General features: G+C 66.6%; 102 protein-coding genes and 1 tRNA gene (1 of these 103 only partly in view). 42 read left to right on the forward strand and 61 right to left on the reverse strand.

All coding sequences use genetic code 11. The features are described 5' to 3' along the window. Positions 1 to 288: 288 nt before the first annotated feature. The 5 genes from HV681_RS14280 to HV681_RS14300 all read right to left on the reverse strand — a co-directional run bounded on the left by HV681_RS14280 (position 289) and on the right by HV681_RS14300 (position 4909). Positions 289 to 1260 carry a Bug family tripartite tricarboxylate transporter substrate binding protein gene (locus tag HV681_RS14280; RefSeq protein ID WP_175123710.1) on the reverse strand — a complete coding sequence of 324 codons (972 nt, stop codon included), beginning with the start codon at positions 1258 to 1260 and terminating at the stop codon, positions 289 to 291. Positions 1261 to 1436: 176 nt separating this feature from the next. Further along, entirely contained in the window at positions 1437 to 2147 is a 711-nt protein-coding gene (locus HV681_RS14285; RefSeq protein WP_175123711.1) for a 3-oxoacid CoA-transferase subunit B, read from the reverse strand. Between the two features lies 1 nt (position 2148). Then, the gene (locus HV681_RS14290) at positions 2149 to 2814 is read right to left on the reverse strand and encodes a 3-oxoacid CoA-transferase subunit A (protein WP_175123712.1); all 666 of its coding nucleotides are present in this window, start codon (positions 2812 to 2814) and stop codon (positions 2149 to 2151) included. Beyond that, the gene (locus tag HV681_RS14295) at positions 2815 to 3783 is read right to left on the reverse strand and encodes a Bug family tripartite tricarboxylate transporter substrate binding protein (protein ID WP_175123713.1); all 969 of its coding nucleotides are present in this window, start codon (positions 3781 to 3783) and stop codon (positions 2815 to 2817) included. It abuts the gene before it with no gap. 223 nt (positions 3784 to 4006) lie between these two features. After that, positions 4007 to 4909 carry an NAD(P)/FAD-dependent oxidoreductase gene (locus HV681_RS14300; protein ID WP_175123714.1) on the reverse strand — a complete coding sequence of 301 codons (903 nt, stop codon included), beginning with the start codon at positions 4907 to 4909 and terminating at the stop codon, positions 4007 to 4009. A 121-nt stretch (positions 4910 to 5030) separates the two neighbouring features. Here HV681_RS14300 and folB point away from each other — a divergent pair, with 121 nt between their 5' ends. Beyond that, entirely contained in the window at positions 5031 to 5390 is a 360-nt protein-coding gene (folB, locus tag HV681_RS14305) for a dihydroneopterin aldolase (RefSeq protein WP_056565007.1), read from the forward strand. Position 5391: 1 nt separating this feature from the next. Then, positions 5392 to 6360 carry a tRNA 2-thiocytidine(32) synthetase TtcA gene (ttcA, locus tag HV681_RS14310; RefSeq protein ID WP_175123715.1) on the forward strand — a complete coding sequence of 323 codons (969 nt, stop codon included), beginning with the start codon at positions 5392 to 5394 and terminating at the stop codon, positions 6358 to 6360. 77 nt (positions 6361 to 6437) lie between these two features. On the opposite strand, the gene HV681_RS14315 is transcribed toward ttcA, so the two are convergent. From HV681_RS14315 to apaG, 5 genes are all read right to left on the reverse strand, one after another. Beyond that, positions 6438 to 7394 carry a D-2-hydroxyacid dehydrogenase family protein gene (locus tag HV681_RS14315; protein ID WP_175123716.1) on the reverse strand — a complete coding sequence of 319 codons (957 nt, stop codon included), beginning with the start codon at positions 7392 to 7394 and terminating at the stop codon, positions 6438 to 6440. Between the two features lie 67 nt (positions 7395 to 7461). Further along, entirely contained in the window at positions 7462 to 8250 is a 789-nt protein-coding gene (locus tag HV681_RS14320; protein WP_175123717.1) for a DsbC family protein, read from the reverse strand. A 233-nt stretch (positions 8251 to 8483) separates the two neighbouring features. Continuing rightward, positions 8484 to 9653 carry a UbiH/UbiF family hydroxylase gene (locus HV681_RS14325; RefSeq protein ID WP_175123718.1) on the reverse strand — a complete coding sequence of 390 codons (1170 nt, stop codon included), beginning with the start codon at positions 9651 to 9653 and terminating at the stop codon, positions 8484 to 8486. Then, a complete protein-coding gene (mltA, locus tag HV681_RS14330) occupies positions 9650 to 10960 on the reverse strand; it encodes a murein transglycosylase A (protein WP_175123719.1) in 1311 nt (436 codons plus the stop codon). The genes HV681_RS14325 and mltA overlap by 4 nt, the downstream gene beginning before the upstream one ends. 40 nt (positions 10961 to 11000) lie before the next feature. After that, positions 11001 to 11375, reverse strand: a complete 375-nt coding sequence (gene apaG / locus HV681_RS14335; RefSeq protein ID WP_056319266.1) for a Co2+/Mg2+ efflux facilitator ApaG/CorD — start codon at positions 11373 to 11375, stop codon at positions 11001 to 11003. 126 nt (positions 11376 to 11501) lie between these two features. Here apaG and rpe point away from each other — a divergent pair, with 126 nt between their 5' ends. The 6 genes from rpe (at position 11502) to trpC (ending at position 17207) form a co-directional block, all read left to right on the forward strand. Then, positions 11502 to 12230 (forward strand): ribulose-phosphate 3-epimerase, encoded by a 729-nt coding sequence (rpe, locus tag HV681_RS14340; protein WP_056565028.1) that lies wholly within the window; start codon positions 11502 to 11504, stop codon positions 12228 to 12230. Between the two features lie 10 nt (positions 12231 to 12240). Then, entirely contained in the window at positions 12241 to 12948 is a 708-nt protein-coding gene (locus HV681_RS14345; RefSeq protein ID WP_056319270.1) for a phosphoglycolate phosphatase, read from the forward strand. A gap of 287 nt (positions 12949 to 13235) precedes the next feature. Beyond that, positions 13236 to 14756: an anthranilate synthase component I gene (gene trpE / locus HV681_RS14350; RefSeq protein WP_175123720.1), complete on the forward strand. Its 1521-nt coding sequence runs from the start codon at positions 13236 to 13238 to the stop codon at positions 14754 to 14756. A gap of 56 nt (positions 14757 to 14812) precedes the next feature. Beyond that, positions 14813 to 15379, forward strand: a complete 567-nt coding sequence (locus tag HV681_RS14355; RefSeq protein ID WP_105237103.1) for an aminodeoxychorismate/anthranilate synthase component II — start codon at positions 14813 to 14815, stop codon at positions 15377 to 15379. Between the two features lie 11 nt (positions 15380 to 15390). After that, positions 15391 to 16422: an anthranilate phosphoribosyltransferase gene (gene trpD / locus HV681_RS14360; RefSeq protein ID WP_056565041.1), complete on the forward strand. Its 1032-nt coding sequence runs from the start codon at positions 15391 to 15393 to the stop codon at positions 16420 to 16422. Next, positions 16419 to 17207 carry an indole-3-glycerol phosphate synthase TrpC gene (gene trpC / locus HV681_RS14365; protein WP_175123721.1) on the forward strand — a complete coding sequence of 263 codons (789 nt, stop codon included), beginning with the start codon at positions 16419 to 16421 and terminating at the stop codon, positions 17205 to 17207. The genes trpD and trpC overlap by 4 nt, the downstream gene beginning before the upstream one ends. Before the next feature lie 122 nt (positions 17208 to 17329). On the opposite strand, the gene HV681_RS14375 is transcribed toward trpC, so the two are convergent. Then, entirely contained in the window at positions 17330 to 19351 is a 2022-nt protein-coding gene (locus tag HV681_RS14375; RefSeq protein ID WP_254594968.1) for a sigma-54-dependent Fis family transcriptional regulator, read from the reverse strand. Between the two features lie 222 nt (positions 19352 to 19573). On the opposite strand from HV681_RS14375, the gene adh reads away from it, so the two are divergent. After that, the gene (adh, locus tag HV681_RS14380; RefSeq protein WP_175123722.1) at positions 19574 to 21103 is read left to right on the forward strand and encodes an aldehyde dehydrogenase; all 1530 of its coding nucleotides are present in this window, start codon (positions 19574 to 19576) and stop codon (positions 21101 to 21103) included. A 90-nt stretch (positions 21104 to 21193) separates the two neighbouring features. Beyond that, complete coding sequence (locus HV681_RS14385) at positions 21194 to 21571, forward strand: DUF779 domain-containing protein (RefSeq protein WP_175123723.1); 378 nt, start codon at positions 21194 to 21196, stop codon at positions 21569 to 21571. A 6-nt stretch (positions 21572 to 21577) separates the two neighbouring features. Here HV681_RS14385 and HV681_RS14390 read toward each other — a convergent pair whose 3' ends face one another. The 3 genes from HV681_RS14390 to HV681_RS14400 form a co-directional block, all read right to left on the reverse strand. Beyond that, on the reverse strand, positions 21578 to 21751 hold the full coding sequence (locus HV681_RS14390; RefSeq protein ID WP_175123724.1) for a hypothetical protein: 174 nt from the start codon (positions 21749 to 21751) through the stop codon (positions 21578 to 21580). Between the two features lie 171 nt (positions 21752 to 21922). Then, positions 21923 to 22573 (reverse strand): 2-hydroxychromene-2-carboxylate isomerase, encoded by a 651-nt coding sequence (locus HV681_RS14395; protein ID WP_175123725.1) that lies wholly within the window; start codon positions 22571 to 22573, stop codon positions 21923 to 21925. Further along, positions 22570 to 22845, reverse strand: a complete 276-nt coding sequence (locus HV681_RS14400) for a DUF2917 domain-containing protein (RefSeq protein WP_175123726.1) — start codon at positions 22843 to 22845, stop codon at positions 22570 to 22572. Before HV681_RS14400 ends, HV681_RS14395 begins: the two co-directional genes overlap by 4 nt. 171 nt (positions 22846 to 23016) lie before the next feature. Here HV681_RS14400 and HV681_RS14405 point away from each other — a divergent pair, with 171 nt between their 5' ends. Then, entirely contained in the window at positions 23017 to 23934 is a 918-nt protein-coding gene (locus HV681_RS14405) for a LysR substrate-binding domain-containing protein (protein ID WP_175123727.1), read from the forward strand. 144 nt (positions 23935 to 24078) lie between these two features. Here the strand turns inward: HV681_RS14405 and selD are convergent, their stop codons facing one another. Then, positions 24079 to 25140, reverse strand: a complete 1062-nt coding sequence (gene selD, locus HV681_RS14410) for a selenide, water dikinase SelD (RefSeq protein ID WP_175123728.1) — start codon at positions 25138 to 25140, stop codon at positions 24079 to 24081. 111 nt (positions 25141 to 25251) lie between these two features. Here selD and HV681_RS27730 point away from each other — a divergent pair, with 111 nt between their 5' ends. Continuing rightward, positions 25252 to 25899, forward strand: coding sequence for a TlpA disulfide reductase family protein (locus HV681_RS27730; RefSeq protein ID WP_254594969.1), 648 nt, complete (start codon positions 25252 to 25254; stop codon positions 25897 to 25899). Positions 25900 to 26252: 353 nt separating this feature from the next. Here the strand turns inward: HV681_RS27730 and HV681_RS14420 are convergent. The 7 genes from HV681_RS14420 to fdnG all read right to left on the reverse strand — a co-directional run bounded on the left by HV681_RS14420 (position 26253) and on the right by fdnG (position 35435). Continuing rightward, positions 26253 to 26348, reverse strand: a tRNA-Sec gene (locus tag HV681_RS14420). A 12-nt stretch (positions 26349 to 26360) separates the two neighbouring features. After that, positions 26361 to 28370, reverse strand: coding sequence for a selenocysteine-specific translation elongation factor (gene selB, locus HV681_RS14425; RefSeq protein ID WP_175123729.1), 2010 nt, complete (start codon positions 28368 to 28370; stop codon positions 26361 to 26363). Next, a complete protein-coding gene (selA, locus tag HV681_RS14430) occupies positions 28367 to 29797 on the reverse strand; it encodes an L-seryl-tRNA(Sec) selenium transferase (RefSeq protein ID WP_175123730.1) in 1431 nt (476 codons plus the stop codon). The genes selB and selA overlap by 4 nt, the downstream gene beginning before the upstream one ends. A 24-nt stretch (positions 29798 to 29821) precedes the next feature. After that, positions 29822 to 30754 (reverse strand): formate dehydrogenase accessory protein FdhE, encoded by a 933-nt coding sequence (gene fdhE, locus HV681_RS14435; protein WP_175123731.1) that lies wholly within the window; start codon positions 30752 to 30754, stop codon positions 29822 to 29824. Positions 30755 to 30831: 77 nt separating this feature from the next. Beyond that, on the reverse strand, positions 30832 to 31464 hold the full coding sequence (locus tag HV681_RS14440; protein ID WP_175123732.1) for a formate dehydrogenase subunit gamma: 633 nt from the start codon (positions 31462 to 31464) through the stop codon (positions 30832 to 30834). Next, entirely contained in the window at positions 31457 to 32356 is a 900-nt protein-coding gene (gene fdxH, locus HV681_RS14445; protein ID WP_175123733.1) for a formate dehydrogenase subunit beta, read from the reverse strand. The genes HV681_RS14440 and fdxH overlap by 8 nt, the downstream gene beginning before the upstream one ends. 10 nt (positions 32357 to 32366) lie before the next feature. After that, a complete protein-coding gene (gene fdnG / locus HV681_RS14450) occupies positions 32367 to 35435 on the reverse strand; it encodes a formate dehydrogenase-N subunit alpha (RefSeq protein WP_175123734.1) in 3069 nt (1022 codons plus the stop codon). 286 nt (positions 35436 to 35721) lie between these two features. Here fdnG and HV681_RS14455 point away from each other — a divergent pair, with 286 nt between their 5' ends. From HV681_RS14455 to HV681_RS27735, 7 genes are all read left to right on the forward strand, one after another. Continuing rightward, a complete protein-coding gene (locus HV681_RS14455; protein ID WP_175123735.1) occupies positions 35722 to 37269 on the forward strand; it encodes a DUF1254 domain-containing protein in 1548 nt (515 codons plus the stop codon). A gap of 76 nt (positions 37270 to 37345) precedes the next feature. Then, a complete protein-coding gene (locus tag HV681_RS14460; protein WP_056319320.1) occupies positions 37346 to 37852 on the forward strand; it encodes an acyl-CoA thioesterase in 507 nt (168 codons plus the stop codon). A 332-nt stretch (positions 37853 to 38184) separates the two neighbouring features. Then, the gene (locus HV681_RS14465) at positions 38185 to 40233 is read left to right on the forward strand and encodes a type VI secretion system Vgr family protein (protein WP_254594970.1); all 2049 of its coding nucleotides are present in this window, start codon (positions 38185 to 38187) and stop codon (positions 40231 to 40233) included. Between the two features lie 2 nt (positions 40234 to 40235). After that, on the forward strand, positions 40236 to 40814 hold the full coding sequence (locus HV681_RS14470) for a DUF4123 domain-containing protein (RefSeq protein WP_175123736.1): 579 nt from the start codon (positions 40236 to 40238) through the stop codon (positions 40812 to 40814). Next, positions 40814 to 41656, forward strand: coding sequence for a hypothetical protein (locus HV681_RS14475; protein WP_175123737.1), 843 nt, complete (start codon positions 40814 to 40816; stop codon positions 41654 to 41656). The genes HV681_RS14470 and HV681_RS14475 overlap by 1 nt, the downstream gene beginning before the upstream one ends. After that, positions 41649 to 43565, forward strand: coding sequence for a hypothetical protein (locus HV681_RS14480; RefSeq protein WP_175123738.1), 1917 nt, complete (start codon positions 41649 to 41651; stop codon positions 43563 to 43565). Before HV681_RS14475 ends, HV681_RS14480 begins: the two co-directional genes overlap by 8 nt. 1 nt (position 43566) lies before the next feature. Then, positions 43567 to 44493 carry a hypothetical protein gene (locus tag HV681_RS27735; protein WP_217467852.1) on the forward strand — a complete coding sequence of 309 codons (927 nt, stop codon included), beginning with the start codon at positions 43567 to 43569 and terminating at the stop codon, positions 44491 to 44493. Between the two features lie 127 nt (positions 44494 to 44620). Here HV681_RS27735 and HV681_RS14490 read toward each other — a convergent pair whose 3' ends face one another. From HV681_RS14490 to HV681_RS14575, 18 genes are all read right to left on the reverse strand, one after another. After that, on the reverse strand, positions 44621 to 45628 hold the full coding sequence (locus HV681_RS14490) for a sterol desaturase family protein (protein WP_175123739.1): 1008 nt from the start codon (positions 45626 to 45628) through the stop codon (positions 44621 to 44623). Positions 45629 to 45630: 2 nt separating this feature from the next. Then, positions 45631 to 46431 carry a polysaccharide deacetylase family protein gene (locus HV681_RS14495; protein WP_175123740.1) on the reverse strand — a complete coding sequence of 267 codons (801 nt, stop codon included), beginning with the start codon at positions 46429 to 46431 and terminating at the stop codon, positions 45631 to 45633. Continuing rightward, the gene (locus HV681_RS14500) at positions 46415 to 47395 is read right to left on the reverse strand and encodes a YncE family protein (protein ID WP_056565095.1); all 981 of its coding nucleotides are present in this window, start codon (positions 47393 to 47395) and stop codon (positions 46415 to 46417) included. Before HV681_RS14500 ends, HV681_RS14495 begins: the two co-directional genes overlap by 17 nt. Positions 47396 to 47592: 197 nt before the next feature. Further along, positions 47593 to 48441 carry a DUF2950 family protein gene (locus HV681_RS14505; RefSeq protein WP_254594971.1) on the reverse strand — a complete coding sequence of 283 codons (849 nt, stop codon included), beginning with the start codon at positions 48439 to 48441 and terminating at the stop codon, positions 47593 to 47595. A gap of 23 nt (positions 48442 to 48464) precedes the next feature. Next, positions 48465 to 50033 carry a DUF3300 domain-containing protein gene (locus HV681_RS14510; protein WP_175123742.1) on the reverse strand — a complete coding sequence of 523 codons (1569 nt, stop codon included), beginning with the start codon at positions 50031 to 50033 and terminating at the stop codon, positions 48465 to 48467. A 132-nt stretch (positions 50034 to 50165) separates the two neighbouring features. After that, a complete protein-coding gene (locus tag HV681_RS14515; RefSeq protein ID WP_175123743.1) occupies positions 50166 to 50381 on the reverse strand; it encodes a TOBE domain-containing protein in 216 nt (71 codons plus the stop codon). 67 nt (positions 50382 to 50448) lie between these two features. Next, entirely contained in the window at positions 50449 to 51348 is a 900-nt protein-coding gene (locus tag HV681_RS14520) for an ATP-binding cassette domain-containing protein (RefSeq protein WP_175123744.1), read from the reverse strand. Positions 51349 to 51382: 34 nt separating this feature from the next. Then, the gene (locus HV681_RS14525; RefSeq protein WP_254594972.1) at positions 51383 to 52216 is read right to left on the reverse strand and encodes a MetQ/NlpA family ABC transporter substrate-binding protein; all 834 of its coding nucleotides are present in this window, start codon (positions 52214 to 52216) and stop codon (positions 51383 to 51385) included. Between the two features lie 15 nt (positions 52217 to 52231). After that, positions 52232 to 52894, reverse strand: a complete 663-nt coding sequence (locus HV681_RS14530) for a methionine ABC transporter permease (protein ID WP_056566920.1) — start codon at positions 52892 to 52894, stop codon at positions 52232 to 52234. Further along, positions 52894 to 53694 carry a methionine ABC transporter ATP-binding protein gene (locus tag HV681_RS14535; RefSeq protein ID WP_175123745.1) on the reverse strand — a complete coding sequence of 267 codons (801 nt, stop codon included), beginning with the start codon at positions 53692 to 53694 and terminating at the stop codon, positions 52894 to 52896. The genes HV681_RS14530 and HV681_RS14535 overlap by 1 nt, the downstream gene beginning before the upstream one ends. Before the next feature lie 10 nt (positions 53695 to 53704). Continuing rightward, positions 53705 to 54934, reverse strand: coding sequence for an acyl-CoA dehydrogenase family protein (locus tag HV681_RS14540; RefSeq protein WP_175123746.1), 1230 nt, complete (start codon positions 54932 to 54934; stop codon positions 53705 to 53707). Further along, complete coding sequence (locus HV681_RS14545) at positions 54934 to 55773, reverse strand: ABC transporter permease subunit (protein WP_175123747.1); 840 nt, start codon at positions 55771 to 55773, stop codon at positions 54934 to 54936. Before HV681_RS14545 ends, HV681_RS14540 begins: the two co-directional genes overlap by 1 nt. Continuing rightward, positions 55773 to 56945: an FMNH2-dependent alkanesulfonate monooxygenase gene (gene ssuD / locus HV681_RS14550; protein ID WP_175123748.1), complete on the reverse strand. Its 1173-nt coding sequence runs from the start codon at positions 56943 to 56945 to the stop codon at positions 55773 to 55775. Before ssuD ends, HV681_RS14545 begins: the two co-directional genes overlap by 1 nt. Before the next feature lie 14 nt (positions 56946 to 56959). Continuing rightward, positions 56960 to 57553: an NADPH-dependent FMN reductase gene (ssuE, locus tag HV681_RS14555; RefSeq protein WP_175123749.1), complete on the reverse strand. Its 594-nt coding sequence runs from the start codon at positions 57551 to 57553 to the stop codon at positions 56960 to 56962. A 22-nt stretch (positions 57554 to 57575) separates the two neighbouring features. After that, positions 57576 to 58382: a MetQ/NlpA family ABC transporter substrate-binding protein gene (locus tag HV681_RS14560; RefSeq protein ID WP_175123750.1), complete on the reverse strand. Its 807-nt coding sequence runs from the start codon at positions 58380 to 58382 to the stop codon at positions 57576 to 57578. Positions 58383 to 59777: 1395 nt separating this feature from the next. Beyond that, positions 59778 to 61148 carry an LLM class flavin-dependent oxidoreductase gene (locus HV681_RS14565; protein WP_175123751.1) on the reverse strand — a complete coding sequence of 457 codons (1371 nt, stop codon included), beginning with the start codon at positions 61146 to 61148 and terminating at the stop codon, positions 59778 to 59780. A 19-nt stretch (positions 61149 to 61167) separates the two neighbouring features. Beyond that, entirely contained in the window at positions 61168 to 62385 is a 1218-nt protein-coding gene (locus HV681_RS14570; protein ID WP_175123752.1) for an SfnB family sulfur acquisition oxidoreductase, read from the reverse strand. Positions 62386 to 62389: 4 nt separating this feature from the next. Next, complete coding sequence (locus HV681_RS14575) at positions 62390 to 63631, reverse strand: SfnB family sulfur acquisition oxidoreductase (protein WP_175123753.1); 1242 nt, start codon at positions 63629 to 63631, stop codon at positions 62390 to 62392. A 226-nt stretch (positions 63632 to 63857) separates the two neighbouring features. Here HV681_RS14575 and HV681_RS14580 point away from each other — a divergent pair, with 226 nt between their 5' ends. The 6 genes from HV681_RS14580 to HV681_RS14605 all read left to right on the forward strand — a co-directional run bounded on the left by HV681_RS14580 (position 63858) and on the right by HV681_RS14605 (position 70563). Next, positions 63858 to 64685, forward strand: a complete 828-nt coding sequence (locus tag HV681_RS14580) for a hypothetical protein (protein ID WP_175123754.1) — start codon at positions 63858 to 63860, stop codon at positions 64683 to 64685. Positions 64686 to 64745: 60 nt separating this feature from the next. Next, complete coding sequence (locus tag HV681_RS14585) at positions 64746 to 66428, forward strand: ABC transporter substrate-binding protein (protein ID WP_175123755.1); 1683 nt, start codon at positions 64746 to 64748, stop codon at positions 66426 to 66428. A 19-nt stretch (positions 66429 to 66447) separates the two neighbouring features. Continuing rightward, positions 66448 to 67425: an ABC transporter permease gene (locus HV681_RS14590; RefSeq protein WP_175123756.1), complete on the forward strand. Its 978-nt coding sequence runs from the start codon at positions 66448 to 66450 to the stop codon at positions 67423 to 67425. Then, complete coding sequence (locus HV681_RS14595; RefSeq protein ID WP_056565144.1) at positions 67422 to 68300, forward strand: ABC transporter permease; 879 nt, start codon at positions 67422 to 67424, stop codon at positions 68298 to 68300. Before HV681_RS14590 ends, HV681_RS14595 begins: the two co-directional genes overlap by 4 nt. Positions 68301 to 68314: 14 nt before the next feature. Next, positions 68315 to 70021: an ABC transporter ATP-binding protein gene (locus HV681_RS14600; RefSeq protein ID WP_175123757.1), complete on the forward strand. Its 1707-nt coding sequence runs from the start codon at positions 68315 to 68317 to the stop codon at positions 70019 to 70021. Positions 70022 to 70125: 104 nt separating this feature from the next. Beyond that, positions 70126 to 70563 (forward strand): universal stress protein, encoded by a 438-nt coding sequence (locus tag HV681_RS14605; RefSeq protein WP_175123758.1) that lies wholly within the window; start codon positions 70126 to 70128, stop codon positions 70561 to 70563. Positions 70564 to 70597: 34 nt separating this feature from the next. Here the strand turns inward: HV681_RS14605 and HV681_RS14610 are convergent, their stop codons facing one another. The 4 genes from HV681_RS14610 to HV681_RS14625 all read right to left on the reverse strand — a co-directional run bounded on the left by HV681_RS14610 (position 70598) and on the right by HV681_RS14625 (position 75289). Then, positions 70598 to 71605 carry a 2Fe-2S iron-sulfur cluster-binding protein gene (locus HV681_RS14610; protein WP_175123759.1) on the reverse strand — a complete coding sequence of 336 codons (1008 nt, stop codon included), beginning with the start codon at positions 71603 to 71605 and terminating at the stop codon, positions 70598 to 70600. 11 nt (positions 71606 to 71616) lie between these two features. Continuing rightward, positions 71617 to 72096 (reverse strand): GlcG/HbpS family heme-binding protein, encoded by a 480-nt coding sequence (locus HV681_RS14615; RefSeq protein ID WP_056319338.1) that lies wholly within the window; start codon positions 72094 to 72096, stop codon positions 71617 to 71619. A gap of 29 nt (positions 72097 to 72125) precedes the next feature. Continuing rightward, positions 72126 to 73586 (reverse strand): aldehyde dehydrogenase family protein, encoded by a 1461-nt coding sequence (locus tag HV681_RS14620; RefSeq protein WP_175123760.1) that lies wholly within the window; start codon positions 73584 to 73586, stop codon positions 72126 to 72128. A 170-nt stretch (positions 73587 to 73756) separates the two neighbouring features. Next, complete coding sequence (locus HV681_RS14625; protein ID WP_175123761.1) at positions 73757 to 75289, reverse strand: hypothetical protein; 1533 nt, start codon at positions 75287 to 75289, stop codon at positions 73757 to 73759. A gap of 230 nt (positions 75290 to 75519) precedes the next feature. On the opposite strand from HV681_RS14625, the gene HV681_RS14630 reads away from it, so the two are divergent. Both HV681_RS14630 and HV681_RS14635 read left to right on the forward strand, forming a co-directional pair. Beyond that, entirely contained in the window at positions 75520 to 76263 is a 744-nt protein-coding gene (locus HV681_RS14630; protein ID WP_175123762.1) for a sulfite exporter TauE/SafE family protein, read from the forward strand. 79 nt (positions 76264 to 76342) lie between these two features. Then, entirely contained in the window at positions 76343 to 77065 is a 723-nt protein-coding gene (locus tag HV681_RS14635) for a GntR family transcriptional regulator (protein WP_105237069.1), read from the forward strand. A gap of 67 nt (positions 77066 to 77132) precedes the next feature. Here HV681_RS14635 and HV681_RS14640 read toward each other — a convergent pair whose 3' ends face one another. The 4 genes from HV681_RS14640 to HV681_RS14655 all read right to left on the reverse strand — a co-directional run bounded on the left by HV681_RS14640 (position 77133) and on the right by HV681_RS14655 (position 78920). Continuing rightward, positions 77133 to 77480: a 2Fe-2S iron-sulfur cluster-binding protein gene (locus tag HV681_RS14640; RefSeq protein ID WP_175123763.1), complete on the reverse strand. Its 348-nt coding sequence runs from the start codon at positions 77478 to 77480 to the stop codon at positions 77133 to 77135. A 4-nt stretch (positions 77481 to 77484) separates the two neighbouring features. Continuing rightward, complete coding sequence (locus HV681_RS14645; RefSeq protein WP_254594973.1) at positions 77485 to 77820, reverse strand: ferredoxin; 336 nt, start codon at positions 77818 to 77820, stop codon at positions 77485 to 77487. After that, entirely contained in the window at positions 77817 to 78116 is a 300-nt protein-coding gene (locus HV681_RS14650; RefSeq protein ID WP_056566926.1) for a 2Fe-2S iron-sulfur cluster-binding protein, read from the reverse strand. The genes HV681_RS14645 and HV681_RS14650 overlap by 4 nt, the downstream gene beginning before the upstream one ends. Positions 78117 to 78188: 72 nt before the next feature. Continuing rightward, on the reverse strand, positions 78189 to 78920 hold the full coding sequence (locus tag HV681_RS14655) for an iron-containing redox enzyme family protein (protein ID WP_056319353.1): 732 nt from the start codon (positions 78918 to 78920) through the stop codon (positions 78189 to 78191). Positions 78921 to 79146: 226 nt separating this feature from the next. Between HV681_RS14655 and HV681_RS14660 the strand changes: the two genes are divergently transcribed. After that, positions 79147 to 79362, forward strand: a complete 216-nt coding sequence (locus HV681_RS14660) for a hypothetical protein (RefSeq protein WP_105237066.1) — start codon at positions 79147 to 79149, stop codon at positions 79360 to 79362. A 135-nt stretch (positions 79363 to 79497) separates the two neighbouring features. Here HV681_RS14660 and HV681_RS14665 read toward each other — a convergent pair whose 3' ends face one another. Continuing rightward, positions 79498 to 79929 (reverse strand): ribosomal maturation YjgA family protein, encoded by a 432-nt coding sequence (locus HV681_RS14665; RefSeq protein ID WP_175123764.1) that lies wholly within the window; start codon positions 79927 to 79929, stop codon positions 79498 to 79500. Between the two features lie 256 nt (positions 79930 to 80185). On the opposite strand from HV681_RS14665, the gene HV681_RS14670 reads away from it, so the two are divergent. Both HV681_RS14670 and HV681_RS14675 read left to right on the forward strand, forming a co-directional pair. Then, positions 80186 to 81877, forward strand: coding sequence for an MFS transporter (locus HV681_RS14670; RefSeq protein WP_175123765.1), 1692 nt, complete (start codon positions 80186 to 80188; stop codon positions 81875 to 81877). Positions 81878 to 81893: 16 nt separating this feature from the next. Then, positions 81894 to 83975 carry a site-specific recombinase gene (locus HV681_RS14675; RefSeq protein ID WP_175123766.1) on the forward strand — a complete coding sequence of 694 codons (2082 nt, stop codon included), beginning with the start codon at positions 81894 to 81896 and terminating at the stop codon, positions 83973 to 83975. Positions 83976 to 84042: 67 nt separating this feature from the next. On the opposite strand, the gene HV681_RS14680 is transcribed toward HV681_RS14675, so the two are convergent. Genes HV681_RS14680 through HV681_RS14695 form a run of 4 tightly spaced genes read right to left on the reverse strand, consistent with a single transcriptional unit; the run spans position 84043 to position 88651 of the window. After that, entirely contained in the window at positions 84043 to 85026 is a 984-nt protein-coding gene (locus tag HV681_RS14680) for a Csu type fimbrial protein (RefSeq protein ID WP_175123767.1), read from the reverse strand. Continuing rightward, entirely contained in the window at positions 85023 to 87368 is a 2346-nt protein-coding gene (locus tag HV681_RS14685; protein ID WP_437340384.1) for a fimbria/pilus outer membrane usher protein, read from the reverse strand. Before HV681_RS14685 ends, HV681_RS14680 begins: the two co-directional genes overlap by 4 nt. A 59-nt stretch (positions 87369 to 87427) precedes the next feature. Further along, complete coding sequence (locus HV681_RS14690; protein ID WP_175123768.1) at positions 87428 to 88135, reverse strand: fimbrial biogenesis chaperone; 708 nt, start codon at positions 88133 to 88135, stop codon at positions 87428 to 87430. A 12-nt stretch (positions 88136 to 88147) separates the two neighbouring features. Then, entirely contained in the window at positions 88148 to 88651 is a 504-nt protein-coding gene (locus HV681_RS14695) for a Csu type fimbrial protein (RefSeq protein ID WP_175123769.1), read from the reverse strand. A gap of 438 nt (positions 88652 to 89089) precedes the next feature. Between HV681_RS14695 and HV681_RS14700 the strand changes: the two genes are divergently transcribed. Then, a complete protein-coding gene (locus tag HV681_RS14700; RefSeq protein ID WP_175123770.1) occupies positions 89090 to 90499 on the forward strand; it encodes an MFS transporter in 1410 nt (469 codons plus the stop codon). 168 nt (positions 90500 to 90667) lie between these two features. Next, on the forward strand, positions 90668 to 92290 hold the full coding sequence (locus HV681_RS14705; RefSeq protein ID WP_175123771.1) for a methyl-accepting chemotaxis protein: 1623 nt from the start codon (positions 90668 to 90670) through the stop codon (positions 92288 to 92290). A 4-nt stretch (positions 92291 to 92294) separates the two neighbouring features. Here HV681_RS14705 and HV681_RS14710 read toward each other — a convergent pair whose 3' ends face one another. Both HV681_RS14710 and HV681_RS14715 read right to left on the reverse strand, forming a co-directional pair. Then, complete coding sequence (locus HV681_RS14710; RefSeq protein ID WP_175123772.1) at positions 92295 to 93059, reverse strand: carbon-nitrogen hydrolase family protein; 765 nt, start codon at positions 93057 to 93059, stop codon at positions 92295 to 92297. An 87-nt stretch (positions 93060 to 93146) separates the two neighbouring features. Further along, the gene (locus tag HV681_RS14715) at positions 93147 to 93749 is read right to left on the reverse strand and encodes a HutD/Ves family protein (protein WP_175123773.1); all 603 of its coding nucleotides are present in this window, start codon (positions 93747 to 93749) and stop codon (positions 93147 to 93149) included. A gap of 170 nt (positions 93750 to 93919) precedes the next feature. On the opposite strand from HV681_RS14715, the gene HV681_RS14720 reads away from it, so the two are divergent. Both HV681_RS14720 and HV681_RS14725 read left to right on the forward strand, forming a co-directional pair. Further along, positions 93920 to 94210 carry a metal/formaldehyde-sensitive transcriptional repressor gene (locus tag HV681_RS14720; protein WP_175123774.1) on the forward strand — a complete coding sequence of 97 codons (291 nt, stop codon included), beginning with the start codon at positions 93920 to 93922 and terminating at the stop codon, positions 94208 to 94210. Positions 94211 to 94233: 23 nt separating this feature from the next. Next, entirely contained in the window at positions 94234 to 95343 is a 1110-nt protein-coding gene (locus HV681_RS14725; RefSeq protein WP_056319378.1) for an S-(hydroxymethyl)glutathione dehydrogenase/class III alcohol dehydrogenase, read from the forward strand. Here HV681_RS14725 and HV681_RS14730 read toward each other — a convergent pair. Continuing rightward, positions 95282 to 96457: a glycosyltransferase family 4 protein gene (locus tag HV681_RS14730; RefSeq protein ID WP_175123775.1), complete on the reverse strand. Its 1176-nt coding sequence runs from the start codon at positions 96455 to 96457 to the stop codon at positions 95282 to 95284. The genes HV681_RS14725 and HV681_RS14730 overlap by 62 nt on opposite strands. Continuing rightward, positions 96454 to 97455: a WaaZ-like lipopolysaccharide core biosynthesis protein gene (locus HV681_RS14735; protein WP_175123776.1), complete on the reverse strand. Its 1002-nt coding sequence runs from the start codon at positions 97453 to 97455 to the stop codon at positions 96454 to 96456. The genes HV681_RS14730 and HV681_RS14735 overlap by 4 nt, the downstream gene beginning before the upstream one ends. A 339-nt stretch (positions 97456 to 97794) precedes the next feature. Between HV681_RS14735 and HV681_RS14740 the strand changes: the two genes are divergently transcribed. The 3 genes from HV681_RS14740 (at position 97795) to HV681_RS14750 (ending at position 101557) form a co-directional block, all read left to right on the forward strand. Beyond that, positions 97795 to 98904 carry a YcjF family protein gene (locus tag HV681_RS14740; RefSeq protein WP_175123777.1) on the forward strand — a complete coding sequence of 370 codons (1110 nt, stop codon included), beginning with the start codon at positions 97795 to 97797 and terminating at the stop codon, positions 98902 to 98904. A gap of 182 nt (positions 98905 to 99086) precedes the next feature. Then, positions 99087 to 101198: a putative bifunctional diguanylate cyclase/phosphodiesterase gene (locus HV681_RS14745; RefSeq protein WP_175123778.1), complete on the forward strand. Its 2112-nt coding sequence runs from the start codon at positions 99087 to 99089 to the stop codon at positions 101196 to 101198. Positions 101199 to 101344: 146 nt separating this feature from the next. Then, the gene (locus HV681_RS14750) at positions 101345 to 101557 is read left to right on the forward strand and encodes a DUF1059 domain-containing protein (RefSeq protein ID WP_175123779.1); all 213 of its coding nucleotides are present in this window, start codon (positions 101345 to 101347) and stop codon (positions 101555 to 101557) included. Positions 101558 to 101653: 96 nt separating this feature from the next. Here the strand turns inward: HV681_RS14750 and HV681_RS14755 are convergent, their stop codons facing one another. After that, on the reverse strand, positions 101654 to 105064 hold the full coding sequence (locus HV681_RS14755) for a TM0106 family RecB-like putative nuclease (RefSeq protein ID WP_175123780.1): 3411 nt from the start codon (positions 105062 to 105064) through the stop codon (positions 101654 to 101656). Between the two features lie 247 nt (positions 105065 to 105311). On the opposite strand from HV681_RS14755, the gene HV681_RS14760 reads away from it, so the two are divergent. Beyond that, positions 105312 to 106091, forward strand: coding sequence for a Sir2 family NAD-dependent protein deacetylase (locus HV681_RS14760; RefSeq protein ID WP_175123781.1), 780 nt, complete (start codon positions 105312 to 105314; stop codon positions 106089 to 106091). Positions 106092 to 106107: 16 nt separating this feature from the next. Here the strand turns inward: HV681_RS14760 and HV681_RS14765 are convergent, their stop codons facing one another. Together HV681_RS14765 and HV681_RS14770 are read right to left on the reverse strand one after the other, a co-directional pair. Further along, on the reverse strand, positions 106108 to 107160 hold the full coding sequence (locus HV681_RS14765) for a helix-turn-helix transcriptional regulator (protein WP_175123782.1): 1053 nt from the start codon (positions 107158 to 107160) through the stop codon (positions 106108 to 106110). Positions 107161 to 107334: 174 nt separating this feature from the next. After that, complete coding sequence (locus HV681_RS14770; RefSeq protein ID WP_254594975.1) at positions 107335 to 108855, reverse strand: EAL domain-containing protein; 1521 nt, start codon at positions 108853 to 108855, stop codon at positions 107335 to 107337. Between the two features lie 469 nt (positions 108856 to 109324). Between HV681_RS14770 and HV681_RS14775 the strand changes: the two genes are divergently transcribed. The 3 genes from HV681_RS14775 (at position 109325) to HV681_RS14785 (ending at position 112345) form a co-directional block, all read left to right on the forward strand. Next, the gene (locus tag HV681_RS14775) at positions 109325 to 110257 is read left to right on the forward strand and encodes an N-carbamoyl-D-amino-acid hydrolase (RefSeq protein WP_175123973.1); all 933 of its coding nucleotides are present in this window, start codon (positions 109325 to 109327) and stop codon (positions 110255 to 110257) included. A gap of 130 nt (positions 110258 to 110387) precedes the next feature. Continuing rightward, a complete protein-coding gene (gene lhpI, locus HV681_RS14780) occupies positions 110388 to 111323 on the forward strand; it encodes a bifunctional Delta(1)-pyrroline-2-carboxylate/Delta(1)-piperideine-2-carboxylate reductase (RefSeq protein ID WP_175123974.1) in 936 nt (311 codons plus the stop codon). A 41-nt stretch (positions 111324 to 111364) separates the two neighbouring features. After that, positions 111365 to 112345: a quinone oxidoreductase family protein gene (locus HV681_RS14785; RefSeq protein ID WP_175123783.1), complete on the forward strand. Its 981-nt coding sequence runs from the start codon at positions 111365 to 111367 to the stop codon at positions 112343 to 112345. A 31-nt stretch (positions 112346 to 112376) separates the two neighbouring features. Here HV681_RS14785 and HV681_RS14790 read toward each other — a convergent pair whose 3' ends face one another. Beyond that, positions 112377 to 113312, reverse strand: coding sequence for a LysR family transcriptional regulator (locus HV681_RS14790; RefSeq protein WP_175123784.1), 936 nt, complete (start codon positions 113310 to 113312; stop codon positions 112377 to 112379). Between the two features lie 97 nt (positions 113313 to 113409). Between HV681_RS14790 and HV681_RS14795 the strand changes: the two genes are divergently transcribed. Then, positions 113410 to 114396: the 5' portion of an MFS transporter gene (locus HV681_RS14795; protein ID WP_175123785.1), read on the forward strand. 234 nt of this gene lie beyond the right edge of the window; only the first 987 of its 1221 coding nucleotides appear in the window; its start codon is at positions 113410 to 113412; its stop codon lies off the right edge, out of view.

A 114396-nucleotide genomic window follows, 5' to 3' on the forward strand; every position in this document is an offset into this window, starting at 1 on the left:
CTGCACCACCTGACAAAGCGCGCAGAGACCATGGGCTACAGCTTGGTACCGTTGGCCACCCCAGAAAAAGCCAATGAAATATCAACAGCTTAGGAGGAGTTTCTTGAGAGGCAGTCGCCGAAGGCGACAACGAAGATGACGACGGGGACGTCCGGAGCGAAGGCTCCGGACCGCAATCGTGGGCGATCGCCTCCCCGGTGACCACGGCGTCGGGCGACCTACGAAGACTATCGCCACGAAGGCCGCTATCAGACACCTAACTCAGCCTTCCCAAGCCGAGACAACCCTTCAATTCACCTTAGCCCCAGACACCTCAACCGCCCTCTTCCAAGTCCCCAACTCCCGCTCGATATGCGCCCCAAACTCCCCAGGCGTAGACCCCACCACCTCATATCCATATCCCGCCAACTGCCCCTTCAACGCAGGCACCGCCACCGCCTCCGCAATTCCCTTGCTGACTGCATCAACCACCGCCCCCGGCGTGCCCGCCGGCGCCAATATCCCGTACCAGCCGTTGACGACGAAGTTGGGAACGGTTTCTGCGACGGTGGGGACGTCGGGCAGAAGCGGAGAGCGGTGTTCGCCGGTGACGGCGATTGCTTTCAATTTGCCGGCCTGCACTTGCGGCAGCGAGGTCGAGATGCTGTCGAACATCAAGGACACTTCGCCGCCGAGCAGTGCAACGACCGCAGGACCGCTGCCTTTGTACGGTACGTGCATCATGTCGGCGCCCGTCTGGTTCTTGAACATCTCGGCGGCCAGGTGGCTGGTGTTGCCGTTGCCGGCGGACGCGAAGCTCAGCTTGCCGGGGTTGGCCTTGCCGTAGGCGATCAGTTCGCTGACGGTGTTGGCGGGCGTGGCGAGCGGGGCGGCGACGAGCATGGGCAGTGTGGCGACGAGGGAGACTGGCGCGAAGTCCTTGCGGGTGTCGTAGGGCAGCGAGGGATAGAGGCTGGGGTTGATGGTGTGGGCGGCCAGCACCATCAGGAGCGTGTAGCCGTCGGGCTTGGCGCGGGCGAGTTGGGCGGAGGCGATGGCGCCGCCTGCGCCGGGTTTGTATTCGAGGACGACCGGTTGGCCCCACTTCTTCTGGAGTTCTGCGCCCAGCGGGCGCGCGAGCATGTCTGCGCTGCCGCCCGGCGGGTACGGGATCAGCAAGGTGATGGGCTTGTCCGGATAGGTTTGCGCCGCGTGCGCGACGGCGCTGGCGCCTAGACACAGCACGCTTGCCGACGCGGCTGCCAGGATTGAACGGATCATCGGTAGCTCCTTTGCCCAGCGCGGGGCGGACGTGGGTCATCATCAGGGCGGCAGGAACGGCTGCGCCTGCCAGTCGTTTGCGCACATCTCGGCGTGGCTGCGCAAGCCGGTCGCTTACGCACATCGCGACGCGCCCCGCGCAGAATCCCGCTTACGGGTGTCGCGGCGAGGCTGCGTCAGCGGGTCGATTGCGCGTATCGAGGCACGCCCGTGTCATCCACGACGATCGTTCGCGGCGATTGCGGAAAATGCAGCGGCGCGTCGGTGATCGACCGCAGGAAGTCTTCGGTTACGCCCGCCTTCATCGCGTGCACCTCCAAACCCACGGGCATGACGTCGATGACGGCAAGGTCCGTATAGATGCGCGACACCACGCCTTTGCCGGTGAGCGGATAGGTGCATTGCCGCAGGATCTTGGGCGTGCCGTCGCGGCCGCGGTGTTCCATGGTGACCAGGACCTGCTTGGCGCCAACGGCCAGGTCCATGGCGCCGCCGACGGCGGGGATGGCGTTCGTGGCGTCGGTTTTCCAGTTGGCGAGGTCGCCGCGTTCGGACACCTGGAAGGCGCCCAGGACCGCGTAGTCGAGGTGGCCGCCGCGCATCATGGCGAAAGAGATCGTGTGTTCGGTGATGGACGCGCCTTGCAGCAAGGTGATGGGCTGGCGGCTGGCGTTGATGAGGTCGGGGTCGATGTCGTTGCCGGTGGCGGCGGGGCCCATGCCGAGAATGCCGTTTTCGCTGTGCAGCAGGATTTCGCGGCCGCTGGGCAAGTAGTCGCCGACCAGGGTCGGCATGCCGATCCCGAGGTTGACGGTGGCGCCATCGGGAATGTCGCTGGCCAGAAGCTGGGCGATCTGCTGGCGGGTCAGGCCGATGATGTCTTGCATGTCAGGCCTCCACGCGCACGACGGATTTCACGAAGATGCCCTGCGTCATGATCTGTTCGGGCACCAGCGCGCCCAGCGGCACGATCTCGTCGACCTGCGCGATGGCGTGTCCCGCTGCCATGCACATGACGGGATTGAAGTTGCGCGCGGCGTGGCGGTACATGAGGTTGCCCCAGCGGTCGCCCAGGTGCGCGCGGATGAGGGCGTAGTCGGCGCGCAGGGGCTGCTCGAGCACGTAGCCGATGCCGTCGATGACTTCCTGGCGCCGGCCTTCTGCCAGTTCGGTGCCGTAGCCGGTGGGCGTGTAGAACGGACCGAGTCCAGCGCCGGCCGCGCGCAGCCGTTCGGCCAGGGTGCCTTGGGGCACGCATTCCAGTTCGACCTCGCCTGCGCGGTAGGCGCGGGCGAAAGCCTCGGAGTTGGGTGGGCGCGGGTGCGAACAGATGATCTTGCGGACCTGCTTGCGCACCAACAGCGCGGCGATGCCGCGTTCGAAGGTGCCGGCGTTGTTGGAGATGATGGTGAGGTTGCGCCGGTCCAGTTCGGCCAGGCAGTGCAGCAGTTCGTAGGGCACGCCGGCTTCGCCGAAGCCGCCCACCAGCACGGAGGCGCCATCGGGAATGACGGCCACGGCCTGCGCCATGGATTCCTGAATCTTGTCGATCACCTATTGCTCCTGCACGAGACCCGCGGCGTCCACGATGCTTTTCCAGCGGGCGCGTTCCTGGTCGATGAAAGCCGCGAACTCCACGGGCGTGTTGCCGCCGGCCTGGCCGCCCATGGTCTTGAAGCGCTCGCTGATCTCGGGGCTGCGCACCACGTCGCGCGTGGCGGCGTAAAGCTTGTCGATGGCGTCCTGCGGCGTGCCGGCGGGTGCGACCAGGCCGAACCACGCGGTGACCACCATGTCCTTGACGCCGGCCTCGGCCATGGTCGGCACGTCCGGCAATTCGGCGAGGCGCTTGTCGCTGGTGACGGCCAGCGCGCGCAGCTTGCCGGCCTGGATGTACGGCATGGAGCTGGGCAGGTTGTCGATCATGAAGGTGAACTGCTGGCCGAGCAGCGCGGCCACGGCGGGGCCGGCGCCCTTGTAGGCGACGTGCGTGCCGGGGATGCCGGCGCGCTGCTTGAACATTTCGGCGGACAGGTGCGGCGACTGGCCCGCGCCGGAACTGCCGAAGGAAACCTTGGAAGGATCCTGCCTGACCTGCGCCAGCAGATCGGCCACGCTGCGGGCGGGCGAGGCTTCGTTGACGACGAGGACGTTGGGCACCGAAATCACGAGCGTCACCGGCGCGAAGTCGGCGGGCTTGTAGGGCAGCGTCTTGTAGAGCGCGTAGTTGATGGCGTTGGGGCCGATGTTGCCCATCAGCAGCGTGTAGCCGTCGGGCTTGGCGCGCGCCAGCGCCTGCGCGCCGATGATGCCGGCGGCGCCGGCGCGGTTTTCCACGATGACCTGCTGGCCGAGCTTGGCGGACAGCTTATCGGCGATGAGGCGTGCCGAGATGTCGGTGGTGCCGCCCGGCGCGGCCGGGATGATGAGGGTGATGGGCCGTTCAGGCCAGGCCGCCTGCGCCGGGTTCGCGATGGCGATGGCCATCGCGCCGGCTGCCAGCCAGCGATGCGCACACATCATGCTTGTCTCCCTGCGTGACCATTGATTGGTCAACTCGTGAGCACGAGTGTGGGCGCGGGGGTGGCAATTGCCTATTCCGGAATCCGGAGGTGTGGGTTCGCCTGGGCTGAAGTACGCATTCTGGCCGACGCGGTTTCACTGCCGCAGGCGCCACGATGGCCGTGCCGGCCAACGCTGCGGCGGCCGGCCGGCGTGTTCAGGGCCGGCAGCCGGGCACTGGGTGTTACGCCCCCGCGCGCTCCCAGCGCCGCTGGATGGCCTTGGCCGCGACCACGCCATCCGCCATCGACGTCACCACGCAGGGGTGCATGCGGTGCGCGACCTCGCCGATGGCGTAGATGTCGGGCACGCTGGTCTCGGCGGTGGCGAAGTCAGTGCGGATGTAGCCGCGCTCGTCGCGCGCGAGCCTCAGGTCGTCGGCAAACGCGGCCTGTGGTTCCCAGCCGTAAAAGACCAGGATCAGGTCGTACTGCCGGCCGTCCACGCTGCGGGTGGCCGGGTCGACCTTGTAGGGTCCGATGTGCACGCCTTCGGTACCGGCGCGCGTCACCCATTGCTGTTGGGCGCGCACGCTACGGGCGTAGAGATGGACATTGCGCGCGCCGCGGTTGCGCACGTAGACGTAGTTTTCGAAGGCGTTGTCGCCCCCGCCCAGCACCGCGACCGACAGGCCGGAATAGTCCTGCGCCACGATGGGTGAGCCGGGGCCGATCAGCACGCCCGGCCAGGACGCGCCCGGCGGGTGGTCGGGCAGTCCCTTCGCGCGCACGCCGGAGGCAATGACCAGAGTGCGGGCGCGGGCCAGGGTTTCCTGGCCGTCCGGACCGGCGAGCGTGGCCTCGATGCCGCCCTTGCAGGGCCGCACGCCGGTGACACGGGTTTCCAGCCGTACCGGCACATCGGCGGCGCGCACGCTGGTGTCGATGTTGGCGGCCACCTGCTGGCCGGTCACGCCGGGCAACACGGCGATCCAGTCGTCGGCGAACGGGTTGTCATTGCCCAGCCCGCCGAGACGGGCGCTGGCCTCGACCAGCAGCGGCGACAGGCCCAGGCGGGCCAGCCAGAGGGCGCAGGAGGCGCCGGCCGGGCCGCCGCCTACAATGACCGAATCGTGCATCTGTTGCATGTCACCCCTTATTGACTGCGCCGGCGCCTCGCGCGCGCCCGGACATGGCCGAATTGTAGCCAGCGCGTCCCCCCATCCGCCGCCGCCTTACAATTCGGGCTATTCCACCCAGGTTTTCATCATGCCCACTCGCCGCATCATTCTTTCCGGCCTTGCGCTCGACGCCCGCATCGGCATCCTCGAACACGAGCGCCGCGCCACCCAGCCCCTGCACGTCGATGCCGAATTCGACGTCGACATCCAGCGTTCGGTGGACGACCACGATATCCACAGCGTGCTGGACTACCGCCGGCTGCGCGAGGCCATCGTCGAGGAATGCACGCAGGCGCATGTGAACCTGATCGAAACCCTGTCCGAACAAGTAGCGGCGCGCCTCTTGGCGGACTTCCAGGAAATCCGCGCGCTGCGCCTGCGCATCAGCAAGCCCATGGCCTTCTCCGACTGTGCGGCGGTGGGCGTGGAAATCCAGATCAATCGCTGACATGAACGATATCGCTCCCCCCGGCGTGCAATTTCGCACGCCCGCCGACGAAAAGGCACGCCACGAAGGCAACAAGCTGACCAAGCGGCTGGCGCGCGAGACCACGCGCGCCTTGTCCGACTACAACATGATCGAGGAAGGCGACCGCGTGATGGTCTGCCTGTCCGGCGGCAAGGATTCCTATGCCATGCTGGACATCCTGCTGCAGCTTCAGAAGCGCGCGCCGTTCAAGTTTGAACTGATCGCGGTGAACCTGGACCAGAAGCAGCCTGGCTTTCCTGACCACATCCTGCCGCAGTACCTGAAGGAACTGGGCGTCCCCTTCCACATCGAGACGCAGGACACGTATTCGATCGTGACGCGCGTGCTGGAAGAGGGCAAGACGATGTGCTCGCTCTGTTCGCGGCTGCGTCGCGGCATTCTGTACCGCGTCGCATCGGAACTGGGCGCCACGAAGATCGCGCTGGGCCATCATCGCGACGACATCCTGGCCACGTTCTTCCTGAACCTGTTCTATGGCGGCAAGGCCAAGGGCATGCCGCCCAAGTTGGTGTCCGACGACGGCCGCCACACGGTGATCCGCCCGCTCGCGTACGTGGTCGAGTCCGACCTGATCGCCTACGCCGAACTCAAGCAGTTCCCGATCATTCCGTGCAATCTCTGCGGTTCGCAAGAGAACCTGAAGCGCAAGGAAGTGGGCCGCATGATCAAGGAATGGGACAAGCAGCACCCGGGCCGGTCGTGGAACGTGTTCAATGCGCTGTCGCGGGTGGTGCCTTCGCATCTGATGGACCGCGACCTGTTCGATTTCGTCGGCTTGAAGCCCACGGGCGTGCCAGATGCCAACGGCGACACGGCGTTTGATACGGTCGATCCCACGGACGAGTCGGACGATGCGTGCGGCGATACGCCGCCGGCATTGGAGCCGGGCGCGATCGTCGAGAAGAAAGTGGTGTTCTCGCGCGGGTGATGCGCCGCGTGCAACGCGACCATCCCAAATGAAAATGGGGCTGCGATAGGCAGCCCCATTTTTTTGCTCGGGCGCAATCAGGCGTTCAACACCCGGATCGGCGAGCCCGCTGCCCACGCCTTCACGGCTTCCAGGCAGTTCTGGTAGAAGGCCTCGAAGTTTTCGCGGCTGACGTAACCCAGGTGCGGGGTCAGGATCACGTTGTCCAGGTCGCGCACGCTGTCGGTGGGCGACAGCGGCTCTTCGGGATACACATCCAGCCCCGCGCCGGCGATGCGGAACTTCACCAGCGCGTCCATCAGCGCTTCCTGATCGACGAGTCCGGCGCGCGAGGTATTGACCAGATATGCGGTCGGTTTCATCGCGGCCAGCGCGGTGGCGTCGACCACGTTGCGGCTGCGATCGGACAGAATCAGGTGCAGGCTCACCACGTCGGACGTGGAAAAGAGTTCGTGCTTGTCCACGCGCGTGACGCCGGCGGCCTCGGCGCGCTCGTCGGTCAGGTTGGGGCTCCAGGCCACCACGTCCATGCCGAAGGCCAGACCCACCTTGGCCACCGCGGCGCCCAGCTTGCCCAGGCCCACCACGCCCAGGCGCTTGCCGGCCAGCGGCTCGGGCATGGCCGTCTGCCACATGCCGCGGCGCATGGCGGCGTCTTCGGCGGGCAGATGCTTGAAGAGACCCAGGATGTGCGCCCAGGCCAGTTCCGCCGTGGCGGTGTTGGCGTCGGCACTGCCGGGCGCGCCGGACACGACGATGCCCTGCTCAGCGCAGGCCTGCATGTCGATGGCGTTGTTGCGCATGCCGGTGGTGACCAGGAGGCGCAGCTTGGGCAGGGCGCGGATGCGCTCGGCGGGAAATGGCGTGCGCTCGCGCATGGCGACGATCACGTCGAAGGGCTCGAGCGAGGCCTCGACCTGGTCGTCGGGAATGAAGTTGTTGAAGATTTGCACCTCGGCGTCGCCGCCCAGCGAGGTCCAGTCCGCATAGCGCCGGGCTACGTCGTGGTAATCGTCGAGTATTGCGATTTTCAAGTCTTGTCTCCGGGAGGGATGGCGCTTGCCGCGCCCCCCTTTCCCGGGCCGGCGCGACGCGCGCCGGTCAGTTCAAACGGGCCTTGAGCTGGTCCAGCGGCAGCGCGCCGCTGATGCGCGAGCCGTCGGCAAAGAACAGCGTCGGCGTGCCGCGCACCATCAGCTGCTGGCCAAGCTCCAAAAGCTTGTCTTCGGGCACGTCGCAATTGGCGTTGGGCGGCGTCTTGCCGCGCAGCATCCAGTCGTCCCAGGTCTTGCCCTGGTCCTTGGCGCACCAGACATTGCGCACCTTGACCTTGGAATCCGGCGACAGGATGGGGTAGAGGAAGGTGTAGACGGTCAGGTTGTCCACATCTTCGAGCGTCTTGCGCAACTGCTTGCAATAGCCGCAGTTGGGATCTTCGAAGATCGCGACCTTGCGCGAGCCGTCGCCCTTGACCTGCTTGATCGCCAGGTCCAGCGGCAGCTGGTCGAACGTGACGGCGCTGAGCTTTTCCTGGGATTCGCGGGTGACGTCGCGGCGCGTCGCGGCGTCGATCAGCGGTCCTTCCATGACCCACGTCACGCCTTCGTCGGTGTAGATCAGGTCCATGCCGAGCTGCACTTCAAACAGGCCATAAGGCGTGCGGCGCACGGTCGTGACGTTCATGCCGGAAAAGCGTTGCTGAAAGCGTTCCTTGACGGCGGCCGACTGCGGATCGAGTTCGGTGGTGGAGACGCTTTTTTCGCCCTTGGCCGCCTGCCCCACGGACTGTGTGGAGACGGATTTTGCGCCCTGCGCATGGGCCGTGGCGGACAAGCCGATACCCGCGGCGAGGAAACAGGCCGCCAGCGTGGCGGGAATGCGGAATTTCATCGGTACTCCTGGTCTTGTCAGTCGTGTGCTCAGCCGGAAAGCGTAACCGATCCGGGTCGGGCGGCCGCGGCAGGCGGCGGGTGGGCGGATCCGTATCAGACGGGGCCGGCCGCCGCAGGTTCCGCCCGGCGCCGGCGTCGGGCCGAATCGGGGCAGGTTTGGCCGAATCGGGCCGAATCGGACCGAATCGGGCCGGGTTTGGCCTAGTGGGCCCGGGTTGGGCCGGGTCAGCCCTAATTGGCCGACGCCCCCGCGATCAGCCGGCGCTTGATCAGCGGCGCGCCCTCGACCCAGTGCATGCCGGCGTTGCGCAGCCAGACGAGCGGCGTCGCCTTCGATGCGAACAGCTTGTGCAGCCCGTCGGTCGCCAGCCGCATGGCCAGGACCGGTTCGGCGCGCGCCCGCTGGTAGCGGTGCAGCACGCGCAGGTCGCCGGCCTGCCGGTAGGGTTCGCGCTCGGCGACGATGCGGGCCAGCGCCTCGACGTCGCCCAGCCCCAGGTTCAGGCCCTGTCCCGCCAGCGGGTGCAGGCGGTGCGCGGCGTCTCCGGCCAGCGCGATGCCGGGCGCCACCATCTGGGCGCGCTCCAGCGTCAGCGGAAAACCGTGCAGCTTGCTGCGGACCTTCAGGCGGCCCAGCCGCCCTTCGGCAGCCTCGGCCAGCAGCGCCTCCAGGCGGGCGGTCTGCGCTTCCTGCGGCAGGTCCAGCAGTTGCTGGGCCAGCTCGCTGCGCATGGACCACACCATCGAAACCTGGGGGCCGTCCGCGGTATCGGGCAGCGGCAGCAGCGCCAGCACGCCGTCGTCGCGAAACCATTGGATCGCGGTGCCCTGGTGCGGCAATTCCGCGTCCAGATGCACGACGAGTCCGGTGTCGTTGTAGGACTGGGCTTCGTGCTTCAGCCCGGCCGCCTCGCGCAGCGGCGAGGCCGCGCCATCGGCGCCGACGAAGAGTTCGGCCTGGATGCGGGCGCCGCTCTCGGTGTCGATCGCGCCGTTCTGGTAGCCGGTGCAGCGGTCTTCCAGCCACGCGATGCCGAACATGCGCACGGCCTGGATCAGGACGCGCTCGATCTCGCCGGATTCGACGATCCAGGCCAGTTGCGGCAGCGCGGCCTGCCAGGCATTGAGGTTGACCTGGCCGTCCGCGTCGCCGTGGATTTCCATGGCCTGCACGGGCATCAGCCGCGACGCGGGCATGGCATCCCACACGCCGATGTCGGCCAGGAAGCGCTGGCTGGCCGGCGAAATGGCGTAGACGCGGGGGTGATAGCGGTTGGGATCGGCGGGCGGCACGGCGGCGCGCGGCGCCAGGACGGCCACCCGCTGGCCGCGGCGGGCCAGCGCCAGGGCGGTGGACAGGCCGACGATGCCGGCCCCGCAAACTACGATCTGATGGCTCATCGTGCGGAAGGCTCCCCGGCCTGTTTGGGCCACAGCAGCCACATCTGGCCGCGTTGCTTCATGCGGCCGGCCTGCTGGCCGGCTTCTTCGCCGTAACCCCAGTAGAAGTCGGCGCGGGCCGCGCCCCGGATGGCGGTGCCGGTGTCCTGGGCGAACACCAGGCGCTGCAAGGGCCGGTCCGACGCGGGATAGGTGGTGGACAGGAACAGCGGCGTGCCGAGCGGCACGAAGGTCGCGTCCACCGCCACCGAGCGCCGCGGCGCCAGCGGGATGGCATAAGCGCCCTTGGGGCCTTGTTCAGGATCCACGACCGCCTCTTCGCGGAAGAACACCACGGCCGGATTGGCGTTGAGCATTTCCTGGACACGCTTGGGATTGCGCTGCGCCCAGGCCCGGATGTTCTGCATGGACGCCTGGTCGGCGGTGAGTTCGCCGCGGTCGATCAGCCAGCGGCCGATGGACACATAGGGCTGGCCGTTGTGGTCGGCGTAGGCGACGCGGATGGTCTTGCCGGCGTCGGGACCGTCGGTCAGCTGCACGCGCCCGGAGCCCTGGACCTGCAGGAAGAAGTTGTCCACGGGGTCGTCCACCCAGACCACCACGGGCGGGCGGCGGCCGGACGACGATTCGATGGCGGCGCGCGTGTCGTACGGCACGACGCGCTTGCCGTCGAGCTTGCCGCGCACACGCTTGCCGGCCAGGTCGGGGTAGATGGAACCCAGGTCGATCGTCAGCAGGTCGGCGGGCACCGCGTACAGCGGCCATTGGTAGACACCGCCCTGGCGGCGCGAGCCGCGCACCAGGGGTTCGTAGTAGCCCGTCACCGTATTGGTGGCCGGCTTGCCGTCGGCCGCATTCAGGCGCCAGGGTTGCAGGTAGGTCTGCAGGAAGCGGCGCACGCCTTCGGCGTCGCCGGCGGCGGGCGCGCGGGCCGGGTCGATGGCCGCGGCGCAGACCGGCTGCCAGGCGCGCGGCGTGGCACGCGCGGGCGCGGCCAGGTTTCCGCTGGTGGGCCGCATCAGACCCTTGCAGTTGCGCAGGAAAAGGGGCCAGAACTGCGACAGGTCGTCGGCGCTCCATCCGGGCAGCTCGGACCAGTTGGCCGGCTTCAACTTGCCGGCCAGCGCGCGCGGCGGGGTGTCGGGCAACGAGCCCAGCGGCGGCACGACGAGCGGGCCGTCGGCCGCGGGCGTGCGAGCACCGGGCGTAGCCGGCAGGCCGGATCCGGAATCAGGGGGAATATCGGAGGGGGTGGAACATGCCGCCAGCAGGATCGACAGCACGGACAGGCTAAGAATGCGCTTCATGTGCAGAGGGAAAAACGTGCAACGGAAGGCCGGACCATACTCAGTGCAAGGTGCGCGGCATGGCCAGGACGAATTCGGAGATCGGCACCTCGAACGGAATGCCGTTCTCGCCGACGCAGTGATAGATGCCGCGCATCGTGCCCACCGGCGTGGGCAGGGGACAGCCGCTGGTGTATTCGAAGGTCTCGCCCGGGGCCAGGAGGGGCTGCTGCCCCACGATGCCCAGGCCGCGCACTTCCTGCACGCGCTGGTTGCCGTCGGTGATGATCCAGTGGCGGCTGATCACCTGCGCGGGATGTTCGCCGGTATTGGTGATGCGGACGGTGTAGGCGAACACGAATTGCTGTTCGCCGGGGTCGGACTGTTCGGGCACGAAGCGCGGAGAGACAGAGACGCTCAGGTCGTAAGGTTTCACAGTCCTTCCCTGTGTGGCTGCACGCGGGCGGCGGAACATGGGCGCCCACGCTTGAAAGACGAAATTTCAGGCGCGCCAGCCGGGGCATACCCGCTGCGGCGCCTCAAACTGCAATAATGGCACATTATGCCCTCCCCGACCCCGAACATCATGTCCAAGCAAACGGCCTCCACCCGCATTACTCCCAGCATCCTGTCGGCTGACTTCGCCCGGCTGGGCGAGGAAGTCCGCAACGTCGTCGCCGCGGGCGCCGACTGGATCCACGTGGACGTGATGGACAACCACTATGTCCCCAACCTGACGATCGGCCCGATGGTCTGTGCCGCGATCCGCCCCCACGTCGAGGTGCCGATCGACGTGCACCTGATGGTCGAGCCCGTGGACGCGCTGGTGCCGCAGTTCGCCAAGGCCGGCGCCGACTACATCAGCTTCCACCCCGACGCCAGCGCCCACGTGGACCGCACGCTGTCCCTGATCCGCGAAAGCGGCTGCAAGGCCGGTCTGGTCTTCAATCCCGCCACGCCGCTGTCCTACATGGACTACGTCATGGACAAGATCGACCTGGTGCTCATCATGTCGGTGAACCCGGGCTTTGGCGGCCAGAGCTTCATTCCGGCGGCGCTGACCAAGCTGCGCGAGGCCCGCGCCCGCATCGATGCGTGGATGCAGGCCGGCGGCCAGGAGATCGTTCTGCAGGTGGACGGCGGCGTCAAGATCGACAACATCGCCGAGATCCGCGCCGCGGGCGCGGACACGTTCGTGGCCGGCTCGGCCATCTTCGGCAAGCCGGATTACGCCGGCATCATCAAGGCCATGCGCGACCAGATCGCCATCGGCGAAACCACCGCTGTCTAAGGAACCCGACATGACCGCTTTTCGCGCCGCGCTGCTGGACCTGGACGGTACCCTGCTCGACTCCATTCCCGATCTGGCCTTTGCCGCCAACGCCATGCGTGTTGAACTTGGCATGATCGCGCTGCGCGAGGACGTGGTCGCCACGTTCGTCGGCAAGGGCGTGGACAACCTGGTGCGGCGCAGCCTGGCCGGTTCGCTCGATGCCGCCGACCCGGCGCCCGACGAATTCCAGCGCGCCCGCGAGGCTTTCTACCGCCACTACCACCTGGTCAACGGCGAGCGCGCGCAGGTCTACCCGGGCGTGATCGAAGGCCTGAAACTCATGCGCGACCAGGGCCTGAAGCTGGCCGTGGTCACCAACAAGCCCACGGAATTCACCTTGCCGCTCTTGCAGCGCACGGGGCTGGCGGGCTTTTTCGAGGCCGTGGTGTGCGGCGACACCTGCGAGCGCCGCAAGCCCGATCCCGACCAGATCCACCATGCGTGCGACCTGATGGGCGTGGGCGTGAACGAGGCCGTGACGATCGGCGATTCGATCAATGACGCGCAGGCGGGCCGCAGCGCCGGCACGCAGGTCCTGGTGGTGCCATATGGCTACAACGAAGGACGTGACGTGCGCGAGCTGGATGTCGATGGTATAGTTGACACGCTTGTTGACGCCGCCCAGTGGGTCGCGCTCTGGAATCAAAACCAGAACGCCGCAAAAGTCCCCGCTTAATGCACGTCGCAACCCAGGCAAGAATTCACTACCGCGCATCACTTCCGCGTACTTCATTACCGAACCGCTAAATGAACGTTTCCATCCAGAACCAAATGCTCGGCGCCTCGTGGCGTTGGTGGCGTTTGTCTTCCGGGTGGCGATGATTCCCCTTCCCGGCCCTAGACGCGACCTTGCCGCCTAGCGCCGACACTGTGTAAACAGCGCCCAACCCGGAACCAGTCAACTGGACCGGGTTTTTTGTTGCGTGCCCGGTCCGAAAGCAGACACCGCTTACGAGACCCGACATGACCGAAATCGAATTCAAGGCCCTTGCGGCACAAGGCTACAACCGCATTCCGCTGGTGGCCGAGACCTACGCCGACCTGGACACCCCGCTTGGCATCTACCTGAAACTGGCGCACTCCGGTCCCCTGGCCGGCCGCATGACCTGCCTGATGGAATCCGTAGTGGGCGGCGAGCGCTTCGGCCGCTACTCGTTCATCGGCCTGCCGGCGCGCACCGTGATCCGCGCCAGCGGCACGCGCACCGAAGTGCTGCACGACGGCAAGGTCGCCGAGACGCACGACGGCGATCCGCTGACCTTCATCGAGCAATACCAGAGCCGCTTCAAGGTCGCGCTGCGTCCGGGCATGCCGCGCTTCTGCGGCGGTCTGGCCGGTTACTTCGGCTACGACACCGTGCGCCACATCGAGCCGTGCCTGGGCCCCGCCGTCAAGCCGTTCCCGGCCGGCATGGAAGGCGGCACGCCCGACCTGATGCTGATGCACGTGGACGAACTGGTCATCGTCGACAACCTGGCCGGCCGTATCTACCTGATGGTCTATGCCGACCCCAGCCAGCCCGAGGCCTACAGCCGCGCACAGCAGCGCCTGACCGACCTGCGCGCCCGCCTGCGCCGCCCCGTGGAAATTCCGTACAGCCACGCCAGCATGCAGACCGAGGAACGGCGCGATTTCAAGAAAGAGGACTACCTGGCGGCCGTGCTGCGCGCCAAGGAACATATCGCCGCCGGCGACCTGATGCAGGTGCAGATCGGCCAGGTCATCGCCAAGCCCTTCCGCGATTCGCCCCTCTCCCTTTACCGCGCCCTGCGGTCGCTCAATCCCTCCCCCTACATGTACTTCTGGAACTTCGGTGATTTCCAGGTGGTGGGCGCATCGCCCGAGATCCTGGTGCGCCAGGAACGCACCGTGGAAAACGGCGAGCCGAAGTCGCAGATCACGATCCGTCCGCTGGCCGGCACCCGCAAGCGTGGCGGCACGCCCGAGGAAGACGCGGCGCTGGCGGCCGAACTGAAGGCCGATCCCAAGGAGATCGCCGAACACGTCATGCTGATCGACCTGGCGCGCAACGACGTGGGCCGCGTCGCGCAGGTGGGCTCGGTGAAGGTGAGCGACACCATGGTGATCGAGCGCTACTCGCATGTGATGCATCTGGTGTCGAATGTGACCGGCACCCTGAACCCCGGCATGAGCAGCATGGACGTGCTGCGCGCCTCGTTCCCGGCGGGCACTCTGACCGGCGCCCCCAAGGTCGAGGCCATGAAGATCATCGACGAACTGGAACCCGTGCGCCGCGGCATCTACGGCGGTGCGGCCGGCTACCTGAGCTACGGCGGCGAGATGGACGTGGCCATTGCCATCCGCACTGGCGTCATCAAGGACGGCACGCTGTACGTGCAGGCGGCTGCGGGCATCGTGGCCGATTCGAACCCCGAAGCCGAATGGGCCGAGACCGAAGCCAAGGCGCGCGCCGTGCTGCGCGCGGCCGAGCAGGTGCAGCACGGCCTGGACGAACCCATCTGAGCCTCGCGGCCAAAACGACACCGCCCGGGCCGCAGAACGGCCCCGAGGAGAAAAAAATGCTGTTGATGATCGACAACTACGATTCCTTTACCTACAACCTGGTGCAGTACTTTGGCGAGCTGGGCGTGGACGTGCGCGTGGCGCGCAACGACCAGATCACGCTTGAAGAAGTGGCTGCGCTCAATCCCGACCAGATCTGCGTGTCGCCCGGCCCGTGCTCGCCGGCCGAGGCCGGCATCTCGGTGCCGCTGATCCAGGCGTACGCCGGCAAGAAGCCCATCCTGGGCGTGTGCCTGGGCCACCAGGCCATCGGCGCGGCCTTCGGCGGCGACATCGTGCGCGCGCAGCAGATCATGCACGGCAAGACGATCCAGCTGTCGCACACGGGCACTGACATCTTTGAAGGCCTGCCGACGCCGTACACTGTCATCCGCTACAACTCGCTGACCATCGATCCGGCCACCCTGCCGGACTGCCTGGCGGTCACCGCGACGGCGCCGGATGGCGACATCATGGGTGTGCGGCACAAGACCCTGCCGCTATACGGGGTACAGTTCCACCCCGAATCCGTACTGAGTGAGCACGGCCACGCCCTGCTGCGCAATTTCCTGAACCTCGCCTGAAAGGACGCACCGTGACGATTTCCCCCTCCGAAGCGCTGACGCGCTGCATCGAACACCGCGAAATTTTCCACGACGAAATGCTGCACCTGATGCGCATGCTGATGCGCGGCGAGATGTCGCCGCAGATCGCCAGCGCGCTGTTGATGGGCCTGCGCGTCAAAAAGGAAACCGTGGGCGAGATCACCGCCGCGGCGCAGGTCATGCGCGAGTTCGCCACGCCCGTGGTCACGCCCAATCCGAACGACCTGCTGGACATGTGCGGCACGGGCGGCGACGGCAGCCACACGTTCAACATTTCCACAACTGCGATGTTCGTCGCAGCCGCGGCCGGCGTGCCGATCGCCAAGCACGGCAACCGCAGCGCCTCGTCGTCCAGCGGCAGCGCCGACGTGCTGGAGGCGCTGGGCGCCAACCTGGTGCTGACGCCCGAGCAGGTGGCCGAATGCATCCAGGAGACCGGCATCGGTTTCATGTTTGCGCCCGCCCACCACGGCGCGATGAAGAACGTGGCCGCCGTCCGCAAGGAACTGGCCGTGCGCACGATCTTCAACATCCTGGGTCCCCTGACCAACCCGGCCGGCGCCGCCAACCAGTTGATGGGCGTCTTCCACCCCGACCTCGTCGGCATCCAGGTGCGCGTGCTGGAACGCCTGGGTTCGCGCCACGTGCTGGTCGTGCACGGCAAGGACGGCATGGATGAGGCTTCGCTGGGCGGGGCCACGATGGTCGGCGAACTGAAGGACGGCGTGGTCCGCGAGTACGAGATTCATCCCGAGGACTACGGGCTATCCATGATGTCCAACCGGAGCATCAAGGTGTCCAATCGCGAGCAGTCGCGCGAGCTTGTCATAGAGGCGCTGGAGAATGTCGAAGGCGCGGCCAGAGACATCGTCGCCCTGAACGCCGGGCTCGCCATCTATGCCGGCAACAAAGCCGATTCCATTCCCGAAGCCTTAGCGCTAGCATTTGAACTAATTTCCACCGGCGCGGCGCGAGCCAAGCTGGAAGAATTCTGCGCATACACCCGGACATTCCAGAAATGAACGATATTCTCGCGAAGATCCTCGCCGTCAAGGCCGAGGAAGTCGCCGCCGCCCGCCAGATGCGCAGCGAAGCCGAAGTCCTGCGCGAAGCGCAGGCGCGCCAGGACGTGCGCGGCTTCGCTCAAGCCATCGAAGACAAGATCTCGCAAGGCAAGGCCGGCGTCATCGCTGAAATCAAGAAAGCCTCGCCCTCCAAGGGCGTCATCCGCGAGGGCTTTGCGCCCGCCGAAATCGCGGCCACCTACGCCGTGCACGGCGCGGCCTGCCTGTCCGTGCTGACCGACGTGCAGTTCTTCCAGGGTTCGCACGACCACCTGCGCCAGGCGCGGGCCGCGTGCGCGCTGCCGGTGCTGCGCAAGGACTTCGTGATCGATCCTTACCAGATCGTCGCCGCGCGCGCGATGGGCGCCGACTGCGTGCTGCTGATCGTGGCCGCGCTTACGCCCGCGCAACTGCGCGACTACGAAACGCTGGCGATCGAGCTGGGCATGGACGTGCTCGTCGAAGTGCACGACGCCAAGGAGCTGGAAGTCGCGCTCACGCTCAAGACGCCGCTGCTGGGCATCAACAACCGCAACCTGCGCACGTTCGAGACCAGCTTGCAGACCACGCTGGACCTGCTGCCGCGCATTCCCGCAGGCAAACGCGTCGTGACCGAAAGCGGCATCCTCAAGCCGGAAGACGTGAAGCTGATGCGCGAGCACAAGGTCGACGCGTTCCTGGTGGGCGAAGCTTTCATGCGCGCGAAGGATCCTGGCGCGGAACTGGCGCGTCTGATCGGGTGAACCCGCGGCGGCGGGCGGCGTTGCCGTCTTGCCGTGCCGGACGGCGCATGCGTCATGCGGCGCATCGCCAGACGAGGGATCGGCCAATCGGCTGATCCCTCGCTCGTTTCTCCTTCCAACAGCTATTTCGGCCGAGCCAGGCCCCATGCAGCGCCGCGCCGGTACACCGTGCTGCGGTGCACGCCCAACGCGCGCGCCGCGCGGCTGACGCTGCCGCCGTGCTCGGCCAAGGCGGCCCGGATGGCGGCGTCCGTCATGGCGTGCAGATCGCCGGAGCCTCCGGCCGGCGCGAGCGTCGTTGTTGCGGTGCGCGAGGCATCAACGCCTGGCGTATCGATGCCCGACGTATCGACGCCCGACGTAGTAGCGCCCGACGTAGTAGCGCCCGACGTAGTAGCGCCCGACGTAGTAGCGCCCGACGCGATGGCTTCGATCTTCGCGGCGCTCGCTGCACCGCGCAATTCCGCCGGCAGCATGTCCGCATCCACCCTGCCCGCTGGTCCCGCCAGCACATGCAACGTGCGCAGCACCGACGCCAGTTGCCGGTAATTGCCGGGCCAGGAATATGCCGCAAGCACGGCTTCAATAGCGGGCGGCAGCGCGGGACCCGCGCCTTGCGCCGCCCACAGCTCGCGCAGCAATTCCAGGCGGTCTGCCCGCGCGCGCAGGGGCTCGAGCGTGACGGTGTATTCGGCAATCCGGAAGTACAGGTCGGGACGCACCGGTGCGTCCGGGCCTTCGTGCGCCAGCGGCCGATGCGTGGCGCACACCAGGGTGAAGTCCACCGGCACGGGCCGCGCCGCGCCCAATGGCGAGACCTCGCGCGTCTGCAGCACACGCAGCAGGCGGGATTGCAGCAGCAGCGGCATATCGCCGATCTCGTCCAGGAACAACACGCCGCCATGCGCCTGCCGCAACAGGCCCTTGCTGCCCTGGCGGCGCGCGCCGGTGAAGGCGCCGTCTTCGTAGCCGAACAGTTCCGATTCGATCAGGCTTTCGGGCAAGGCGGCGCAGTTCACCGCCACGAAGGGGCCGGCCGCGCGCTGCCCCCGCGCATGGATCTGCCGCGCAAACACTTCCTTGCCCACGCCCGTTTCGCCCTGCAGCAGGATCGACACGCCGGCGTCCGCCAGATGCACGGCGCGCGCCAGCGCGCCCAGCGTCGCGGCATCGAAGCTGGGGGCTGGCGCCCTGGCTAGCGCGCCCGGCGCGCGCGACAGGGGCGCGGCGGGCGGTTGCGGTGCGCGCGTGCGCGGCATGCGCAGCCGCGCGTGATAGACCGCGCCTGTGCGTGTGTGCACCCTGCCCGTCGCGTCCGGGCATCGTTCGATGTCGCCGTCGAATACGTCCGCGTAGCGGTACACGCCCAGCGCGGTCGCCGCCAGCGCCAGCGCCTGCAGCGCGCGCCGGTTGGCGCCGATCAGCAGGTCGCCCTGGAAGGCCAGCAGCGCTTCGCCGGGCTGGCCGAGCCCGGCGGGGTCGGCATGCAGGCGCAGCACCGTGCAGGGTTCATAGGCGCTTTCGAACAACTGGTGTTCGATGCGGTCCACGGCCCCGCGCACCAGTGCCAGCACATCGGGGCGCACGTCGCGGGCCTGGCTGGAGAGATCAAGCACGCCGAGCGTGCGGCCTTCGCTGTCGGTGATGGGGACGGCCGCGCAGGTCAGGATGCGGTTGGGTTCGAAATAGTGTTCGGCGCCGTGCACGGCGATGGGCCGGCCTTCGACCAGCGCGGTGCCGATGGCGTTGGTGCCGGCGGCGGCTTCGTCCCACGGCGCGCCCGGCATCAACGCCACGCGCGAGGCGCGATGCGCAAATCCCGTATCGCCGTCCGAGTCCAGCACCAGGCCCTGCGCGTCCGACAGGATGACGAGGTTGCCGCTGCCGCCGGCCTGGCGGCGCAGATAGGCGATGGCGGGTTCGGACAGGCGGCGCAGCGCTTCGTTGCGCTGCTGGGCTTCGCGCAGTTCGCCCTGCGTCATGAGATCGGCGCGTCGCACGCCACGCATGTCGAAGCCCAGGTCGGCGCAGCGGCGCCAGGAACGCAGGATGGGTTCGGCAACCATGCCGCCCGGCACCGCGCCCTGCTGGTTAAAGAGCAGGCGCGCCTGCGTCAGCGTCTGCCTACCGGAGTGAGAGGCCATGTATGTCTCCTGGGACCGGCGTTCTGCGACGCCTGTGCTGCGACACCCGTTGCGCGACACCTGTTGCGCGACACCGTCGCGGATTGCGACATGGAACAAGCGAAAAACTACTTTCGCACGCGTGCGGCGGGCTGTCCAGCCGGGATGCCCCGACTGGCATGCGTTTTGCTTGATACCGGACAGGCAGCCCACTGCCACCATCCCAACAATACGGAGACAAGCATGGATATCGCGACCCGCGTTACCCCGGAGACCTACGGCACCCGCCTGGACCTCAGGACGCAGTACGACAATTTCATCGACGGCAAGTGGCAGTCGCCCGCGGATGGCGAATACTTCGACAACGTCACGCCGGTCACGGGCCAGACCCTGAGCCGCAACGCGCGCTCGAAGGAGCGCGACATCGAATTGGCGCTGGATGCCGCGCACCGCGCCGCGCCAAAATGGGGTTCGACCCCGGCCGCCGAACGCGCCCGCATGCTCATGAAGATTGCGGACGTGATGGAAGCCAACCTCGAACGCCTGGCCACGGCGGAAACCTGGGACAACGGCAAGCCCATCCGCGAGGCCCGAGCCGCCGACATTCCCCTGGCCATCGACCACTTCCGCTATTTCGCGTCGTGCATCCGCAGCCAGGAAGGCGGGCTGTCCGAGATCGATCACGACACGGTGGCCTACCACTTCAATGAACCGCTGGGCGTGGTCGGCCAGATCATCCCGTGGAACTTCCCCATTCTGATGGCTGCGTGGAAGCTCGCGCCCGCGCTGGCCGCCGGCAATTGCGTGGTGCTGAAACCGGCCGAACAGACGCCGCTGGGCATTCTGCTGCTGATGGAACTGATCGGCGACATCCTGCCGCCGGGCGTCGTCAACGTGGTAACCGGCTTCGGGCTGGAAGCCGGCAAGCCCTTGGCATCGAGCAAGCGCATTGCCAAGATCGCGTTCACCGGTGAAACCACCACCGGGCGGCTGATCATGCAGTACGCGTCGCAGAACATCATCCCTGTCACGCTGGAACTGGGCGGCAAGTCGCCCAACATCTTCTTTGCGGATGTGGCCGCGCAGGACGACGATTTCCTGGACAAGGCCGTCGAAGGCTTCGTCATGTTCGCGCTGAACCAGGGCGAGGTGTGCACGTGCCCCAGCCGCGCACTGATCCAGGAATCGCTCTACGACAAGTTCATGGAACGCGCCCTGAAACGCGTGGCCGAGATCAAGCAGGGCAACCCGCTGGACGCCGACACCATGCTGGGCGCGCAGGCTTCCACCGAGCAGCTGGAAAAGATCCTGTCCTACCTGGACATCGGCAAGCAGGAAGGCGCCGACGTGCTGGCGGGCGGCTCGCGCGCGCAGATGCAGGGCGGGCTGGAAGGCGGCTACTACGTGCAGCCCACCGTGTTCAAGGGCCACAACAAGATGCGCGTGTTCCAGGAAGAAATCTTCGGGCCGGTCGTGGCGGTCACCACGTTCAAGGATGCCGATGATGCGCTGGCGCTGGCCAACGACACGCTGTACGGCCTGGGCGCGGGCGTGTGGTCGCGCGACGCCAACACGTGCTACCGGATGGGACGCGCGATCAAGGCGGGACGCGTGTGGACCAACTGCTATCACGCCTATCCGGCGCACGCGGCATTCGGCGGCTACAAGCAATCGGGCATCGGGCGTGAGAACCACAAGATGATGCTCAACCACTATCAGCAGACGAAGAACCTGCTGGTGAGCTATTCGCCGAAGAAGCTGGGGTTCTTCTGATCAGCCTGGCTTGATCTGTCCATCCCAAGCCGCTTGCGCGGCCAACCTGCGCGCCGGGTCCGCCCGGCGCGCTTGCAGAGGAATCCCGTCATGCCAGAGCACACGCCACGCGTGGTTGCGACCGACGAGGCGCGCCAGCTGATCGACACCTTGCGCACCAAGCACGGGCCGCTGATGTTTCACCAGTCCGGGGGCTGCTGCGACGGCAGCTCGCCCATGTGTTATCCCCAGGGCGAGTTCATGGTGGGCGGCTCGGATGTGCTGTTGGGCGATCTGGAAGGCTGCCCGTTCTGGATCGGTGAAGACCAGTTCGCTTACTGGGAACACACCCAGCTCGTCATCGACGCCGTGCCCGGACGCGGCGGCGCGTTTTCGCTGGACAGTGCGGAAGGCAAGCGGTTTCTGCTGCGGTCTCGGCTGTACTCGGATGACGAGTGGGCGAACGTCGGGCCGGTGACGAAGGGATAGCGCGCCTTAGCCGCGCTTGCCGTGGCCGCCGCCCTTGGACAAGGTGTCGTCCTGAAGGCCGGCGCGTTCGGCCTGTTTCCACTGGAAGGACACCCGCCGGATGCGGGCGGCGCGGAATTGCGTGAACGAACGGCCGCCCGGCATGGGCGCACCGCGATAGGCGCTGCTTGCGTTTTTCATTGCTGATGTTGCGTTGACGAGAAATCTTGCGAAGGATGATTGGGCGAAGCGGCCGACGTCGTGCAGCCGTCGCCGTGCGGCGGGCCAGGTGCAGCCGGCCAGGTGCGCCCGGCTAGGTGCGCCCGGCTAGGTGCGGCCGGCGAGGTGCGGCGGCGGGCCTGGCGCGGCTATCTAAAGGCCGGCATGCGGTGACCACGCGCTGGCCGGCGCTTTGCGGCGCGTCCACGCCAGTGCGTCTTCCAATCGGTCGTTGCCCCAGAACATTTCCCCCTCCACGAAAAGCGTCGGTGCGCCGAAGATGCCCAGGTCACGTGCACGGTCGACCTGCTTGCGCAGCGCCTCCTTGGCGGTTTCCGTCTTGGCCCGGGCGATGAGCGCATCGGCATCCAGCGACAGGCCAATGAGCAGATCGCGCACGACGTCTTCGGACTGAATGTCCAGGTCGTGCTGAAAATTCGCGCGGAACACCGCGACGCAGAAATCGCGTCCCCAAGGTTCATCCTGGCCCAGCAGCGCGATGCGCGCCGGCAGCACGCTCATGCGCGGAAAGAGGCGCGGGCGGTTGTAGACCACGCCGTACTTCTCGGCCAGGCGGGCGATGTCGCGCATCATGTACGCGCCCTTGCCGGGAAACAGCCGGAACGGCGTGTCGTTCCAGCCCTGCGCCTGGAAGATCGGCCCCAGCAGAAACGGCCGCAAATCCACCTTGACCTCGGCCTCGCGCGCAAGACGGTCGATGCGCTCGATCGCCAGATAGCTGTACGGGCTGGCGAAGTCGAACCACATTTCGATGCGGGGCGTATCGGGCAAGGACGCGGTCATGGCTGAAACTCCGGTTGGCCTGCACAGCGGGGCGTGGCCGTGGCGCGCTGCGCCTGACCGCCCTGCGAAAGTAGCGCGACCTGCGCATCCGGCAGGCCGCTGAGGACGACGTCGCGATCGCTGTGCACGGTCAGGGATTCGCCCGCTTGCAGCACGCTGTCATCGAAGCGGCGGTACTCGGAGACCCACACGGCGCCAGCGTGACACTCGATGCGGACGCCCGAAGCGCGCTTGAGCAGCATAGTCGAGCCGCCGCCCAAACGGAATGACATGCCTGCGGTGCAACATAACTGGAACATGGCGCCCCTCCCGGCCGCAGCAGCGGCGATCACGGCGGATGACCACGACCTGGTCCCGGTCACCCAACGTCTGAGTCATATTGGACGCCCGCGGCGTACTATTGCTCAAGCGACTTTTCCGCTCGACACGCATGAGTTTCACGAATGCCATATCCGCTAGCGAAACTACCTCCGCTTGATCTGGTTCGCGGCTTTGTCGCCGTCGGCCGCCGCATGAGCATCACGCTTGCCGCGCAGGATCTGCATGTCACGCAGTCCGCCGTCAGCCGCCAGATCCGCGCGCTGGAAGCCCATCTGGGGGTGCCGTTGCTGGTGCGCGGGTTTCGTAGCGTGACGTTCACCTCTGAAGGCGCGCAGCTTTTCCGGATGGCCGATGTATGGCTCAGTCAGCTCGGCGACCTGACCGAACAACTGCGCGCCCCCGAGCGGCGCACGCCTGTCACCGTCACCACCACCATCGGCGTGGCCTCGTTGTGGCTGCTGCCCCGGCTGGGCGATTTTCAGGCGGCGTATCCCGACATCGACGTGCGCGTGGCCGCCGACAACCGGCTGATCGACATCGACCGCGAAGCCGTCGACATCGCCATCCGCTACAGCGAGCGCAACACGGTCTCCGATGGCGCCGTGTGGCTCTTTGGCGAGTCGGTGGTGCCCGTAGCCCATCCGTCGCTCAACGCGCGCGAACTGGATGCGCGCGAGTTGCAGCGCCATGTGCTGCTGGAATTCGACGATCCCACGCGGCCCTGGCTGCAATGGTCGGAATGGCTCAACGCGCGCGGCCTGGGGCGTGTGCGCCCGAAGGGCATGCTGCGCTTCAACCAGTACGACCAGATCGTGCATGCCGCGCTGGCCGGCCACGGCATCGCGCTGGGGCGGCTGGCGTTGATTGCGCCCATGCTCGCGGACCGGCGGTTGGCCCTCGTTGGCAGCCCCGCGGCCAGCGCCACCGAACACGCCTACTGGCTGGTGCGTAACGCGCGGCGCAGCACGCCGGATGCCGACGTCGTCACGCAGTGGCTGGTGGATCAGGCAGCGGCGACGGCGCGGGATTTGACGGGTTGAGCGGACGTCGCCGCGGCGAACGGCGCGGCGGGCGCGCGCAAGGGCGAACGCGGGTGGCACAGCAGCCGCCCATGCCCTGGTTACCAGACCGGCGACCACCAGACCGCTCGGGAGCAGCCCGCCGTGCCCTGTGTAGCCTGCCGGTCAGTCCACCACGACCTGCGCCGGACCGTCAGCCATCTCGCCGATCACGGCGGCCTGGCCGAAGCCCTGTTCGTGGAAGATCTTGAGCACCGCATCCGCGGCTTCCGGCACGCACGACACCAGCAGGCCACCCGAGGTCTGCGGATCCGTCAGCAAAGCACGCTGGGTGTCCGACACCCCGGCGCCCAGACGCACCGATTCGCCGTACGACGTCCAGTTACGGCCGGACGCGCCCGTGATCACGCCGTCGGCGGCAAACGCTTGCACACCTGGCAGCCAGGGCAAAGCATCCAGCCGCACGCGAGCCGTGAGCTTGGCGCCGCGCGCCATCTCCAGCGCATGGCCCAACAGGCCAAAGCCCGTCACGTCGGTGATCGCATGCACCCCATCCAGCGCGGCCAGCGCGGGGCCGGGACGATTCAGGCGTGTCGTCGTGTCGATCATGACGCGATAACCGTCCACGTCCAGCAGATTCTTCTTGAGCGCCGCCGACAGGATGCCCACGCCCAGGCCCTTGCCCAGGATCAGCACGTCGCCGGCGCGCGCATCCGCGTTGCGCTTGATGCGGTCCGGACGCACCAGCCCCATCGCGGCCAGGCCATAGATGGGTTCGACCGAATCGATGCTGTGGCCGCCCGCCACCGGAATGCCCGCGTCGGCACAGACCGATTCGCCGCCCTTCAGAATCTCGGCAATCACGTCGTGCGGCAGCACATTGATCGGCATGCCGACGATCGCCAGCGCCATGATCGGCGTGCCGCCCATGGCGTACACATCCGACAGCGCGTTCGTCGCGGCGATCCGGCCGAAGTCGAAGGGATCGTCCACGATGGGCATGAAGAAGTCCGTGGTGGCGATAAGCGCCTGCTCGTCGTTCAGCCGGTACACCGCCGCATCATCCGCGGTTTCCGTGCCCACCAGCAGGTTTGGATAGCTGGCGGCGGGGCCAAACCGCGCCAGCAGCGCCGACAGCACCCCTGGCGCAATCTTGCAGCCGCAGCCGCCGCCATGCGATAGCGACGTCAAGCGCGGCGCGTTGGTGGACGCAACATCCTGGGTCATCTCAGTCTCCGTGAGTCAGTCGGAAAAAGGATAGCACCGGCCCGGTGAATGGCCCTATGATCGAACGCAGCCAGGCCCTCGCCATTGAACGCTCGCTTGCAGGAGTCCGCCTTGATCAGCCGCCGCCGCCTTCTGCAAACCGGTTTGACGCTCGCGGCGCTGCCCGCGTGGGCGGGCGCTGCGAACAATGCGGCAAGCAACGCCGCGGGTGGCGTCGGAAAAGGCCCGGCAAATGGCGCCCAGAATGGCAGCCCGAACGGCACCCCGAGTGCCGCCCAGAATGCCGCCCCGACAGCCGACGCATTGAAAGCCGCCACCGGCCCCAACTGGGCGCCATGGACCGGCCCCACCTTGCCGCTCGTCCTGCCCGACCTCGGCGGGCGCGAGCTAAAGCTTTCCGCGTGGCGCGGCAGCGTCGTCATCGTCAGCTTCTGGGCCACCTGGTGTGAGCCGTGCCGCGACGAACTCCCCGTTCTGTCCACCATGGCCAAGCGGCATCGCGAAGAAGGCCTTCGCCTTGTCGCCGTCAACGTCGGCGAAGCGCCCGCCAAGATCTCCGCCTTCCTGAAAAAGACCCCCATCAACGGCACGGTCCTGCACGACCGCAACAGCGCCGCATCGAAGAAGTGGGAAGCCGCCGCGCTGCCCGCCAACTACCTCGTCGACCGCGCCGGCACGATCCGGTTCTGGCATCTAGGTGAACTGAACTGGAAGTCGCACGAGATAGGCGGCGTGGTGACGCGCATGCTGCGCAGTTGATGGAGCCTGCATCGGGGTATATCGGCACTTGGTCCGCCGTCCACCCCGACGACCGCCCGATCAGCCACTGAAAGAGCCCGTGGTGGCGCGGGGTTCGCGTTGCGGGCCGTTTAGATGGTGCCCGGCGGAATCCGAAGGGAGCCGAAGGCGGACGAGGATGAGCACGGGGAAGTCCGGAGCGAAGGCTCCGGACCGCCATCGGAGGCCCGCAACGCGAACCCCGCGACGCCGCGGGCGGCAGAAGAACACAAACCGACAGCCCGGTGTCAGACACCCGGACACGACGCAGTATCACGACGACTATCTCGTACGGGAATCAGACACCTGCGTGGGGAGCGGCAGAAGAACCCAAATGGCGGAAGGCAGCAGGAGTCGAACCTACCTGGGAACGTCTGACGCCCCCAACCGGGTTTGAAGCCCGGCCGTGCCGCCGGGCACGGATGCCTTCCGCGGCGGACCGCCTATGATACCGGCTCGGCGGGCGGCTGCATCGCCGCGTACGCGCTTTCGCCGCGCAGCACATGCGTATCCCGCACCCGCCGCGTGTAGCCCACGCGATCGAAGAACTCCAGGATCTGGATCGCCCGCTTGCGACCCAGGCCCGTCGCGTCCCGGAAAACCGCAGCGTTCAAGCCCGGCGGCTGCGCGGCCAGGTCTGCTGCCAGCGCCGCCAGCTTGCGCACCTGATCACGGTGATAGAACAGATCCTTCACTACCTGCGCCACCTCGCCACGCCGCAGCAGCTTGCGCAGCAATTGGCGCACGGCGTCCTCGGGCTGCGCCTGCAGCTTCGCCAGATCGCGCACCCACGGCGGATCGAACGCGCCCGCGTCCAGCAGCGGCAACAGACGCGCCGCCAGCGCGGATTCGGCCGTTCCCAGCGTCGCAGTGTGCGTAGGCAGATGCAGCCAGGGACCATTGCGCGCGATATGGCCGTCGCGCTGCAGTTCGTCGAGCAGCGATGTCCAAAGCGTATCGGACATTGCAGGGAACGCCATGCGCCGCAGCCGCGCGCTGTCCGGACCCGGTTCGTCGGGCGCGCTTTGGTGGAACGACGCCAGCGCCTGCTCGGTCCGATCGCGCAGCGCCTTCCAATGCGCGTCCAGGATCAGCGTGCGCGCGCCCTGCGCATTGCGCGGCTCGATCCACACCGCACCTTCGGGCGCCGCGATGTCGCTGACCGGCAGGCCCGTCAGACGCTGTAGTGCTGCTTCGTCCAGGCCTTGCGGCGCATGCCCCAGCACCGGTTGCAGGCCGCCGCCATCCAGCATGTCCGTCAGCGCCTGCAGGCCCGCCAGCCGCGACGCCGACCGGCGCTTGCGGTCCGGCGCATTGGGATCCAGCACCCGGCCGCCGCCCACCGTGCGCGTCGCCTGTGCGTTGCGCACGATGTAGCGGTCGCCCAGCATCGCGCAGACGGGTTCGTCGAACACCAGTTGCACCCATCCCGACTGGCCCGGCGACAGCGCCTCGGCGCTGATCGGCACCACGTGCGCCACATGGCGCGCCGCGCCGATGTGCACGTGCAGCGGCGCCCACGCCCGCACTGGCGCATCCGCGGACGGCAGCAGCGTCAGCGCCACATCCACGTGCTTCGAGGGCAGAAAGCAGCGCGCGTCCGCGATCCAGTCGCCGCGCGAAATGGCGTTCTTGTCGATGCCCGCCAGGTTCAGCGCGCACCGCTGGCCGGCCGAGCCCGTCTCGCTGGGCTGGTTCTGCGCGTGGATGCCGCGCACGCGAACGCGTGTATTGGCCGGCATCAGGCGCAGATCGGTCGCGTCGTCGTCCGCGCGGACCTGGCCGGCGTGCGCCGTCCCGGTGATGACCGTGCCGTGCCCGGACAAGGTGAACACGCGATCCACCGCCAGCCGGAAGAGGCCCGTGGCCTCGGGCCGCGACAGGGCCTGCGCCTGCGCGTGCAAATAGTCTTTCAGCGCCGCCACGCCGGGATCGCCGGCTTGCGCCGCCTCGGCAGGTGCTTCGGCGTGGGCCGCGTGGGATGTTTGGCTCGCCTGAGCCATCTGCGTCGCACTCGTGCCGAACACCGGCGCGCCTTGCAGGAACGTCCCTTCCGTCAACGCCGCGATCTCGCCGCGCACGGCTTCCAGTTGTGCCGCATCCGCGCGATCCGTCTTGGTCAGCGCCACCGCGCCGCGTGCCACGCCCAGCATCGACAGGATGGCCAGGTGCTCGCGCGTCTGCGGCATGACGCCGTCGTCCGCCGCCACCACCAGCAAGCCGAAATCTATCCCGCTGGCGCCGGCAGCCATCGTATGCACGAGCTTCTCGTGCCCCGGCACGTCGATGAAGCCCAGCACGTCGCCGTTGGCGAGCGGCGTGTAGGCGTAGCCCAGTTCGATGGAAATGCCGCGCGCCTTTTCTTCCTTCAGCCGGTCCGTGTCCACGCCCGTCAGCGCGCGCACGAGCGTCGTCTTGCCGTGGTCGATATGCCCTGCGGTGCCGACGATCATGCCAGCGGCTCCGCCAGCTGCGCCGCAAAAGCGGCTTCGTCGCGGTCTTCCAGGCAGCGCAGGTCCAGCCACAACGCGTCATCCGCAATGCGGCCGATGACGGGCACCGGCAGCTTGCGCAACAGCGTCTCCAGCCGGTCCAGATGCCGCCCGGGGCGGCCGGTTCCCGCATGGCGCACGGCCAGTCCGTAACTGGGAAGCTGGTCGATGGGCAACGCGCCGCTGCCGATCTGGCTGAACATCGGCACCGCCTCGACCGCATAGCCCGGGCCTGCGGCATGCGCCAGCACGCCGCGCAGCCGTTCGGCCTGCGGCTGAATATCGCGCAGCGGCCGGGTCAACAGGCGCAGCGTCGTCAGCCGCTGCGCCAGGAACTCCGGTGCGCGATACAGCTGCAGCACGGGTTCCAGCGCCGCCAGCGTCAGCTTGCTGACGCGCAGCGCGCGCTTGAGCGGATTCTTTTTGATCTTGCGGATCAGGTCGGCGCGGCCCACCAACAGGCCGGCCTGCGGTCCGCCCAGCAGCTTGTCGCCGCTGAACGTGACCAGATCGGCGCCCGCAGCGATGGTCTCGCGCACGGTGTCTTCTTTCGGCAGCCCGAATTGCGTCAGGTCCACCAGCGTGCCGCTGCCAAGATCCACCGTGGCCGGCAGACCGCGCGCATGGGCCAGCGCCGCCACCTCGGCCACGCTCACGCTTTTGGTGAAGCCGGTCACTGCGTAGTTGCTGCAATGCACCTTCATCAGCATCGCGGTGCGCGGGCCGATGGCGTTTTCATAATCCGCCGCGTGCGTGCGGTTGGTGGTGCCGACTTCGATGAGCTTGGCGCCCGCCCGCTTCATGATGTCGGGGATGCGGAACGCGCCGCCGATCTCGACCAGTTCGCCGCGCGACACCACGACTTCGCGGCGATCCGCCAGGGCGTTGAGCATCAGCAGCACGGCCGCGGCATTGTTGTTGACCACCGTGGCGGCCTCGGCGCCCGTCAGCTCGCACAGCAGATCGTCGATGAGGTCGTCGCGATCGCCGCGGCCGCCGGTGTCCAGGTCGAACTCCAGGTTGGCGGGCGTGGTCAGCGCGCGCAGCACCGAGGCCACCGCTTCGTCGGGCAGCAGCGCGCGGCCCAGGTTGGTGTGCAGCACGGTGCCGGTCAGGTTGTAGACCGCGCGCAGACGGGGCCGCGCGGCCTCGTCCAGCGCGGCTGATGTGCGCCCCGCGACCGCGGCCGCCTCCAGCTCGTGGCGCGGCACGCCGCCGTCCAGCGCGCGCTTGCGCAGCGCGTCCAGGTCACGGCGCAGGGCCGCCACCACTTGTGTCCGCCCGTGGGTTGCGAGCGCCGGCTGCAACGCGTCGGCATTCAGCAGGCGGTCCAGCGAAGGAATGTCGGACGCGGCGGCAAGGCCGGCGCCGGACAGTTGATCTGCCATGCGAGACTCCGTCATTGAGCGGCGCTAGTCCTCGGCGCCATGCCACAGCAGCGGATTGCCGCTGGACCGCGAATAACCGGCCTCGCCGACCAGCACGTCGAGCATCAGGCTGGCCAGGTCATCGGCCACCGGCTCCACGTACAGATCCTTGTCCTGGTAGAAGATCTTGCGGTACGTGTGGCAGTTGTCACAGGTTTCGGCCTTGATGGCAGGCGTGCGGCCCTCGATGGACTGGTACGCGACCTTTTCCACGTCCTCGCAGTGCGAGCATTTGACCCGCACCATGTGCCACTGCGTCGCGCACAGGCTGCAGCACAGGTAGCGATAGCCTTCGTACTGGCCGCCGACGCGCACGATGCTGGCGACCGGCAGGCTGCCGCATACCGGGCACACGCCGAACGGGCTGGCGACGGGGAGTTGCTTGGGATCGAAGCGGTTGGCCAGGTCCGTCCAGTAGACCTGCAACGCTGCCATGACAAAGGGCGCGGCCGCGCTGTCCACGCCTTCGTCCTGCTCGGACAGCACGGCCTGCGCCAGGTCTTCAAGCGATTCGGGATCGTCGGCCAGCGCGCGCCGCAGCGCGGCGCAGACGTCAAGGGCTTCGGCGGGCACGCCAGGGGCGCGCGACACGTCGTCCAGCAACTGGCCCAGGATGCGGAGCCACAGCGCATCGCGCGGCCAGCCGATGGCCTGCAGCGGCGGCATGCCATGCGCCTGCGCGAGCGAAATCCGGTCTTCGGTGGCGGGCGGCGCGGCGCAGTCCTGCAGCGCGCGGTGCTGCGCGTCGACCAGATGCGCCATGAGCTGCAGGTAGTCGCCGACCGGATTGCCGTCGGCAAGCTGCCGCAGGCGCGCCGCCCGCGCCGCGAAAACGGATGTCCGTTCCGGCAGGGTGATGCGGGGAATGGCGTTATGGTCTAGCGCTTCGATCTCGCCGCGTGGAAGAATTCGCTGCAATTCTCGTCTCCAGAAAAACAAATACGGCTGCCAGCCTGCAAAGAGGATAGCAGCCGTCGATCACGACATGCCGGGGGTTACTTCTTCACCTGCTCCCGGAACCAGGCGCGATGGTGCTTCCACGCCCAGCCGGCGGTGACATAGCCGCGCAGCATTGCCGTGAGCGACCCCTTCACCCAGATCGCCGCGTAAATATGCACAATGATCGCGCAGATCAGCACCAGCGCACAAACCGCGTGCAGCACGGACGCGGCGCGGATCACTTCGATCGGGAAGTAGAACGCGAAATACTCGCGCCAGATCACGATGCCGCTGACCATCAGCCCCAGCATGCACAGGATCAGCACATAGAAGAGCAGCTTCTGGCCGGCGTTGTACTTGCCGACCTCGGGCAGCTTTTCCTCTCGGTTCTCGACCACGTCGTCGAGCTGCCTGAGCCACTGGCGATCCGCGCGCGTCAGCAGGTTGTGGCGCCACATGTGCCCGGCAAACACGGCAAAGCAGACGAACATCACCACCCCGATGAACGGATGCAGGATGCGCGTCCAGGGTCCGCCCCCGAACAGGTTGGACAGCCAATACATGGATGGATGAAACAGCGCCAGCCCGGACAGCGCGAGCAGGATGAACGTGAGCGCGATGATCCAGTGGTTGGTGCGCTCGCCCGGCGTGTAGCGCTTGATGCGGCGGTAGTGGTGTTCTTCACTCATGGCGCACCTCCTCTTCGGCCCTGCGTTCGTCTTCCTCGGTCACTTCGTTGCGGCCCACGCGCGCATAGTGGAAAAAGCCCGCCAGCGCGGTGAGCGCCATCGTGGCCAGGCCCAGCGGCTTGGCCAGGCCCTTCCACAGCGACACCATCGGACTGATCTTCGGATCGGCGGGCAGCCCGTGGTACAGCCCCGGCTGGTCGGCGTGATGCAGCACGTACATGACGTGCGTGCCGCCCACGCCGGGCGGGTCATACACGCCGGCCTGCGCAAAGCCGCGCGACTTCAGGTCTTCGACGCGTTCGGCCGCATGCTGGTGCATGTCGTCCTTGGTGCCGAAGACGATGGCGCCGGTGGGACAGGCCTTGACGCACGCGGGCTCCATGCCGACCGCGACGCGATCGGAACACAACGTGCACTTGTAGGCCTTGTTGTCCTTCTTGGAAATGCGCGGGATGTTGAACGGACAGCCGGTGATGCAGTAGCCGCATCCGATGCAGTTTTCCTCGTGGAAGTCCACGATGCCGTTGTTGTACTGGATGATGGCGCCCGGCGAGGGACAGGCCTTCAGGCAGCCCGGGTCCTCGCAGTGCATGCAGCCGTCCTTGCGGATCAGCCATTCCAGGTCGCCGGCGTGATTCTCGAATTCCGAGAAGCGCATGACGGTCCAGGAGTGCTCGGTGAGGTCGGCCGGGTTGTCGTAGACGCCTACGTTGACGCCGATCTCGTCGCGCAGGTCGTTCCACTCCATGCAGGCGCTCTGGCAGGCCTTGCAGCCGATGCACTTGGAGACGTCGATCAGCTTGGCCACCGAGCCCGTGACGGGTTCACGGATGCCCGGCGGCGGCGTGGTGGTGGCGGAGCGCCGCTTGATGTCCAGGGATTGCATTGACATGTCGGTTCTCCTATACCTTTTCGACCTTCACCAGGAACGACTTGAATTCCGGTGTCTGGGAATTGCCGTCGCCCACGAATGGCGTCAGGGTGTTGGTGAGGAAGCCCGGCTTGGCGATGCCCACGAAACCCCAGTGGATGGGAATGCCGACCTGGTGCACCGTCTTGCCTTCGATGGTGAGCGGACGGATGCGCTTGGTGACCAGCGCCACGGCCTTGATGTAGCCGCGGTTGGACGACACCTTGACGCGGGAGCCGTTGGGGATGCCCAGCTCCTTGGCCAGCGCCTCGCCGATCTCCACGAACTGCTCGGGCTGGAGAATCGCGTTGATGCGGACGTTCTTGGTCCAGTAGTGGAAGTGCTCCGTCAGGCGATAGGTGGTGGCGACATACGGGAAGTTCTCCACCGTGCCCATCGCCGCGAGGTCATCCTTGAAGATGCGCGCGGCCGGGTTGCTGGTGACGCCCTTGGCCTTGGGATGCAGCGGGTTGTAGCCCAGCGGGTTTTCGAAGGGTTCGTAGTGTTCCGGGAACGGCCCTTCGGCCAGGCCCGCCCGCGCAAAGAAGCGCGCCACGCCTTCCGGGTTCATGATGAACGGCCCCATGCCGCCCGCGGGGTTCTCGTCGCCCTTGAAGTCGGGGATGTCGGCGCCTACCCACGCCCTGCCGTTCCATGACACCACGCTGCGCCGCGGATCGAACGGCTTGCCTTCCAGGTCGCACGACGCGCGGTTGTAGAGGATGCGGCGGTTGGCCGGCCACGCCCAGGCCCAGTTCAGGGTCTGGCCGATGCCGGTGGGGTCGCTGTTGTCGCGGCGCGCCATCAGGTTGCCGCTGGGACTCCAGGCGCCCGCAAAGATCCAGCAGCCGCTGGCGGTGGAGCCGTCGTCGCGCAGTTCGGCAAAGCCGGCAAGCTGCTCGCCGGCGCGGCGCATGATCTTCGTCGGATCCTTGGGATCGGCCAGATCCACCAGCGCGCGGCCCGTGTATTCCTTGGCCAGTTCCTCGGCCGTGGGATTCTGCGGATTGGAATAGGGCCACGACAGGTTGACGATGGGGTCGGGGTACTTGCCGCCGTCCTGTTCGTACATCTTGCGCAGGCGCGTGTAGATGAGCGCCATGATCTCGATGTCGCTCTTGGCTTCGCCCGGGGGCTCGGCGCCCTTCCAGTGCCATTGCAGCCAGCGGCCGGAGTTGACCAGCGCGCCGTCTTCCTCGGCAAAACAGGTGGTGGGCAGGCGGAAGACCTCGGTCTGGATCTTGGACGGATCCACATCGTTGGCCTCGCCGGCGTTACGCCAGAACTCGGACGTTTCCGTGACCAGCGGATCCATGATGACCAGGAACTTGAGCTTGGCGAAGCCCTCGTTCAGCTTGGCCTTGTTGGGCGCCGCCGCCAGCGGGTTGAAGCCCTGCGCGATGTAGCCGTTCATCTTGCCCTGGACCATCAGCTCGTAGACCTGCAGCATGTCGTAGAGCTTGTCCAGCTTGGGCAGGTAATCGAACGCCCAGTTGTTGTCGGCCGTCGCCGCACCGCCCCACCAGGCCTTCATGAGACTGACGTGGAACTTGTGATAGTTCTGCCAGTAGCTAAGCTGGTTGGGCCGCAGCGGCTTGAGCGTGCGCGTGTCGATGTACTTGGCGTAGTCCTGCTCGGGCTCGTTGGGCAGCGTCATGTAGCCCGGCAGCAGGTTCGACATCAGGCCCAGATCGGTCAGGCCCTGGATGTTCGAGTGCCCGCGCAGCGCATTCATGCCGCCGCCCGCGATGCCGATGTTGCCCAGCAGCAGCTGCACCATCGCGCCCGTACGGATGATCTGCGAGCCGATGGAGTGCTGCGTCCAGCCCAGCGCGTACAGGATCGTGGCGGCGCGGTTGGTGGTGGCCGTGGACGCGAGCATGTCGCACACCGTCAGGAACTTGTCCTTGGGCGTGCCGCAGACGCGTTCGACCATTTCCGGCGTATAGCGCGAATAATGCTTCTTGAGCAGCTGATACACCGAACGCGGATGCTGCAGCGTGGGATCGGTCTTGACGTAGCCGTCGTCGCCGCGCTCGTAGTCCCAGCTTTGTTTGTCGTAGGTGCGCTTTTCGGCGTTGTAGCCCGAGTACAGGCCCGCGTCGAACGCGAAATCCTCGCGCACGATGAACGAAAAGTCGGTGTAGTTGCGCACGTACTCGTGCTGGATCTTGTCGTGATCCAACAGGTACTTGATGACGCCACCCAGGAAGATGATGTCGGTGCCGGTGCGTATGGGCGCGTAGAAGTCCGCCACGGACGCCGAACGCGTAAAGCGCGGATCCACGACGATCAACTTGGCCTTGTTGTGGGCCTTGGCTTCAGTAACCCACTTGAACCCGCACGGGTGGGCTTCGGCGGCATTGCCGCCCATGATCAAAACTATGTCCGCGTTCTTGATGTCGACCCAATGGTTCGTCATCGCTCCACGGCCAAACGTCGGGGCAAGACCTGCCACCGTCGGGCCATGTCAGACACGGGCTTGATTGTCGAACGCCAGCATCCCCATGCTGCGCACTGTCTTGTGCGTGATGTAACCGACCTCGTTGCTGCTTGCCGAGGCGGCCAGCATGCCGGTGGTCAGCCACCGGTTGACCGTCTTGCCGTCCGCGGTCTTCTCGACGAAGTTCGCGTCGCGGTCTTCCTTCATGAGCTTGGTGATGCGCGTCAGGGCTTCGTCCCACGACATCCGTACCCACTTGTCCGAACCGGGCGCCCGGTATTCCGGGAATTTAAGACGGTTGGGGCTGTGGATGAAGTCGATCAGGGCCGCGCCCTTCGGACAGAGGGTGCCGCGGTTGACGGGGTGGTCGGGGTCGCCTTCGATGTGCATGATGCTGGCGCGGGCGTTCTTCGAGCCATCGCCCAAGCCGTACATCAGCAAACCGCAGGCGACCGAACAGTAGGGACAGGTGTTGCGCGTTTCGGTCATGCGCGCAAGCTTGAACTGGCGCACCTCGGCCATGGCCGTGCCGGGGGCAGCCCCCAGCAAGGCCAGGCTGGAGCCCGCCAGCGTCGCACCGGTCACCTTGAAGAACTGGCGGCGATTCATGTTGACCATGAAGCACTCCTCTCCTGGTGAATGAAGGAAGCGGAAATTTCCAGGACGAAAAAGCCCTACGACTTCCAGGGAAATGTGAAGAAGTATAGGCCTTCGATACGCGATCCGTCATGCCTGCCGATGCCGGAGACGCCGGCGCTGGTCCGAATTTGACGGCAAAATGCGCTTTTTTCGCAGATTTTGCGGCAGTGCAGCGCTGCTACGATGGCCGGCGGCATCGGTGGTTCGGCAGCATGTTTGCGCCGGTCGCCGCCTGCCCTTTTTCCCGCATGTCATTGGAGCGCCGATGCGCCGCCTTGCCCCCTTGGCCCGAGTTCTCGCCCTGACACTGGCTTTCTCGCCCTTCGTTCTGATGCCGCTGGCGCCCGCCCACGCGGCGCCCGCCGCGCTGTCGCCCGCCGCCGCCGCCACCGAGGCGGCGCAGCAGGCGGCCACGGAGGGCTATCTGTATTTCTATCCGCTGGTGGCGATGGACCTGACCCGCCGGCAGTTCACGCATCCATCGCGGGGCGCCGATGGGGCGCCGGCCAACACGTTCCATCACGGGCGCACCCTGCCCCGCGCGGGCGCGGCCACGCCATGGGCGAACGTCGACATGCTGCGCAGCAGCGCGTGGCTGGATCTGACGGACGGACCCGTCGTGCTGTCCGTGCCCGACACGGCGGGACGGCTCTACACGCTGACGCTGCTGGATATGTGGACCGACGTCTTCGCGACGCTGGGCAAGCGCACCACGGGCACCGCAAAGGGCAACACCGTGATCGTGCCCCCGGGCTGGAGCGGCACGCTGCCCTCCGGCATGGCGCGCATCGACGCCCCCACCGTGCACGTCTGGGCGAAGGGGATGATCGAAACGCACGGCCCCGCCGACCAGGCGGCGGTAAACACATTGCAGGACGGCTTCGTCCTGACGCCCCTGGCGCAATGGAACCTGCCTGCGCAAGCGCCGCGCACCAAGCCCGACCCGTCCCTCGATCTGAAAATCCCGGTGAGCGAACAGGTGGACTCGATGCCCACCGACGCGTTCTTCACCTACGCCGCCGAACTGCTGCGCAAGCATCCGCCGCATGCGACGGACCAGCCTGTGCTGGCGCTGCTGCGCCGCGAGGGGCTGGTGCCCGGCCGTCCGTTCGACTTCGACAAGCTCGATCATTCCGCCAAGCAGGGCATGCGCCGCGGCGTGCGCGCCGCGCGTGACCGCATGGCGGCCGCCGCCGGCCGTTCGCTGCGCGCCACAGACGGCTGGCTGCAGGAAACAGGCAGCATCGGCGTGTATGGCAACGACTGGCTACGCCGCGCGCTGGCCGCGCAGGCGCAGCCGGGCAGCGGATTGCCCGAGGACCTGACGGTGCTGGTGCTGGCCACGGATAGCGATGGCGCGCTGCTGGACGGCGCGCACCGGTATGCGCTGCATCTCGAGACCGGCCAGTTGCCGGACGCGGGCGCGTTCTGGTCGCTGACGGCGTATGACAGCCAGGGCATGCCCGTGCCCAACCCCGTCAACCGCCATGCGCTCGGCAGCCGCGATCCGCTGCGCTACAACGCGGACGGCTCGCTGGATCTTGTCTTCAGCCACCCGGCGCCGCCGCCGGAAGATCAATCGAACTGGCTGCCGATTCCGGCGGCCGGGCCGGTGGGGATGCTGCTGCGGGTTTACCTGCCGGGACCGGCGGTGCGGGATGGCTTGTGGACGCCGCCTGCGGTGCGGCGGGATGTGCCGGAGGCTGAGGTTGCCGAGGCCAGCAATCCGGCAGTTGAGCCGGAAACCGCCGCACAGACGGAAGTCCCGACAACTGCTGCCGCCCCTGCCGCGCCACCCGCCAAGAAACCCTGACCGCACCAAAAATACGGCGCGATGTCAGCCGCCAGCCGCTACCATTGGCGTTTTATTCATGAATGAGCCGCCCGCCATGGACGACGCCTTTAGCCACCAATTGTCGATGACCATCCTGATGACGCCTGACATGGCGAATTTCTCAGGAAACGTACACGGCGGAACCATCCTCAAGTATCTGGACCAGGTAGCCTACGCCTGTGCCAGCCGGTACGCCGGCCAATATGTCGTGACGCTGTCCGTCGATCAGGTCGTGTTCCGCGAACCGATCCACGTCGGCGAGCTGGTGACGTTCCTGGCAGCCGTGAACTACACGGGCCGCACGTCGATGGAAATCGGCATCAAGGTCGTGACCGAGGACATCCGCAAGAAGCTGGTGCGTCACACCAACAGCTGTTATTTCACGATGGTGGCGGTGGACGACAAGGGCGCCCCGACCGCCGTGCCGCCGCTGGAGCCCCGCACGCACGAGGAAAAGCAGCGCTTCAAGGCCGCCGGCCTGCGCCGCGAACTGCGCCAGGAAATGGAACGCCGCCACGGCGAGATCAAGCGCGAAACCACGCACGACACGCCGGGCGCCTGATCATCGCGTTGGGGCGGCAGCGCCCTGTTCACCCCCGCCCGCTGGATATCCAGCCGCGGGGGTCTTGTATTAGCGAGCCTGCAGATGGTGTTCTGCATGCGCTTCGGCGAACCTGTGCGTTTCGCTGAGCCGGATGAATCAGCGGACGAACTCCGCATTACGTCTCGCATGACCCGGACGGCGCGGCCGTGATACCGCGCCGCTCTCTTGCGCGATTCCAAGTCTTGATCGATTTCCCATGACAATAAGACTCATCTGATTTTCAAGGTTCGATGCGTGTGCCGTAATGGCACCGCAGACTGTGCATTCACCGGTGGTGGAAAGGCCTGTAGTTGCGGGAGCAAGCCATTCCTATCCAATCACATATCCGGTTCACGTTTGCCATCGGCGACGAATCCTTCGACGTCGTCGAATTCACGTTGCAGGAAGGTCTGTCCGAGACATTCCTGCTGGACGTGGAACTGGCCAGCGCCAATGCTGCCGTCAACTTCGGCAATGTTCTGGACCGCCCCGCGCTGCTCACAATCTGGCACGGCGACCTGCCCGTGCGCTACGTGCACGGCGCCGTCTCGTCTTTCGTCCAACGCGACACAGGCTTTCGCCGCTCGCGCTACTCCGCAACCGTCGAGCCACGCCTGGCAAGGCTCAAACTCAGTTCCGATTGGCGCATCTTCCAAAGCCTGACCGTCCCGCAGATAACTGAGGCCGTGCTAAAAGCGCACGGCCTCACCCTGGACTACGAGCAGCGCAACACGACCGCGCATCAACCGCGCGAATACTGCGTGCAGGCCGGCGACACCGACTACCACTTCGCCGAACGCATCATGCGCGAGGAAGGATTCTTCTATTCCTTTCGCCATAGCGCGCAGGGCCATCAACTGGTCCACAGCGATCGCCTGTTCATTCACGGCCGCGTGGGTGACGAGCCGGTGCAGTACAACCCCACGCCCGGCGGCGACCAGCCGCAGCCCGCGCTGCGCCGCTTTGCCTATACCGAGAGCGTGCGCACCGCGCGCCAGACGCAGCGCGACTACACCTTCCACCATCCGCGCTACAGCCACGAGCACACCCGCGACGGACAGGATCTGAAGCATCAAGGCCGCCGTTACGAACGCTACGACTATCCCGCCCGCGCAAAATATGATGAGGCCGGCAGACCCTTCGCCGAGAACCGGCTGCGTGGCCATCGCCGTGACGCGCGCATGGCGCTGGTCGAGGGTGACGATCCTCGTTTGCAGCCGGGCATCTCATTCACCCTCGCCGGTCATCCCCGCGAAGACATGAACCGCGGATGGCGCCCGGTCCGCATCGTTCATCGCGGCACGCAGCACGCGAGCCAAGCTGAGGAGAGCGCCGACGCCCATTCGGGTACGCATTACCACTACGAGGCCGAGCTGGTTCCCGACGACACCGAATGGCGCGCCGAACCGCTACCCAGGCCCCGCATCGAAGGACCGCAGAACGCCGTAGTGGTCGGTCCGCCCAACGAAGAGATCTATACGGACGCGTACGGACGGGTAAAGGTTCAGTTCCCCTGGGACCGCCAAGGCCAGCAGGACGAATACAGCTCCTGCTGGATCCGCGTCTCGCAGAACATCGCCGGCGCGACCTGGGGCCACATGGCCATTCCGCGCGTGGGCCAGGAGGTGATCGTTTCCTACTTCGACGGAGACCCTGACCAGCCCGTGATCACCGGCCGGGTCTACAACCGCCTGCAACTGCCGCCTTACAAGCTACCGCGCCACAAGACGCGGATGACCATCAAGAGCAAGACGCACAAAGGCGAGGGCTTCAACGAGCTGCGCTTCGAGGACGAAAAGGACCAGGAAGAGATCTACGTCCATGCGCAGAAAGACCAGAACATTAAAGTCAATCACGACGAAACACGATCAGTGGGTCGCGACCAAACCAACGGTGTGGGCCGCGACCGCAGCACCAGCATCGGCCAGGACGACACGTACAGCGCGGGCCGCGACCTCAAAGCACATGTTCGCCAGGACCTGTTCAGCACCGTGGACCGCAACGAGATCCGCAAGGTCGGCAATTCGCAGCGCGAAGAGATCGCTTCCAGCCGCCGGGTCACGATCGGCGAGAACGACGCTCTGGTGATAGAGGGAGTCCAATCCATCGAGGCCAAAACGTCCCAGCGCACGTTGACGCGCGATTACGTCTTGCAGGGCTCGGACCGCATACTGATTCGCGGACCGGCCGGCACGGTCATTCTCGATAGCAGCGGCATCAGCCTGAACTCCCCCAACATCCTGCTCAAAGGGAAGGTGCGGGTGCAGTCCCCAGGCTCCAATCAGGTCAAGGCGCTGGAGGCTGCCATCCGCGAGGGCTCCCCCTTGATTGAAGAGTGTCCGTCGGACACGGGAGATTGAGGATGAACCTTCACCAGTGGCTTGCGGACCGGGGCATCGATGCGTCGTCGCGCGGCGCCCACGTCCTCTTTCTTGCGGAGATGTCGGCGCACCCTGAGCTGCGCGCCCGGCTGGAGTTTCACGATCAACCCTACCGGCTGTTGTGGAAGCTGGAAGCGCAAAGCGCGCTGGAGCAACATGCGCCGTGCCTGTTTCAGGCTCATGCCGAGTCAGCCTTCGGCCACTGGCTGGGCAGCACGATCAGCACATTTGCGCTGACCGTCCTGCTCGCTCGCGATGACATCGATGCCATCGCGTCGCGTCTTCGCCGGTTCACCAAATTCCAGGATGGCGGCAGCCGCTACTACCTGCGCTTGGGTGATCCCGCGGCGCTACGTCTCTACATCGACTCCATCGCCCACGCGCCCGAAGTCCTGACGAGGCTGTTTGGCCACAAGGGCGTCGAGGCTTTCCACCTTCACGCGCCGCGCATTGCCCTATCGCGGCAAGTCGCGCCTATCTTCGAGCAAGGCTGGGACCATCCGGGCCGCAACGGGTATCTGCTCTGGACAGACGCGCCTCCTGAATCGGGGCAGACGTAATGGCCCTGCTCACCCTCAATAGAAAACAACTTGAGCTGGCGGCAACTCGCGAGACCGACCGCCAATTGATTCAGTACATCCGCGGCGCCCTGGCAGCCGTACTGCCTCGATTGCCTGCGTCGCAGGCACTGGTCGAGCCTTATGTTCAAAACGCGGGGCGCCAGGCCATCGAAAGCGGATTTGGCGAAGGCGGCTATTACAGCTTCTATATCCTTACCGGCTTGCTGCTCGGCCCCATGTGGGATCAGGATCCGTTTTTCCTGGGGAAAATCGACAAATATCTGGACGCGCCTGGCATGGAGCCAGGCGCCCGCATTGCGTTGGCCATGGACGCCGTGCTCGATACGCGCCGGGCGCTGGAGGCCGTGTTGCCCGAGCTGATCGACGTAGCCGTGCAATCGCTGAGCATCCCCCCCGAACGGTTCACGCCCGGGCACACCTGGCTTGCCTTCGAGCGGATGGCGCACATCCGCGGTTGTCAGCCCCACCAGATCCTGCCGCTGTTCGAACGTTTCGAAATGGGCTTTCGCCTCGGCAATGGACTGCCCCCCATCCGCCGCGAAAAGCTCCCAGGACACATCCAGGTCGCGTACGAGGCACAGGGCATACCGCTGCCCAAGCCAAGTGACGCCATCCGGGACCTTGACCGGCTCCAACTGCAGAACTTCCACGGAAGCCTTCTGCTCGGGCTGACCTACGGTCAGTCGTTCTCCAACAACCTGTTTCTCGTGCGCCTCGTGCAGACGCTCGATGCCGCCAGCCAGCCACATGACTATCAGCACCACTTGAAAGGATTTTTTCTCTCGCACCGTGAAGCCCTGATGGAGAAGGTCATTGAGTAACGATGCCGTGGCGGCAAGCTACAACAAGCTGGCGCAGGATGCGGCAGACGGAACCTTGCCAGCCCCCCAGAAGATCTGCACCGAATGCCCCATGCCGGGCCCGATCTTCTCCCTGAACCCGGATGGCGGCCCGCGCAATGCCGACCTGTATCTGGGAATCCCTTCCGAGGGAACCGCCGCAACGTACCGGTGGTTCATGGACAACCCATGGATCCGGAACAAGGAACGCAACTACCGCGATACCTTCCTGCTCCGGGTGCTGCACGAATTCGGCACCGCATACGGCGACGCGGGCCTGGCGGAGTTCAGCGCGTTCCTGTCGGTGCAGGAATGCGAAATCATCTGCCTGGACGATGAGATCGCGGATGACGTGCTGTCGCCCGCCGTGCTCGACGAGTTCGGCCAGCGAACCCGCGACGGCCTCGGGTTTCAGATCCAGCGCAACTTCGTGTTCGCGGGCGGCAAGCTCTACTACCTGACCTTCACCACGGTCACGTGGCAGACTGCCAACCGCACCGAGTACATCGGTGATGATGGCCAGATAAGTCACAGCATGCCGTTCACGTGGGACATCCCAACGGGCTTGTACCTCATCGAACGGGCGGCCAAGGATCTGGCCGCCGGCTTTGAGCGCGCCAAGGCGAAGATCCACATCTGGGAGGCCATCAAGGGTTTCTTCGAGGTCGCCACGGCATTGCTGGCATTTGCGCCCGTCGCCGGCCAACTCGCGCTGGGCGTGCGCGGGGCCGCCTCGAACCTGCGCTACCTATTCGTGGCCATTGATCGTGCGCTAGCCCTGGATGCGATGGCGGATGGCACAAACCGGATGATCACCGGCGAAGGATTGAGCATCGGCGAGAAATTCTTCGAATCGCTTGCCGCGCTGTCCGACCCCAAAACTGCGGAAGAGCGCGGCAAGCAGGTCTTCATGAGCATCAACCTGGCGATGCTCACGCCGTCCGTCTTCGGATCCGCCCGCTGGATGATGCGCCGGATCGGCGACAAAGCGGTGAAGGTGGACACCAAGATGCTGAGCGAGGAAAAGCTCAGGCGGCTGGGGCAGCATAAGCATGGCGAGGCGACGGTGCTGGAAACGGTGGTCGACACCCGCGAGCGTGTCCCGGGCGGGGGCAGCATGCGGGTAGTCGAAACCTATTCCCCGGATACCAATAAATCCAGGTTGAACGTTGATGCGAAGACGGGCTCGGGTGATTTTTCCATCATCGTCAATCGCGTTCGAGAGCGGGTCGCCCTGCGTGCGGTGATGATCGATACCGCGCGCAAGGGTAGAGGTCTTCGGAACGTGGTGGGCGATGCGGGCGAGGAGATCTTCGCGGCTGGGATGGTGCGCCACTGGGGCGTAAAGCCGGAGAACATCCTGGGCTACAACGTGAAGAATGATGGCCCCAGCAAGTTTGGCCTGAAGAACAGGAGCGGCCACGGACTCGACATGCTGGTCAGGGTGCCGCCGCCACCGGAAATGCAGATTCGCGTGCCGAAGTCCGAGGCGCGGGATCACATCGAGGGATTACGGGGGTCGTCTGAGTACGAGACGTTGGCGTTTGCGGAGGAGACGTTGATCGTGGTGGAAGTTAAGACCACGTTGGGGAAGGGTAAGACGACGGAGCTTTCCAGGGAGACGCAGAGGTTGGGTGGGGAATACAACACTAAGCGGGTGGCAAAACTGGCAGAGGGCGGCGGACCGTACTGGAAGCGTGAGAGGTTGTTGGAACTAGATCCCTCTGCTATGGAGAAATTGGAGGTTATTGAGAATGCAAGGGCGGATGGCAACATCAGATTTATGCACGCTCAGGTATTTCTCGATGCTAATGGGAATATCAACTCCCTCGTAGGGAAAGGCGTTGGTCAGGGCTCGGGTATTCAGCTCAACGATTGGCCAGGGATGTGATATGGAACAGAAGAGAACAAAATCAAGATTGGAAAAAACCTTACCAAAAGTTGATGAGTGGGCAAAGGACATGTGGCCACCGAGTGATCGCTTGACCCGATATCTGTCCGGCGAGAGCGACAAACCAGGGTTGGCGGCTATAGATCTGTACAAGTATGGAATGCAAATGTGCGCGCAAGGTCTTCTAGACGCAAAAGGAGGTCGGCTCAGCCAAGCCATAGAACTCATGGCTCTTGGCCTTTCGCGAAGGACAATTTCTTACGTTATTCGAGTTCACCGCCTTCACGGAACGACTCGAGATGATGTCGAAGACCTCGATGGCCTTACTGCCCTGATGTTTGGATCTGTCGCATTGGGCCGCCCGGAACTAGCAAAAATCCTATACCGGACTGTGCTTGCGGGCATCGAAGGAGGCTATGGTGTTCGTGATGGCCACGACCTACCTATCGGCTCGACTTTGCGCTACGCCGGCTTCGGCCTGACCATCATCAGCAATTGGCTAGGCCAACCCCTGGACCTGGACAAGCACGCCCTGCCTCGCGATCCGGCCTGGGCGCCCTTGGTATCGCAATGGCGCGAACCCGACCTCGACAAATTCCTGCCCGCACTCCTCTCCGCCTGCGACGTCCACGTGGACCGCATCGCCATCACCTATCGCGAGCACGAAACCAACGCCGAAGAGTTCGAGTTCAGCACGCCGCTCCTGGCCGTACACCCTACGGAAATCCTGGCCGTCCTACGCTTGCGTGATCTGCTCGGCTTACCCAACCCCGCGCATATCGACCACCCGCTAATGCGGACACCCTATGCGCAAATCACCTGCACACCGGCGTTCCTGGCCTCGCTTGGCCAACGCGACGAGCTGCTGGAGCGCTTTCTCGAGACCGTGCGCCGCCGGGATCCGGCGGTGTTGCCTGCGGGGCTTTGAGCCGCATCCCCGTTGACGGAGCGCTGAGCCTCGGCGATGCGCTTCGGAAATGCGGAGTCGCGTGCCGAAGGCCTTCAAACAGCAGTCGTCGATGCGGAAGGGTGTGACAGGCCTGCCGGTCGCGACTTCACGCCCGCTCGATGCCCGCCGGCGGGGCCGGCGGCGCCGCCACGGGTTCGCGGTCGCGGCCGATCATGCGCTTGATGCCCAGCCATTGCTGCGACCAGAACCCGCGTCCGTAGTCGCGTCCGCCCAGCTCGGCCTGCTGGTCATGGATGCCGGTGGGACCATAACCCACCCCAAACCGCGCGGTGCGGAACAGCACGTCCCAGATCGGAAACAGCGCGGCGAAGTTGTAGCCGCCCACCGGCCCCGGCGACGAGGCGTCGTAGGCGATGGAATGGTGATGGCGATGAAAGCGCGGGCTGACCAGGAGGCGTTCGCCCAGCGCGCCGAAGTGCATGCGCAGATTCGCGTGCGAGAAGCTCTGCGCCAGCTGGGTGATGGCCACCACCATGACGAACTGCGCGGGCGGCACGCCCACCAGTTGCGACACGAACACGACCAGCACGTCGCGCAGCATGTCGTCGAGCAGGTGGTTGCGGTCGTCGCTCCAGATGGTCATCTGGCGCTGGCTGTGATGCACGGCATGCAGCGCCCACAGCCAGCCGAAACGGTGCTGCGCGCGATGGTAGAAGTAATCCACCGCATCGAACAGCAGCAGGTAGATGATGAGGCTGACCCATGCCTTGTCGGTCACGCCCGGCCAGTACTGATCCAGCTGGAACGGCGCAAAGCCCCACACGTGCAGCTGGCCGAAGATGCTGTCCCAGAACGGGTCGATGGTGAAGAACAGCAGCAGCCGGAAGGCGCCCAGACGGTGGATCAGCGTGTACAGCACGTCGATGCCGATCTGGCGGCGGTCGGTCACCGGCTCCACGGGACGCAGGCGCTGCAGGGGGCCCAGGACCAGCACCAGCACCGCGATCTGGATCAGCCCGACCAGCAGCCACATGGTGGCGTCGTAGGCGTCCTCGATGAAGTTGCTCAGGCCCAGGTGGAACAGCGCGGGCTGAATCGCCGTCTCGAAGAGCCATTGCTGGCTGTCCCCGAAGAGTTGGCTAAGCGTATCCATGATCAGTGATGCGTGGCGATCCAGTCGCGATAGGCCGGATGGGTGTTCAAGGTGGCAAAACAATAGCCCTTGCGCTGCAAACCTTCAATCAGCGGTTCCAGCACGCCGGGCGCCCACGGGTCCTGGCGCGACCAGATGCCCAGGTGCGCGAGCAGGATGTCGCCGGGCTTGATGGTGCGCAGCGCCTGGTCCAGCAGCTTGGCGTTGGGGTATTTGTCGCTGGGCAGCTCATCGCCCAGGAACCCGGCCGGCGACCAGCCCACGTGCTCGAAGCCGCAGGCCTTGGCCGCCTTCAGCAGCGCGGGCGAGGTCTTGCCGCCGGGCGCGCGGTACAGCGGCAGCATGTTCTTGCCCGTCATCTGGTGAAACCGGGTGACGGACCGTTTGATTTCGGCGCAGTATTGCTCGGCGGTCCACTCGGCGCGCTTGCCGGCGTCGGGCCCGGCGCTGGGTTTGACGCGGAACTTGCCGCCCGGCAGGTCGCCCTGCCAGTAGACGTGGTCGTAGGTGTGCGAGGCAAAGGCGTGGCCTTCGGCGGCGCGCGCCTTCCACCAGGGCGCCCACACGTCGTCCAGGCTGGTGCCATCGGTCAGCGTGCGCTCGTTGGCCAGAAAGAAAGTGACCTTGACCTGGTGACGGGCCAGCACGTCGGCCACCAGCGGCGCGACGCCCATGTGGCCGGTGTCGAACGTCAGGTAGACAGGCTTGTCGCAGGTGGCCTGCGGGGCCGCGCCGGCGACCGAGGTCGCCAATGCCAGGCACAGGACCGCGGACCGGGCTTTGCCCTTAGCGGGTCGGCGCATGATTCAGGGTCCATACGCCGTGCGGCGACTTGCCCACGGGCACCTGGTTGACGACCTTCTTCTGCTCCAGGTCCACCACCGTCAGCTTGCGCGCCCAGCGCGAGGTGACCAGCAGCGTCTTGCCGTCGGCCAGCACGTCCATGCAGTCTGGGCCGCCCGGCACCGGGAAGGTGTCGACGACGGCCAGCGTCTGCAGGTCGATGCGGCTGATCGAGTTGGCGGTGCGGTTGCTGACGAACAGGTGGCGGTGGTCGCCCTGCGCGCGGAAGGCGTGCGCGCCCGCCGCTGTCTGGATGCGCTTGACCAGCTTGGCCGGGCCGTTGCTGACGTCATAGGCTTCCACGTACGAGTCGCCCGTCAGCGCCACCAGCAGCGTCTTCTGGTCGGGGGTCAGGAAGACGTCAGCGGGCGTCTTGCCCGTGGAAACCGTCCACTTGGGCGTCTGCGTGGCCAGGTCGATGGCGATGAGCTGATCGCTGTCCTGCAGCGAGACGTAGGCCGTCGTGCTGTGCTTGTCGATCATGATGTGGCTGGGCGTCTTGCCCGCCTGGATGCGCTTGACCAGCGTCAGGTCAAAGCCCTTTTCGAGCGGCTTCCAGGCATAGATGTCGATGTGGTCCAGGCGGTTGGCCGCCGTGACGAACCACTTCATGTCCGGCGAAAACTGCAGCTGGTAGGGATCGACGATGCCGGTCAGCGTGCGCTGCACTTCGCCCGTCTTGGGATCCATCAGGGTGATGGAATCGCCGGTGGCGTTGGCAATCATCAGCGACTTTTCGTCGGGCGTCAGATACAGGTGATGCGGCTCTTTGCCGGTAGGCACGCGCCGCAGTTCCTTGTAGGTGGCCGGATCGATGATGCTGACGTTGGCGTCCAGGGAATTCAGGACAAAAATCGGGGCGGAAGCCGCCGCGGCGCTAAGCGCCATCCCCACGCCGAACAGGGCGTAGCGGACAAAAGACATGGGGTTCAATTTGGAGATCCGGCAAGGGGAAATCGGGCAGGCACCCGGTGCTCGCCATTTTAGGCACAGGCGCCTGACAAATGGGTCACAGGTGACGACGGAAACGCGGCGCGGCGGCAGGCTTTGACGGCAAACACGCAAGCCTGTTGCGACCCCGCAACAGGCGCGTGAAAAGCGGCATACGGCCCCGAAAAAACCTACCTGGCAGGCGCCGGCTGACCGTTCGCATCCACCCAGTTTCCAGTTCGGATATCGGCGTCTCGCAAGGCCGCCGCGCGGGAAGCCGAGGACGGTCCCAGGTCACTCTCCAGCACGCCGCCTTCCGGCCCCACGACGAACGTGCCGATGCCCGTGTGCCCGTAACGCGCGGGCCAGGCCACGATACGGTACGAATTGCCCGCGCCGCCCGGCAGCACCTTGTAGCGATAGCCGAAAAACGCGTCGTCCACGGGCACGTCGGGCCCCATCGCCAGCGCATCCGGGCCAAGGGCCTGCTGCGGCGCACCGGGCACGTCGGGCCAGTACAGGCCGTCGCGCTCGCCGGCTCGGCTGACCAGCCGCGTGGCGTACCGGCCCTGGCCGACCCCTTGCGCATACCGGGTCTGCGCGGCCTGAAGTTCCTGCAGGGTTTCGATGGCGGTCAGCTCATTGCGGTCGATGGCGCGGCGCTGGATCTCCGCCTTGCCCGCCACCGGGTCGAATCGCCATCCCTGGCCGGTGCGCACCAGCGGCACCGGCAGCGTCCACCCGGAATCGCCGACCGCCACCCACGAACGCCCGCCGTCTGCGACGATGTCATGCTTGCGCACCCACGCCGCCAGGTAGCGATAGATGTTTTCCTGATCGACGCCGCCCGGCACGAGCTGCCGGTGGTTCGGACCCAGCACGGTGCGCAGGGCGTCGACGTCGTTCAAGGCCAGCGCATCGGTAAACGCCTGCGCCGCCGCCTGGGCGCTGGGATACACGGCCTGCGACATGGCGGGCGCCGCCACGCCCAGCCCAAGGACCGAAGCCACGCACAGCGCGCGCAAACGAGCGATCGTCATAGAAAGTCCCTTGTCCATGGTGCCTATCTCCGGCCGCCGCCGCGCCCGCCGCCACCGCCGCGATGGACGCCTGCCCCGCCGCCACGATGCGGCGCGCTGGCGCCGGTGCTGCGATGCCCGCCGCCGCCGCGGCTCATTTCGCCGCGCTGGTTCTGCTGCCGCATGCGGTCGCCGTCGCCCGCCCCGCTCAGCGCGTTGTGGCTGTTCGACGCGCGCGCCCGGTCGCGCGCGGCCGTCTCGTCGGCGCGCTGGCGCTGGGCGGCGGCCTGCCGGTCCTGCATCGAGATGCCAGACGTCCCGACGCTGGACGCGCCGTCGCGCGGACGATCCTGGGTTGAGACGCCCGTTGCCCGGTTCTGGGCGCGATCCTGGGTCGAGACGCCGGTTGACCGGTTCTGGGCGCGATCCTGGGTCGAGACGCCGGTTGACCTGTTCTGAGCGCGATCCTGGGTCGAGACTCCGGCCGTCCCGGCGCTGCGGTCCCGTCCGCCCTGTCCGGCTTGCGGCCCCTGCCCTTGCCCCCGGCCCGCCGTGCCGTCGCCCCGGCCTGCCCCCTGGCCGCGTCCGCCGTCCGCGCCGGAATGACCCGCGATCGGCTGCCCGGTCCGCCCTTCAAAAGACTGCGCCGCCCGCTGCCTGGCGGCATCGCGGGAACCGGCTGCCGGCGCCGCGCCCGCCGCGCCAAGCCCTTGGCCGCCGGCCTGCGCGCGATTCTGCAAGCCGGCCTGCCGCTGGCTGTCGAAACGCTGGCGGTTGGCAGCGTCCGCGTACGGTGCGTTGCCGCGATTGGCGGCGTTGTGTTGCCACGTCGACCGGTTGTTATTGACGTTGTTGCGGTCAATGCGATTGTTGACGTTGATGTTGTTGTAGCGATCCACGTCGATGTCGATGTCGCCATGCCCCCAGTTTGCGTCGCCCCACATCGAATTGATCGCCGCGACGCCGATGCCGAATCCGATCCCGGCCACCAGCGAACTGGCAAACACCGACCCCGGCGGCGGGGGATAGTAATAAGGCGGATACGACGGATACGCCCACGCGCCATAGACCACCGTCGGGTTGTAACTGGGCACGTAGACGACTTGAGGATCCGCCGGTTCGATCACCACAACCGTCTTGTCATTCGCGGTGGTGGTCTTGACCGTCTGCTGCGGCGTGCTTTTCAGGTTCCCGGCCTTTTGCGCCTGTGTGCGCAGCCGCTGGACGGAATCCATGACGGCCTCGGGCTGCGCCAGGAACGCGTCGCCCACGGACTTCACCCAGCCGGGCTCGCGGCCCATCATGTCCATGACGGAGGGAAAGGCCACCAGCGACTTGACGCTGGGATCCCAGGTTTCGGCGTCGACGGCTCGCACCGCATCATCGCCGGACTGGTTGGCGTTTGCGGCCGACCATTTGGCCGCCGCCGCGACGTCATCGGGGTACGTGGATCCCATCAGGATCTGCGACAGCAGCGCGTCCGGATAGAGCGCCACGGGCGCCATCAACTGATCAAGCTGAGCGTTGCTCAGCTTGGTCTGCGCCATGGCGGGAAAAGAGAGTGACAGCCCCAGGCAAATCAGGCCGAAGAACCACGTTCGCAGTCGCCGCATTTCCGTTCTCCGCACACAGAGCAAGACGCCACAAGCCAGGAGGGAACCGCCGGATATCGCGAAGACAATATATGCCTAACGCTGGCCGTTTGGAAGCGCCAGCGGTAGTACGCCCGAACCGCGCCTATCGGCCTACAGCTTGGCGACGGACACCTCGGTCGCCTTCACGAATGCCAGGACCTCGGTGCCGATCTGCAGGTCCAGTTCCTTGACCGAGCGGGTGGTGATGACCGACGTGACGATGCCGGCGGGCGTGTCGACGTCGACTTCGGACACCACCGGGCCGAGGATGATTTCCTTGATCTTGCCGCGGAACTGGTTGCGGGCGTTGATGGACTGGATGCTCATGGTGTTGCTCCTGAAAGATGAGGATGGCGCCACGGCGGCGCCGGGTTGTGCCTGCCGGCCCGCGGCGTCAGACCGCGAGCCTCAGATGCCGGATCTGGATGACAGGCGCAAGCGGCCTGCCGTCCGGACCCGGCGTGTCGGGTTGTCCCAGCGCGGCGCGCAGCACGCGCGCCTCCAGCGCCGTAAAGGCGGCCGATCCGCGCACGCGCGGACGCGGCAGGTCCACCCGCACGTCCAGCGTCACGCGGCCCGCGTCCAGCACCAGGATCCTGTCCGCCACGGCCACCGCCTCGGCGGCGTCATGGGTGGCCAGCACGGCGGTAAAGCCTTGCCGGCGCCATGCGGCTTCCAGCTCGCCCTGCATGCCGATCCGGGCCAGCGCGTCCAGCCGGCCCAAGGGCTCGTCCAGCAGCAGCAGGCCGGGCCGGTGCGCCAGCGCGCGGGCGAGCGCGACGCGCTGGCACTGCGCGCCGGTCAGGCTGGCGGGCCAGTCGTCGGCGTGGCGCGCCAGGTCCACCTGCCGCAACGCGGCAAGCGCCCGGTCGCGCTCGGGCAATCCCAGCGCGACGTTGTCGATCACGCGCTTCCACGGCAGCAGGCGGGCATCCGCCCCCAACGCGCGAATACGATGGTCTGGCGCCCACAGCGGAAAGTTGTCGAACAGCACGGGCGAGCGCTGCGGCGCGCCGCCCTGTTCGCCGGTCGGGGTGGCTTCGCCGGCCAGCATCCGCAGCAGCGCGCGCTTGCCGCTGTCCGCACGCCCCACCACCGCCACGAATTCCCCGGCGGCGATGTCCAGGTCCAGCGGATGCAGCACGTCGCCGCCAACACGCCCGGCCAGCCTGCGCAACGTCACACGCAGAGGCGCAGGACGCGCGGCGTCCTCGTCCGGCGCGTTGTCCCGCTCGGCGCGGTAAGGCGCCTGCAGGTGCTGGAAGAGCTCGAACTCGTTGGGGTGGATGAACATGGCGGCCTGCCGGCGTATGCCCCTGTCCGCGGCCCTAGCGAGCCGCCTCCAGCTTCTGCTGGTAGTCGGTCTTCACGAAGCCGGCGAACGACTTCTCGGTGACCGCCAGAAACTCCGGCGACGCGTAGGCCGCTGCGATGTCCTTGACGAACGGCTTGTCGCGATCCGCCGTGCGCACGGCCACCAGGTTCTGGTAGGTGGGCGTCGTCTTTTCCAGCGCCAGCGCCTCGGTCAGCTTCAGACCTGAGGCCAGCGCGAAGTTGCCGTTCACGAACGAGAAGTCGGTGTCTTCCAGCGAACGCGGCAGTTGCGCGGCTTCCAGCGGGATGATCTTGATCTTCTTCACGTTGACCGCCACGTCCTTCTCAGACACCTGCAAGGGGTCATAGCCGTCGCGCAGTTTCACCCAACCCAATTCCTGCAACACGACCAGCGCGCGCGCCTGGTTGGTGGGATCGTTGGGTACCGCCACGCTCACGCCGTCGGGCGCCGCATCGACGCGCTTGTACTTCTTGCTGTAGATGGCGATGGGCGCGGTCGGCACCTTGACCAGTTCGGACAGTTCAAGCTTGTTCTTGGCCGCGAAGTTCTTCAGGTAGACGATGTGCTGGAACGCGTTGGCGTCCAGCGCGCCCTGCGCCAGCGCAAAGTTGGGTTGCACGTAATCGTTGAACTCGACGATCTTGACCGTATAGCCCTGCTTTTCCAGGATGGGCTTGATGCCCAGCTTGATCTGGTCGCTGTACGGCCCGGCCGTCGCGCCGAACACGATTTCTTTTTTGGCGGGGTCGGCCGCGTGGGCGGTTCCCCCGAAGGCCAACACGGCCAGCACGGCGAGCGTCGGGGCGAGGCGATTGGTAAGCAGCATGAGTGTCCTTTGGGGTCAGCGTTTGTCGATGCGTCGCGCGACGGTATTGCCGGCGAACTGGATGATCTGCACCAGCACCACGAGCAGCGCCACGGTCAGCACCATCACGTCGGTCTGGAAGCGGTAATAGCCATAGCGGATGGCCAGGTCGCCGATGCCGCCGCCGCCCACCACGCCGGCCACGGCCGAGTAGGACAGGAAGCTGACGGCCAGAACCGTCAAGGCCAGCACAAGGCCCGAACGCGCCTCCACCAGCAACACGCGGCGCACGATCTGCAATTCCGATGCGCCCGCGGCGTGCGCGGCTTCGATCACGCCACGCGGCACCTCGCGCAGGCATTGCTCGACCAGCCGCGCGAAATACGGAATGGCCGCGAACGACAGCGGCACCGCTGCGGCGACCGGCCCGATCGACGTTCCTGCAATCACCCGCGTAAACGGCACCAGCGCGACGAGCAGGATGATGAAAGGAAACGACCGCACGGTATTCACCGTCCAGCTCAGCAACCGGTGAAGCACCGGACGGTCCAGCGATTGGCCGGGCCCGGTCAGGAATACGAGGATGCCGAGCGGGCCGCCGAGCAGGATCGAGGCGGCCAATGCAATGGCCAGCATCAGAAAGGTCTGTCCGACCGCCACGCCCAGTTCGGGCAGCAACTGCACAAAGGTGTCCAGCATCATGCAACCTCTTCGTAGGGGTGGGTGGCTTCGCGAATCAACTCGCGGCCCAGCGGCGAGGACAGGTGCACGTTGGCGCCCGAGATCTCTGCCTGTTCCAGCACCTCGCCGTTTTCCATCACGGCCACATGGCGGCAGAGTGCGCGCACCACGGCCAGTTCGTGCGTGACGATGACGATGGTGACGCCCAGGCGCTTGTTGATGTCGCGCAGCACGCTCAGCACCGAGCGCGTGGTTTCGGGGTCGAGCGCGGAGGTGGGCTCGTCGCACAGCAGCACGGCCGGCTCGCTGGCCAGCGCGCGCGCGATCGCCACGCGCTGTTTCTGGCCGCCCGACAACTGCGCGGGATGGCTGGCCGCCTTGTCGGTCAGGCCCACGATCTCCAGGCAGTCGCGCACGCGGTCGGCGATCTGCGTCTTGCTGCGCCCGCCGTGCACGCGCAGCGCAAAGGCCACGTTCTCGAACACGGTCTCGTTCTGCAGCAGGTTGAACTGCTGGAAGATCATGCCGATGTTCTGCCGCGCCGACCGCAGGTCGCGCTTGGACAGCGCGGTGAGTTCGGTGCCGGCCACGCGCACGGCGCCCTCGTCCGGCCGCTCCAGCAGGTTGATGAGGCGCAGCAGCGTGGACTTGCCCGCGCCGCTCTTTCCGATGATGCCGAACGTGTCGCCGGCGCGGATCGACAGCGACACGTTGCGCACGGCGTCAAAGCGTCCCGCACGCGTGGCAAACGACTTGCTCACCGCATCCAGGCAGATGACGGGCTGCGGCACGGCGGGGATGTCGGAAATATCGGTCATTGCGATTGCATCAGGAATAGGCGGTGGGTTCGGGCGCCTGGTCAAGCAGCGCGTACCGACCCAGGTCGCGGATCTTGTAGGACACCGGGTCATGCAGGGTGTGGACGCGCGCGTTGCGCCAGTAGCGGTCGTAGCCGTAACGCGCGGAAGTGGCGCTGGCCCCTGTCACTTCAAACAGTTCCGAGCCCACCGCCAGCGCGGCGCGATGCGCCAGCACCTTGGCCTGTGCACCGGCCACCGCGACGTCGCCGCGTTCCTGCGCCGTGACCGACGGTCCGCGCGCCAGCGCCGCGTCCAGCTTCAATCCGGCCAGATCGGCCAGCGCCTCCGCCGCCTGCACGCGCAGCCAGAATTCGCCGAAGCGCTCCTGCACGTAGGGATCGTCGACATGGCGATCAACGCCGGATGCGAACCACGGCCGCGCCTCGTCGCGCACGTAGCGGCGTGCCTCGTGAAAGGCGCCGCGCGCGATGCCCAGATAAAGGTTGGTCATGATGAGTTGCGCTACCTGCGAACGCAGCGTGGCGCGGGCGGTGGGGGTGACGCCCGGCGCCTGCAGCACCTGGATGGCTTCCAGTCGCACGTGATCGAAGCGCACCGTGCCGCTGTCGGTCTGGCGCTGGCCGAACGCATCCCAGTCGGGATTGACGGTGATGCCGTCGGCCTGCGTGGGCAACGCGGCGATCAGCGCGGTGCCCGAAGGCTTGTGCCAGGCCGAGAATGTCAGGAGGTCCGATCCGACCGAACCGGAACTGAAGCTTTTCACGCCGTCGATGCGGTAGCCGTCCAGCTCCGCGCGGGCGATGACGCGGCGGTCCAGCGGATTGAGCGCGTTGCCCCAGAAGAGCTGGCGCTCGGCGGTGGGCGCCAGAAAGTAGGCCTGCTGCTCGGGCGTGCCGTACAGCAGCACGCCGGCGACCTGCAGATGATGAAAACCGAACACGTGCGCGAGCGCGCTGTCGACTTCGGCCAGGCGGCGCACCGCCGCCAGCACGGTGGACCACTCCGCGCCCGTGCCGCCGTAGGCGGTGGGAATGGACAGGCGAAGCAGTCCGCTGGCGCGGATGCGTTCGCGCTCATGGGCCGCATGACCGCCCGCGCGGTCGCGTTCGACGGCGGTGGCAGCCAGTTCGGCCGCCAACGCTTCCAACGCAGCGCCGGCCGCATCGGTCGCATCGGCCGCTCCGGCGCTGGCGCCTTCATCGTGGCGCGCTTGGCGCAACAGGGATATCTTGGCCATCAATCGATCCTTGAAAACAGTTCGGGCCGATGCGCCGGGCTCCAGCGCAGCAGGTGGCGCGCAAGCAGGTGCACCAGCGCCTGCGACGCCGCGCTCATCGCGGCATACAGCGCGATGCCGAGCAACAGCAGGTCGGCGCGCGCGGCGATGCGGCCGTGCTCGGCCAGCAGGCCAACGCCCGACGGCGCCGCAAACACTTCCAACGCCACCAGGATCAGCCACGCGAGTCCCAAGCCTTGCCGCAGCCCCGTCAGGATCGACGGCAGTGCGCCAGGCAGGATGACGTGCAGGAACAGCGCCCAGCCGTGCAGGCCATGAGACCTGCCCGTGGCGATCAATCCGGGATCCACCGCGCGGATACCGCGCACCGTCTGGCGGTAGATCGGAAAGAATGCGCCCAGCGACAGCAGCGCCAGCCGGGCCGCCTCGCCCACGCCGAGCCACAGCAGGATGAGCGGCGCAAACGCGAGCACGGGCACGACGCCCAACGCCTGCAGCAAGGTGTCGGCCTGTTTGCCGGCGCGCCGGGCGGTGGCGTTCATCGCGCCCAGGATCAAGGCCGCCCCGCCACCCAACACCAGGCCTGCGAGCACGCGCAGCAGGCTGGCGCCCGCATGGCTCCACAGCTCGCCGCTGCGCGCCAGCGCCACCGCGGCGGCGGCAACCGTCGATGGCGCGGGCAGCAGGCGGCCGGACAGCCAGCCGGCCTGCGCGGCGGCCTGCCATGCCGCGAGGACGAACAGGGAGGCCAGCAGTGGAGACAGCGCGGGAGCCAGAACGGACACCAGCCAAGGCGCGGCCCGCAGGTTCGGGCTGGGAGGCTTGCGCGGGGCAGACATCAGCTTGCCGCTTCCTTGGGCACCAGCTCGGTCGCCATGACTTCGCCGAAGGGGCCGGTGAGCACGGTGCTGCCCGGCTTGCGCTCGCCCTTGCCGGGCAGCAGCGGGAACACCAGTTCGGCAAAGCGGTACGACTCTTCCAGGTGCGGATAGCCGGAGAAGATGAAGGTGTCGATGCCGAGGTCGGCGTACTCCTGGATGCGGGCGGCGACGGTTTCGGGATCGCCGACCAGCGCGGTGCCGGCGCCGCCGCGCACGAGGCCGACGCCCGCCCACAAGTTGGGCGAGATCTCCAGGTGCGCGCGGCCGCCGTTGCCGTCGGTCAGCTTGCCGCCATGCAACGCGGCCATGCGGCGCTGGCCTTCGGAATCCATCTTGCCGAACGCGGCCTGCGCGGCCTGCACGGCGTCTTCGCTGAGATGACTGATGAGTTCATCGGCCGCGGCCCACGCCGCTTCGTTGGTCTCGCGCACGATGACGTGCAGCCGGATGCCGAAGCGCACGGTGCGCCCATGCCGCGCGGCGCGGGCGCGCACGTCGGCGATCTTGCGCGCAACGGCATCGGGCGGTTCGCCCCAGGTCAGGTAGACGTCGAGCTGTTCGGCCGCGAGTTCGTGCGCGGCTTCGGACGAGCCGCCAAAGTACAACGGCGGGTACGGTTTCTGGACGGGCGGATAGATGACCTTGCCGCCCTTGGAGACGAGCTGCTCGCCTTCGAAGCTGAAGCCTTCAGCCTGGTGGCTGTTTTCAAGAATGCCGCGCCAGATCTTGAGGTAATCAGCGGTGATGGCGTAGCGCTGGTCATGGCTGACGAAGACGCCGTCGCCTTCGAGCTCGCCGGGATCGCCGCCGGTGACGACGTTGACGAGCAGCCGGCCTTCGGACAGGCGGTCGAAGGTGGCGGCCATGCGCGCGGACACTTGCGGCGAGCTGACGCCGGGGCGGATGGCGACCAGGAACTTCAGGTTGCGGGTAGCGCCGATGAGGCTGGAGGCAACGACCCACGCATCTTCGCAGGACCGGCCGGTGGGCAGCAGGACGCCGTCATAACCGAGGGTGTCGGCGGCGACGGCGACCTGGCGGAAGTAGTCATAGCTGGCGGCGCGCGCACCACGGCTGGTGCCAAGGTAACGGGAATCGCCGTGCGTGGGGATGAACCAGAAAACATCCATGCTGAAACTCCGGATCAGACGCTGAAGCCGCCCGCAAGGGCGAGACGGCCAAGGTCGTAGGCAGGGTGGACGGCGCCAGCGCGCGGCTGCACGTGTTCGGACAGACGCTCGACGGAATCCTCGAGCCGTCCGCGCACGTCGTCGTCGATGTCGGCGTTGCCCGACTCATCGAGCCGCACCTGTTTGTCGGTGGCGTAGACGCCGGCCAGGATGTGCCGCGCACCGAGCGCGGACAGCACGGGCTTGAGGCCGTACTCGAGGGCAAGCAGATGCGCGGGACTGCCGCCGGTGGCAATCGGCAGGACGACTTTGCCGGCGAGCGCCTTTTCATCGAGCAGGTCGAGCACGGCTTTGAGACCGCCGGAGAACGAGGCTTTGTAGACGGGCGTGGAGATGAGCACGGCGTCGGCGGCCGCAACCTGCGCACGCAGGGCGTTGGCGGCCGCGCCGGTGTAATGCCCTTCGATGAGTTCTTCGGCGGGGATGTCGCGCAGGCCGAGTTCGCTGATGCCTAGCCCGCGTGCACGCAGGATCTGCGCGGCGTGGCGGAGCAACGCGGAGGAACGGGACCGCTGCGACGGACTGCCCGCCAGGGTGAGGATGCTCATGGTGATCTGCCGGGGCGATGCGTTAGAAGGCGGGGACAAGCGAGCCTTTGAATTCGCGCTCGATGTAGGCGCGGACTTCGGGCGATTGATACGCGGAGACCAGCCTCTTGACCCAGGGCTGGTCGCGGTCTTTGGTGCGCACGGCGATGAGATTGGCGTAGGGGCCATCGGCAGCCTCTCGTCCGATGGCGTCGCGGGCAGGCACCAGACCGGCCTGTTCGGCGTAGTCGTTGTTGATGGACGCGGCGGTCAGATCATCAAGAGACCGCGGCAGCTGCGCGGCGTCGAGCGCAATCAGCTTGAGCTTTCGGGGGTTGGAGACGACGTCAAGCGGCGTGGCGGTGTTCTTCTGCTCGGCCTCGGGCTTGAGGGTGATGAGCTTGTAGGCGGCTAGCAGACGCAGGGCGCGGTTGCCGTTGGAGGGATCGTTCTGAATGCCCACGGACGCGCCTTCGGGCAGCTCGTCGAGCGATTTGATCTTGCGGGAGTAGAAGCCTAGCGGCGCGGTGACGGTAAGGCCGACGGGAACGATGTCGAAGCCGCGTGCCTTGATCTGGTTGTCGAGGAAGGGCTTGTGCTGGAAGGCGTTGGCGTCGAGGTCACCGGCGTTGAGGGCGGCGTTGGGGAGTTGGTAGTCGTTGAATTTGACGAGCTTGATCTGCAGGCCGTCGCGGGCGGCGACTTGCTTGACGACGTCGAAGATTTTTTCAGCGGTGCCTACGGAGATGCCTACTGTGATGGTGTCCTTGCTGTTGTTCTGGGCTTGTGCGCTTGTGGTGAACGCGAGCGTGAGTGCTGCTGTGGTCAGGAGGCGGAGCAAGGAGGCCATTTCGTTTTGTGTCCGATGAGGTGAATGCTTGATGAGGTGATTCTGTCATCGGGGTTTGCGGGCGAAAAATACTTAGTCGATATGAGGTTATGTGTGCACAGGGTGGGGTTGTTAGCGCGGATGCTGATTTGGTTGCTGATGGAGGCCGGCGTGGGATTGAGTTCTTAAGACGTCCGGCACGTGGCGGACGGCGCGGTGATTGAGTTCTTAAGACGTCTGGCACGGTGGCGGCTTGCGCGATGATTGAGTTTTTAAGACGTCCGGCACGGTGGCGGCTTGCGCGATGATTGAGTTTTTAAGACGTCCGGCACGGTGGCGGCCCGGGGCGCGCGGGGCCACGATTGCGGTCCGGAGCCTTCGCTCCGGACTTCCCCTTCGTCATCTTCGTCCGCCTTCGGCTCCCTTCAGATTCCCTCGGGCTTATCGACGCCCCGCGCACCCCGGGCCGCCACCGCACCGGACTCTGGCAATTCGAGTTTTCAGGTCGCTGGGACGAACGGCTTGCTTGGCGTTTTTGCGCCGTGTTGTTCAAGCTAGAAGCAGCTTGCGGGGCCCGTCTCCGTTCGGCCGCGCGGGCGGCCTCCGGAGACTTACGCGGCGTCTTGCGTCGTGGCGATGACGCTTCGCGTGTGGCTGCTTTTGGGTTTGGGTGTCTGACAGCCTCAAATTCGTAAGACCGAATGAGGTGTCTGACACCCTGGCGAGATTCGCTTCATACCAAGTGCATCTCCCGAGGGTGTCAGACACCTGCAGATCCGCTTCATACCACGTGCATCTTCCGAGGGTGTCAGACACCGCCAGCGGCAGACGGCATCGGTAGATTCCGGCAGCGACGGCAATAACCGTCAGTTGAACTCCAGTGCCCGATGGGCGGCGCGTACGGGTCGGCAAGTTGTGGCTGAACGTCGACGCGCCGCTCATCACCGCCCCTCCCCCCGTGACGGCGGGCCATTAGCAAACCAATCAACGCCGGCGCGAAGCGCACACCGCCACGACGCCCCACCGACCCGATGCCGGGTTGCCGCCGTCCGGGCGGCAGCAACCCGGCGGCCCCGCAGATCTCCTTCCCTGACCACAGGTCTTGCAGCGCCCCATACCAAAGACCCTAGTAGCACGGCGTCGCGGTCACCGTGGGCACGAGCGCCGTCGATGCGCCCGAGGGAATCTGAAGGGAGCCGAAGGCGGACGAAGATGACGAAGGGGAAGTCCGGAGCGAAGGCTCCGGACCGCAATCGTGGGCGATCGTGCCCACGGGGACCGCGGCGTCGGGCGACCTACGAAGATCTGACGCAGCCGACGAAGACCTGACGCAGCTAGGAATATCTGAGCAAGCCTGCAGAGATCTGATCAGCCTCTGTAGCCTTGACGCCGCCTACAAATCCCTGCCTAAACATCTCAAACCAACACACCTCCAAATCCAGCCCCCACGTGTCCCTCCGCCAATCTCCCCCTCCCCTCCCCAAACAACTTCTCCCTCAAAGACCCCTCCGAATACGCCCGCTTGTACGACCCCCGCTCCTGCAATTCAGGCACCACGATGTCGATGAAGTCCTCGTAGCATTCCGGCGTCACCGTCCTCGCCAGGTTGAATCCGTCGATATCCGCTTCAGCCACCCACGATTCCAGTTCGTCCGCGATCTGCGATGCGCTGCCGACCAGCGCCGGATATCTGCCCCCTAATGCCATGTCGGCCAGCAGGTCGTTGACCGTGCGGTCGGTGCGGGCCACGGTCAGGTTCTTGACGGCCGATTCGATCGCGTTGTTCTTCACGTAGCGGATCGGCTCGTCTGGGGCATAGCGCGAAAAGTCGATGCCGGTGGAGCTGGCGTAGTGCGCGAGGCCCGCTTCGGGGTTGGCGTAGCGCAGGTATTCGGCGTGCTTCTCGCGTGCCTCGGCTTCCGTTCTTCCCGGCACCACTGTCACGCCCATGAAGAACTTGATGTCGCGCGGATTGCGGCCTTCGCGTGCCACCGCGTCGCGGACGTCGGCGACGAGTTTGCGCAGGCCTTCCTTGGTTTGGCTTGACACGAACACGCATTCGGCATGGCGCGCGGCGAAGGCCTGGCCGCGGCCGGAGGAGCCGGCTTGGTAGAGGACCGGTGTGCGCTGGCGCGAGGGTTCGGACAGGTGATAGCCCTGTACTCGGTAGTACTTGCCGGTGTGGTCCACCGGGCGAACGGCGGTCGGGTCTGCGTACCGGCGCGCGCGTTTGTCGGCGTGTACCGCGTCGTCGTCCCAACTGCCTTCCCAGAGTTTGTAGGCGACTTCCAGGAACTCGTCGGCACGGTCGTAGCGTTCGTCGTGGGCGATCTGTTCGGACAGGCCCATCGCGCGCGCGGCGCTTTCCAGGTAGCCGGTGACGATGTTCCAGCCGATGCGGCCGTTGGTCAGGTGGTCCAGCGTCGAGAAGCGGCGCGCCAGCAGGTACGGCGCTTCGTAGGTCAGGTTCACCGTCACGCCGAAGCCCAGGTGGCGCGTGGCGGCGGCCATGGCGGAGACCGTGAGCAGGGGGTCGTTGACCGGGAGCTGGATGGACTCGCGCAGCGTGATGTCGGCCGAGTCCTGGTAGACGTCGTACACGCCAACGATGTCGGCCAGGAACAGGCCATCGAACAGGCCGCGTTCCAGCAGCTTGGCCAGATCCGTCCAGTATTCCAGCGTCTTGTATTGGGTGGACGTGTCGCGCGGATGCGTCCACAGGCCGTGGTTGATGTGGCCGACGCAGTTCATGTTGAACGCGTTCAGGAGGATTTGTTTTTTAGCCATGGCGAGCCGCTCCGGCGTATCAGGTGGTGCCCACGCGCGCGGGCGGAGCGTCGTTGAGGTAGTAGTTGCCGACGGCATGGATCTTCCAGCGCACCGGGTCGTGCAGCGTGTGGGTGCGGGCGTTGCGCCAGTGGCGGTCGAGGTTCAGGTGGTCCAGCGTGGATTGCGTTCCCGACAGCTCGAAGAGCTTGGTGCCGGCGGCCAGCGACGCCTCGGTGGTGAGCGCACGGGCCTCGGCCACGGCGATGGCGGCAGCGGTGATGTGTTCTGCGGTGGCGTCCGTGGTGGCGATGTCCAGGATTCGGCCGGCGCGCGCCACCAGGGCGCGGGCAGCCTCCAACCGGACGGACAGGCGGCCGAATTCGCTGATTGTCAGCGGGTCGTGCCGCGCCTCGTCGAGGCCGGCGTCGATCCATGGCCGCGAGCGTTCGCGTACGAAGTCGACGGCGTCGGCGAGCGCGGCCTGGCCGATCCCCAGGTCGATGGCGGCGTGGATCAGCTGCGCCAGCGGCTTGATCGTGTTGCCGGGCGCGGACGGATCGGCAAGCAGCAGCACGTCTTGCCGCGGCACCGCGACGTTCTTGAAGACCACGGTGCCGCTGCCGGTCACGCGCTGGCCGAAGCCGGACCAGTCGTCGATGACTTCGACGCCGGGGCTGTCGCGGCGCACGAAGGCCAGACGCTGGATGCCGCCCTCGTCCACGGTGGCGGTGGGGATCCACTGGGCATAGAGTGCGCCGGTGCAGTAGAACTTGCTGCCGTTGATGCGCCAGCCGTCCTGGCCGTCGGGCGTCAGGCGGGTGCGGCGCTCGGCGGCGGTGCGTGTGCCGACCTCGGCCAGCGCATTGCCGAAGCGGTCGCCGGCCAGGGCGCGTGCGTAGAAGCGGGCCTGCTGGTCGGCGTTGCCGTTCACGCGCAGGACTTCCAGCGCGTAGTAGTGGTTCTGCGGAATCTGGCCCAGCGAGCCGTCGGCGCGCGAGATGATCGCCGTGACGGCAGCGAGCGTTACGCGGGAGACGCCGGCGCCGCCATGCTCGCGGGGCACGGTGATGCCCCACAGGCCCGACTGGGAATAGCGCTCCAGCTCCGGCAGGGGCAGTCGGCGTTCGCGGTCGCGTACGGAAGCCTCTTCGGCAAATTCGGCGGCCAGCGCGTGGGCGGTTTCGATGGCCTGCGCGTCGTTCTGGATGATGGCGGCGCGGCGGGGCGCCAGCGTGGACACGTTCTGATGCGGCATGAGTTCAGATCCAGGAATGGCGGTTGGGACGCTGGCCGTTCAGCACGTGGTTGCCGATGGCGTGGTACTTCCAGCGCACCGGGTCGTGCAACGTGTGCGTGCGCGCATTGCGCCAGTGGCGGTCCAGGTTGAACTCGGCCAGCGATGCGCGCGAGCCCGAGAGTTCGAAGAGCTTCTCGCTGGCGGTAAGCGCGATCTCCGTGGTCAGCGCTTTGGCGCGCGCCACCACGATGGACGCGGCCGCGACGGCGTCGGCGTCCAGCTCGCGTCGTGCGGCGTCGTCCAGGTGTTGCGCGGCCTCGGTCAGCAAGGCCTCGGCAGCATGCAGGTCGGTGTACAGACGCCCCACGTCGGCGATGACGTACGGGTCCTGCGTCGCGCGTTCGACGTTGGCCTCCACCCAGGGACGCGCGCGTTCGCGCAGGAAGGCCACCGTGTCGTTCAGCGCACCCTGCGCGATGCCGGCGTCGATGGCGGCCTGCATCAGCTGCGCGAAGGGGCCGATCAGCACGGGGCTTTCCTGCACGGTCCAGGCGGGCAGGATGCTTTCCGCTTCCACGCGCACGTTGTCCAGCAGCACCGTGCCGCTGGCCGTGGTGCGCTGACCGAAGCTGGACCAGTCGTCCACCACCGTCAGGCCCGGCGCGCCGCGTTCCAGCACGACCGTCACCAGCCTGCCCTGAGCGTCCAGCACCTTGGAGGGAATCCAGTGCGCGAACAGCGCGCCGGTGGAGTAGAACTTGCGGCCGGTAAGGCGAAAGCCGTCGCCGTCGGGGACAAGGCGCGCCTGTATATCGCGGGTATGGCGCGTGTGACGTTCGGGGCCCGCGTTGCCCAGCCGCCGTCCCGCCAGCACACCTTCGTAGTAACGGCGCTTCTGCTCAGGCGATCCGGTCAGGCGCAACAGGTTGAGAAAGCCGAAGTGATTCTGCGGGATCTGGCCCAGCGACGGGTCCGCCGCGCTGATGATGCGAAAGACCTCGGCCAGTGTGACATGGGACACGTCCGGTCCGCCGTATTCACGCGGCACCGTGATGCCGCCCAGGCCGCTCGCCGAGTAGCGTTCGATCTCGCGCCACGGCAAGCCGCGTTCGCGGTCCCGCTGCGCCGCGCCTTGTGCGAAATCGGCCGCCAGCGCATGCGCGGCGTCGATGGCCTGCGCGTCGCCGGCGATGCGGGCGGCAGGCACGACCCGCGGCGCCTCGTCGATGTCGTGCGTGGTGGAAATGCTTGAAGCTTGCGGCATGGAATGCCCCGGCGTTGAGAAGACATGCAGCCTACGTCGCGGCCGAGGCGAAGCGGAAGAACTGATTTTGCATTGGCTTATTTGAAATCGGCATATGCGCCCGAACGCTGCGTACGCCCCTGTTAGCGGGGCGCGGCGCGCATATCCAAATCACCAAAGAATGTTTGTGGCGGGCGTTGGCGCTTGCTTAGAGTCGAGTCTTTCCGCCAACCACCTAGCAGCCGCCATGCCCGAACTGGATCTGCCCTTGTCCCTGCATTACGACGGCGCGCTTGAAGCGCAGCTGTTTGACGATCTGCGGCTTGTCGTTGCGCCGAACATTCCGGCCGCGCGCCTCGACGCGCCGCGCGACCTGGCAAACGCGGAAGAGCGCGAGGCCGCCGCCCGCTATGCCGTGTGGAACACCGTGCATGACCTCTTCATCACGCAGGTCGCCGCGCATGCGATATCGGGCCTGTTCGACGACGACGTCGAGTTTCAGTTTGCGCTGGCGCGTCAGCTTGGCGACGACGCGGCGCACGCGGAGTTTTCGCGCGGACGCGCCGCAATACTGCTGGGCGCCGATCCGCTGCCGCTGGTCGAGGAGGGCGTGCGTGACGCATGGGACCTGATCGGCGGCTTTGCGCTGCGCAATTGGCAGAACTTCCTGGCGTGGCAGTTTCACTACGAGCACTACATCCTGGCGCGCCTGTTCGTGAACCGGCGCACCGCACAGGTGCTGGACTTCGGCCACCGCGAATTCGGCGAGAACCGCATTCTGCCGGACGAGGAGGCGCACCGCATCCGCATCACGCAGTGGTGGCTGAACAAGCTGGAACGCGCCGACCCGGCCCAACGTGAAGACTGGGTGGAAGGCCTGATCCAGGCCGACGAGGATGCGCAGCGCATCCTGGGTCCCTATCTGCGCGACTCCTGGCAGCTGAACCAACACGCCACGCGCCTGGACACCCGCAACCACGTCGCGCTGTACGACGCGTGGCGGCGCGAGTTGCTGGCCACGCTGCTGCGGCGTGATCCGGCGGATCTGCCTGCATTGACCAGCCTGGCGGCGTGATTCCGCACACCCTCCCCCTTCCCCGCACGACGCTCCCTCTTTCCACGCAAGGACACCACGATGACGCAGTCTCTTCCCCCCGCCGCAGACGATCAGGACCAGCCCGCCAGCCCGTTGCGCCGCTGGCTCATGGGCGCCGCGGCGCTGATGGGCTCGGGCGCCCTGTTTCCCAACGTGATCTTCGCGCCCGCGCACGCCGACACGAACAGCCTGCCCAACACCGTGGACGGCGCGGTGCGCGGCGGCGTGCTCAATGCAGTGGTGCATCCGGAGCCGCCCACGCTGGCGTTCTACCTGAACTCGTCCACGCCCACGGGGGCCGTGGTGAGCAAGATCTTCGACGGGCTGGTGGAGTACGGCCCGGACCTCAGGCCGCGTCCCGTCCTGGCCGAAAGCTGGACCGTGTCGGAGGACGGCAAGACCATCACCTTCAAGCTTCGCCAGGGCGTGCTGTGGCATGACGGCAAGCCGTTCACGTCGGCGGATGTGAAGTGGTCGGCCGAGGAAGTGTGGCTCAAACATGCGCCCAGCGCGCGCCGCGTGTTCCAGTACCTGCAGAAGGTGGAGGCGCCGGACGATCACACCGTGGTGCTGCACCTGTCCCAGCCCACCCCCGTGGCGCTGAACGCCATCGACTCGCTGGGTGCGCCGATCCTGCCGCGCCATCTGTTCGAAGGTACGGACATCCAGAACAATCCCTACAACAACAAGCCCATCGGCACGGGCCCCTTCGTGTTCAAGGAATGGAACCGGGGCAACTACATCGTGCTGGAGAAGAACGAGAAATACTGGCAGCCCGAGCGTCCGTACCTGGACCGCATCGTCTGGAAGATCATTCCCGACGTCTCGGGCCGCGCCACTGCGCTGGAAACCGGCGGCGTGGCCTACGGCGAGCGCAATCCGGTGGCCTTCACCGATGCGACGCGCCTGTCCAAGCTGCCCAAGCTGGCGGTCGACACGTCCGGCTACAACGGCTTTGCGGCGTGGCTGTGGCTGGAAGCCAACCTGCGCGATCCCATCCTTTCGAACCTGAAGGTGCGCCAGGCCATCGCGCATGCAGTGAACAAGCAGGTGCTGGTCAAGACCGTCTGGAACGGCTATGCCGAACCGTTCGTCAGCCCGGTGCCGTCGCTGGTCAAGCCCTATCACAATCCCAACGTGCAGCAGTATCCGTTTGATCCGGCGCTGGCCGAGAAGCTGCTGGACGAAGCGGGCTATCCGCGCAAGGCCGACGGCTGGCGCTTTGCGCTGACGCACGACTACATCCCGTTCGGCGACGACTACCGGCGCACCGGCGAGTTCGTGCGTCAGGCGCTGCGCAAGATCGGCATCGACGTGACGCTACGCGGGCTGGACCTGGCGACATGGACGCGCAATGTGTTCACCGACTACAACTTCCAGCTCATCAGTTCTTGGGGCACGGTGCTGATCGATCCGCAGCTGGGCGTGGAGACGCGCTACTGGAGCAAAGCTGAAGCCAAGGGCACGCCCTGGTACAACGTGTCCGGCTACAAGAACGCAGACATGGACCGGGCCATCGAAGCCGCGCAGATCGAAACCGATCCGCAAAAGCGCATCGAGCAGTACAACGAGGTGCAACGGCTGGCGCAGCGTGATCTGCCGCTGATCGGGCTGTTTGAGTTCCGCTGGTTTGGCGTGTGGGACAAACAGGTGCGCAACGTGACGGATGCCTCGTCCCATTCGCGCAACAACTTTGCCAACGTCTGGCTGGGCAAGGCCTGACGGCCGGGGAAAGATCGCCATGTCCCTGCGCCTGCCCCGTCCGCTGCGCTACCTGCTGCAGATCCTGTTCGTGGTGGGCGTCACCGCGATTGCCAACTTCTTCCTGCTGAAACTTGTTCCAGGTGATCTGGTGGACGTGATCGCCTCTGAAAACAGCGGCATCACGCCCGAGCACGTCGCGCAGTTGCGCCAGGCGTATGGCCTGGACCAGAGCGTGTTCGCGCAGCTGGGCTATTACCTCAAGAGCCTGCTGTCGCTGGACCTGGGGTATTCGTTCCGCTTCGGCGAGCCGGTGTCGGACCTGATCTTCAACCGGCTGCCCGCGACGCTGGCGCTGATTGGCACGGGTTTGGCGCTGTCCGTGGCCATCGGCGTGCTGCTGGGCGTGCTGGCCGCCCGGCGTCCGCAGGGCATCCTGGACACGCTGCTGTCCGGGCTGGCCACGGCCGGCTATTCCGCGCCCATGTTCTGGACGGCGCTGATGCTGATCGTGGGCTTTGGCGTGCACCTGAACTGGCTGCCGGTCGGCGGCATCCGTGACGTGGGCGCGGCGCACCAAGGCTGGGCGCTGTGGCTGGACTACGCGCGCCACCTGGCGCTGCCGGTCACGACCGTGGCGATCTACTACGTGGCCATCTACGCCCGGCTGTCGCGCGCGTCGATGATCGAAACCCTGCAGGAGGACTACATCCGCACGGCCCGCGCCCGCGGCAACGGCGAGGCGCGTGTCATCTGGCGCCATGCCCTGAAGAACGCCATTCTGCCGGTCATCACCATGCTGGGTCTGCAAAGCAGCGCGCTGCTGGGCGGCAGCATCGTGGTCGAAACCGTGTTCGCGTGGCCGGGACTGGGGCAGTTGTCGTTCGAGGCCATCGCCAGCCGCGACGTCAACCTGCTGCTGGGCATCCTGCTGATGAGCGCGGCGCTGGTCGCTCTGATGAACATAGCCGTCGACGCCTGCTACGGCCTGCTCGACCCCCGAGTGAGAAAGACATGAAAGCACCCGCCCTTGCCGCGCTGCGCCTGCTGCGCACGCCTTCGGCCGCTGTCGGCGCGGTCATTCTGGCCATCGTGATCGGCGCGGCGGCCAGCGCCTCGTGGCTGTTTCCCGACGATCCGCTGGAGATGGTCGGCGCCCCCTTTACCTGGCCCGGCGAAGACGCCGAGTTTCCCGCAGGTACCGACCTGATGGGCCGCGACATCCTGGCCGGGCTTTTCCACGGGGCGCGCGTGTCGCTGCTGGTGGGCGGCGCGTCGGCCGCGATCGCGCTAGGCATCGGGCTGCTGGTGGGCGCCTTTGCCGGCTATGCCGGTCCGCGCACCGATGCCGTGCTGATGCGCATCACCGAGCTGTTCCAGACGGTGCCCTCGTTCCTTCTGGCGATCGTGCTGGTGGCGATTCTGGGGCCGTCACTGTCGACCATCATCTTTGCGCTGGGCATCACGTCTTGGACCGGCATCGCGCGACTGACGCGCGGCGAATTCATTTCGCTGCGCGAACGCGAATTCGTGCGGGCCGCGCAGACGCTGGGCGCCGGCCACGCCCGCATCATCTTCCGCGAGATCCTGCCCAACGCCCTGCCGCCCATCATCGTGACCACCGCCGTGCTGGTGGCTCACGCCATCCTGTCCGAAGCGGGACTGTCCTTTCTGGGACTGGGCGATCCCAACGTGGTGAGCTGGGGCAGCATGGTCGGCGCGGGCCGCGAGGCGCTGCGCACCGCGTGGTACATGACCGCGCTGCCCGGCCTGACCATCATGGCGACCGTGCTGGCGCTGAACCTGCTCAGCGACGCCATCAACGACGCGCTCAACCCCAAGCTGCGCCGCCGCCGGGTCGCGGCACAGCCCGCCGCTGCCGGCCAGCCGTAACTTCATCTCCTACCATGACCACGCTGATCGACATCCAAGGATTGAACGTCGCCTTCCCCGGCCACCAGGCCGTGCGGAACCTGGACCTGCAACTGCGCGCGGGCGAAACACTGGCGCTGGTGGGCGAGTCCGGCTGCGGCAAGTCCACCACCGCGCTCGCCTTGCTGGGGCTGCTGCCGCGCCATGCGAAAGTGCAGGGCCGCGTGCTGTTCGAGGGCCAGGACCTGCTGGCGCTGTCCGAACGCCGCCGCTGCGCGCTGCGCGGCGACCGCATCGCGATGATCTTCCAGGAGCCAATGACCAGCCTGAATCCGGTGCTGACCCTGGGCGACCAGATCGGCGAAGCGCTGCGTCTGCATCGCGGCGCGTCCGCCCGCGCGGCCCGCGCACGTGCCATCGAGCTGCTCGACCTGGTGCGCGTGCCGGAGCCGCAGCGCCGCGTGGACGACTATCCGCATCACCTGTCCGGCGGTCAGCGCCAGCGGGCGATGATCGCCGCGGCCATCGCCTGCCAGCCCGCGCTGCTGGTGGCCGACGAGCCCACCACCGCGCTGGACGTGACTGTCCAGGCGCAGATCCTGAAACTGCTGGACGACCTGCGCGGTGAACTGGGCATGGGGCTGTTGCTGATCACGCACGACCTTGCCGTCGTTGGCGAATGGGCGGACCGCGTAGCGGTGATGGTGCAAGGCGAAAAGGTGGAAGAAGGCGCGGCGTCCACGCTGCTGGGCCAGCCGCGCCACCCGTACACGCGCGGCCTGCTTGGTGCATCGCTGCGGCTGGACGACGCCACGCATTACAGCAGGCTGCGGCTGCCGGAGATTCGCACGCGGCTGGATCCTGCGTCGGGCAAACCGGTTTTTGGACTGGTGACGCCGCCGCGCGCGCCCGCAGCCGCCAACGATCCCGCGGCCAGCGCAAACGGCCCGCTGCTGCAGGTGCAGGAACTGCGCGTGCAGTACCGGACGTCCCGCGGCGTCACCGCCGCGGTCGATGGCGTGTCGTTCGAGATCGCAGCGGGCGAAACCGTGGGTCTGGTGGGCGAATCGGGTTGCGGCAAGTCGACGCTGTCGCGCGCGCTGGTTCGGCTGCTGCCGCCGGCCTCGGGCCGCATCCTGCTTGGCGGCGAAGACACCACGGAACTGGACGCCGGACGTCTGGCGGGCTACCGCCAGCGCGTGCAGATGATCTTTCAGGATCCGTACGCGTCCCTCAATCCCCGGCACACCGTGGCGGACATCCTGGAGGCGGCGCTTCGCATTCACCATGTGAAGGATCGCAACGAACGCCGGCGCCGCATCCACCACATCCTGGACGCCGTGGGCCTGCCGCGCGACGCCTTGTCACGCTACCCCAGCGAATTCTCGGGAGGCCAGCGCCAGCGCATCGGCATCGCGCGGGCGCTGGTGCTGCGCCCGGCGCTGGTCATCTGCGACGAACCGGTGTCGGCGCTGGACGTGTCCGTGCAGGCGCAGATCCTCAACCTGCTGGTCGACCTGAAGGATGAGTTCCGGCTGTCCTACCTGTTCATTTCGCACGACCTGTCCGTGGTGCATTACCTGGCGGACCGGGTGCTGGTGATGAACGCGGGGCAAATCGTCGAGGAGGGGCCGAACGCCACGCTCTGGCGCGACGCCCGCCACCCGTACACGCGCAGCCTCATCGCCGCGCTGCCCCGGGGACTGGAACCGCGGGCCGAGGCGCAGCGGCGGATCGCCTGACGCCGCCGCGGGCTCCGCCTTAAGGGGGGCTGGCTTGCGCCTGCCCGCAGGCCTATACTGGATTCGCCGTTGCTGGACATTCCTTTACCTAAAGGAGAGGCAACATGTACAGGCACTTGCTCATCGCCGTGGACGGATCCCTGCTGTCCGAATCGGCATTCAAGCGCGCCCTCGTTTTCGCCAAGGAAATGGGCGCCACCATCACCCTGCTGCGCGCCATCCCGGAAGACCACCTGTTGGTTTACCAGGCCGAAATGCTGGGCACCACCGAAGGGCATCACACCGATCAGGCGCGCAAGAACGCGCAGGCGTATCTGGACGGGCTTGAAGCCGAGGCGCGGCACGCGCTGGTGCCCTGCGAAGCCATCGTCACGGTGAACGACCATCCGCACGAGGCCATCGTGGAGACGGCGCAAAAGTCCGGGTGCGACCTGATCGTGATGGGCTCGCACGGACGGCACGGCATGACGGGCTTTTTGCTGGGCAGCGAGACGCAGCGCGTGCTGGCGCGCACGCGGCTGCCGGTGCTGGTGTATCGCTAGCCTTGCTTCAAGGTGCCGGGCCGGGCGGCCGCGGTCAAGCGGCCGCCAGCGCGTGCTGGAACGTAAAGCTGTCCGCGTACAGGTGATCCAGACTGGCGCCGCGTTCGGCCAACAGGCTTTTGGCCTGGCGAATCATCTCCGGCGCGCCGCACAGATAGAACGCATGTTCCGACAGGTCCGCGTGATCTTCCAGCACCGCCTGCTGCACGTAGCCCCGGCGCCCCTGCCAGTCCGCCCCCGCGCGCGACAGCACGGGCACGAAATTGAATTCGTAGAGCCGTCCGGCCCAGCTTTCGATCTCGTCGCGCAGGTACAGGTCCGCCTCGGTGCGCATGCCCCAATACAGCGTCACGGGCGGGCATTCCTCGTTGTCCAGCAGCGACTCAAGAATCGCCTTGATGGGCGCAATGCCGGTGCCGGTGGCCATCATGATGAGCGGGCGCCAATCTTCCTCGTGATAGCTGAAGACGCCAAGCGGCGCCTCGATCTCCACCGGCGTGCCGGCGCTGGCCTGCCCCAGCCACTGGTCGGTGTAGCGGCCGCCGGGAATGCGGCGCACGTGGAAGTCGATCAGGTTGCCCGCCCGCGCCGACGCCATGGAGAAGCTGCGCGTCTCGCCGTCGGGGAGCACCACGTTCATGTACTGTCCCGGCACGTAATCCAGGCCCTCACCGGGCAGCGCCAGGGTCAGGTGGATGACGTCGTCACAGAACGCGGCGATACGATGGATCGTGGCGGGCATGCGGCGAGGTTCCGGGAAGGTCTGTCGGCTGCTCGCCACGCTGATGCACAGGTCGGCCGTCGGACGGGCCTGGCACGCCAGCGCGTAGCCCTGCTCGGCCTCTTCCGGGGTCAGCGCCATGGGGAATTCGTCATACCGGACAGTGCCCGATTCGAGTTTGATGCGGCAGGTGCCGCAGCCGCCGAACGTGCATTCGTGCGGCAGCTTCACCGCCGAACGCTCCGCGGCTTCCAGCACGGATTCGCCTTCATCGACGACAAAGGCTTCTGCGGTTTCCAGGATGTGCACGCGGTATGCCATGGCGCCCTCGCCTATTTCTTGATGTCCGCTTCGACCAGCACCTTCATGCCGCGCGGCTCCAGCAGTTCGCCCAGCGCAGCCAGTGCCGCAAGACCTGCTTTGGTGTCCTGCTCGCCGTTGCCGCCGCTCAGGCCCACGCCGCCGATCACCTCGCCATTCACGACGATGGGAAAGCCGCCGACGAACACCGCGAACTTGCCGTCGAAGCTCCACTGGATGCCGAAGGCTTCGTTGCCGGGCAGCGCGGGGCCGTTGGGCGGCGTATTGAATAGGTGCGTCGAGCGCTTGTGCCCGGCAGCGGTGAACGCCTTGTTCCAGGCGATCTGCGGGCCCGTGATGCGGGCGCCGTCCATGCGCTCGAGCGCAATCGGATAGCCGCCGTCGTCCACGATGCAGATCGACTCCAGCACGCCGATTTCCTGCGACTTGGCGATGGCGGCGCGCACCATGACGCGCGCTTCTTCAAGTTCCAGGCGATAGATCTGTTTCATGTGCAAAGCCTCTTTGGATGGATGAGCCGTCAGCCGGCGCGGTAGACGGTTTTGATCTGCGTGTAGAACTCCAGGCCCACGCGGCCCGATTCGCGGAATGTGGAGGTGCTGGAATGCTTCAGCCCGCCGAAGGGCGCGTTGATCAGGTTGCCGGTAGTGGTGCGGTTGATCTTCACGGTGCCTGCCTGGATATCGCGGGCGAAGCGGTGCGCGTAGCGCGCGTCGGTGGTGGCAATGGCGGCCGACAGGCCGTATTCCGTGTCGTTGGCCTGCGCGATGGCGTCTTCATAGCCGTCGACCTCGATCAGCGCGATCACCGGACCGAAGATTTCTTCGCGGGCAATGCGCATCTGCTGCGTCACACTGGCAAAGAGCGCGGGCGTGACGTAATAGCCGCGGTCGAAACCCGGACCCGTCAGGCGATCGCCGCCGTACAGGTGCGTGGCCTCCTGCTTGCCCAGTTCGATGTAGCCCAGCACGTTGTCGAGCTGGCGGGCGGTGGCCAGCGGGCCCAGGTCGAAATTGCCGTCCAGGCCGTTGCCGATGGTCAGCGTCTTGATCCTGGCGAGCAGCTTGTCCGTATAGGCGCCGCTGACCTTGCGGTCGACCAGCACGCGGCTGGTGCCGGTGCACGCCTGGCCGCTCAGCGAGAAACCGCCTTTGACCGCCAGGTCCACTGCGCGGTCCAGGTCGGCGTCGGCCAGCACGATCAAGGGATTCTTGCCGCCCAGTTCCATCTGCGTCCGGGTGGTCAGGCCGGCCGTGCGATGGATCTGCTCGCCGGCGGCGGTGGAGCCGGTGAACGAAATGGCGCGCACCTGGCTCGCCCCCGTGATGGCTTCGCCCACCGCTCCTGCCGGGCCCGTCAGGAAGTTCAGCACGCCGGCCGGCAATCCGGCCTGCACGAAGGCCTCGGTCAGGCGATAGCCCGACATCGGCGCGTCGGACGAGGGCTTGAACACCACCGTGTTGCCCGTGATGAGGGCCGGTGCAATCTTGCGAGCCGGAATCGAGATGGGGAAATTCCAGGGCGAGATCACCGTCACCACGCCCAGCGGTTCGCGCTGGCCGTAGACGATCATGTCCGGATCGTCGTTGGGATAGGTCTCGCCGGTGAATGACTGGCCTTCGACCGCGTAGAAACGGATCGTCTGCGCCGAACGCAAGATCTCGTCCTTGGCCAGGTTCAGGCCCTTGCCTTCTTCACGGGTCAGTTCGCGCGCGATCGACGCGGCGTTGTCTTCCAGATGCTGGGCCGCCTTGAACAGGATGGCCGCGCGCTTGGAGATCGGCGTGTCGCGCCACGCGGCAAACGCCGCCTCGGCCGCCAGGACCGCCTGCCGGGCGTCTTCGGCGTTGGAGACCTGGAATTGCCCGACGACGTCGTCCGTGTCGGCCGGGTTGCGGTTCGGCGCAGTTTTACCCGAGCCGCTGGGCGTCCACTTGCCGCCGATGTAGTTCAAAAAGGTCTGCTGCGAGAGATCGTCCACGGGAGCGCTTCCTTGATTGAGTCTGGGCGGGCGCGGCAGGCGCAAGGCGCCTGGGCTACTGTCAGAACATTGTATACTTTAATCTTTAAGCGACGATCCGTGGAAACCCCACCTGAAGCGTCAGCAAAAAGGCTCCCGCGCGGGAGCCTTTTAGCGTCACGTCGCGCCGTTCAACTCCAGATCAGCACAGCGCAGATCGTCGAGACGAAGAGCGCCAGCACCACGGGCAGCAACAGCGCGCGCACCAGCGACAGCACATTCACCCGCGCAAACCCCGCCACCGCGATCAGCGAGGACCAGGCGATCAGCGTGCCGCCGCCCGTCCAGACGGCGCCCATCTGGCCGACCGCCGCCAGCGTCGCGGGGTCTACGCCGACGACCGGACCCAGCGCGCCGGATAACGTGCCCGTGAGCGGCAGGCCTGCGAAGCCCGAGCCGTCGATGCCGGTGATCATGCCGACCAGCAGCACACCGAAGGCGACGAGGAAGTGGTTTTCCGGGATGAGGTGCTGCGCGGCGGAGATCACCTCGAAGAGCAGGCCGGGCGCCTGCGCCGCCGGCACGCCCAGGATCTGCGCGGCCGTCTCATTGGCGCCCACGAAGAAGAAGCCCGCGATGGGCAGCACGGAACCCATCGCCTTGAAGGCGAACACGAAGCCGTCGGTCACGTGTTCCGGACAGACGTCCAGCATCTTGCGAGGGCCTTCGGCGGCCAGCGTCACCAGCATCATCACCACGAAGGCGACGCCGCCGACCAGCGCCGCCGCATCGCCGCCGCGCAGGGCGGGCAGCGACGGAAACAGCCGGGGCAGCACCATCACGGCGATCACCGCCAGGAATGCCAGCGGCGTCACCACCGCGAATACCTTCGACCAGCGGACACGGCGCTGCTCTTCCTCGCTCAGCGCGGGACCGGCGGGCAGTGCGGGATCGGCGCCCATCGTGCCGCGGGCAAGTTCCGCCTTGTCGAACGAGCCGGCCTGTTCCATGCGCGCCAGGCTGCCGTCCTGCGCGCGGGCCTGCCAGGCCGTCAGCAGTGCAGGATCGGCCGGCACGATGTGACGGCGCACCAGCAGGTAGGCCGCCACCAGCGCGATCCCGCCGGTGATCAAGGACAGCACGAGCGCGCGGTCGGCCACGACGGCGGCGCTGACGGCCGCCCCCGCCGCCTTGGCGCTGATGCTCGGCGCCACGCCGATCACGTAATCCGACGACAAGGCCATCCCCTGCCCCGCGATCGCGATGGCCATGGCGCCGGCCAGCGGCGGCAGCCCGGCCGCGATGGCCGCCGGCAGCAGGATGGCGGACACCAGCGGCACGGCGGGCGTGGGCCAGAAGAACAGCGAGATTACATAGGTACAGAGGGCGATGATCACGAACGACGAATGCCCGCCCCGCATGACCCGCCGAAATGGCTGGACCATGCGCACGTCCGCCTGCAGCGTCTTCAAGGAATTGAGAAGCGCCGTCATGAAGGTGATGACGAGAAAGATGTTGAAGAGCTCTTTGGCGGCGACGAAGCTGGCGGAAAAGATGCCGATCAGCCCGCTGATCGGATTGCCCGTGATCGCCAGCACGACCAGGAATGTACCGATGACGGAAGGCACCACGACATTGGCGCGCAGGATCATCGTCAGGATGATGGCGGCCACACTGATCAGGTAAATCCAATGAGCGGCAGTGAGCACGACGTCGGATTGCATGCGCTATTCCCCTTGTATGCGTGGCTGTTGGGTCGCCACACTCGGTATACTATATTTCGTTAGTAGTCATACCAACCGAAATATGCGCCGCCTAGGGAAACCGATAGTGCGGGTTTCAGCCTGATTTTCAGCTGAAAATCAAGGGATTACCCGGAGTTTTTGGAATTTTGCGATCAGCGTCCGAATTCATCGATAGACTATCGTATACATAAATTACAAAGCCCTCAGGCATGTTGTCCTCCCTGATAACCACCGATCTGTGGCATTACGCCGCCATGGCAGCCGTCGTGTTTGGCGCGGCCGTCGCCCAAGGCGTGGGCGGCGTGGGGTTTGCGATGTTCGCCGCACCCGTCGCCGCCATGTTCTTCCCGCAATTGGCGCCTGGCCCGCTTCTGACCCTGGGCGGCTTCATTTCGCTCTTGACCGCCCTGCGCGAGCGGGCCGCCATCGATTGGCCCGCCGTCTCCTACGCCCTAGCCGGGCGCGCCGTCGGCACCCTGATCGCGATCTACGCCATGGCGCGCTTTGCGCCCCAGGCGCTGGGCGTGCTTTTTGCCTGCATGATCCTGGCCGCCGTCGCGCTCAGCGTGGCGGGACTGAAGTTCTCCGCGACGCCGGGCCGGGTGTCCGGGGCGGGCGTGGCCTCGGGGATCATGGGCACGATGACGTCGGTGGGCGCCCCGCCCATCGCCATCGTGCTGCAGCACGCCGCGCCGCCGCGGCTGCGTGCCACGCTGGGCATGGTGCTCTTTCTGGGATCCATTTTTTCGCTCGCCATGCTGGCGCTGGCCAAGCGCTACACGGGTTATCACGCCGGGCTGGCGCTCAGCCTGGCGCCGTTTCTGCTGGCCGGATTCGCCGTCTCCAGCCGGCTGCGCACCCTGCTGCCTCCCCGCGCGGTGCGCGGTGTGCTGCTCGTCGCCTGCGCCATGGGCGCGGTGGGCGTGCTGGTGAAGTCATTCTGGGTGCACTGATGCGGCAAACCGCCAGCGACGGACGGCTACACCCGGTAATACAATGCCGACTATATCCATTACGCCAAACCTGCTCGCCATGACAACCTCCCCCGTCAGTCCGCAAGCCGTCGAGACGCAGCATTCCTCCCCGCTGAAGATCGGCGAGCAGCACCCGCAGTTGTTTGCCGTCATCCGCGACAAGCTGCGCGAACGCATCCTGAGCGGCGAGTTCACGCCCGGCGACCGCCTGGTGGAAGGCCGCCTGTCCGAAGAAATGGGTGTATCCCGTATTCCGGTGCGCGAGGCGTTGCGGGCGCTGGCCGCCGAAGGCCTGGTCACGATCGAGCCGCGGCGCGGCGCGTCGGTGTCGGTGCTATCCGATGCCGTGGCCTACGACATGGTGGAAGTGCGCGCCACGCTGGAAGGTCTGAACGCCAAGCTGGCCGCGCAGCGCCGCGACGAAAAGACAGTGGAGCGCCTGCAGGCGTTTCTGCGCGAAGGCACGGAAGCCGCGCGCGACGAGAAACTGGACAAGTTCCTGGCGCTCAATTCGCAGTTCCATGAAATGCTGGCCACGATCGGCGGCAACGTGGTGCTGACCGACCTGATGCGCTCGCTGCGCGACCGCACCGCCCTGCTGTTCGCGCCCAGCAACATGCGCCGCGCCAAGCAGAACTGGGACGAGCATTCGCAGATCCTGAATGCCGTCATCGCGGGCAACGGCGATCTGGCGGCGCTGCTGGCCAGCCAGCACGTGCACAACGCGGCCAAGGCCTACACCGAGGCGCAGCAGCCGCCACAGCAGGCGTCGGTGGCCTGAGCGCCTGACCCCTGACGAGCGGCTGTCACCGCCGCCGCGCCGGCGCCGGGGCGCCCCCGCCATCCGCTCATCCCGTCGTGGCCGTTTCCACCGCGCCCGGCGCCGCGCCGACCACGATCCCCTTGCCGTTCTGCACCACCCACGACACCTTCACGTCGCCATTCACGAACGTCTGGCAGGCCATGCGGTAGCCGGCCTCGAAGTCTTCCGGCCGCAGGTGCTTGCGCTCCTTTGGCTTGATGGCGTCGGTGTTTTCCAGCCCCTCTTCGATCCGGCATTTGCAGGTGCCGCACAGGCCGCCCCCGCACTTGAACGGGATGCCGCCCTTTTCCTTGAGCGACACGCGCAACAGGTTGCTGTTTTCCGGCGCGGTGGCGACCATGCCGCCGTTGGATAGGAACGTGATCTGGACCATATATTCAGTGCTCCGCGGCGCGCACGCCGGACCGCAGCGTCAGCGTCGACGCCATGCTGCCAAAACGCGTCAGGTGCGCCAGCTCCTTGCGGGCCGCGTCCACCGACGAGAACTTCTCCAGAAACTTGGACGGCACGTGGTTGACCACGTAGGGCGGCGTTTCCTCGGTGACCACCAGCTTGATCTCACGGTCCAGGCGGGCAATGCTGAACACCGCCAGCGCGCGCCCGTAGAACACGTAGTCGTAGGTCTCGATGATGTCGGCGCCGTCGCCCGCCTCGGTGCGGAAGACGCCGGGCTTGGAGGTCAGGATCACATAGGTGGATTGCGCCGCCATCATGCCTCCACGTCCTGCGACAGCTCGATGTCGCTGCTCAGCCAAAGCTGGCATGCCAGCCGGTAGCCCTGGTCGACACGGTCGCCCAGCTGCTTCTTTTCCTTCCAGTTCACCGGCGGCAGATGCTCAGCCCCGGCGATGATGCGGCACGCGCACTTGGCGCACTTGCCCATGCCGCATTCATAGCGCAGATGCGGAAACGGAAACTGCTTGATGCCGGCCCGCACCACCAGGTTGGTGTTGTCCTTCACCACGTCGGTGTAGGTCTGGCCGCCTTTATGAAACACAACGGTAGGCATGAGGTCTTCGTCCAGGTTTTGCGGTGCGGCCACCGCCCGGCCGGGCTGGGCGGGCCGGGCGGGTTCGGGCGATCAGGCGGCAAGGCCCAGTTCGGGCAGCTTGATCTCGTCCTGCACGTAGTCGGTGTAGAGCGCCGTGGTGTACAGCAGCCGCATCTGCGCGCCGATCTCGCAGATCTTCAGGCAGCGCTGCTGCAGGTCCACCGTGTTGGCGTGCTCCAGCACGATCTGATAGCCGCGTTCGCCATGGATCTCGTCGGACACGATGTGCAGGTCGAAGAACTCCACTTCCTCGTCGGTGAAGCCGTACTTCTCGCGCAGGGTCGGCGTCTGCTTGCGGTAGATGGAGGGCACCTGCGATTCCAGGCCCACCACCAGGCCGGCCACCGCGACGATCGGATCCTCGCGCATGGCCACGGCATAACACCAGCTTTGCAGCGCGCGCGTCGTGGGCGACATGTTGTCCGGATTGGTGACCCGTTCGCGGGTGGTGCCGCAGGCTTCGGCAAAGCGGATCAGCAGGTCGGTGTGGCGGTCTCCGCCGATTTCCTCTTCGTACATGTTGGCCAGCAGGAAATCCTTGGCCTCGGTATAGGTGTCCGGCGTGCGGGCGTACAGGTAGCCCAGGTAGTCGGCAAAGGGGCCGACATAGTGATAGTGGTTCTCGGCCCAGCGCGACAGATGCTCGCGGCTCAGCTTGCCTTCGGCCCAGGCGATCGAAAAGGGCGACGCGTTGGCGCTCTTGCCCTTGATCGCGTTTTCCAGCGCCGTGCGGAATTCATCTCGGTTCATCAGTTCTGCCATGACTCGCTCCAGGTCCAGTGGGAGTAATTCCAGGCCTGTGTCAGCCCGGGCATGATGAACATTGTATACCGTCTACTGTTTTGAACCGCTAGGGCAATCCCGGAGTTCCTCGCTTAAAGGGGGACAGTTTCAACCAGATCAAGCACTTACCATCCATGAGGCGAATTGGACCGGAGCGTGCCGAAGGCGTACAATGAATACAATTTCAACGCAATACGGAAATACCATGAACACCCGCCACCCGCTGGGCGACGCCCCGATCGGTCAACAACTGCTCACCCACTACGCTCGCCGCGACGCCGTGCGCCACGCCACGCCGCTGTTCCCGTCATCCTGGGCCGAATTGCTGGCCCCGTTCCGCAACGCGCGTCTGCAACCGCTCCGCGCAGCCGCACCCGCCGCACGCACGCAACGCGACGACACGGTCTGCCAAGCTGGCTGAAGGAAAAGCCCGGGACTGAATGTCCCGGCTTGAAATGGCCGGGATTGAAACACCCCGGCTAGAACGCACGGGACGTCTTCCCGGACGAGCGAAGCGCCGTTAGCGCTGTTAGCCCCGCTAGCGCTGTTAGCCCCGTCAGCGCCGTGCGCGCAGGCTGACCTGCATCCGGGCGTTTTGCTGCGCCGCGTTCCGCTGACGCCGGGCATTGCCGCCGGCAAGCACCAGCACAATCGCAAAGCCTACGGTATAGGCCAGCACGTCCCACCAATCCGGCACGCTGCCGAACACCACGCGCAGCACCGGCTGCTCGATGCGCCAGCCAAAGTGTCGCGCCAGGTATTGGCCCAGTTCGACCGCATACCCCGTGAACAGCGCCGCCAGCGCCAGCGGCAGCACGCCCGCTCGAACAAAGCTGCGGTACAGCAGATAGGCCCAGCCCACCGCCACCACGTCCCCCACGAATCCACGCAGGAAGGGATAGGGCGCGCCCACGGTGGCGATCAGCGCCAGTACGGCGGTCACGGCAAGCAGGGCGGCGAACGCGCGCCCGTTGAAAGTCAAAGTCATTGAATCAGCAAACGTAAATAGTGAAACAGGGAGGCGCGCGCCTGCGTTCGCGGCGGCTGCGCATCGCTGCCTGAATTCGCGCAAGAATCCGCACACGCAGCGCTGCTAAGCCCGCGCCCCGGCCGGTAACAAGGGCAGCGCGCAGGTTACCGGAAAAGCGCGGGCCGCCCTCCTCGACCGCCTGCCTTGGGCGTACCATGGAGCGACCCCGACCCAGCCCAGAACGGGCGCGATCCTCGCGTCCGGCCACGTTCCCATGCTGCAGCCCGTTTCGGCTTCGACCGATCTGCCGGCGGCCCCACCGGCCGCGCCCGCGCCTGTCCTCCAGGTCAGCACGCTTTCCCCCCTCGCCTTTCCCGCCTTTCGCATCATCTGGATCGCCAACCTGTTTGCCAACCTGGGCACCTGGGCGCAATCGGTGGCCGCCGCGTGGGTCATCACCACGGAGCAGAGCAGCCCGCTGATGGTCGCGATGATCCAGGTGGCGGCGGCGTTTCCGCTGGTCGCCCTGTCGATCCTGACCGGGGTGCTGGCCGACAACCACGACCGGCGCCGCGTCATGCTTGCGGGCATGCTGCTGGAGCTGGCGGGCGGGGTCTTCATCACCATCCTGGCCTTCGCGGGGCTGCTGCACCCCATCACGCTGATTGCATCCGTGTTCTGCATCGCCATCGGCAGCGCGATCGTCACGCCCGCATGGCAGGCCGCCGTGGGCGAACAGGTGCCGCGCGAGCACGTCGGCAGCGCCGTGCTGCTGAACAGCGTCAACTTCAACGTCGCGCGGGCGGTGGGGCCGGCCATCGGCGGCCTGCTGCTGGGCGCGTTGGGCACGTCCTGGGTCTTTCTGCTGAACTGTTTCTGCTACGCCGGGCTGATCTGGGCGATCTGGCGCTGGAAGCGCGACCTGCCCGTGCGCAGGCTCCCGCCCGAAGGCCTCTTTGAAGGCGTGGTCGCCGCGCTGCGCTACACGCAGCATTCGACGGTGACGCGCGTGGTGATGCTGCGCTCGTTCGCCTTCGGCCTGTCCGCCAGCGCGCTGTGGGCGCTGTTGCCGCTCTTGGCGCACGAGCACGAAAGCGGCAGCGCGCTGCTGTACGGCTACATGCTTGGCGCGCTGGGCGTGGGCGCCATCCTGGGCAGCGTGGTGGTGCGCCGGGCGCGCGCGGCGTGGGGATCCGGCGGCCTGATCAGCGTGGCCGCAGCGCTGCTGGCCGCCTGTCTGCTGGCGCTGGGCCTCACCGATACGCTGTGGGTCGCGTTTCCGGCGCTGCTCCTGTCGGGCGGCTGCTGGATCGGCGTGCTGGCCACCTACAACACGACCGTGCAGCTTCTGGTGCCGGACTGGGTGAAGGCGCGCGCGCTGGCGCTGTATCAGACCGCGATCTTCGGCGGCCTGGCGGCGGGCTCGTTCATGTGGGGTCACTTCGCGGGCACGATGGGCGTGTCCGGCGCGATGTCGGCCGCCGGCATCGTGCTGGGCGTGACCGTGGCGCTGCTGTACCGCTCGCGTCTGCCGGAACAGGTGGACGCGCGGTCGCTGACGCGCGCCGACGACACCGAACCGGCCATGGCCGCCGCCGGCTTCAACACGCAGCGCGGCGCGGTGCTGGTCGCCGTGGAATACCTGATCAACCCGGACAAGCTGGCCGCGCTGATCCATGCCGCCCGGCCGCTGCGCCTCTTGCGGCTGCGCAATGGCGCGCAGCAGTGGCAGCTGTTCCGCGACCTGGAGCGCGAGGGCGTCTGGCGCGAGGTCTTTCTGGTGGAAAGCTGGATGCAGTACCTGCGGATGATCGACCGCATGACGCTGGCCGACAAGATGGTGCTGGACGAGGTGCGCGCCTTGCATGCGGACGACAAGCCGCCGGTGGTGTCGCGCAACGTCAGCTACCTGGCCATGAACGAGGCGCAGGGTTTCTCGCTGCGCCGCGCCCCCGATTCCCAATGACGCGCGAGGCCCGACCATGCTTACCTCTCTGTGGCGCAATTGGCGGACCTGGCGGCGTGGCGGGTCGCAGCTTGACGTCATCCTGTCCAACGCCGACCCCCAAGCCCCGCTGGCCGAACGGAATCTGTGGCTGGTCGACCTTGGCCGCTGGCTGAACCGTCCGGACGGCGAACCGGCACGGGAAGACGGGCGCGACCCGCGTCACGCCCGCCTGCGCTACCTGTTGCAGGTGCTGGAACGCAATCCCGCTGTTGCGGCGCGCACGGCGGCCACGCTGCGCTCGGTGCTGGTGGACAACGACCCCACCGCGCTCCTGTGCGACACCGGCGTGGCGTCACGCCCCGGCTTCTGGGGTGAATTGTGGCGCCGCGTCGTCGCCTGGATGCTGCCGCCGACCGTCAATCAGGGCGATATGTCGGGCCTCTTCACGCTGCTGTTTCGCCGCGCCGGCGACGCGCAATGGATCGAATCGCTGGACGACGAGACGCTGGCGCGCGTGCGCGCGCTGCTGCGTCTGAAAGAGGACGACCCGGCAAAAGAACCCGATGCGTTATCGGCCCCCACGCCCGAGGCGCTTGCCCGGCGGCTGGACCAGGCACTGACCAGCAGCATGCAGGTGCTCGTCAGCCAGGTGGGCGCCGTCGGACTCAGCCAGGATATCCGCTCCCGTGTGCCGGGCCGCGTCGAAGAATCGCCGTTCTTCACGCTGGAGGGCACCGCGGCAGAACTCTTCGACAGCACACCGGACACGCCGCGCGAGGTGGTGGGCCAGCGCCTGAACGTGCTGCGCGCCTTGCTGGACGACTGCCGCGCGGCCGGCGACGCCGTCTATGAAGAACTCAAGCGCAATGGCGTCGCGGTCGACGTGGTCTACCAGATCGAGTGCATGAAGCTGCGCCTGGCGCGCATCGAACTGCTGCTGGGCGTGTGGATCGACCCCACGCAACGCCACCGGTACGCGCACCTGATGGCCGAGCTGATCCGGTGCACATTGGCCCGCAGCAGCATCCGGCATCTGGCGGCGTCGTCGCTCTTGCAGTTGGCGCGCCGCGTGATGGACCGCAGCGCGGAGACCGGCGAACACTACATCGCCCGCGACACGCTGGAATACATGGACATGCTGAAGGCGTCCATGGGCGGCGGCTTCGTCGTGGCGTTCACGGTGTACGTCAAGTTCATCATCACGTCGGCCCACCTGGACAAATGGATGGAAGGCCTGCTGAACGCACTGAACTACGCCGGCAGTTTTCTCGTGATCCAGTTCGCGCATTTCACGCTGGCCACCAAGCAGCCGGCCATGACCGGGCCTGCGCTTGCCCGCCGGCTGGACGCGGCCTACTCGCCCGACGGGCGCGAGGCCTTCGTCGACGACACGCTGGCGATGCTGCGTTCGAACGCCGCTGCGATCGCGGGCAACCTGGCCGTGGTGTTTCCGCTGGCCTGGGCGATTCAGTGGTTGGCCATGCGGTTTCTGGAACAGCCTTTGATCGATGCCGACAAGGCGCAAGACACGCTGCAATCGTTGTCGTTCTGGGGGCCGACGCCGCTGTACGCCGCGGTGACCGGCGCATTGATCTGGGTGTCCAGCCTGATCGCAGGTTGGGCCGACAACTGGTTCGCGCTGCATCGCGTGCACGACGTGATGGCGTACGGCCGGCGCACCCGCTACCTGCTCGGGGCGCGCGGCGCCGTTCGATGGGCGGGCTTCTGGCGGCGCAATGTTTCGCAGATCGCCGCCAACGTTTCGCTGGGACTGATGCTGGGCCTGCTGCCGGCCCTCGTCAGCGCGCTGGGATCGACGCTGGAGGTCCGCCACGTGTCGCTCAGCGCCGGCCAGATCGCGGCCGCGATTGCGACGCTGGGCTGGGAGCTCGTGCATACGCAGGTGTTCTGGCTGGCCGTGGCGGGCACGGTGGCGACGGGCGCGCTGAACGTCATCGTCAGTTTTGCGCTGGCCTTCAACGTAGCGCTGGCGTCGCGCGACATGCGCCGCGACGATCGCGTGTCGCTGACTGCCGGGGTGCGCCGCCGCATCCTGCGGCGGCCTGCGGCGCTGTTCTGGCCAGTCAAGCCGCGCGCCACGCCCGTGCAATCCTGACGCGCTGCGCAGGGCAGGCCTGACTGACATGGTGCGCCTGAACGGACGCGGCTGCGGCGCCGCGTGTTCAGAACGTGATCGTGGCGGTGACCACGTCGCGGTACGTGCCGGGCCGAGGCGTCGTCTGCGCAGGCACGCGGCCATAGACCGTGAAGGTCTGATTGGCGCCCGTGCCCACGCCCGCCCGAGGCGCGCCGCCCGAGGCATCGCCCCACACGGTGCCGTAGGCCGCATCCTGGTAGAGCTGATAGCTCACGGTGTCGGCGGCGGTCGTGTGCTTCATTTTGCGCGCCAGCACGTTGCCGGCGACCGAGCCGCCATTCAACGCCAGGGAGAAGGCGTTGGCGTTGGTGCATCGGACGGTGATCTGGCTGTTGGCCGTGACCGCGGCGCTCAACACGCCGCGCGGGGGAAACGCCATGTCCGTCGCGTTGATGGTGCAGTTCTTCTGCACGGTCGTGCGCACCACCAGCGGAATCGTGATGCGCTGCGTCGGCGCCGCCAGCGGGCAGTTGGACAGGCCCGACAGCAGGCCGAACAGCACGTCCAGCGTGCCGGTGGTGGTGTAGGTTTCGCTGTAGACCGTGTTGGCGTTGTTCACGGTTCTCACTGTAGACTGCCCGCCCGGCAGCTTGCCGTAGAACCGGAAGGTGGTCGACACGTTGCCGCCCCCCAGCAGCGGGCCGGTGAGCGTCTGCGACGTCGGTTGCCCGGCCGTCGCCGCGCCCCATATCTGCGTCCGCGCCGCGTCCGTGTACAGGTTGTAGTTCATGCGGTTCGTGCCCGCGCCCAGGGCGCGCGCGGCGATGGACGGACTGGTGTTGCCCACCCCCAGGCTGAAGCACAGCCGCGCGCCGATGGCGAGCAGCGAAAAATTGCAGGTCACGGCAACCGTTCCGTCCGCCACCGTGTCGCCCGGCAGCAGCGGATTGACCGTGCCGAAGTCCAGCGTGGCAGTCGTGCCGGCCGACAGCGCGCAGGTGTTAGCCTGCGCCGAGCCGGCGTAGCCCGCGCAGACGCCCATGGCGGCAAGCAGCAGGCCGATTCTCATGGTTGCCCCCTTTCCAACGGCTCGCACACGATCGGTCCCAGCGTCGGCAGCGGATCGGCATCCGAGTGCGCGTAATCGAACTCGGCCTCGCACGACACGCCACCACCGCGCACCCGCAACCGGTTGGTCGCTGCCACGTCCTCCACGAACGTCAGGCCGTCGTAGCCCACCACCGTGCGCTTGCCGCTTTCGATGTGCGCAACCTCGGCCCCGACCGGCACGAACGCCCCATCCGGCAGCGTCAGGATCACCGAGGCCGCGTCGTACTTTTCCACCTTGAACGTGGTCAGCACGCCGGCGCCGGACTGCGGCACGACGACCGCCCGCGTCGAGTCCAGCCGCACGTCCACGGGCAGGTCTTCCGGGTCGATGGAGATGCGGTTGGTCTGATAGGCGTTCAGGTCGGGCACCAGCAGATGGCCGCTGCCGTTCGTTCGGCCCAGCCGGCGGTTTTCGTGCAGCACCGCGACGTCGGCCGTGCCATCGGTGGAGACCAGCGCGAAGCTGTCGTTGATGCGGCGCGACGGGATCACGGCGCTGTCCATCATCACCAGCGACCCCGAGGCCTGCACCGACGCCTGCGTGCGGCCGCCATAGTCCTGCACCAGCCCGCTGACCAGCCCGTACTGGCCCAGATACTGAAGTTGGCCCTGGTTGAGCTGCATGCCGCCGCTGCGGCCGTTCTGCACTGCCCACCCCCAGCCGCCCTCATAGGGCACGCTGCTCTGCGCGTTGACGCTGTAAGTGTCCTCGCCGCCCTGGCGGCCGACCGACACGCCGGCCTGCGCGCGTTCGCCCAGCATCACCGCCAGACCCAGGAACACGCCTTCCGAATTCGATTGCGAAAAGTCCTTGTACGCGCTCAGCGTCAGGACCACGCGGCTGTGCAGGTTGGCCGTGTACGAGGCCGACCCCAGCTTTGCCATCGGCACGTCCGGCATGCGGTAGCCGATGTAGCTGAGCGCCACGCTTTGCGAGCGGCTCAGCGGCATCGACACCGTCACGCGGTCGGTCTGGCGCGGCACCGGCGCGTCCTCGCGCGAGCCCAGGTCGCCGTAGTTGCCGATCAGGCGCGTGACCTGCGTGTCCACGCTGAATTCGGGCCGCACGTACTGGTACCCCAGGCTGACCTGTCCGCCGCTGTAGTCCCCGGCGCTGCCGGAAAGCGAGCTGCTCAGCACCCCAAGCTGCCCCATCTTCACCATCGCGCCGGCGCCCGCGTTGTACAGCCCCGGGCCGGCCTCGGTGTGCGCCTCCAGCGTCAGGTTGTCGGTGTAGCCGTAACGACCCGATGCCGTCAGCACCGGCTTGCTGTCATAGTCGAACGAGCGCACGCTGAACTGGCGGCGCACGAAGCCGGCCTCGACCGACCAGCTGGACAGCCCCGCCGCCAGCATCCGCGGGTCGATGTACAAGGGGACCGACGTGCTGACGGTGCGGCCCAGCGCGTCCCGCGTGATCAAGGTTGCCTGGCCCGCGCCGGTGATGCCCGGAATCTGGTTGACCACGAACGGCCCCGGCGGCACGTTGCCCGAGTACTGCTGTACGCCATTGACGAACAGCGACACCGACGACGGCACGACCGACGACGCGCTCAGCGACGACACGGGAAAGGTGACCAGGTCCGGACGCAGCGCGAAGTTGCGCCCCCATTGCACGCCGGCCACGCGTACCGAGCGCGACCAGTTCAGCGACGAGGTGATCGTGTCGCCCAGGCGCAGCGTGCGCAGTGTCTCCTGATCCGAGCGCGTCCAGAACGTGTCGTAGCGCACGTATTCATCGCCGCGGCCGCCGAAGTAGGCCGTGCCCGAATTGCTGAACACGCCATTCGAATCGAAGTAACGCTGTTCGGAATACAGCGACAGCCCGTACTCGTAGTCGGTCTGCGCATAGGCGTCGTAGTTCACCACCACGCCGCGCCCGGCAGTCGCCAGCGGCGTGGCCGGCAGTCCGCGGGTATTCACCTCGTACGGCACGCGCAACGTGTCGGGCAGCACCAGATCCACCGACTGCGCCGCCGGGTTGTACACGTAGCGCAGGCCGGCCACGGCATCCAGGCTGACTTCGCGCGTCGCGGACATGCCGATCACGGACAGGTCCACGCCCAGCGAACGCAGCGCGGCGCCGCTGACGGACAGGCGGCCATGCGTGTCGTGAAAGCGCAATAGCTGGGATGTGTTGACGCCGTTGATGCTGACCTCCAGGTACACGTCACGCTCGGCGATGCTGCCGAACGAGACCAGTTGACCGGGCACATCCGCCGCCTGGGCAGGCGCACCCAGCAGGAAGAGTGCGACTCCCAAGGCGCGTTGCCCGCGGAGACGGGTAGCGCGCACTGCCATAGACTGCCCTTCTGTGGTTGCCGGCGGGCCGAGCGGCAAGCCGGAACGCGGTCATGCGGTCAACGCGGGCTGACGGTGACCGTGTCGCCGTTGATCATTGCCCTGATCTTTACCGGCCCGGCCGCGCCCTGCTTTGCCGGAATGCTCCATTGGCGCGCCCGGTTGGCCAGCGCATAGCCCAGCAGCCCCTCCACCTCGGCCACGGGCTTGCCCGCCGCATTCAGGATCTGCAGCGCGGCCACCTGCGCATAGCGGCTGCCGCTGTTGGACAGCCTCACCACCCAGTCGCCGCCAGAGCGTTCCGCGCGCCACGCCAGCTCGGGTTCCGGAGATGGCGTCGTGCCGGACACGAACACCGGCACCGAATAACGCAGGCGCAGCACCACGCCATTCACGCCGGGCGAGGACGGGTCAGGAATTTCGTCGATGATGAGGCGGAACCCCTGCTGCAGCGACGGCGCATCCTTGGACACGCGCACCAGACGGACGAGCTGCTCGCCGCCGGGCGGCACCTGGATGATGGGTGGACTGGCCTGGATGTCGTCGGTTGGCGAGAGCACGTCGTCGCCGTCCGCCTGTTCCCAACCGTAGATGCGCACCTGCCCGTAGATCGGCGTGGACCCGGGATTGCGCAGCATGATGCCGCTTGCACCCTGCGTGGGCGCAAGCTCGACGAGCACCGGAGAGATCTGCAGGGCAGCCGCCACCGCTGCGCCGCCCCAGCCTGCCAGGCAGGCGGCAAGCAGCGCCCGAAAAAACATCCGCATCGGGCGGCCCCCTTAGAAGTAGACCGTCGCGGTAACCGTGGAAGAGTAGGTGCCGGGCGCCGGCGTGGTCTGCGCGGGCACGACGCCGTTCACCTGGATGGGCTGCGCGGCGCCGGTGCCGGTGCCGCCCACTCGCGCTGCAACGTCGGCATCGCCCCACACGACGGTCGTGCTGCCCGGTTTGTACAACTGATAAGCCACCGTCGCGGTATTGGCGCCGGTGCCGCTCAGAAATCGCTGGGCTTCCGTCGACCCCGTGCCCGTGCCCGCATTCAGGCCGACGGTATACGGGGTGGTATTGCTGCACGTAACTGACAGGTTGGTATTGCCGGTGACCGCGGTATTCAGCACGCCCTGACTGCCGAAACTGAGGTCAGTCGCGGAAATGACGCAATTGGCCGTAATGGTAAGCGTGACGTTGAAATTGGCGGTGGCGGTCTGAGCGAGCGCTATGCCGGGCGCTGCACCACCGATAAACAAACACAGCGTCGCTGCGCGCAAGGTCGGGCGTTTCATGAGGTATGCCTCCACGGTATACGGTTGCACCATCAATCCTGCTGCGGATAATCGTACGTCCAAATATTGGTATGCGGCACCAAATAGTTTCACATACCAGGGGTATTTATTACGATTATTAACGAATCGGCCTGGAATACCGCACCGCAATAATTAACCTCTCCTCAGAAACCGTGGGAATTTCCGCTGTACATATTGTTGTGATTGAATTTCCGTAGCAGTTTCATTAAGTGACAATTACCGTCTGATTATCCAATCGGATAATCGCCGCGCATGACAGGTTTAATCGGGCGCGCACATCCTGAATTGCCGCCCTGACCCGAGCCCACACTGACGCGCATGCCGTCAGACGAAGAGCCCGAATTCAAACAGCGCATTAGAATCAGTGCCTACGAATCCGGACGCACCGGCCGGACGCCTTCGCAGCGCAGCCCATTCATGCTCTCGTTCTCCCGCAGCACCGTCTATCCGGCCGGCGTCGGCCTGCCCGCCGCCGAACGGCTGGGCGCACTCATCGCCGTCATGCTGGCGGTCTGTATGGCCAGCCTGGATACGGCCATCGCCAATACCGCACTGCCGACCATCGCGCGCGACCTGCAGGCCAGCGAGGCGGGTTCCATCTGGGTCATCAGCGGCTATCAGCTGGCGATGGTGGCCGGCTTGCTGCCGGCGGCCGCGCTGGGCGAAATCCTGGGTCACCGGCGCGTCTACATCGTCGGACTCGCGGTATTCACGCTGGCCTCGCTGGCCAGCGGCCTGGCGCCGTCGCTGCCCGTGCTGGTGGCCACGCGCATTCTGCAAGGGCTGGGCGCGGCGGGCGTGATGAGCGTGAACGGCGCGCTGCTGCGCTTCATCTACCCCTCGCACATGCTGGGCCGCGGCCTGGGCCTGAACGCCATGGTGGTGGGACTATCGTTTGCCGGCGGGCCCACCGTGGCGTCGGCCATCCTGCTGCTCGGGTCCTGGCACTGGCTGTTCCTCGTCAATTTCCCCATCGGCATCCTGGCGGCGGTGCTGGCCCTGCGCGGCCTGCCCGACACCACGCGATCCGGTCACGGATTCGACGGCCTGGCCGCGCTGCTGTGCGCGATGGCGCTGGGGCTGCTTGTCCTGGCGACCAATGAACTTGCGCACGGCGCGCCGTGGCCGCGCGTGGCGCTGGAGGGCGGTCTGGCGGCGGCCAGCCTCTGGCTGCTGATGCGGCGCCAGGCCGGTCACCCCGCGCCCATCCTGGCAGTGGACCTGCTGCGCCGCCCCCTCTTTGCGCTGTCCGCGGCCACCGCCGTGTGCGCGTTCGCCGCCCAGGCGCTGGCCTTCGTGTCGCTGCCATTCCTGTTCCAGTCGGTGCTGGGCTACAGCCAGGTCCAGACGGGTTTTCTCATCACGCCATGGCCCGTCGTCGTGGCCATCATGGCGCCGATCGCGGGACGGCTGTCCGACAGCTATCCGGCGGGCATGCTGGGCGGCGTGGGGCTCGCCTTGCTGGCACTGGGCATGGCGTTGCTGGCGCTGATGCCGGCCGACCCGTCGGTGCTGGACATCTCGTGGCGCATGGCGATCTGCGGCGCGGGCTTTGGTTTTTTCCAGTCGCCCAACCTGCGCGCCATCATGACCTCGGCCCCGGCGTCGCGGGCGGGCGGCGCCAGCGGCATGATCGGCACGGTGCGCCTGCTGGGCCAAGCCACGGGTGCGGCCTTGGTCGCTGCGTGCTTCAACGTCTCGACCACGCACGGCGCCATCGCGGCCCTGTGGCTGGGCGGCCTGTGCGCCGGGCTGGCCTGCATCGCCAGCTTTGCCCGCCTGCGGTTCGACGCGAGTGAACCGGTGCAGACCCCGGCGTCGCGCTGATACGCCCGTAGCCCGATGACAACGTCATCACGCAACACTATTGCCGTTCGTGTCGATATATTCGGGCGGTGCGACGTCATAATCGTAAGATGTGCAACATCCGCTAAATAAGGTTCTGGCGGGGCCGTTGTCCTTATGCAGGCTTGCTGCACCTTTGGGACGACGCGCATGACACAGTTTCTGAAAGACATCACCATTCGCCGCATGATCCTGGGCACCTTGCTCGTGATCAGCCTCTTCATCGCCGGTTTGTCGGCCATCAGCGTCCATGGGCTGCGCAGCGCAGAGGAAGCGCTCGCAGCCAGCAACGAACTCCTGCACGAGGTATCGGCGCTTTCCCGCGTCAACGACCAGATCATGCGCGCGCGGCTGCGGCTGTCGCGCCAGCTGGAATACGTGGCCGGCGGCCAGAAAGACCAGGCCGCGGCCGAAGGGCGCAGCATCGACACCGCGCTGACCGAAGCGAAGAAGCATCAGGCGCAATTCATCGAGCTGGCCCGGCGCGACGCCCCGGCGACGTTGCTGGACGCCATGCGTTCGGGATTCGACGCGCTGGCCGACGGCATTGCCGTGCAGCGCCGGCATCTGGATGCGGGCGAGGTCGACAAGGCGCGCGCCCAGGCGTCCGGGCCGGTGGTCACCGCCAGCCGCAGCTTCGGCAAGAGCATGGAGGAATACGAGGCGTACGCGCAGGCGCGCGAAGTCCAGCTGCTGGGCAATGCCGATGCCAACCGCCGCCAGGCCTATATCGGCATGGGTGTGGTGCTGGGCATCTGCCTGCTGCTGCTGATCCTGGGCGACCGCTACGTCGTGTATTTCGTCAAGCGTCCGCTGGATTCGCTGAAGGGCCACTTCCAGCGCATCGCGGGCGGCGACCTGACCACGCCGATTCCGTCGTTCGGCAGGAACTGCGTGGGCCAGATCATCCCGTTCCTTCAGGACATGCAGGCGAGCCTGGTGCGCACCGTGCACGCCGTGCGCGACGGCGTCGTCGAGATCAATACGGGTTCCAGCGAGATCGCGGCGGGCAACCAGGACCTGTCCAGCCGCACAGAACAGCAGGCGGCGTCGCTGGAGGAAACCGCGGCCAGCATGGAACAACTGCTGTCCACCGTGACGAGCAACGCTGAAAATGCCCGCATGGCCAACGAGATGGCCGCCACCGCGTCCGAGGTGGTGCAGCGCGGCGGCGACGCCGTACAGGCCGCGGTCAGCACGATGCGCAAGATCGCGCAGGACTCCAGCCGCATCGAGGACATCGTCGGTGTGATCGACGGAATTGCGTTCCAGACCAACATCCTGGCGCTGAACGCGGCGGTGGAAGCGGCCCGCGCGGGCGAGGAAGGCAAGGGCTTTGCCGTGGTGGCCGCCGAGGTCCGGTCGCTGGCGCAGCGCAGCGCCAGCGCCGCCAAGGAAATCAAGCAATTGCTGGACGCCTCGGGCGCCACGGTGCAGGCCGGCTCGACGCAGGTCGAGGCGGCGGGCCTGACGATGACCGAGATCCTGGAGACCATCGAGCGGCTGACGATGCTGGTGAACGACATCGCCACCGCGTCCAACGAGCAGGTGACCGGAATCGACCAGGTCAATACCGCCGTCACGCAGATGGACCAGGTCACGCAGCAGAACGCGGCGCTGGTCGAGGAAGCCGCAGCGGCCGCGTCGTCGCTGGAAACGCAGGCGCAGCGGCTGCAGGCAGCGGTCAGCGCATTCCGGCTGCCGGCGCAGGGACAGGGCGGCGCGCAGCACGCGGTGCCTGCCTACGGCCAGCCGGCGCTACTGCCGGCCTGATGGGCTATTCCTTTACGTAGCAGGGATACAGCGCCTGCTGCGCCCGCGCCCGGGCGGGGTCCACCTCGAACGCCACGATGGACTCCGTATCGGTGCTTTGCGCCAGCGGCTCGCCCCCTGGCTGGAACGCAAACGCCACGCCGCCGAACACCTGGCCCTCGGGCGTGCGCCCGGCGCGGTTCGAACTGACAACGTAGCAGCCGGACACCAGCGCGGCCATGGCGCCCGCCGTCAGCCAGCGGCCGCTAGACGCGCCGCTGGCGCGTGGCACGACGATCAGCTCGGCGCCGTCTCGGCCATAGCGGCGCGCGCGTTCGTTGAACATCAGCTCGGTGCACAGCAGCACGCCGACGCGAATGCCGCCCACGTCGGCGACCTCGAATCCGTCGCGCGCGCTGTGGAACCAGGCCGCCTCGAAAAAGCCTGGTTCCTGCGGAAAATACTGTTTGTGATGCAGCGCCGCATAGTGTCCGTCCCGCAACGCGAACGCTTCATTGGCAAGCCGCCCGCCGGCAAACACGGGGCGGGACGACACGATGGCTGGCACGTTCAGCGCCGCCAGCGCGGCAAGACCGGCCTCGTGGATACGCACGGACTCGGCAGCCAGCGCGGCGTCATAGGACGGCAACGCCGCCAGCCAGGGGCCGAACGGCATCTCGTTGGTGACCAGCAGGTCGGGCGCCAACTCGTGGATGCGCTCGGCGATGCCTACCCAGTTCGCGCCTTCCGGCATCAGGCCGGCCGGGCCTTCCATCATGCAGATCCGCATGCACACCCCTTTTTCGAAGCGCCGTTGATGCGCTGTTGTCGTGGCTTCGGTGGCGCTGATGCGTTGCTTACATCCACGCGACGCGCATCAGCCCGCGCGCGGCGACAGTTCAATGACACACGCGTCGACGCCGTGTTCCGCGCTAAGACGATACTGGCCAAACCCATCCCGTCCTTCGGCGTGCAGGCAATCGTAGCGCGAGGCCAGCCGATGCTGCGCGCCGTCCAGCTCCACCGTCAGTTCTCCGCCGGCATTGAACACCAGCACGCTCGTCGCGCTGCTGTGAAACACCCAGGGCTCTGCGCCGCGCACCCATTGCAGGCGGGCGTGCCAGAGGTTGGGCGTGTAGATCAGGTTGAAGTCGCGGATGGGGCCGTCGAGCAGGCGGCATGCCACCTGTGCGTCGCCGGAAAACGCATACGCGATGCCTGGCGCCAAAGGCGGCTGGCGCTGCCCGTCCACCGTCAGCTCGATACCGCGGCCTTCCAGCACGGTGATGATCCGCTGATATCCGCCAAAGGCAGAAAAGCCGCCGTCCTGCGCGACGTCGGCCAGCGAGAGACGCCAGCCGAACGACGCGGTATGGCCGCCCGGATTGCAGGCGACTTCCTGCGTCGTGCCGCCGCCGTTGCGCCAAGGCATGCGGGGATAGTCCGCGGCCCGGTACAGCCGCACATCAGAGGGAATCATGGCCACGGATAAGTCCTGTCGGGTCGGGCGGAAGACAGGCGAAATTATAGGTGGCCGATACGGGTGGCCGATGCGGGTGACCGACGCAGCGGGGCGTCGGCGCACGCCCCGCCTGGACGCGCCCCCTCGAAATCCGTATACTCCCCCCCTGTATCGAATCGGAGCCTGCCGTGCCGCACTCCCCAGAAGAAAAGAAACGCGTTGTCACGCGCCTGCGCCGCATTCAGGGGCAGGCGTTAGCATTGGAACGCGCGGTGAACGAAGGCACGGAATGCGGCGCGCTGCTGCAGCAGCTGGCGGCGCTGCGCGGCGCCACGAACGGCCTGATGGCCGAAGTGCTGGAAAGCCATCTGCGGGAAACCTTCCTGCAGTCTACTCAGGCGAATCCGCCCGACCCCAGGCCCGAGACCGAATCGCAGATCGATGACCTCATGCGCATCGTCCGTTCCTATCTGAAATAACCCCATCTACGTGGAGCATCGCTATGAAATCACGCGCAGCAGTCGCATTCGGCCCCGGCAAGCCCCTGGAAATCGTTGAAATCGACGTCGCGCCGCCGCAGCGCGGTGAAGTGCTGGTGCAGATCACGCACACGGGCGTCTGCCACACGGACGCCTTCACGCTGAGCGGCGACGATCCCGAAGGCCTGTTCCCGGCCGTGCTGGGTCACGAAGGCGCGGGCGTGGTGGTGGAAGTGGGCGAAGGCGTGACCTCGCTGAAACCCGGCGATCACGTCATTCCGCTCTACACGGCCGAATGCCGCGAGTGCAAGTTCTGCCTGTCGGGCAAGACCAACCTGTGCCAGAAAGTGCGCGCCACGCAGGGCAAGGGCGTCATGCCGGACGGCACCTCGCGCTTCAGCTACGAAGGCAAGCCGCTTTATCACTACATGGGCTGCTCGACGTTCAGCGAATACACCGTCGTCAACGAAATCTCGCTGGCCAAGATCAACCCGGCGGCCCCGCATGAAAAAGTCTGCCTGCTGGGTTGCGGCGTGACCACCGGCATCGGCGCGGTGCACAACACCGCCAAGGTCAAGGAAGGCGACACCGTTGCGGTGTTCGGGCTGGGCGGCATCGGCCTGGCGGTCATCCAGGGTGCGGTGCAGGCCAAGGCCGGCCGCATCATCGCTGTCGACACCAACCCGAACAAATTTGTGCTGGCCAGCGCCATGGGCGCGACCGACTGCATCAATCCCAAGGACTACGACAAGCCCATCCAGGAAGTCATCGTCGAACTGACCGACGGCGGCGTGGACTTCTCGTTCGAATGCATCGGCAACGTGCACGTGATGCGCGCCGCGCTGGAATGCTGCCACAAGGGCTGGGGCGAAAGCATCATCATCGGCGTGGCCGGCGCCGGTCAGGAAATCAGCACGCGTCCGTTCCAGCTGGTGACGGGCCGCGTGTGGCGCGGCTCAGCGTTCGGCGGCGTCAAGGGCCGCACGCAGCTGCCGGGCATGGTCGAAGACGCAATGAGCGGCAAGATCGACCTCGATCCGTTCGTCACGCACACGCTGCCCCTGGACCGTATCAACGAAGCCTTCGATCTGATGCATGAAGGTAAGTCGATCCGGACGGTGATCCACTACTGACGTAAGCGTTCTCGCGGTAGACGCGTTCGGTATTGCCGACGAAGGTCGCCAGCGAGAACTCCTTGAGCGCCGTGCTGCGCGCATCCACGCCCATGGCGTGCAGCACGCCGCGGTTCGCCAGGATGTCCGACAGCGTCCGGGCCACCGATTCCGGGGACCCGGGCGGCACGATCCAGCCATTGCGACCCTCGGTGACGTTTTCTGTCAGACCGCCCACGCTCGACACGATGACCGGCTTGCCCGCGGCCATCATCTCGCGGCACGCGAACGAAATCGTCTCCAGCCGGGACGACAGCACAAACCCCACATCCAGCGCCGCCAGCACGGGCTCCACGTTGTCGAGCAGGCCGGTGAAGACCACCTGATCCTGCATGCCCAGCTCGGCCACCCGGTTGAGCATGTCATCGCCCGGCATCGCGCCGGCAATCAGGACGGCGACCTGGCTGCGCTGGCCGGCGGGCAGCAGCGACACCGCAGCCACCATGTCGATCCAGCTCTTGTAGTCCGCCGTGCCGGCATTGCTGCCGATCACCAGCCGGTCGCGCAGCGCGGGCGGCAGAAAACGCGCGCGCGCCTGGGCAGTTTCCGTGCGGCAGGCCGGGCGGTATTTCTCGGTATCCACACCGTTGTGCACCACGCGCAGATCCTCGTTGCGGAACACCGACTGCTTCATGCGCCGGAACGTGTGGCTGCACACGCAGATGACGCGGTTCGTGCCCCACTTGGCGCGCAGGCGCACGCCCAAGCTGTTGGCATCGCGGTCGTTATGCTGCGTGTACACGATGAACGGGCGCTTGCGTCCCATGCCCATGGTGGCCAGCATGCAGAGCCGGTGATCGGCCGAACCATTGACGTGGATGACATCGAACTGTTCCTGGCGGACCAGGTTGCGCAGACGGCGCAGCGCGGCAAGCTGTTCGAACAGCTTGCCCTTGAATTCGAGATCGACGGTGCGCAAGCCGGGCAGGGCCTCGGCTTCGGCCAACAGGCGGCTCTTGCGCGGCGCGCCGATCGTGACCTGCGATTTCTGGCACAGGATGCGGGCCAGCGACATCACGTACGTCGTGTGACCGCCGCCATCGCCCTGATGGAAATTGGTGTAGAGGATCTTCATGATTCGGGTCTCGTCGACGATTGCGGGGAAGGGTCTTCCAGCAAACAACTCCAATGCCGTTTTTCAAATATGTCGTCGCCAAGCCGGCTCAGCAGCGACAGGTTGTAGACCTGGACACCTCGCGCCCGCAGCAGCTTGCCGGCCTGCCGGAACGCGGGTTCGATATGTCCCGCAAACTGGCGGTCCAGCGCGGTGGGCAACTGCGCGCCGGCGCTTTCGTAGAAACGCGGGCCCGCCGTGGCCGTCAGGTCCAGCCCATGCAGGTACACCGTCTTGGCGCCCAGCCAGGCCAGCAGCTGCAACGCCGTGTAGGCCACCGTTCCGCCGCCAAACAGGCCGCGGGCGGCATTCAGGCTGAAGCCGTGCGCGTGCATCGGATGATGCGCATCGAACAACACCAATTCTTCGTCAGCCCGCAGCTGCGCCTCGAGCGCCGCAGGTTGCGCACGCGGCCGTTGCGCGCGCTGATGCACTTCCTCGAACAGTGCGATGCGGCAACGCACTGCCCGATCGTCGAACAGCAGCGCAATCCAGCGGTACACCTCGGGCGTCACAAACAACACCAGGTCCTGCGCCAGCACCTCGGCCACCAGGTCGCGGCGCTTCTTCACGAACCCCGCGTCCAGCATGGCGTAATAGTCAAACCGCAGCGCCGGATGGCGGGCGCGCAGCGCGATCGAGCCATTCACGCCCATCACGGTACGCATGCGGCATTGGGCGTAGTCGATCTGCGCGACAGAGGGGCCGCTGAGAATCAGGTGCGCATCGCCGCCGATGCCTCGCGGCAGTTCGGCCAGCGGGAAGGTCTTGGGGCCGCGCACCCCATGCAGATTGCAGCCAGTCAGACGTTCCGGTCCGTCGCGGCTGACGGTCACGAAGGGCCAAAGCGTTTCGTTATGACGCTCCGCCCTGGACCGCGTGTAGCGGTACAAGTAGCGCAGCCCCTTGGTCACGGGGCGCGAGCGCAGCAAGCGGGGGACGAGCGCAAGACGGTGCATGATGGTTGCGCGGGTGCCGCGGCGTAGCCTTACAACGGCCTGATTCTACGCAGCGCCATTTGGGAAAGCGCGAGGGGATTATGTGAGATGTAACCCTTTGAAGACTTGGACAATCCGCCCCCAAATATTCCTGATGCGGCGTCTGCTGCGGCCCCTTCTTTTACGGCAAGAAAAAATCCCATTCGCCCCCACGGGATGCCTAGGCGGCATGAGTGACATGACTCGTGCCGATGGTGTCCCCCGTATGGACGACGCGTTTGGCGGCGATTACGTTTTGCGCCAAAGAAGTCGTCGTCTGATATTGTTCCGCCATCCTTCCTTCGCTTTCCTTGTTCCCTCATGAGCGCTATCCGCCCCGACCACCCCGACCTGCAGGACGCCATCGCGGATGCCATCAGCACGGCCACGCGCGGCGCCGGCCGGGTCAACATCCTGGTTGCCGGCAAGACGGGCGTGGGCAAGAGCACGCTGCTCAACGCGGTGTTCCGCGGCGATCTTGCCCGGACGGGCGCGGGCAAGCCCGTCACCCAGACCACGCAGGAATTCACCCGGCCGGGCCATCCGCTCACGATCATCGACACGCGCGGCCTGGAAGTCGGCGACTACGAGGGTTCGCGCGCGCAGCTTGCCGAGCTGATCCAGGAACGCTCGGCATCCGACGACCAGGACCGGCACCTGCACGTGGCGTGGCTGTGCATCCAGGACAGCAGCCACCGCGTCGAGGACGCGGAAATCGAGCTGTGCGACATGCTGGACAAGGCCGGCATCCCTGTCGTGGCCGTGCTGACCAAAGCGCGCAAGAACAGTCCGTTTGTCGACGAGGCGCGCAAGCTGTTGCCGCGCGCCCGGCAGGTCGTCGCCGTGCGCGCGCTGCCGGAATGGATCGACGAACTGGATGCCGAATTGCCGCCCATGGGGCTGGACCGCCTGATCGAGGTGACGGCCGAGCACGTGCCCGAGGCGCAGCAACGCGCTTACGCCAACGCGCTATCCACCCGCAACAAGAAGGCCCTGGAAGTAAAAAAAAAGCGGGCTGAGATCGAGGTGAACGTGGCCGCGGGCCTGGCCGCCTCGGCCGCCGCAGCACCCATTCCGTTCTCGGACGCCTTTGCGCTGGTGCCGATCCAGGTCGGCATGATCGCCAAGATCGGCATCACCTTCGGCATGGAACTGAACACCACCGCAATCACCACGCTGGTCACATCCACGCTGGGCGCGTCGGCCGCCACGCTCATCGGCCGCTCGGTGGTCTCGGGCATGCTGAAGTTCATCCCCGGCGCAGGCAGCGCCGTCGGCGGCACTATCGCGGCCACCACGGCAGGCGCCATCACCAAGCTGCTGGGCAATGCCTACATCGCGGTGCTGCACGACTTCTGCCTGAAGAACCCAGGCAAGGACATCGACGTCGCCATGATCGCGCAGGCATTGAAGCAACGCGTCAAATTCTGATCGCGGACCGATGCAATGAAATGCGTTTGTACGACACGATTCGATAGATTGGTCTTTTTCGTGACAGTAAGGTAAATATTGCCGGCTTCACGACGTAAATCCGTATAACCCCTAGTTCTTCAGGGCACATCCGCGCAGACGCGTTGCCCCAACGCGGCCGGAGCGCGAGCCCGCCGCATCCAATGATCCTCGCCAATTCCGACGTCATGTACCGCCACCTGGTGCAAGGCGTCGTCGACTACGCCATCTACATGCTCAACCCGGATGGCACCGTCGCCAACTGGAACGCCGGCGCGCAGCGCGCCAAGGGCTACACCGCCGCCGAAATCGTCGGCCGCCACTTTTCCTGCTTCTACACCGAGGAAGACCAGGCACGCGGCGTTCCGCAGCGCGGCCTGGCCACCGCGCGTGAAACCGGCAAGTTCGAAGCCGAAGGCTGGCGCGTGCGCAAGGACGGCACGCTGTTCTGGGCGCACGTCGTCATCGACGCCATCCACGACGACACGGGCGCGCTGATCGGCTTTGCCAAGGTCACGCGCGACAACACCGAACGCCGCGAACGCGAACAGCAGTTGTTGAAGGCCAAGCAATTGGTCGAGCACTACAACAGCGAGCTCACGTCCATGTCGACCTTTCTGCAGGCGGTGGTGTCGCACATTCCCTCCTGCGTGCTGGTGCTGGATGCCGTGTCGCGCAAGTTCCTGCTGGCGAACCGGCAGGCCGAAGAAACGTTTGGCGGCAAGCCGGGCGGCCTGCAGGGCCAGACCGCGCAAGAAGCCCTGCCTGAACTGGTGTGCGCGTTCTTCGACCGCCTGACCAACGACGCGCTGCGTTCGGACGGCGCCATGCGCGAAGAGGAAGAAGAACTGGCCACCGCGCGCGGCCCGCGCACGCTGAACACCAAGACGTTGGCATTTCACAGCAATGATCCGCGCTCGCGCTACGTGCTGCTGATCGCGGACGACGTCACCGACGAGAATGCCGCGCACGCGCAGGTGCGCTACATGGCGCACCACGACACGCTGACGGGCATGCCCAACCGCCGCCTGTTCCGCGACCGGCTGCTGAGCGCGCTGGGCGCAAGCCGTGAGCGTTCGACCGCGGTGCTGTGCCTGGATCTGGACAACTTCAAGAGCGTGAACGACACGCTGGGCCACCAATACGGCGACGAACTGCTGCGCCTCTTGGCCAAGCGCCTGCCCAAGCACCTGCGCGAACAGGACACGCTGGCGCGGCTGGGCGGCGACGAATTCGCCATCGTGCTGCCCAACATCGCCGAACAGGACGACGTGCGCAAGCTGGCCGAGCGCCTGATCGAGGCGGTGCGCCAGCCCTTCGAGATCGCCGGGCACACCGTGCCCGTCAGCGTGAGCATCGGCATCGCCATATCCGAATCACAGGCGTTGTCGGCCGACCACCTGCTGCGCTATGCGGACATGGCGCTTTACGAGGCCAAGCGCAACGGCCGCAACTGCCTGGCGTTCTTCGAGCCTGAAATGGAAGCCGCCGCGCTGCGGCGCCACGAAGTCGAGATGGATCTGCGCCAGGCGATCATCTCGCATCAGCTGCAGCTCTATTACCAGCCCATCATGGACGTGAGCCACGTGCGCATCGTGGGCCGCGAGGCGCTGATGCGCTGGCAGCATCCGAAAAAGGGTCTGATCCTGCCGCAGGACTTCATTCCTATCGCGGAAGAAACCGGCCTGATCCACGAACTGGGTGCCTTCACGCTGCACGAGGCCTGCGTCGAGGCCATGCGCTGGGACGACCACGAAACCGTGGCGGTCAACCTGTCGGCCAGCCAGTTCACCAACGGCGCGCTGGTGTCGCTGGTGGAGTCCGCGCTGACCAAGTCCGGGCTGCCCGCGCGCCGGCTGGAACTTGAGATCACCGAATCGGTGCTGCTCACCAATTCCTCCGGCAACCTGGCAACGCTGCACCGCTTGAAGGAATTGGGCGTCAAGGTGGCGCTGGACGACTTCGGAACGGGTTATTCGTCGCTGGGTTACCTGCGCACCTTCGAGTTCGACAAGATCAAGATCGACAAGTCGTTTACGCAGGACGTCGAATCCAGCCGCGAGGCGCTGGCCATCATCCGCGCCATCAACGGCATCGGCCGCAGTCTGGACATTCCGACGACGGCCGAGGGTGTGGAAACACCGGCGCAGCTGGAACGCCTGACGGCGGAGGGCTGCTCGCACTTCCAGGGCTATCTGCTGGGTCGACCCGTATCGCACGGCGACACCGCCGCCGATGGGGCGCCGGCGAGAAACGGACCCGGTGTGGCCCCCTGAAATAAGACGTCTGCGGCGCGCGCCGCGGACCTATACTTTGAAAACACCGGCCGCGATGCGACGCGCCATCGCGCTGGTGTGTTGCGCCTGGCGCGCCGGCTGTTCAAGCACGCAATGCCTTTGCAGGCATGCGCGGGGAGAGCCCCATGACACGCAAATACATCGATTGCCGTGAGTACCCGAGCGAGATGAACTGCTCGGTCGCCTTGTCCGCGGACTCGGACGAGGAGTTGCTGGAAGCCGCGGTGCAGCACGCCACCACGGTGCACAAGCACGCTGACTCGCCTGAACTGCGCTCGCAGCTCAAGTCCCTGTTCCACATCGGCACGCCGCCCGCCGAAGCGCCCCGCCGAGGCTGACGGCAACGCCTGCGGGCGCGCCGGGCCGGCAATTTCTGTCAGGCACGGCGCGCCCGCCTTCCTTGCCCGTATTGCGACGGCGTTACGCCGACCGCGCTACTCGTTCTGACCCGCCTCGGCCACCCAGCACAGCGTGTTGACCAGCGCCATCTGTTCCGGCGTCTGGCAGCGCACCGACAACAGGGCGGGGCTGGCGACCAGGATCGCCAGCGCCTTGGCCCGCGACACCGCCACGTTCAGGCGGTTCCTGCTGAACAGAAACTCCATGTCGCGCGGCATGGTCTCGCCGCTGGAGGTGGCCATGGAAATGATCACCACCTGCGCTTCCTGGCCCTGGAACTTGTCGACGGTGCCTACTCGCGCACCGTCGGGCAGCGCCTGCCGCAGCGTGTTGACCTGCACGTTGTAGGGCGCCACCACCAGGACGTCGTCCGGCGTCATCGGCACGGCGCGCCCGTGCTTGTCCAGATAGCGCTGCCGCATCAGGCTGGCGTACAGCGCGGCGACTTCGCGCGCTTCCTCGTCGCTGGACTGCGCGTTGCCCTCGTGCGCGACCGGCACGTACCGGATGCCGCTGGCGGCCAGCGCGTCCGCCGCGTCCGCGCCCAGCACCAGGCCCTGGCCCGCGGCCGATTCCGCGGCGCGCAGCCGGCCGTCGTAGATAGCGTCTGAAATGAAGCCGCAGATCGCCGGGTGCATGCGATAGGACGTGTCCAGGAAGATGCCCCGATCGGCCGCGATCGTGGCGTGGCCGTTCAAGAGGTATTCCAGCGTGGATTCGCCCGAGCGGCCAGGGTGCGTGCCCTTGGTCGGCTGGCCAAGCTGCATCTGGTCGCCCAGCAGCACGATGTTGCGCGCGCATTGGCCCAGCGCCACCAGATTCGCCAGGCTGACCTGCCCGGCCTCGTCCACAAACAGGTAATCGAACTGCTGCTGGAAGTCGGCCCGGCTGAACAGCCACGCCGTGCCCGCCACCAGTTGATGGCGCGCCAGGTCTATCTTGTCGTTGGCAAAGACGTCTTCGATGAAGTCGCCGTTGAAACAGGAGTCGTCGCCCTCCTTGCCCGACTTCTTGGCGCCGGTGAACGTCAGGCCCGCCTCGCGCGCCGCCTTCTCCAGGCCGGCCAGCAGGTTGTTGATGGCGTGATGGCTGTTGGACGTGACCGCGATGCGCTTGCCCTGGCGCAGCAGGTTCACCAGCACGCGCGAGCCGGTGTAGGTCTTGCCCGCGCCGGGTGGGCCTTGCAGGAAGAGGGTGGTCTGGTCCATGCGGCCGACGATGTCCACCACCTGATCCAGCAGCGTCGCGCCCGGGTCGGCCAGCGGGGTGCCGGGCGGTACGCCGTCAATGCGCGGCGGCTCGTGCTTGAGCAGCGCATCCACCGCGCGGAACGGCGTGCTGGCGCCATCGTCCGAGGCGAGCAGCGCGTCGCCGTAGCGGAACATGGCGTTGGCCAGTTCGTCGATGCTGACCGGCCTGCCCGGCCCGAGCGACAGGCGCTGCGGCGGCGTCGCCTTGCGCGACAGGGTGAAGGTGGCGACGCCGGCCGCAGGATCCACCGTCAGCCGGCTGATCGCCGGCCCGCCGCGCACGTCCGTACAGGCCGACCCGGTGCGCAGCTTGGTCTGCTGCGCGGGAAACCGGTAGGTGTAGCGCAGCGACTGCGCCACCGGTTCGGGCGCCACAGTGTCATCGCGCACCAGTCCGGCCAGGCATTCGTTGTCTTCCATCAGTTCGGCATCGGTCGCCTCCATGCGGGCGAACATGGCCCACCATTCCGGCTTCTGTTCGCGGCGATGAAAATCCAGCAACTGGTAGACCAGCGCGCGATAGCGGTCGCGCGCTGACCAGTCCAGCTCGTCGGCGGGCAGGGAGCCCAGCAGTGCGGCGCGGTACGGCTCCAGGCGCAGTTCGGCTGCGGTCTTTTCGCCGACCTGGAACCGGGCGGCATCGATCTGCTGCTGCGAGTCGCGGCGGTTCGCCCACGGCATGCCGTCAGGACGCAGCGCGCACAGCCATTCGCGCAGCTTGTACGTGGACAGCACGTCGTCGCGGTTGTAGTCGGCGATGTCCTGCAGCAATTGCGCCTCGCCGGTGCGCTTCCAGCGCTCGTAGTAGACGATGCTGGCGCCCGCGTTGGTCACGCCGCCCTCGCGCTGCGGCAGGTAGAAATGTTCGATGTTCTTGATGGAGTATCCCGGCTCGGACACGCGCACGCCTTCGCGCACGACCTGGTACAGGTCCACCAGCTTGTTCATGCGCAGCAGGTTGTCGACCTCCGCCTCGCGCGTGGCGTGCACGGACATCAGCTTCTTGATCGCCGTCGCCTCGTAGGGCGCGTAGTGATAGATGTGCGCATCGGGATGGCGGTGCAGCCGCGCCACGACGTAATCGATGAAGGCCTCGAAGGCCAGCTTCTCTTCGCCGCGGTTATGCGCCCAGAACGGCACGAAGCGCTCTTGGCCGTCGTCGATGACGTACAGTCCGAACAGGTACTCCAGCCCGCCTTCCTCCAGCGGATCGCCTTCCATGTCGAAGAACATGTCGCCCGCGTCCGGCTGCGGCATGCGTTCAAAGCCGCGCAGCGCGGTGTCGTCCGGGTCTTTGGCGATGCGGTCCCAATGGCGGCCGCCGTCGGTCCGGGCGCGCAGCTGCAGCGCCGCCTGCGATCGCAGCTTGGAGAGGATGGCGGGCTCCAGGCGCGCCACGGCCGCATCGGGCGCCAGCGTGCCCAGTTGTTCCAGCGTGCGGATGCCCTGCGCGTTCAGCTTGCGGATCTGCTGCCGCGTGATGTTGGCGACCAGCGACAGGTGATCGTCTTCCGCGCGGCGTGCCTTGCACAGCGGATCCCAGCGGCACTGGGCGCATTTCTCACAGGGGTCGGGATACGTGGACGCAGCGTCCCGCTGATCGACGTGCGCCTCGAAGCGGCGCATGACCTGGCGGAAGTAATGGGCATAGTCGGCCACGCGCAGGGACACCTCGCGGCCGCTGCCCAGCACCACGTGCATGTGCTGCGGCGCCGCGCCCTGTTCCAGGCCCAGCAGCCATGAATAGAACGAGAGCTGGATCGCGAACTTGGCGCGCGCCGACCGCGCCAGCTTGGTGTCGCTGGCCTCGTAGCTGTAATCGCCCAGGCGTGAAGGGCGTTCGGTCTTCAGCAGGAAATCGGCATGGCCGATGTATTGGCCATGCCGAAACGCCGCCTGGTAGATGACATCCGCGCCGTCGGCCATGGCCTCGCGCGTCCGGGCCAGGCGCGTGGTCAGCCCGTCGCCCGCATCGCTGACGTCGACGATGTGCCGGCCGCTTGCGCGCAGCCGTTCAAGATACGCGCGCTCGTGGTCCAGCCCCTTCTGCTGGATCAGTTCGAGCTGCTCGTCCTCTGACGCGGCCGGCAACGGCGATTCGAGGTTGAGCAGATCCAGCGTGGTGAGGTGCTCGCATTCCAGGAAACCGACCAGGTCGGAGGCGGAAAACAACAGGCGGTCGCCGGTTTTTTGCATGGTGCGTAAATAGGCCGGGCGCAATTTGCGAAGGCCAAGAATAGCAAAACAGGAATTTGGACATTATCCGGCCAATACCTGAGTAATCCCTTGAAATCCGTTCCGATTAATTCAACCCTCAATTGTCCGAATGCAGTTTCATAATCCAGGCTGTTTCAGTAAATGGAAGCGACATGCCTGGTTTGTTCGATACGTTTAACTGCAGCCTTGGCCGCGCCGCGGCCTATTCAAACGGCGGGCGGTTCGCATGAAACTTCGCTCCCTCGATATCCCTGATCCCCTGGTGGAAACGCTGCGCGCGGCGCGTCTGATCGTCGTCGTGACGGGATCGGGCCTGAACCCCGCCAGCCGCCTGCCACAAACCCGCGATGGCATGCGCGGACTGTGGGCGCGCTACGATGCCGCGGCCCTGGCGACCGATGCCGGCTACCGCAACGATCCGTCGCTGGTGTGGGCCTGGCACGAGGAACGGCGGCGCCGCGCGCTGCTGGCCACGCCCAACGCGGCGCACCGCGCCATTGCGGCGCTGGCCGGTCGCGTGCCGGGCACGTTCGTGGTGACGCAGAACGGCGACACGCTGCATGAGCAGGCGGGCAGCCCGCGCATCCTGCATCTGCAGGGCCGGTTCGACCAGCCGCGCTGCTCGGGCTGTGGCATGCCCCACACGCTGACCGCCCCGCCGGACAAGTCCGCGCGGCACGGCCCGTACCCCGCGCCGCCCGCCTGCCGTATCTGCGGCGAACTGGTGCGCCCGGGGCGGTTGTGGCACGGCGAGGCGCCCGCGCCCGCCGTCTGGCGCGTGGCCAAGGGGCTGGTGGCCAACGCCGATCTGATCTTGACAGCGGGCACGTCGTGCCAGACATCCGCGGCGGCCGAGCTCTGCTACGAGGCGGTCGGATGCGGCGCGCAGCTGGTGCAGATCAATCCCAATCCGACAACGCTGGATCGCGTGGCGACGCACAGCATCCGGGGCGCGGCAGAGAAAGTGCTGCCGCTGTTGCTGGCCCGCGCCTGGCCCGCCGATTGACGCCGCGGGCGGCGGACTAGAGGTAGCGGCGCGCCAGTTCGCGGGCCTCTTGAGCAAAGCGGTCGCGGATGTCTTCGGGTTCCAGCACCTCGATCGAGGACGCGTGCCCGTGCAGCAGTTGCCACAGCATGACGGACGGGCGCACGGTGGCTGTCAGCGTGAAGCCGCGCTCGTCCTCGTCGATCATCTGGTCCGCCGACAACCAGAATTCGCGCAGCGGATGACGCTGGCGCCGGCCATCGTCCAGCACCGGTTCGGCGGCGTGCAGACGGATGCGGGTTTCCTCGCCCGGATCGAAGTTCAGCGCTTCCTCGCGGCGCACGAAGTCCTGCAGGTCGAACGTGGGATCCATGTCCGCCGCCTCGTCCAGCAGCCGGACCTCGGACAACCTGTCCATCCGGAACAGGAAGCGCCTGCCCGGCTGGCGCGCCCCCCACGCCACCATGTACAGCACGCCCGCGCGGTCGACCATCGCCAGCGGCGTCATAACGTACAGGCGGTCGGCGGGCATCTTCTCGCCGAAGGGCGTGTTGCGGAACGACAGCTTGCGGTTGAAGTACAGCGCGCCGCTGACCTGGCGGTAGACCTCGGCAGACACCGTGGGCAACACGGTGGGATGGGTGCCGTCGATGCGCAGGATCTTGCGCGCCCAGTCATGTGCCGGCCCGATCCCGGGCTGTGAGCGGTGCGTTTCCAGGTAGCGCCACGCGCTGTCGAAGGTGGTTTCCAGATCGTCCAGCACGACGGCCGGCAGGTGGCGGTCGGCCACCTGCTTGAGCGCGCACATCGCCATTGCCATGTTCGCGTTCATGTTCTGGATATGGAAATCGGCGCGCTGGATGGTGCGATACCAGAGCTTGCCGCGCGTGGCGCCCACGCTGCCGACGCTGTCCAGCTTGAGCAGCGTGCGGCGGATCTGCTTGTCGACGGGCACCGGATTCTGCAGCACGGCCAGCCGGTCCCGGATTTCCGCCATGCCCATGCCCATCGTCATCGCATCGGTTTCTTCGTTCTGGACATACGGCAGGATGCGCAGCAGATTGTCGACGAGCGTCTGGTTGTGTCCCATGGCAGATACAGCAAATTAACCCGTTAAATATCGCAGGCATTCTATCTGCAAACCACGGCGAATATTGATTTGCCGCATTCCAGATAATGCGGCCGGCGCAATCTCGTGGACGCTTGGCATTATGTCGGTTGTGCCCAAAATAAAATGGACATACGACAACCTGCCCGCCGCAGGTCAATCGGCGACGATGTCCGCAAGCGGAACCGGACGGCCGAACAGCCAGCCCTGGCCCACTGCGGCCGGTTGGCGGGCGAGCAGATAGCTGGCCTGCGCCTCGGTTTCAATGCCCTCGATGATGAGGCTGATGCCCAGTTCCCGCGATATCGCGATGACATGGTCGACGATCAGGGTGCCCGCGTCCTCGGCGCCGATGGCGCTGGTAAAGCTGCGGTCCAGCTTGATGGCGTCGGCCTGCATTTCAGCCAGATAGTTCAGGTTGGAATGCCCCGTGCCGAAATCGTCGATGAACACCTTGAAGCCCTTGCCGCGCAAGGTCTTGACCATTGCCAGCACATGGCCATCAGACAGCGGCGTGCCTTCGGTGATTTCCAGCGCCACGTTGCCGGGCTTCAGCCCGCGCTCGCTGACGGCGTCCAACAGGAAGTTCCGATAACCCGCGTCTTTCAAATCGGCCGCCGACACGTTGATGCTGACGTAGAGCGCGGGATTGCCGCGCAGGCGCTCGTGCAGGTCGCGCAGCGCCTGCGAGGTCACCAGCCGGGACAGCGCGCGGCCCAGCCCCATGGCTTCGGCCAGCGGCACGAACAGCAGGGGCGACACATCACGGCCACGGGCGCGCCACCGTGCCAGCGCCTCGAAACCCGCCAGTTGCCGGGACGCAAGCTGGCGCAGCGGCTGGTAGTGGACCTGGATGTCGCCGCCCAGGATGGCCTTGCGCAGCTCGCTCTTGGCGCTGCCCGCGTGCATGCGCCACATGACGCAAAGACCCGCCAGGAAGGCAAGGGCCAGGGCGCCGACCACGGACAGCACCATCGCCGGAAGCTGGAACCAGGCGTCGGACCGCAACCGCGACACGACGCAGATGTCGGGACCGCCGTCCGGCGCGCACAGCGAGGCGCGCCGTTCAGGCGCGAAACCCTGGTCGTCCACGTTCTCGCGCGGCATGTCCAGGTCGTGCGCGCGGCCAAAGCGCCGGTACACATGGTCGCCGTCACGCGTCACGATCTTGGCGTCGATGCCGGAACCCGGTTCCGGAAAGCCGTCGAACGCGCCCGGCGCGGTGAACACGATGATGTCGCGCATTGCCGCCATGTCGCCGATGATGCGGCGGTCGACGATATTGGCGGCGCCCACCCAGAGCTGCAGCCCGCTGGCCAACGTGAAGGCCGGCGGCGGCAGGGTCAGCGGATCGGGCAGCTTGCCCCACGCCGCGGAACAGCGCAGCATGCCGCCCAGCGTGCGGCCGATGTCGCGGATATAGGTGGAATTGAAGAGCAGCACGCGCAGGGTCGCCACATCGGCTTCGGAACACAGCGGGCCGCCCTGCGTGGCCGCAGCCATCAGGCGATGGCTTTCCTGCGCCACCCGCAGCGCGTGCGCAAGCAGCCGGGCGTTATGCCCGGCTAGTTTGTCGTCGGCCTGGTTCAGTTCGATCTGGCGTCCAGCCAGCACCCCCGCGAGGAATCCAAGCGCCGACAACAACAACACGAAAGCCGCAATTCTGGAACGTGACATGGGGGACCGGTGCACATGGGCGGCGCGTGGCATGCAATTCTGCGCGTAAGGCAATGTAACCGAACTTTTAGCAGCCTAAACGGCAAATTCGACCCTCCTGACCTGCTAATTGTGGCTTTCGGAAATAGACGCGTTGCCAGGAAAGCCGATGGGCGATCCGTGCCAAAGCGCCTCTGAATCACCGGATCTACGGGGAAACCCGATATAAAACTTTGCGCGACTCCCATGATCCCGCGTTATGCACAGGGCCGAATTCGATGGCGCGCTTTCTCGGGTTTTTCCATTCAGATCAGTGGGTTGCATGCCGGGACGGGGCCAATGCAACGCGGCGCCAGGCGGCCAGACCGCAGTTTCCGATCCGCCCGAGCGCGGGCATGCTTGCGCCTTCGGCCTTGAACGCGCCCTCGCGTGGCGGCCCCTTCGCAAGATTCTGGAGATCTCCGTGACCCCCTCTTCCCCGTCCCGCAAAATGGGCCTGGCCGTCGCCCAGATGGGCGCCGTCAATCTGGCCGACACCCGCGCGGTGGTCGTGCGCCGCCTTGTCGAGATGATGCGCGAAGCCGCCGCCCGCCAGGCCGAGTTCGTCGTGTTTCCCGAACTGGCGCTGACGACGTTCTTCCCGCGCTACTGGATGGACGACGCCGAAGCGGTGGAGCGCTATTTCGAAAAGACCATGCCGAACGCCGACGTGCAGCCGCTGTTCGACACGGCGCGCGAGCTGGGCATCGGCTTTTACCTGGGCTATGCCGAACTGACGCCGGAAGGCCGCCAGTTCAACACGGCCATCCTGGTGGACCGCAGCGCCAAGATCATCGGCAAGTACCGCAAGATCCACCTGCCGGGCCACTCGGACCACAAGGTCGACGCCCCCTTCCAGCATCTGGAAAAGAAGTTCTTCGAAGTCGGCGACCTGGGCTTTGGCGTGTGGGAGACCAACGACGTCAAGATCGGCATGTGCCTGTGCAATGACCGCCGCTGGCCCGAGACCTACCGCGTCATGTCGCTGCAAAGCGCTGAGCTGATCGTGCTGGGCTACAACACGCCGTCGCTGAACATCCATTGGAACGAGCCCGCGCACCTGCGCACCACCACGCACGAGATCGTGCTGCAGGCCAGCGCTTACCAGAACGCGGTGTGGATCGGCGCGGCCGCCAAGTGCGGGCACGAGGACGGCCATCACATGATCGGCAGCTCGATGATCGTCGCGCCGTCCGGCGAGATCGTGGCCCGCGCCAGCGGCGAGGAAGACGAAGTCATCACCGCGCGCATCGATCTGGGGATGGGCCAGACCTTCCGCGACCACGTGTTCAACTTCGCCAAGCATCGCAGCCCGCATCACTACAAGCTCATCGTCGAGCGCACCGGCGCGGGCGATCCGCTGCCCCGGCCCGACGTGGATTGACGCCGTTCGCCTGCGGTAAGCGACCCATTGCCCGCGTCATCGCGGGCAATTTTCTTTTGGCGGCCGCGCCCTGCACGCTGCTAGACTGCCCGAGGCCCCTTGATTGACCGACCACGCAGGCAACGATCCGATGCGCTTAATCGACACCGAACAGACCCGCAACGCCCTGTCCTTCGACACCGTCATTCCCGCCCTGCGGGACGCCTTCCGCGAAGACGCCACGGTGCCCGCCCGCCACGTGCACGCCATCCAGTCCGGCAACGCGCACGGCACGTCGCTGATCATGCCGGCGTGGAGCGACCGCGGGTATTTTGGCGTGAAGATCATCAACATCTTTCCCGAGAACACGCATCAGGGCCTGCCGGGCCTGCACGCCACGTACAACCTGTACAGCGCCACCACGGGCGTGCCGGTTGCGCAGGTCGACGGCGATATCGTCACCGTATACCGTACCGCGGGCGCGGCGGCGCTGGGCGCGGACTACCTGGCGCGCGCCGATGCCCGCACGCTGCTGATCGTGGGATCCGGCCGCATCGCCGGGCTGGTGGCGCAGGCCATGCGCACGGTGCGCCCGATCCAGCGCGTGCTGGTATGGAACGTTCGGCCAGCCGGCGCCGAGACGCTGGCGGCCGGCCTGCGCGAGCAAGGCTTCGATGCGCAGGCGGTCACTGACCTGCAGGCAGCCGCCGGGCAGGCCGACATCGTCAGCTGCGCCACGCTGTCCACCGAACCGCTTATCCACGGCGCGTGGCTGCGCCCCGGCACGCATTTGGATCTGATCGGCAGCTTTAAGCCGGAAATGCGCGAGACGGACCCCGCGTGCTTTGACGGCACCACCGTCTATGTCGATACCGACGAGGCGCCGACCAAGTCCGGCGACCTGCTCTCGGCATTCGACGCCGGCGTGCTGACGCGCGAAGGCATCAAAGGCAACCTGCACCAGCTCGCCAAAGGCGAGGCCCCCGGACGGCGCAACGATCAGGAGATCACGGTGTTCAAGGCGGTGGGCAGCGCGCTGGAAGACCTGACGCTGGCGACGCTGGTGTATGAATCCGTGAAGGAATGAGGGCAGATGGTGCTTTACCCATAACGCAAAGGAGACAACGCATGACGCAGTCACGTTCCATCCAATTGACCGAGTTCGGCGGCCCGGAAGTCATGCGGCTTGTCGACGCCGACCTGCCGCCCCCGGGGCCGGACGAAGCGCAGCTGCGCCAGACGGCCATCGGGTTCAACTACATCGACATCTATCAGCGCGCGGGCAAGTATCCGCTGCCCACGCCGACAGGCCTGGGGCATGAAGCAGCCGGCGTGATCGAGGCGGTGGGCGCAGGCGTGACGGACCTGCGCGTGGGCGACCATGTCGTCTACATGAACGCCGGCGTGGGCGCCTACGCCGACCGGCGCAACGTGCCGGCCGCCAAACTGGTGAAGATCCCGGCGGCTATCTCCGACGAAGTCGCCGCCGCCGTGTTCTTCAAGGCCATGACGGCGCAATACCTGGTCAAGAAAACCTATGCGGTCCAACCCGGCGACATTGTGCTGGTGCACGCGGCCGCGGGCGGGGTCGGACAGATTCTGAGCGGATGGGCGCATGCGCTGGGCGCCAGGGTCATCGGCACGGCGGGCTCGCCCGCGAAGTGCGAGGCCGCGCGGGCGGCCGGTTGCGATGTGGCCATCGACTACACGCAGGAAGACTGGGTCCAGCAGGTGATCGCGGCCACGGGCGGAAAAAAGGCGCGCGTCGTCTACGACTCCGTGGCCCGGCACACGTTCATGGGATCGCTGGACTGCGCCGCGCCATTCGGCATGGTGGTGCTGTTCGGCGCGGCGTCCGGCCCTGCCCCGGCCATCGATCCGGAACTGCTGAACAAGAAGGGGTGCCTGTTCCTGACGCGTCCGTCCGTGTTTCCGCACAACGCGGACACGCAGACGTTCCGCGCCAATGCGGCGGACGTCTTCGACGCCATGCAAAGTGGCGCGGTCCGCGCGGCCATCGGGGCGCGCTATCCCCTGGCGCAGATCCAGGACGCGCATCGCGCCGCTGAAAGCCGCACGGTCACTGGCGCCATCGTCATCACGCCCTGATCGACGACGCGGGGGCCGGCACCACGCAAAGTCAGGCCCCCGCCAGCTCCATCGGCAGATGCTCGCGCATGATCTCGATGAAGCGCCGCAGGCGCGCCGGCTGAAAGCGCGACGGCGCATAGACGAGGAAGACGGGCAGGGCGTCCGCACGCCACTGCGGCGCCAGGTGCACCAGGCGGCCGGCGGCCAGATCGGGTTGCATGGCCCACGCCGATCCCAGCGCCACGCCCAGCCCCTGGATGGCCGCGTTGCGCAGCGCGTGCAGGCCGTCGGTGGACAGGCGCGGCTGAATGTCGAAAGACTGTCTGTCGCCGCTGCCGCAGTGCGTGAGGGTCACCTCGGTGCGATAGAAGGTGCGCAGCGCCAGCCACGGCAGGCGCGCCAGATCCGACGGATCCTGCGGAACCGGCCCGCCCGCAAGCAGGTCCGGTGACGCCACGACGATGCGCGGCACCTCGCCCAGCTTCACCGCAATCACTGACGGATCGGTCACCGCCCCGACGCGGATCGCACAATCCACGTTCTCGGCGATCAGGTCCGGCATGCGGTCATGCAGCAGCCACTCCACCCGCATGTTCGGATAACGCTTCAGGTATTTGGCCAGCGGCTCGATGAACTGATCCTGGCCGAACACGTGCGGCGCCACCACACGCAGCATTCCCGCCGGGTCATCGTCCGCGCCGCGCACCTCGCTCTCGAAGGACTGCCAGCTGGCCAGCAGCTCCTTGCCGCGCTCGTAGCAGCGCTGGCCGTCTTCGGTCAGGCGGATGGCGTGGGTGGAGCGCTTCAAAAGGCGTACGCCCATGGTGCGTTCCAGCAGTTGCAGGCGGCGGCTGACGGTAGGCTGAGTGCCGCCCATCTGGGCGGCGGCGGCGGACAGGCTGCCGGCCTCGACGATGCGCACGAAGGTTTCGATCAGCAGCATGCGGTCGGTGCCGGCTGCGGCGGGGAGGGCGGAGGCGGTCATACGCCTATCGTATAACGCCTGTACCCGAAGGTCGGCTACCAAAACCCCGGCGGCACGCCCAGAATCTGCCCCGTACCCAAAGCCACCGGACACCACCATGTCATCCTCCAATTCCCACCCCTCCCTATCGCGCGGCCTGGTCTTCCTGCTGGCCGTGGGCGCCGGCCTGGGCGTCGCCTCCCTTTACTACAGCCAGCCGATGCTTGGCGTGCTGGGCGCGGACATCCACGCCAGCGCCGAGACGCTGGGCTGGATTCCGACGCTGACGCAGCTGGGCTACGCCTTCGGCATCCTGATGCTGGCGCCGCTGGGCGACCGCTATGACCGCAAGCGCATCATCCTGGTGAAAGCCGCCGTGCTGGCCCTGGCGCTGCTGCTGGCCGGCGCGTCGCCGACGATCGGCCTGCTGCTGGCTGCCAGCTTCGCCATCGGCCTGTCCGCCACGCTGGCACAGGACATCGTGCCGGCGGCCGCGCATCTCGCCCCGGCCGACCAGCGCGGCAAGATCGTCGGCACCGTCATGACGGGCTTGTTGCTGGGCATCCTGCTGTCGCGGGTGGTCAGCGGCTTTGTGGCCGAGCAATTCGGCTGGCGCATGATGTTCGCGGCCGCCGCCGTCAGCATCGTGGCGCTGGGCGCGGCCCTGTGGCGCGGCCTGCCGCGGTTCGAGCCGTCGACGCGGCTCGCCTACAGCGCGCTGCTGGGTTCGCTGCTGACGCTGTGGCGCCAGCACCCCGGCCTGCGCCGCGCCGCCACCGCGCAGGGTCTGCTGTCGCTGGGCTTCAGCGCCTTCTGGTCGACGCTGGCCGTGATGCTGCACGACGCGCCGTTCCACCTGGGCGCGGGCGCTGCCGGCGCGTTCGGTCTTGCCGGCGCCGCGGGCGCCCTGGCCGCGCCGCTGGCTGGCCGCGTGGCCGACACGCGGGGTCCGCTGGCGGTCGCCAGCCTGGGCGCCGGCCTGACGATGGTGTCGTTTGCCGCGATGATCTTCCTGCCCTTTTTGCCCACGCATGCCGCGCTGTGGCTCATCGGCGGCGCCGCGGTCGGCTTCGACCTGGGCATCCAGACCTCGCTGATCGCGCAT

Source organism: Achromobacter animicus, from assembly GCF_902859585.1.
Lineage (GTDB): Bacteria > Pseudomonadota > Gammaproteobacteria > Burkholderiales > Burkholderiaceae_B > Achromobacter > Achromobacter animicus.

Excerpts from the sequence above, each read along its gene's own strand:
- HV681_RS14280 (WP_175123710.1), bottom strand. The coding sequence starts at position 1,260 with ATGATCCGTTCAATCCTGGCAGCCGCGTCGGCAAGCGTGCTGTGTCTA.
- HV681_RS14285 (WP_175123711.1), bottom strand. The coding sequence starts at position 2,147 with ATGCAAGACATCATCGGCCTGACCCGCCAGCAGATCGCCCAGCTTCTG.
- HV681_RS14295 (WP_175123713.1), bottom strand. The coding sequence starts at position 3,783 with ATGATGTGTGCGCATCGCTGGCTGGCAGCCGGCGCGATGGCCATCGCC.
- HV681_RS14300 (WP_175123714.1), bottom strand. The coding sequence starts at position 4,909 with ATGCAACAGATGCACGATTCGGTCATTGTAGGCGGCGGCCCGGCCGGC.
- folB (WP_056565007.1), top strand. The coding sequence starts at position 5,031 with ATGCCCACTCGCCGCATCATTCTTTCCGGCCTTGCGCTCGACGCCCGC.
- ttcA (WP_175123715.1), top strand. The coding sequence starts at position 5,392 with ATGAACGATATCGCTCCCCCCGGCGTGCAATTTCGCACGCCCGCCGAC.
- HV681_RS14320 (WP_175123717.1), bottom strand. The coding sequence starts at position 8,250 with ATGAAATTCCGCATTCCCGCCACGCTGGCGGCCTGTTTCCTCGCCGCG.
- HV681_RS14325 (WP_175123718.1), bottom strand. The coding sequence starts at position 9,653 with ATGAGCCATCAGATCGTAGTTTGCGGGGCCGGCATCGTCGGCCTGTCC.
- mltA (WP_175123719.1), bottom strand. The coding sequence starts at position 10,960 with ATGAAGCGCATTCTTAGCCTGTCCGTGCTGTCGATCCTGCTGGCGGCA.
- rpe (WP_056565028.1), top strand. The coding sequence starts at position 11,502 with ATGCCCTCCCCGACCCCGAACATCATGTCCAAGCAAACGGCCTCCACC.
- HV681_RS14345 (WP_056319270.1), top strand. The coding sequence starts at position 12,241 with ATGACCGCTTTTCGCGCCGCGCTGCTGGACCTGGACGGTACCCTGCTC.
- trpE (WP_175123720.1), top strand. The coding sequence starts at position 13,236 with ATGACCGAAATCGAATTCAAGGCCCTTGCGGCACAAGGCTACAACCGC.
- HV681_RS14355 (WP_105237103.1), top strand. The coding sequence starts at position 14,813 with ATGCTGTTGATGATCGACAACTACGATTCCTTTACCTACAACCTGGTG.
- trpC (WP_175123721.1), top strand. The coding sequence starts at position 16,419 with ATGAACGATATTCTCGCGAAGATCCTCGCCGTCAAGGCCGAGGAAGTC.
- HV681_RS14375 (WP_254594968.1), bottom strand. The coding sequence starts at position 19,351 with ATGGCCTCTCACTCCGGTAGGCAGACGCTGACGCAGGCGCGCCTGCTC.
- adh (WP_175123722.1), top strand. The coding sequence starts at position 19,574 with ATGGATATCGCGACCCGCGTTACCCCGGAGACCTACGGCACCCGCCTG.
- HV681_RS14385 (WP_175123723.1), top strand. The coding sequence starts at position 21,194 with ATGCCAGAGCACACGCCACGCGTGGTTGCGACCGACGAGGCGCGCCAG.
- HV681_RS14390 (WP_175123724.1), bottom strand. The coding sequence starts at position 21,751 with ATGAAAAACGCAAGCAGCGCCTATCGCGGTGCGCCCATGCCGGGCGGC.
- HV681_RS14395 (WP_175123725.1), bottom strand. The coding sequence starts at position 22,573 with ATGACCGCGTCCTTGCCCGATACGCCCCGCATCGAAATGTGGTTCGAC.
- HV681_RS14400 (WP_175123726.1), bottom strand. The coding sequence starts at position 22,845 with ATGTCATTCCGTTTGGGCGGCGGCTCGACTATGCTGCTCAAGCGCGCT.
- HV681_RS14405 (WP_175123727.1), top strand. The coding sequence starts at position 23,017 with ATGCCATATCCGCTAGCGAAACTACCTCCGCTTGATCTGGTTCGCGGC.
- selD (WP_175123728.1), bottom strand. The coding sequence starts at position 25,140 with ATGACCCAGGATGTTGCGTCCACCAACGCGCCGCGCTTGACGTCGCTA.
- selB (WP_175123729.1), bottom strand. The coding sequence starts at position 28,370 with ATGATCGTCGGCACCGCAGGGCATATCGACCACGGCAAGACGACGCTC.
- selA (WP_175123730.1), bottom strand. The coding sequence starts at position 29,797 with ATGGCAGATCAACTGTCCGGCGCCGGCCTTGCCGCCGCGTCCGACATT.
- HV681_RS14440 (WP_175123732.1), bottom strand. The coding sequence starts at position 31,464 with ATGAGTGAAGAACACCACTACCGCCGCATCAAGCGCTACACGCCGGGC.
- fdxH (WP_175123733.1), bottom strand. The coding sequence starts at position 32,356 with ATGTCAATGCAATCCCTGGACATCAAGCGGCGCTCCGCCACCACCACG.
- HV681_RS14455 (WP_175123735.1), top strand. The coding sequence starts at position 35,722 with ATGCGCCGCCTTGCCCCCTTGGCCCGAGTTCTCGCCCTGACACTGGCT.
- HV681_RS14460 (WP_056319320.1), top strand. The coding sequence starts at position 37,346 with ATGGACGACGCCTTTAGCCACCAATTGTCGATGACCATCCTGATGACG.
- HV681_RS14470 (WP_175123736.1), top strand. The coding sequence starts at position 40,236 with ATGAACCTTCACCAGTGGCTTGCGGACCGGGGCATCGATGCGTCGTCG.
- HV681_RS14475 (WP_175123737.1), top strand. The coding sequence starts at position 40,814 with ATGGCCCTGCTCACCCTCAATAGAAAACAACTTGAGCTGGCGGCAACT.
- HV681_RS27735 (WP_217467852.1), top strand. The coding sequence starts at position 43,567 with ATGGAACAGAAGAGAACAAAATCAAGATTGGAAAAAACCTTACCAAAA.
- HV681_RS14490 (WP_175123739.1), bottom strand. The coding sequence starts at position 45,628 with ATGGATACGCTTAGCCAACTCTTCGGGGACAGCCAGCAATGGCTCTTC.
- HV681_RS14495 (WP_175123740.1), bottom strand. The coding sequence starts at position 46,431 with ATGCGCCGACCCGCTAAGGGCAAAGCCCGGTCCGCGGTCCTGTGCCTG.
- HV681_RS14500 (WP_056565095.1), bottom strand. The coding sequence starts at position 47,395 with ATGTCTTTTGTCCGCTACGCCCTGTTCGGCGTGGGGATGGCGCTTAGC.
- HV681_RS14505 (WP_254594971.1), bottom strand. The coding sequence starts at position 48,441 with ATGACGATCGCTCGTTTGCGCGCGCTGTGCGTGGCTTCGGTCCTTGGG.
- HV681_RS14510 (WP_175123742.1), bottom strand. The coding sequence starts at position 50,033 with ATGCGGCGACTGCGAACGTGGTTCTTCGGCCTGATTTGCCTGGGGCTG.
- HV681_RS14515 (WP_175123743.1), bottom strand. The coding sequence starts at position 50,381 with ATGAGCATCCAGTCCATCAACGCCCGCAACCAGTTCCGCGGCAAGATC.
- HV681_RS14520 (WP_175123744.1), bottom strand. The coding sequence starts at position 51,348 with ATGTTCATCCACCCCAACGAGTTCGAGCTCTTCCAGCACCTGCAGGCG.
- HV681_RS14525 (WP_254594972.1), bottom strand. The coding sequence starts at position 52,216 with ATGCTGCTTACCAATCGCCTCGCCCCGACGCTCGCCGTGCTGGCCGTG.
- HV681_RS14530 (WP_056566920.1), bottom strand. The coding sequence starts at position 52,894 with ATGCTGGACACCTTTGTGCAGTTGCTGCCCGAACTGGGCGTGGCGGTC.
- HV681_RS14535 (WP_175123745.1), bottom strand. The coding sequence starts at position 53,694 with ATGACCGATATTTCCGACATCCCCGCCGTGCCGCAGCCCGTCATCTGC.
- HV681_RS14540 (WP_175123746.1), bottom strand. The coding sequence starts at position 54,934 with ATGGCCAAGATATCCCTGTTGCGCCAAGCGCGCCACGATGAAGGCGCC.
- HV681_RS14545 (WP_175123747.1), bottom strand. The coding sequence starts at position 55,773 with ATGTCTGCCCCGCGCAAGCCTCCCAGCCCGAACCTGCGGGCCGCGCCT.
- ssuD (WP_175123748.1), bottom strand. The coding sequence starts at position 56,945 with ATGGATGTTTTCTGGTTCATCCCCACGCACGGCGATTCCCGTTACCTT.
- ssuE (WP_175123749.1), bottom strand. The coding sequence starts at position 57,553 with ATGAGCATCCTCACCCTGGCGGGCAGTCCGTCGCAGCGGTCCCGTTCC.
- HV681_RS14560 (WP_175123750.1), bottom strand. The coding sequence starts at position 58,382 with ATGGCCTCCTTGCTCCGCCTCCTGACCACAGCAGCACTCACGCTCGCG.
- HV681_RS14565 (WP_175123751.1), bottom strand. The coding sequence starts at position 61,148 with ATGGCTAAAAAACAAATCCTCCTGAACGCGTTCAACATGAACTGCGTC.
- HV681_RS14570 (WP_175123752.1), bottom strand. The coding sequence starts at position 62,385 with ATGCCGCATCAGAACGTGTCCACGCTGGCGCCCCGCCGCGCCGCCATC.
- HV681_RS14575 (WP_175123753.1), bottom strand. The coding sequence starts at position 63,631 with ATGCCGCAAGCTTCAAGCATTTCCACCACGCACGACATCGACGAGGCG.
- HV681_RS14580 (WP_175123754.1), top strand. The coding sequence starts at position 63,858 with ATGCCCGAACTGGATCTGCCCTTGTCCCTGCATTACGACGGCGCGCTT.
- HV681_RS14585 (WP_175123755.1), top strand. The coding sequence starts at position 64,746 with ATGACGCAGTCTCTTCCCCCCGCCGCAGACGATCAGGACCAGCCCGCC.
- HV681_RS14590 (WP_175123756.1), top strand. The coding sequence starts at position 66,448 with ATGTCCCTGCGCCTGCCCCGTCCGCTGCGCTACCTGCTGCAGATCCTG.
- HV681_RS14595 (WP_056565144.1), top strand. The coding sequence starts at position 67,422 with ATGAAAGCACCCGCCCTTGCCGCGCTGCGCCTGCTGCGCACGCCTTCG.
- HV681_RS14600 (WP_175123757.1), top strand. The coding sequence starts at position 68,315 with ATGACCACGCTGATCGACATCCAAGGATTGAACGTCGCCTTCCCCGGC.
- HV681_RS14605 (WP_175123758.1), top strand. The coding sequence starts at position 70,126 with ATGTACAGGCACTTGCTCATCGCCGTGGACGGATCCCTGCTGTCCGAA.
- HV681_RS14610 (WP_175123759.1), bottom strand. The coding sequence starts at position 71,605 with ATGGCATACCGCGTGCACATCCTGGAAACCGCAGAAGCCTTTGTCGTC.
- HV681_RS14615 (WP_056319338.1), bottom strand. The coding sequence starts at position 72,096 with ATGAAACAGATCTATCGCCTGGAACTTGAAGAAGCGCGCGTCATGGTG.
- HV681_RS14625 (WP_175123761.1), bottom strand. The coding sequence starts at position 75,289 with ATGCAATCCGACGTCGTGCTCACTGCCGCTCATTGGATTTACCTGATC.
- HV681_RS14630 (WP_175123762.1), top strand. The coding sequence starts at position 75,520 with ATGTTGTCCTCCCTGATAACCACCGATCTGTGGCATTACGCCGCCATG.
- HV681_RS14635 (WP_105237069.1), top strand. The coding sequence starts at position 76,343 with ATGACAACCTCCCCCGTCAGTCCGCAAGCCGTCGAGACGCAGCATTCC.
- HV681_RS14640 (WP_175123763.1), bottom strand. The coding sequence starts at position 77,480 with ATGGTCCAGATCACGTTCCTATCCAACGGCGGCATGGTCGCCACCGCG.
- HV681_RS14645 (WP_254594973.1), bottom strand. The coding sequence starts at position 77,820 with ATGATGGCGGCGCAATCCACCTATGTGATCCTGACCTCCAAGCCCGGC.
- HV681_RS14650 (WP_056566926.1), bottom strand. The coding sequence starts at position 78,116 with ATGCCTACCGTTGTGTTTCATAAAGGCGGCCAGACCTACACCGACGTG.
- HV681_RS14655 (WP_056319353.1), bottom strand. The coding sequence starts at position 78,920 with ATGGCAGAACTGATGAACCGAGATGAATTCCGCACGGCGCTGGAAAAC.
- HV681_RS14660 (WP_105237066.1), top strand. The coding sequence starts at position 79,147 with ATGAACACCCGCCACCCGCTGGGCGACGCCCCGATCGGTCAACAACTG.
- HV681_RS14665 (WP_175123764.1), bottom strand. The coding sequence starts at position 79,929 with ATGACTTTGACTTTCAACGGGCGCGCGTTCGCCGCCCTGCTTGCCGTG.
- HV681_RS14670 (WP_175123765.1), top strand. The coding sequence starts at position 80,186 with ATGCTGCAGCCCGTTTCGGCTTCGACCGATCTGCCGGCGGCCCCACCG.
- HV681_RS14675 (WP_175123766.1), top strand. The coding sequence starts at position 81,894 with ATGCTTACCTCTCTGTGGCGCAATTGGCGGACCTGGCGGCGTGGCGGG.
- HV681_RS14680 (WP_175123767.1), bottom strand. The coding sequence starts at position 85,026 with ATGAGAATCGGCCTGCTGCTTGCCGCCATGGGCGTCTGCGCGGGCTAC.
- HV681_RS14685 (WP_437340384.1), bottom strand. The coding sequence starts at position 87,368 with ATGGCAGTGCGCGCTACCCGTCTCCGCGGGCAACGCGCCTTGGGAGTC.
- HV681_RS14690 (WP_175123768.1), bottom strand. The coding sequence starts at position 88,135 with ATGCGGATGTTTTTTCGGGCGCTGCTTGCCGCCTGCCTGGCAGGCTGG.
- HV681_RS14695 (WP_175123769.1), bottom strand. The coding sequence starts at position 88,651 with ATGAAACGCCCGACCTTGCGCGCAGCGACGCTGTGTTTGTTTATCGGT.
- HV681_RS14700 (WP_175123770.1), top strand. The coding sequence starts at position 89,090 with ATGCTCTCGTTCTCCCGCAGCACCGTCTATCCGGCCGGCGTCGGCCTG.
- HV681_RS14705 (WP_175123771.1), top strand. The coding sequence starts at position 90,668 with ATGACACAGTTTCTGAAAGACATCACCATTCGCCGCATGATCCTGGGC.
- HV681_RS14710 (WP_175123772.1), bottom strand. The coding sequence starts at position 93,059 with ATGCGGATCTGCATGATGGAAGGCCCGGCCGGCCTGATGCCGGAAGGC.
- HV681_RS14715 (WP_175123773.1), bottom strand. The coding sequence starts at position 93,749 with ATGATTCCCTCTGATGTGCGGCTGTACCGGGCCGCGGACTATCCCCGC.
- HV681_RS14725 (WP_056319378.1), top strand. The coding sequence starts at position 94,234 with ATGAAATCACGCGCAGCAGTCGCATTCGGCCCCGGCAAGCCCCTGGAA.
- HV681_RS14730 (WP_175123775.1), bottom strand. The coding sequence starts at position 96,457 with ATGAAGATCCTCTACACCAATTTCCATCAGGGCGATGGCGGCGGTCAC.
- HV681_RS14735 (WP_175123776.1), bottom strand. The coding sequence starts at position 97,455 with ATGCACCGTCTTGCGCTCGTCCCCCGCTTGCTGCGCTCGCGCCCCGTG.
- HV681_RS14740 (WP_175123777.1), top strand. The coding sequence starts at position 97,795 with ATGAGCGCTATCCGCCCCGACCACCCCGACCTGCAGGACGCCATCGCG.
- HV681_RS14745 (WP_175123778.1), top strand. The coding sequence starts at position 99,087 with ATGATCCTCGCCAATTCCGACGTCATGTACCGCCACCTGGTGCAAGGC.
- HV681_RS14750 (WP_175123779.1), top strand. The coding sequence starts at position 101,345 with ATGACACGCAAATACATCGATTGCCGTGAGTACCCGAGCGAGATGAAC.
- HV681_RS14755 (WP_175123780.1), bottom strand. The coding sequence starts at position 105,064 with ATGCAAAAAACCGGCGACCGCCTGTTGTTTTCCGCCTCCGACCTGGTC.
- HV681_RS14760 (WP_175123781.1), top strand. The coding sequence starts at position 105,312 with ATGAAACTTCGCTCCCTCGATATCCCTGATCCCCTGGTGGAAACGCTG.
- HV681_RS14765 (WP_175123782.1), bottom strand. The coding sequence starts at position 107,160 with ATGGGACACAACCAGACGCTCGTCGACAATCTGCTGCGCATCCTGCCG.
- HV681_RS14770 (WP_254594975.1), bottom strand. The coding sequence starts at position 108,855 with ATGTCACGTTCCAGAATTGCGGCTTTCGTGTTGTTGTTGTCGGCGCTT.
- HV681_RS14775 (WP_175123973.1), top strand. The coding sequence starts at position 109,325 with ATGGGCCTGGCCGTCGCCCAGATGGGCGCCGTCAATCTGGCCGACACC.
- lhpI (WP_175123974.1), top strand. The coding sequence starts at position 110,388 with ATGCGCTTAATCGACACCGAACAGACCCGCAACGCCCTGTCCTTCGAC.
- HV681_RS14785 (WP_175123783.1), top strand. The coding sequence starts at position 111,365 with ATGACGCAGTCACGTTCCATCCAATTGACCGAGTTCGGCGGCCCGGAA.
- HV681_RS14790 (WP_175123784.1), bottom strand. The coding sequence starts at position 113,312 with ATGACCGCCTCCGCCCTCCCCGCCGCAGCCGGCACCGACCGCATGCTG.